Genomic DNA, 115,343 nt, shown 5'->3' with positions numbered 1-115,343 from the left:
CGGCGATCCGCTCCCGGTCCTCCTCGGCCTGCGACCGCTCGCTCTCCGCCTGCACGAGGTCGCGGTTCAGCTGTTCGTAGCGGGCGTGTTCGTGGCGGGGGAGCCGGGCGCGGCGGCGGGTGGCGACGCGGGCGTAGCGGCGGTAGTGGTCCAGGAAGGCGGAGGCGGCCCGCTCGGCCTCGGTGGCCGCCCGCAGCTCCTCCTTCTCCTCGTCCAGAGACCGGAACGCCTCGGCCACGTCGGCGATCACCGCCTGGTCCATGGGCGGCAGCGCCTCGGTCAGAGCACGCGACAGCGCCGCCTCGTTGGGCCGCTTCGACAGCTGCGGCTGGCGCAGCTGGATGAGCAGGTCCACCAGGGCCGCGTACCGCCGCTCACCCAGTCCGAACAGCGCCTCGTCGACGCCCCTGCGATACGCGGTGGCGGTGTCGTACACCATGCCGCGCCCGCCGACGGCTTCCGCGAGCCGGTCCCGCGACAGCGCGGTGCCGGTGGCGTCGAGCAGACTGAGCTCCTCCCCGATCCGCTGGTCGGTGACGGCGTACCAGTGGCGGGCGATACCCCGCCCCGCCACCGCCTTCAGCCCGCAGGCCAGGGTGAGGAAGCGGTCCTGTCCGGCGGCGTTGTCCTTACTGTCCCGGCGGCCGAACTCGATCCAGGTGTAGCCGAGCCGCTCCGGGTGCGGATGCTGCCCGCCCAACAGCAGGTTCCACTCCATGCGCTTGCCCGGGTCGGCGTCGGGCTCCACGCGCCGCGCGGACAGGTCGCCGTCCAGGAGGAAGGGCAGGGTGAGGGCGAGGACCTTGGACTTGCCGGTGCCGTTGTTGCCGCGCAGCAGCAGCCGTCCGTCCCGGAACCAGAACTCCTCGGTGTCGTAGTAGAAAAGGTCGACCAGGCCGATACGCAGCGGCCGCCACCGGCCAGGTGCGGGAGTGGGCAGGGCGGTCACAGCTCTCACGCCTTTCGCTGAGAGGTACGGGGGGCAGGGACTCCCGGTTCCCTTACGACGGTCTCGCCGACCGCGTACCGGGCCAACGCCGGCAGCGGGGCGACGCCGCCGGGTGCGGCGGTGACCAGGCCGAGCGCGGTCAGCTTGGCCAGGGCCTGGTCGACCAACTCCGCTTCCGAGCCCGGCTGTTTGGCGCTCTTGGACCAGAAGCCGCCGTGTTCGACGGCCAGTTCCCGCACCCTGCGCTCCAGTTCACCGCGGCTGACCGCGCCGTTCGCGGCCGCGAGGTGCTCGGCGAGCAGCAAGGTGACGTGCCCTTGGGTGCCCTGCTCGGGCATCCGTACGTCGGTCAGGTCGTCCAGGGGGTCGACCATGGCGATGCCCTCGGCCCGCACCTCCGCGACCAGGCCGGTCAGTTCGGTGATCCGCGCGGTGATGAAGGCGCGCTGGCGGGTGAGGTAGGCGAGCTCCGCGTCGGTCAGCTCGGCGTAGTACAGCACCGGGTCGTCCAGCAGGCGCCGGGTCAGCCGCTGGCGGATGGCGCGGAAGCGCAGTTCGTCGCTGTCCAGGGCGCTCTCGGCGGCCAGCTCGGCCAGGCGGTCCTCGAAGCCGTCGGCGGTGATCATCGACGGGCCGCGGCGGGCGGCGAGCAGTCCGGCCAGGACGCGGCGCTGGACGTCGTAGAGCACATCGCCCGCCCCGCTGACGTAGGCGTCCTCGTCCCCGGCCACCCGCCGCAGCACTCCGTACCGCATGAGCAGCCGTACCACCGCCGCCAGGTCCAGCCGCTCCTCGCGCCGCTCCAGCGTGAACTCGATGCCGGCGGCGGCCAGATGGGGATCGGCGGCATCCAGGACCACCTGCTCGGCGAGCCGGCCGAGCGCGATCTGCGCCTCGCCCCGCTCCAGCGCGGCCAGCGCCAGGCACAGCAGCACATAGCGGCGGCGGGTGAAGGGCGCGCGGGCGCGGGAGGCCTCGCGGGCCGGATGGGTGGGGTCGGCCAGGGTGCCGGGTGCCCTGCCCAGCCGCGCCGCCTCCGCGTCCACCCGCAGCGGCCAGCCGGTGTTGCGGTCGAACCAGTCGCGCAGGTCGTCGGCGTGCTGGCGCACCAGCCGGAACTCCTCGGCGTGCGGGCCGTGCGCGAGCAGCAGCGGCTCCTTCAGCAGCGCGCGGGCGGCCTTGTGGAACTCGGCGGCGCGCCGGCTGTCCAGCACCTCGCCCAGGGGCGTGGTCATCGCTCCCCTCCCGTCGAAGTGTCGTCGGCGCGCACCTGACCGGTTCGGGTGAGATCGGTGATCTCGACCAGGTGGTCGGGTCCGCGGAAGGTGCCGCCGGGGGTGCGGATCTGGGCCGTCGTCCCGTCCGCCAGGGCGGTGAGCCGGACCTCCATCGTGCCGTCGTTGCTGGTCGCGACGGTGGCCGTCATGCCGGGCCGCCAGGTGGCCAGGGCGTCGCCGAGCAGCTGAAGGAAGAGACCGAAGGCGAGCGGGTCGAGCTCGCCGAGCGCGGACAGCCGCGTGGTGCCGTCCGTCGCGAGGCGGGCGCGGGCGGCCGCGATCTCCTGCGCCTGCTTGGCGGCGATCTCGGCCAGGCGCCTGCGCTGCTCGGACCGGTCCTGTACCCGGCGGGTCTTGCCGCGCCGCTCGTAGCTGCCGGTGCGGCGCAGTTGCGGGCTGATGCGCAGCGGCTCGGCCTCGGCCCACGGGGTGGAGGCGGCCACCGCCTGGGCGGCGCGCCGGTCGAGGGTGTCGGCGTCGACGGTGAGGTGACGTGCCGGATACAGCCCGAACGCGGCGCGCCACAGCCGGTGCCGCGCCGCGTCGTCGGGGGCTTCGGCGAACCAGCGGGCCAGGGTCCGAAAGTCCGCCGAGCGGTCCGAGCGCCCGGCCCGCCGCTCGTTCAACTGGCGTACGACCGCCAGCAGTTGCGGGATCGCCCCAAGAGCGCGCCCGCGCAGCAGGCGGGCCTGCGACTCGCGGCCGTCCGCCGACACGAACCAGGCGGCCAGCCCCGACCACCTGCCCACCCACCGCTCGTACGCCCGCGCCTCGGCGCTCTCGGCCTCGTCCGGGGCGGCGTCGGCCGCCTCCCGGGCCGCCGCCAGCCGCAACAGCACACCGACCCGGCCCCGCTCCTCCAACTCGCCGATGAGCAGGGCGATCCGCCCGCCCAGGGTGATCAGGTCCTGGATGAACCGCTCCAGGTACTGGATCAGGCGGTCCTTGTAGGCGAGGAACACCTCGACCTCCACATCGTGCAGGTCGATGGTGCGCTGCAGAGAGCCCATGAACGCCCGCGCGTTCTCCGCCAGCGCCTCGAACCGGCTCGTGAGCGCGGACAGCGCCAGATGCGCCTTGGCCGCGTCCGGCTCGCCCTCCAGCTCGTCCTCCTGCTCGGCGGCGATCACCAGCAGGGCCCGCAGCTGGGTGACGATGTCGTGCAGGGCCACCGCCTGCAGCGCACCACGCCGCCCCAGCGCCTCGTCATACGCCGACAGCGCCAGCTCGGCGGCCTCGCCGGCCTGCGTGAGCTGGTAGATGAAGCGCTTGCGGTAGAAGTCCTCGACCGCGGTGACCCGGGAGGTGTCCGGATCCGCCCGCAGATTGCCCCACTCGACAAGGCTGTCCAGCGCCTTGACCACGGCATCCAAGTCGGCGGGCCGGCACTCCGGCGGCAGCACCGCGAACACGTCCTCGGGCCGCAGATGCACCGCGAAGCGCTCCTTGGCGGCCAGGAACGCACCCATCACCCGGCGATACAGGGCGGCGTTGGGCACGGTGAGGTGGGCGAAGGGCGCATACCCGGCCCGTGCCGGTCCGGAAGGCGTCGACGTCATCGGTTGGCATTCTCTCTGATGGACGTGCCGGTGGGGCAATCGTGGCCTGGGCTTTACGGAGGGTGTCGCTGGGTGGGGGCTCTCGCCGTATGCGCTCAGCTGACCGCATGTCGCGAGCCCGAGCCCTGCCGTCGCCGACGCGGCTTTCGGACTCGGCGGCCCGGGCCCGAGACTCTATGGCGGCCCCTGGGAGCCCGGGTTGTCGTCCCTCGCCCGGGGCGCAATGCACCAGCCACCGGCGTCAGCAGGCGGGAAGGGCCTGCCCGCCGCCACCGGCGGGCAACGGTGGTGCCGACCGTGGGACTCCGACGACGTCGATGGCGGGGGCATCTACGTGAGATGAAGTCCGGGTGGCCGTTGTGTCCCACTTGCCGTCGGGTCTCGGGTCCACGGGAAGAGAGAGCAAGATCGTTTACTGAAGGCCAAATGGTCAGGCAAGGTAGCCGCCGCGGACGCGGATTCGGTCTTCGTCCCAGCTGGTGGCCCAGTCGCTGATGCCGACGGTCGGCGGAGGATTGAGCAAGGTTCCGTGGGTGAGATCCTGGCGCTGGGACAACGCGCTGGCCTTCTTGGAGGAGCTGTGCGGCGCCCAGGCGCTGCCCCGCACGCCGCTGATTGCCCTGGTATCGCTGCCTGAGTAAGCCGGGGCCATGGAGAGTCGGCACGAGAGGAAAGGTCGAGATGTCGCATGGGTAGCGGCAGTACCAAGCAGTGAATCAGAACAGTGGAAATCCATGATCGCAATGCCCCGATCCTGAGTTTCCATTGCGGCGAACCCTGCTTCGGTCGGCGTGCACGCGATGTGCCCGGCCTCTGGCCACGCGGAACGCCCGCGCGGGTCAGAGGTCGTTGTCACGAGTCACGTAGCTGTCCCCGGCGTACAGCCCGACTCGTCTGCCGCTACCTGCGGCTTTGCCTGGGAAAGGGCCTCTGATCTGCGACGGAGGCCCTTTCCGATCTTTCATGGGCTTGCCGCGTTAGGCGGCGAAAAGTCCCTTGGAAGTCCCTCAGGCAGCGCTGAAAGTCCCTGAAAAGTCCCTGAAGCGGAGGGGCCGGTGACGGCTCCGTGCTGGTTCGGATGGGTGGGACACGGTGCTGTTGTGTCCGCTCGCGGTTTGCGACTGCGTGAGGCAGGACGTGCCCTGTTGCGAAGTGGCGGAGCCCCAGGTGGTGTGCGAGAACAGTCGGTGCTCGGTCTTGTTTCTCAGGGACGTCAGCCTCGCTCGCACGTTCGGTCTCGATGAACTGGACGATCACCACTTCGGCCGCCTCCAGCCAAGCCACGTCCGTGTCGATCTCCACCAGTTCCTCGTGCAGCTGCTCGGTCCGCATGATTCGCCGCGCATCACCCACGTCAGCACCGGCCACCCGTCCGTGCCCCACACTTTGACCAGCAACTTCAGGGCGGAACCAACTCAGTGGGCCTGCACCGGCTAACCCTGGCGCATGACGTCGCCAATGACCGAGACGACGTAGGGAAGGTCCCAGTACGCCGAGTGGGTCCACATGCCGGTGCTGGCCTGGTGGCTGACGGGGAGGTCCACCGGAGCGGTGCCGTCGTGTAGTAGGAACACCTTGGAAGCGGCGAAGGCCAGCACGTCCAGCGGCTCCCAGAGATTGGTCCAGCGGTTCAGGGAAGCGGGTAGGTGAACGGGCATGCTGCCTCCGTATGGAGTCAGCTGCCCTCCTCTGGGATCGCACACGTGGAAGAAGGCTGACTGGGAGCCGAATGTGACCAGGGACTCGGTCCACAAGGGCACGGTGGCGGTGGCCATGTCGACGGCGATGACACCGCCCAGGCTGTGGGCGACGATGCGCACTGGCCGGGCGGGACTGCGCCCGAGGTCGGGGTGCACCTCGTCGATGACCTGGCGTACGCGGGCGTGGACGGAATCCTGGTGGCGTTGGTAGACGAGCACGTCGCCGAGGAAACGTGTGGTGCCGGGCCCGAATCGGTTCCGTACGGCGTGGTTCAGCCGGGCGCCCATCGCTTGAACGGCTGCGCCTACGACACGGTCCAGGTCGTTCAGCCGACGTCGCACCAGGGAATGGAGGTGGTCGTGACCGTTGGCTCCTCCACCGCGCAGTCCCTGGTAGGAGTCGTCCCCCTCGGGATCGGTTTCGTCGAGGAGCGAATGTGCCAGAGAGCGCCCGGTCTCATGCAGCAACTGTGGGTCGTCGGTGCGACGGAGCCACACGGTGTCGACCCATGCCTCCCTCACGTACTCGAGGATCTGATCAGGATCGAGCTGATGGTGGTCGCCGTTCCGCAGCCCCTCGTTCTCCCCGTCGTTCCATGCGCCGAGATGTGCCCGTACGGCGGTGCTGACCTGCGACAGCTGCCGGGCTTCGTCGATCGTTCCGGTGGGCATGTCCGCGGCGAAGTGCTCGGCCCTGACGGGCTCCGGTGCCTCGCTGTCGCGCAAGGTGTCCGGATCAGTCCGGTAGTTGGGCAGCGCGGCGTCGATGAACTGGTCCTGCGCGCCCAGGTCACCCCAGTGGACCGGCACCATGTCGACTTGGGTCGCCGCAGCGAGCGCCGAGACGGCCGTGGCGAACTCGTCCCGGTCACGGTTGGCGACGCCGTGGATGACGAAGACCGGATCCTTCACCTGTTACTCCCTCTACGTGGTGGTGTGCGCGGTGGCGGCGGGGCTGCCGTACACGGCGTAGGCCAGCCACGTCGGATCACCGCCGTGCAGGTCGCGGATGGCCTGCCGGGCAGCGAGTGAAGCCTGGCCGAGTGGCTGCCGATGGGTGATCAACTGGTCGTAGAAGGCTTCGGCGAACTGCAAAGCGGATCGTGACCGTACGGGCCAGAGAGTGCCGACGAACGCGCCCGCGCCCGCGTTGAGGAACTGGGGTGCCCATCCCAGGCTCTCGCCGAACCAGTCGATCTCGCCGGCACTTCGGCAGGCGTTGAAGAACACGAGAGGGCGATGCGGGCGCAGTGTGCGCAGCTGCGCCGCCGACGCCAGGTCAATGGGGTCGAAGGGCCCGTCGGCCATAGTCACGCACGAGCCGGCACCGGTGAAGGCGTTGTGGCAAGCGAAATGGAGCAGACCCGCGTGCCCGCCCTCGATCAGCGCGGTCAGCGCCACCCGCTCGGTCAGCACGCTGGCGTCGGCCATCCCCGAGCCCAACCGGGCACGCAGAGACGTCACTTCCTCGCCCGCATCAGCAGGGGAGCCCGGCGGAACCACGAACGCCGCGCGCGGCATGCTGATGCTGCGGACTCTGTCCTGGCCGAATACTCGGCGCACCACAGGGAGCCACTCGGCCAGGAAACCTCTGTCCTCACGCCCTTCGTTCAACGGATACAGCAGCTCCCAGGGGACAATGTCGTGCTCGCCCAGGACGGTGAAGGCCGTGACCTGGTCGGCTTCGTCCCAGAACTGGCGCTGAACGGCCTGAGGTACCGCGGAGGTCCACAGCTGCACGCCGTGATTACGCAGACGGTCGCGCAGCCGCAGCGCATCCCCGTCGGCGCCACCCGTCGTGGCGGTTTTTGCTGCTCTCCTCAGCTCGGAGTAGATCTGTTCGGTGGCCTGGCGGGGGTCGCCGGCCTTGAAGTGAAAGATCTCGGGTGCGTAGAACGTCTCGCTGATCAGTTGGAAGCTGAAGGTGCCGGCCGCCTCGTCCCTCAGGACTTGGAGAGTGACCTCCCCGGGATCGAACGCCATGGAGGGCAGCAGCGCATGGCGCTGAGGACCGTCCCTCGTAACACTGCCGTATCCCACCGAGATCTGACAGGTCACATCTCCGAGGAATGTGCCGCCCCGGAACGCTCGTACGGTCACCTGGTGCAGCCCCGGTGTCGTGCCCTTCAACCGGAATCGCAACACATCCGAGTCCCGGCCGGGTACGACGTGTAACTCCTGCTGAAGCTCATCGATCACCACCAGGCCCGGAGCGTGAATGGTGACCATCACCCGGGCGCCGTCTCGTGGGATGGGGAAGGAGCGCAGCTGCACACCCCGCCCATTCCCTCGGACGATCTGCACATGGAGAGGTACCTCCCGGCCGGGCGAGGTTTGCTCGGCCAGCTCCGCAACCAGCGACCGCGGCTCCATCGAACCGACATCGTTGCTGGGGACTACCACGGGGGGAAGCGGCGGTGACGGAGCATCGTTGCGGTGAACCTGTCCGCTCAAGCGCGGAAGCGTGCTGCCCGGGTCATCGGCGATGTCTTCCGCGCCCGCATTCCCTTTGGTGGGCTCGGACGCGTCGTCGTCCGTCGAAACCGGGGCGGACGTCCCGGCGCCGGTGTCCGGCGTTTCGGAAGACGATTCCGGTCCGGCCGGGCCGAGCCCCCCAGTGGTTCCCCCGGTCCCGGCCGCGTGCTCGGCAGCGGCTTCGCCGGAGGGCCCCTCGGCGGCCACGATGTTGCCGGAGCTGCTGTGCTCGGCCTTGCCGATGCTCCCGGAGCCGTACTGCTGGATGCGGTCCCCCCGCACGGAGCGCTGCACGTCAGCGGCCACGATGTTGCCGGAGCCGCTGTGCTGAGCCTTGCCGATGATTCCGGACCCGTACTGCTGGATGAGGTCCCCTTGCAAGGCGTGCTGCACGTTATAGGTCACCTGCCTGATGTCCGGGTCCCCGATCGCCTTCGTGATCTCGCCGATGAGGTACTGGATTTCGTCTCTATCCGTGGACCACACAGCATCGTGCTGAGTGCCGGAGGTGTTGACGACCAGGCTGTACAAGGCTGGTTTGTTGATGGTTGTAATGAGCCGCCAGACCAGCAGCGCCTCCACACCGACCAACGGGGCCGCCCCGATGGTTCCTGCGAAAGCTGCCAGGCCTCCACCAAATACCAGGCAGCTGAGAGTGTGCAGGATCCATTTTTTCCAGGCTGAGCGTCTGTCGACCTCCAGCGCACGCAGTCCAACGCGGGAGATATAGCGCAGGGGGTAAGCCTCGCCCCCCACCCACAACACACCTTCACTCACCCGGACCTGGACCGTTGACTGAATGGGCCTCACAGGCTGCCTCCTCTGGTCGGTGCGGGCGGCGACGGAATGGACAGTGAGGTCTTCTCGGCAACCTGATTCTCGCAGCGCGTGACAGCTCGCTGGGCCAAGTACGGCAGCCGCACGACCGTCTGCTGCGCCGCCCGTCCCCGTCCCCGTCCCCGTCCTGCCCGGCGTCCCGCTCAGCGAGCGGTTGGCCCTCGCACAGCTGGAGCGGCGCTTCGACAAGGAGAAGGAAGCCTTCGCGGACGGCTGGGCGGACGGTGGCCCCGCGCGGCTGCTCGCGGACATCGCCTTCGGTAAGCCGTTTCCGGACGTGGACGCGATCCTCACCGACCCCGAGGACTGGCTGCGACGCGACGCCCGCGCCAGGATCGGCCAAGCAGTACGTGTTGCCGACGCGCGGGCAGGAGGAGGCCCCGGAGGGGGACGACGTAGCTCCGGCTGCGGATCCGGATCCGGCGAAGTACCCGGCACCCGGACTGGAGGAGGAACCCGAGGCGCGGGAACGAGGCGATGAGGACGAGCAGCTGCTCCTCTTCGCGGAGTCGCTCCAGGAATGAATGGGCCGCCGAAGGCTCGGTACACGACCACGCGATGAATGCATTGTTGACGTCGTCAACGAATTCACGCATTGATGGCGCGATCGATCTTGTGTACGGTTGCCCGTATGACGGACACCCCCGCCCCACCGGCCGGTCCGCTGGTCACCGGCTCCGAGATCGCCCGGCTGGCGGGCGTCACCCGCGCCGCCGTCTCGAACTGGCGGCGACGCTACGGCGACTTCCCGGCGCCCGCCGGTGGCGGTGTCAACAGTCCGCTGTTCGACCTGACCGAGGTGCAGACCTGGCTGGACAGGCAGCGCAAGGGGCAGGACGTCTCGGTGGACGTGCAGCTGTGGCAGGCGCTGCGCGGAGTCTACGGTGACGACATGGTCGGCGGGCTCGCGGATACCGCCGGTCTCCTCGCCGAGGGGAAGGCGCCCGCGGGGCTTCCGTCTGACGTCGTCGGGCTCGCGCGTGAGCTGGCCGAGAGCAGTGGCGCGGCCGAGGTGGTGAGTGCCCTCGCGGAGCGATTCACCGACTCCGTACGGCGGGCCGGATCGGACCAGGTCACCTCGCCGCGCATCGTCCGCGCCGTACGCCACTTCGTCGGCGAGGTGGCCTCCGACGCGACCCTGTTCGACCCGGCCTGCGGCATCGGCACGCTGCTGTTGGCTGTCGGCCCCGAGCGCGGGCCCATGCGCCGGGGGCAGGAGTCCGACGCCCGCAGTGCCCGGTTCGCGCAACTGCGGGCCGACCTCACCGGAGGTACTGGTGTGGCCGTCGCCACGGGAGACTCGCTGCGCGACGACCGATGGGCGGAGCTGAGGGCCGACCTGGTCGTCTGCGATCCGCCGGTCAGTGAGCCCGACTGGGGGCGCGAGGACCTGTTGCTCGACTCGCGCTGGGAGTTCGGCATCCCGTCGCGCGCCGAAGGTGAACTCGCCTGGCTGCAGCACGCCTACGCGCACACCGCGCCCGGCGGTCGCGTCCTCATGGTCATGCCCGCCTCGGTGGCCTATCGCAAGGCGGGTCGCCGCATTCGCGCCGAGCTGGTACGACGGGGCATCCTCACCCAGGTCACCGCCCTTCCGTCCGGCACCGCGGCCTCGCACGCACTTCCGGTCCACCTCTGGCATCTGCGCCGTCCGCGGGCCCTGGGCGATGCCGTCACTGTCGTCCGCATGGTTGATCTGACGGCGGGTGATCCGGACGGCTCGCTGGAACCGTCCCCCGGCCAGTTGGCGGAGCTTTCCCTGATCGATCTGCTCGACGAAACGGTGGATCTCACGCCCGGCCGCCATGTCGAGGAGTCGCATCGCGACTACGCGGTTGAATACGACTCCCTGCGAAGGGAGTTGACCGAGCAGGTGCGGCTGCTGGCGGAACTGCTGCCGGCCCTGGCTGCGGGGGACGCCCCCAGTTCCCCGGACGGACCTACCGTCAGCGTCGCAGACCTCGCCCGCGCCGGGCTCGTCGAGTACGGAGATCCGGAACCGGTCTCGGTCAGCGACCAGCTCGACACCGACTACCTCCAGGGCTTCCTGCGCAGCGCGGCCAACACCCGTCGCTCCACGAGCGCCAGCGGCACTTTCCGCCTCGACGGCAAGGGCGCCCGCATCCCACAGATGGCCATCACCGATCAACGCCGGTACGGGTCGGCCTTCCGCGCGCTCCAGGAGTTCGAGGAGCGAGCGCGGAGGGTGGTGGAGCTGAGCCGGGATGTGGCGAGCTTGGCAAGGGACGGTCTGGGCAACGGAGCGCTCGAACCCGAGAGCTGACAGATCGCCACATCGCTTGCCAGGTACGTCACTTCATCCGCGGCACGAACGAACTGGCGGTTCCACTCCACGAAACCGCCAGCGCTTCCCGTGCCCGCGTGCATGCCACGAACAGCAGACACCGCTCCCGCAGCAGATCCGAGTCGTGCTGCAGCGCGTCCACCGAGGCAGGCGTCACCTCACGGGCGAACGGCACCGCGCCCGCCGTCACCCCCAGGACGGCGACGCAGCGGAACTCCAGCCCCTTCATGGCGTGCATGGTGGCGAGCCGTACCCCCTCCACGGCCGGTCCCGGGTTGTCCCTGACTCGGACCACCGGCACCTTGGCCGCGGCCAGTTTGTCGTACGCCTTGTCCAGCAGCACGTTGAAACGGGCGCAGACGCCGATCTCCGAAGGGCGGATGCCCTGGGCTATCCAGCCCTCGACACGCTCGACGAGGGCCGCGACCTCCACCTGTTCGGAGCCGTACCCGTCGGTGTGGGGGGTTCGGCCGTGCAGCAGGGAACGGTAACCGGCCAGGCTGTCGCTGCCCTCACCGCCCAGATCGTCGACCGACACCGGGCTGAGGATGCCGGTCGACCAGACGAGGATTTCCTCCGTGGAGCGGTAGTTGATGCGCAGACGGTGGGTGCGTCCGGCCACCGAGATGCCCAGGGAGCCGAGCGAGACCTTCGAGTCGTAGATGCGCTGGTGCGGGTCGCCCGTGATGAACAGGTCGTCGCTGCCGGGTGCCACCGCACCGCGCAGAACGCGCCACTGGGCGGGGTGCAGGTCCTGGGCCTCGTCGACCACGACGTGGTCGTGCGTGGGCGACGAACCGGCCAGGAGGTCGGCCGCACGCGCGCACACTTTCAGGTACGTGGTGGCTTTCTGGGCACGCAGCGTCGACTCGAACAGCTCGATGGCGGACCACAGTTGGTCGCGTCGAGCCGATGGCAGCGCGCTCCCGCGACCGCGCCGCAAGGCGGTGCGGTAGTCGTCGGAGGTACGCAGATCCTGAGCGAGGATGACGTGCCGGTACTCCTGAGCCAGGAACTGCTCCGACCACGGCAGTCCCAGCTGCTTGACGACACGTTGCCACAGCTGCCGTTCCTCCCGATCATTCATGGGGGAGGGGGACCTGCCGTCGAGGCGGGTCACGACACCGTGCGCGTAGGCGTTGACCGTCGTCACGTCGATGCGGCCGAGCAGCGCGTCATCGCCGTCCAGGAGCAGAGACAGGTTCTCGCGCAGTGAAGCGGCCAGGGCGTTCGTGTACGTGGTGAGCAGGACCCGGGTGTCGGGAGAGCGCGTGAGGAGGTGCTTGACGCGGTGCAGGGCCGCGACCGTCTTGCCGGTGCCCGGACCGCCCGTGATCTGGACCGGGCCGCCGTACGACACCCGATAGGCGACCCGCCGTTGCGAGGGGTGCAGGAACACGCGCCAGGCCGTGAACGGCTTCTCCAGGATGTCTGCCAGCTCTTCGGGACCGGTGACCAGAGTGATGCGGCTCGTGGTGTTGGCGATGACGACGGCCAGACTCTCGTCCGGGTCGGGACCCGCATCGACCGGACGGCGTACGGCGACCACGTCCCGGTACACGTCGTCGGGGCTGAACCCCTCGGCGAGGTACTGCAGCACCTCGCACTGGTCCTCCGGCAGGAGCGTCTCGAACGCCTGGAGCTGTGCCTTGTCGACGATGGTCCGCACCGCCCGCAACACCTGCTTGTCGATGCCGAGTTCACGCAGCACGGTGTCCGAGTACTTCGCGAAGAGCAGGGACTCGGCGGCCGCGGCGACCTTCTCCAGAGCCGGGGTCAACTGCTCGATGGCGACCACGTTGCGGACTTCGAGTGCCCGCGTCGCGGAGTTCGTCGTGTACAGCCGCTTGGCCGCCCAGGTGTACGCGTCGTCGTGCCGAACGACGTTGACGAGCAGGAACACATCACTGCCGTCGTCCGGTGCGAGAACGACCCCGCGCCAGAAGTCGTTGATGCGGATGGTCCGCATGCGGGTGTCCTGCGCGTTCTGCACGGACTCCAGATGGAGGCCCTTGTCCGCCTGCAGTTCGGGCACGGTGAGCAGCTGGAACTTCTGCATCGCCTTGCGTACGCCGGCCTTGACGGGCTTCTCCAGGACGTCGTAGCTCTCCCAGAAACTGTTGGCGAACGCGAGCTGCGGCACGAGGTGAACTCCCCACCCTGGACGAACACTCCGCAGTCGATCATACGCGCGGGGTGTTCGCCAGCCGCTGGGCCACCTCCTTGATGTCCGTGAGCAGTCCGGGGGGTTCCTGGTCCAGGTCGAGGGCGTGCTGATGGATGACGATGCCCGAGTGGCGCACTTGGTGGGCGGCGTGCGGAGCATTGCCCTTCGCATACACCAGGTGCCCTTCGCACAGGTCGAGGGCCGTGCAGTACGCCAGCATCTGGTACAGGTCGGCGTCGGGATAACCGCCCGGTCGCTCGGCCTTGTACTTGGCGTCCACCACCGCGCATGGCGTGCCGTCCGGCTCGTACAGTACGAAGTCCGGCTTCATGCGGATCGCGGCGGCCTCGTCGAGGTAGTGGGAGTCCTGGAGGCGGGCGGTGTGGCCGCCCGAACCTCGGCCCCGGTCGTGGAAGGTCTCCCGTAGGGCGGTTGTCACGAAGTCCTCGAACAGCTTGTTCATGTCGAAGAGGAAGCCGTCGATGCGCAGATCGCCGGGACCGTGCTCGGCGGAGGCCCCGTCCAGGACGACGCGCGCGAGACGCAGAGCCTGGTGGTAGCGGGAGTTGAGGCGTGTGGGACGCCAATTGGGGATCGGCTGTCCGCGCACGATCGCCGTGACGTCGGTCAGGCGGGCGCGCTGGTGCAGCAGCCTGCGGCGTACGTCGCGCGGTATGCCTTGCAGGCGTAGGAGACGTTCGACGGCCGCACGGAGGATGCGGTTCTCCGCAATGTCGGTGGTGAACTCGTCGTACGCCACTTCGATCGGCAGCATCGCCCCGAAGCGCCGCCGTATCTGTTCGGCCTCCCTGATCCGGCCGCGGACGACGAGCGCAGATTCCTCAGTCGCCCGATAGCCCTGCAACAGGCCCTGTCGCAGGGCCCGGTCCACTTGCCGTTCCACAGCGTGGGCGAGTGCAGGCAGCAGATCGCGGTGCTCGGCGACCTCGACCTCGCCGTCTCGCCAACTCCTTCTCGGATCAAGGCTGTAGCCGAGGAGGAAGAAGAGTCGCACGATGGGCACCTTGGGTGTGATGCGTACGGTGATCGGTTCGCCGCCGCCCGGTGCCGTGACGGCTACGGCCCCGACCTTGCTGCCGGCCCGCAGCAGCCAATGCCCAGGCGTGTACGGGTCCGGGGTCGCCTCCACGATGTCGGAGGTGGCGAGGGCACGGCCGACGGCATCCGGCAGGACGAGACGGCTCGCCGGCGCGTGCTCGACCAGTTCGACGGACTGCACGGCGTCTACTGCGGACGTCACCCCAGCGACTCCCGCAGTGCGGCCAGCCCGTACCGCTTCTCGATGTCCACGCCTTCCCCGTAGTGATGCTCCTCCATCAGGGGCAGGATTTTTGTCCGCCAGGTCCGCTCCACTCCGCCCTCCCGGTACACGCCCTTCTTCATCAGGTACGAGGGCCCGATACGGAAATCGGGATCGTCGATACGGGAGTTGAGCGCCTCGAGCAGGTCTGCGGGCTCTGCGTCCTTGCCCTCCATGGCCAGCCAGCGGCGCAGCAGACCGCGTGTCGGCTCAGTACGCGGCGACAGTTCGACGAAGGCGAAGCGGCGGCGCATCGCCGCGTCCACGAGGGCGATGGACCTGTCGGCGGTGTTCATGGTGCCGATGACGAACAGATTCGGCGGCAGCGCGAAGTCGTCACCGGAGTAGGTCAGCCGGACCGACTTGTTGCGGTACTCCAGCAGGAAGTACAGCTCGCCGAAGACCTTCGCCAGGTTGGCCCGGTTGATCTCGTCGATGATCAGGAAGTGCGGGATGTGCCGGTTGCCCTCGCGGGAGGCCAGGTCGGCGAGTTCGCGCAGCGGGCCCGCGGTGAGCCGGAAGGCGACCTCTCTGGTCTGCGGGTCCTCCTGAGGCCGGAAGCCCTCGAAGAAGTCCTCGTAGGCGTACGACGGGTGGAACTGCACGAGTTTGACCTGCTCGGGCCCGCCGCCGAGGAACTCGGCGAGCTTCAGCGCCAGGTATGTCTTGCCGGTGCCGGGCGGCCCGTAGAGCACCAACTGGCGGTCATCGGCCAGTAGATCGCGTACTTCACGCAGCCACACCGTGTCGTGCACGAGGAGTTCGGCCGCCAGTTCATCCGTGGGGCCGGGCAGCTCGGGCTCACGGCGGGCGATGATCGCCGGGATCTCCACGCTCGGGTCCCGCTCTATGGCCTGGGCTTCCTGCGCGAGTTCCTCGTCGCTCCGTCCGAGTCCCTCGACGAGCGCCAGTACGGAGGTCAGGTCGACGACGTCGTGTTGCACGGACAGCTTCTGCTGGAGCGCCTCCGGCAACTCGTCGTACGAAATACCAGCGGACCGCCACTCGGCCTTCCGCCGCAGATTCGACAGCCCTCCCTCGGACTCGACCTGCTCCGCGTCTCCCGTGAGCGTTCCGATGTACAGCTGTCCGTCCGAGATCGTGCAGACGGTGTCGCCCTGCCGCATCTGGGTCAGGAAGTAGTGCAGTTCGTCGGCCATCGCCTGCTTCTGGCTGTACGAGGTGGTGGCGTCGTATCCCTCCTGTACGTACCGCCGCAGGACGCTCTTGGTCGGCGCGTCCTCGTCCACCCGAGGCAGGTGCGTGGCCGCGAGAGTCACCCAGTCCTCGGTTACCCACAGCCGCTTGACCAGATCGCGCCCGGAGACGTTCGAGCCCCGCACCAGCCAGGCCTTGTGAGGGGTGCGCCACGAGGCGCCGAGGTAGTCGACGAGGGGGAAGCCCTCTTCCGTGCGCCACTCCGAGAGACCGTCGGAGCTACGCCCGGTCATCACCGATGCCGCTGCGGAAGGGGAGTTGCATTCGATGTCCCGGGTCGTCTCCCAATATCCCGGCCACTGGTCCGATGCCGTCCCGATACCGCCGTCCGCCAACAGCCGTTCTCGCTGCGCCGACGGATGAGGCCCGATGCCGGGCATTGTCTCCGCCCGCACGGGTGAGCCGGCGAGGACGAGGAACTTCAGGCTTCCGTTCATCCCTTTCTCGGGCAGGACACGGCCCCGGGCCTGCGGTCCTCCATTGGGTAGACGCAGTAGGAACTCCGGGTACTCCGTGTGCTCGTTAACCATTGTCCCCGCTCTCTTCGACAGAAGATCCTTGCAACAGTAGGTGCTCGCACTGACAACAGCTCCGAACCGCATGGCTGACCGTCGGCTACAAGCAGGCGGCGTCACAGATCGTCGGGGAGCAGCCGGAAGGCAGGCTGGCCGGTGAGCGGTCGCATCGTGCGGAAGTGGCTGTCCGTAGTGAACATGTCCGCCGTCTGGAAGGCCGACGCCAGGGCGACATTCATCGCGTCGACGAGCCCCACTCCCGCCCCGCTGTCCGCGTCCGCGTACCCCCGCATCACGGCCATGGCACTCCGAAGGTGTGGTGCGGTGTCGGGGATCTCGAACCGGCGGGCCTCCGCCTGGCCGGCGATGAAGGCGAGTGCGTTCATGGCCGCTGCGGGGCCGATCCGTGAGGTCAGCAGATAGTCGAGCTCCGTGAGCACCATGGAGGACACCACTAGGTGGCCTGTCCGGGCGAGGGCAGCCCGGTGGGCTGCGTGCCGGGGGTCCTTGGGCGTGAACAGCCGGTACAGGGCGTTGGTGTCGGCGATCGCGACCGGAATGTCAGTCATCGGTCCCCGCGCCGTCGGTGGCTGTGCCCATGCCTCGCAGCACCGCCTCGATCTCGTCGTCGTCCAGCACGGGGCCGCCCAGGTCCGGAAGGTCCAGCTCGCCCATGGGGTCGGTACGGAACGGGTAGGCGGGCCGGCCCGTCAGCGCACCGCGGGGCACGATGTCCCCGATGGGCACCCCGTCCTTGGTGATGGTCACTGTCTCACCGGCCGCCACACGGGCCAGGACCCGCGATGTCTGCTGGTTGAGCTCCCTCAGCGGGACCTCCGCGTTGTCACTCATATCCCTAACGTACTACTCGTTCTACATGGCGGCGAGCGGCCGCCTTCCACCTCAGGTCAAGGTGTTGGTGAGGTGCGGACCGATGTAGCCGATGAGGATCCCGCGTTCGATGCAGGACCCGTCGTAGTAGTGCAAACGAGGCGCGACCGTGTTGCCACCGCCTATGCGTAGATGGGCACCCATGAAGACCTTGCCGTCCGGATGCACGCCGTCGGGAACCGGGAATGTCCGCGTTTTGCGCCAGGCATTGTTCGTCTTCACTGTCTTCGACTCGTCCCGGACGACCTTGTGGGGTGAGATGACGTGTGACCCCTCGGGTGCGTCGGCGCACCATTGCTTGAAGTCGCAGTTCGCCTTTCCGGCCGAGGCCGCGTCGGCGAAGTCCTGGAGTGCCAGCAGGGCGTCCCAGGCCATGCGGACCCATGATGAGCCGTATGCCTGGTCGTCGAGCTCCAGGGTGTATTTGCGACGTCCGGTGAAGCGCACGCGCGGCATGGCATCGATCCGGTCCAGAATCTCGGCGAATGACGTGGGCGCGTTCGCGGAGAGATCCACCGGCGCGTACGCCTGCTCTCCGGCGCCCAGCTCCAGCAGCCGCTTCTGCAGTTCCCGGACCTGCGCCTTGGCCTTGTGAAGCTCCTTGTACTGCTCGTCGTGGTCGACGACGAGTTGGGTCTCGTTGGTCTCCGCCTGGCGGAGTTCACGCTTGAGGTCGCTGATCTCGTCGGCCCTGACACGCTGCTCGCGCCCCGCCTCCTCAAGGATCTCCAGCAGGACATCGTTTTCGTCACGCAGCCGCTCCAGTTCGGAACTGCCCACACCGTCCCTGGCCCGCGTCCGCATGACGGGTATGGAGTCCAGTGCGTCGGGCAGCGGCAGACGGGTGGCGAGGCTCTGCGGGAGCTGCGCCAGGATGCGGCGGGCCTGCTGCGGTCTCTCGGTGATCAGGCGTTTGGACATCACACGGTGCCGCTGACCGTCGGCGGGCCAGGCGGGGTCGACTCCGGGCAGGTAGGTGCGGATGCCGCCGTTGTAGACACGGTGGTATTCCAGCGCCCGGTTGAGGGCCGACTCGGCGCCCGGCGTGAGGATGTAGAGAATGGCCAGCCCCGCCAGGGGGCGGACAAGAGGGTCGACCGTCCTTTCCAGCCAGGCGTCGAAGTCCACTCCGTACGGTGTGCTTGCCATGACGACGGGTAGGCGTCGGTTGGTGTCGCACAGTTCGTCGATGACGGATTCGACGTCCTCGGCCTCGATGACCTGAGGCATTGCGGTCACGTCCGACCGGCCGTCGCGTGCGTCAAGCACGTCGAGCAGGCTCTTGGCCAGCCGGGGTGTCTTGGCGGGTACGGGAATGGCGTCGGGGTCGTCAGGGAGGTGTTCGACGTCTAGTTGCACCCAGGTGGGTTCGTCGGTGATCTGCCGCGTCACCACGGTGGTCTGCCACGTGCCGCCCGGCGCGGTTTCCCGGAGCCGCCAACGGCCGTAGGTGCCGGTCGCGGCGGTGACCGAGTCGTGGTCGAGGGTAACCCCGTGGGCTATCTCGTTGCGGCCCTCGACGAAGGCATCGATGTTGTACGTCTTCGGTGGTTGGCTGAGCCAGCCGCGCAACTGTTTGTCGACCAGTGCCCCGGTCCGCACGTAGTCGGCCTGGCTGGTGACCACCATGCGGTAGCGGCGAGCGTCCATCGTGTGGCTCCTCACGTGCGTGGGGTAGAGCGGTTCGGGACTCAGATTCCGCCTGCAGCCAGGACTCGCAGCAGTTCACTCACGTCCTGGTGCCAGGCCCGCACTTCGGCGGGTGTGGGTGGTAGTTCGTACGTGTGGTGATGGCAGGCGGCGCTGAGGTCGGACCAGACGGCGTACCACTGGCGGGCGACGGAGGGGGTGACGTACCACTGCAGGCAGAGCATCCGGGTGCGACCGCGGCTGCGGGTCATGCGAGGGCTGACCGTCTGCCAGTAGGCGTCGAGGGTCTCGTCGAGAGCCAGACGGAGCAGCATCGCCGCGGCGCGTGCTCGGACACCGGGGGTGAGGGTGGTGTCGCCCGGTGGGTTGAGCAGGTGGTCGGCGGCGGCGACGAGAGCGTTCGTGGAGAGACCATCACGGGGCGCGGAGGACTGGGTGCGACCGGTCACCGGGCCTGCACCGCCTTGGCGAGCCGCTCCGTACGCCTGACCAGATCACGGTGGTCGCCGACAGGAGTGGTCGGAGCCTGGTGGGAGGCCTGGTTCAGCAGCCGGATCAAGTCCCGTGCAGAGGCGCCGTGATCGCGTGCGATCGCGTCCAGCACGTCGGCCGGTCCTGCCCCCTCCATGCCCATCGCGATCGCGGCGAGGCCGGTGAGGGGACCGGGCCGGGTGACCTTCTCCTGAATCCTGCTCTGCTCCAGCCCCGCTTCGTGAAGGGTGCGCCGGGCGGTGCCCTGGTACGCCGCCTCCACGGCGAGGCGGCACATCGACGGCAGCACCCGGTCGGCCACCTCCGGCGGCAGGTGCGGGTCGAGGGCGACGGCCCTCGCCTCGTCCAGCGCCTGGCTCACCGGGTCGCTGACGGGGACGACTTCAACGACGGAGTCGGGCTGCCGGGAGACGGCCATGACCGTGGCTCGCAGGCCGAGGCGCTCGATGGCTTCCCCGAGCCGGGCGTCGTGGGTGAAGACGACAACCTGCCGGTGCTGGGCGTACAGATCGAGGACCTTGGCGAGGCCGTCCACCTTCTCCGGGTCCATGGACTGCACTGGGTCGTCGATGACCACGAAGCCGAACGGACTGTCCTGGTGGGTGGCGCGCGGGATGAACAGGGAGAGGGCGAGTGAGTGCAGCTCGCCCTGGCTCATGACGCCGAAGGCGGGCGCGTCGGCGTCGTCCACGGAGACGGGAAGACTGACCTGCCGCTGCGGACCGACGCCTGTGAGCCCGATCGCACCCAGCGAGACACTGCTGCGCTCGCACAACAGCCGCCAGATCTGCCCGGACTGGTCGGCGAACGGCTTGAACCGGGCGTCCCGCAACTCGTCAGTGAGTGCGCGCAACCAGGCGCGTACCGCCTTGACCTGGTTGGCGACAGGTTTCGCTGCGTGCGCGGCCTCCGCCTGCCCAAGCCACGTGGACAGCCGTGCCGCTACGGGCTGCCAACGCCCGTTCTGCGCCGTGATGCGGCCGGCGGCGGCGTCGCGCACCTGGAGACAAGCGTCACTGAGGACGGCCGCGGCGCGTTCCGCCCGGTCCGCCAGCTCACGCGGTTCCCGTACGGCGCGACAGGCCGTCAGATCGCGCCAGAGCGCGGCGAGTGAGGGTTCGTCGGCCTGGAGCCAGGCAGGAGGAGGCTGCATCAGGTCGTGCACCTCTCGTACGGCGGCAGCCAGTTCGCGGTGCGCGGCCTCGGCGTCCGCTGCCTCCGCCTGGAGTCTTTCGACCTGCGCGCGCGTCCGCTCCGCCCACGTGCGATCCAGAAGATCCGTGCTGCCGCAGACCGGGCAGTCGGAGATGCCGGGATGGCGGCGGCGGTGTTCCAGCGCGGCCTCAAGCAGCTTGATCAGCTGCCGGGCGTCCCCGGCGGAGCCATGACGGGCGTCGTCGGCCACGGCGGCCGCCGAGCGCAGCCGGGCCACGGCCTTCGTGACCGTCTGGTGGTCCGGACTCTCCATAGTGGCCAGTCGGCGCAGCCGGGACAGGTGCGTCTCGTCCGCGACACTGTGGCCCTTCAGCAGGGCCCGGACGACGTCGAGGTCGGGGCTCCGGCCGGAGAGAGCGGCGACCGCCTCCGCGGCGCGCGGGTCGTCCACCTCCGACAGCTCCTTGATCACCGTGGCGGTGAGGGCCTTGGCCGCGTTCTCGGTCTCGGTGAGGGTCTTGGCCCGAGCCCGGGCCGCCGTGTCGGTGTCGCTGAGGAGTTCGAGGCCGATGATCCGGGAGATCTCGTCGTGCAGGGTGGTGAGCGGCCCGTTGATGACCGCTCCGAGCTGGGCGTAGGGGAGGAAGGGCCGGTACAGCGACAACTGTTCGGCGTCGATCACGTCGTGCAGGTCTTCACCGGTGGGCTTTCCGGCTTGTTCGACGACGGTACGGGACTCTTCAAGCCCTTCGCCGTGCCAGACCCGGCGTACGGTCACGGGCTCCTTGGAGCCGTCACTGCCGGCGTCGAAGCAGAGTTTGACAGCGACCTCGGGCGAGGAGTGCTCGTGGAGGTTGCGCCAGCCCTTCTTCCACACCTGAGTGCGTCCCTGCCAGCGGAAGTTGTCGCCTGTCAGGGCCATTTCCGCGGCCTCGGCGAAGCTCGACTTGCCGGAGCCGTTGCGGCCCGTCACCAGTGTCAGTCCGGGTCCGGGATGAAGCTGGACAGTGGCGGCGGGCCCGATGCCGCGCCAGCCGGCGGCGGTGATGGACCGTATGTACACGGTTCCGGAGCGGCCGCCGCTCCGCTCCTGCGGGGCGGGCAGTAGATCGCGCAGCTGGGCCTGTTCCTCCGCGGACAGCCCGGATTCGTGCAGGCGGGCGAGGAGGAGATCACGCAGGGCGGTTTCGCTCATGGCTCGGCTTCCTCGGGTGCGCTGGATGGCTGCGGCGGGTGTGCCCGAGGTGTCGCCAGGGGACGGTGCGCCGTTGTGGGTACGAGCATGACGTGCATCTGTTAGCACTGTCAACGTGCTTATGAAATCTGCAGCGACTAGGGGTGTGTACGTATGTTCTAAGGTCTTGCCTGTCGAGCTCGCGTGGGGGTCTCCGACGTGTCAGTGCCCGGAGTCGCGGCCGCCTGTGTTGCGATTTTCGCATCTCGCTCGTATGGTGAACTCATGGGCGAAACTGTGACGGACCGTGTACGCAAGGTCATGGACGAAGCCTCGGTCAACCAGTCGGCGTTCGCCGAGGGCATCGGGCTGACTCCCGACAAGTTGTCGAAGTCCCTCAGTGGTGTCCGCAGGTTCACGTCGCTCGATCTCGCCCGGATCGCGGAGTTCGGCAACACCACGGTCGACTGGCTGCTGACCGGCCGTGAGCCGCTGCGCCCCGCCATCGCGGCCCGCACCAGCGCGCCCGCGGTCGGTGAGCACAGCCTCGACAGGCTCAAGGACCTCGTCGAAAGGTTCACCACGGCGCACGAGGTGCTGGAGCTCCTGGACCTGTCGCCCGAACTGCCGGAGTTGCCCTCTGTCCGCCCGGACCTCAAGCGTTACGTCGACCAGGGCGTGACTCTCGCAGAGGACGCACTCACCCGACTCGCCGCCGCAGGCACTCCAGCGATCGGCGGCCTGGACACCGCCGATCTGCTCCATGCTTTGGAGCACACTTTTGGTGTTGACGTGGCGAAGATCGGTCTGCCCGATGGAATCGACGGCGCTGCCTGGCAGGCGGACGGATTCCGACTCGTCATGGTCGCGCGAACCAAAGTGCCGACCCGCCAGCGATTCACCCTCGCTCACGAACTCGGGCACATTCTGGCTAGGGACGCCCAGGACCTGCTGACAGAGACTCAACTGTCCCCGGGGCGCCAGAGGGACCTGACCGAGGTGCGTGCCAACGTGTTCGCCGCGAATCTCCTGATGCCCCGGAGTGAGATCGACGCAGAGGTGAGGGAAGGCGATCTCACGGACGAGCAACTCACCTCATTGGTCGTGCGCTTCCAGGTGTCTCCCAGCGCTCTCGCGGCACGGCTTGCGCAGTTGGGCGTCATCGCCCCCGGGACGGCCGACAGACTGCGCGGGCTCACGACGCAGGACTGCCACTGGCTGACCGGACAGAGCGACCTCTTCGAGGCCCGTGCCACGTGGTCGCAGGCCAAGCGATTGCCTTTCCGCCCGGCCCAGTTGCTGTATGAGGCATACCTCGCGGGGGACACCACCCTGCGTCCGCTGGCCGCATACACAGGCATGGACGTCGACAGGATTCGCGAGGCGCTCGAACCCGAACCGGCTCCGCAAGAGGGCGCGTCGTTCAGCACTGACGTGGATGAAGGGGACCTGGTCTACCAGCCATGACGCGCCACTGTTGGTTCCCCGACAACACTGTGCTGTGCAATTTCGCCGCCGTCGACCGTCTGACCCTGCTGGAGAAGGTCCTTGACGGCCGGGGCCGTTGGACGGAGGCCGTCGCGGCCGAGGCCGAGCAGTCGACGCGGTACTGGCCGAAGCTGAGTCAGGTGACCGCCGGCGGCTGGCTCGGCGAGCCCATCGAGATCGACGACCCCGCCGAGACCACCCTGGTGGACCGCGTCCGCCGTGTCGTCTTCGCGGGCTCCCCGTCCCGGCCCCTGCAACACCTGGGTGAGGCGGAGACGCTCGTGGTCATCGAGCAGCGCAGCGGATTCGCGAGCTCCGTGTGGATCACCGACGACGGCGAAGCGGGCCACTATGCGCGCCGCAAGGGCATCACCGTCAAGGACACCGTCGACATCATGCGCGAAGCCGTCGTGGAGGGCCTGGTCATGGCCGATGACGGCCACGGCCTCCTCCTGGGAATGGAACAGGCCGGACGTCACCTGCGAGGTGTTCCGCACAGAGCGGATGATCTGTTGCGCTGAAACCGCGAGGGTATACGTGGCCCGGTGTGCGCGCCCGTGGCGAGCAGGATCTGCCTGACCTTCACCGGTGTACGGGCCCACGGTTCGGCGCTCTTCTTGTTGACCTCGGCGACCACGTCTCCCGGCGCACGGTCCTGAAGTTGGTGTTCAGGCGGGTGCCCTACAGATAGGACCAGTCGGGGTTCCTGCCCTCGGTCTTCATACCCGAGTAGGTGTCCGAGGGGAGGAGGGGCGAGTGCGGAGTGGTGCGCTGGTAGTGACCGTCCCACCACGAGGGGGAAAGCCAGCCCCGGGCTGACCCGAGCGTTGCTGGACGAACCGGCCCTCGTCATGGTGGTCAGCGCAGTACTGAGCCGATCCAGGCCGCCGCCTGCTCAGGCGTGGTGCGGGTGTCGACACCGAGGACGTGGATATTGCCCAACAGGCCTTTGGGGCTGCGCACTTTGAGGGTTCGCTGGGCATGACCGCCCGGCTGGGGATGGACGATGACGGCCATCGGGGCGTCGGCGGCCGCGTAGCCGCTGCAGTAGGTGAGGAGCTGGTGGACGTCGGCCGCGTTCACGCTGTGGCGGTCGTAGCGCTTGTACTTGGCGTCCACGGGCAGCAGCCTGCGATGTGCCGTGTCCTGTCTTGGAAGTCCTGGAAGGCTGAGCAGGAGATCGGGTCGGAAGGTCGAGGCGCTGCCCAGGTCTCCGCGGACTGTGATGCCGACGCCGCTTCCGCCGGGCACGGCGTGGCCGCCATGCACGCCGGCGGCCTCGGTGCCGAGACGGCGGACGACGGCTTCCCAGAGGGCGGGCATGGCGAGCAGGAGACCGTCCGCCTTGGTGCCGTGGTCGGTGAGCAGATCGGTCACGCCTCCGCCGCGCAGCAGCAGGCGGGCCCAGGTGTGGGCGGGCCGGTAGCGGGCGTTCAGGCGCGTGTAGTTAGTACGGTCCAGAGCGCGGAGCGCCGCGGCCGGGGTCAGGGCCTGCGGAAAGGCGCCGGCGGCGCCGTGCAGGGCGCGCGCAAGGTCGGGACTGGCGGTCAGGGTGAGCGCCGCGTTCAGCGCGCTCCCCAGAACGCGGTTGTCCCAGATGTCTGCCTCCCGGTCGAAGGTGCGGACGTGCAGTTGGTCCAGTTGCCCGTAGCGGCGGGTGGCCTGGGCGGCGACGTCCAGGCGTCCCCGGAGCACCGGTTCGACACTCCGGTGGCGTACGTAATCCCGGCGCAGTCCCTCCCGCAGCAGCCGCTCGCACTCTTCGAGCAGGGCGGCGGCGACCAGGTCGGCGTAACCGTCGGGGCCGGTGGCCCACCGCCTGGCCGTCGCCGGGACGGGCGTGCCGAGGGCGTAGGCGAGCCAGCTCATGAGCTGCTCTCCCGGAATGGCGAACTTGGGTGCGATGACCACGCGGACACGGTCCAGGACCAGGATCCCGACGGTCGCGTCGGCCTTGAGCCGCCACCCGTTGCGCTCCCTGGTCAGGGTGACGCAGCCCCGTGCCTGGAGGGCGTGCAGGCGGTCGACGTCCCGGGGAGTGAGCTGATCGGGCTCCAGCGGGGCGGACTCGTACTCGTCGAGCTGGACCGGGGTGCGGTCAGGCATCCGGGCCGGGAACGCCGCTGGTGAACTCGGTCGCCAGCGCGTCCGCCAGGTCCTGCGGGGGCATGAGGAGCGGACGCCCGGTCTCGGCGTCGACCAGGCCGCCGAGGATACGGTGCAGCAGTTCCGCCCGGCCGAGGCAGTAGTCCTCCAGGAGCGGGATCACCTCGTGGTGGAAGGCCGCGGACAGATCCTCCTCGGTGGCGATCGGCTCACCGTCGCGCAGCAGGTAGGCGTGCCCGATCTGGTGGTCGGCGTCGAGATGGCAGGCGATGCGGGTGTTGAGGGACTCGAAGAACGCGGCCAGGTCCAGAGGCCCGACGGTCCCGGAAACCGCGTCCGGGTCCGGGCCCACGGGCAGGAACGCGAAGCGGCGGCGAACCGCGGCGTCCAGGTGGCTGATGCTCCGGTCGGCGGTGTTCATCGTGCCGATGACCCGGACGTTCGGCGGTACGGAGAAGCGTCGCTTGCTGACGGGCAGGGCGACCGGCAGGTTCCGCTTGTCGAGTTCGAGGAGCGTGATCAACTCGCCGAAGATCCGCGGCAGGTCACCGCGGTTGATCTCGTCGACGACCAGCAGAAACGTCTGGTCGGGATGGGCGGCGGCCCGACTGCACAGGCTGTGGAACAGGCCGTCCGTGAGAGCGAGGGTGAGCCCCGGGCCGGTGGCGCTCAGGTCCGGCTTGAAGCCCTCGACGAAGTCCTCGTAGCCGTAGGAGGGATGGAAGGTGACCATGCTGACACGGTCGCCGTGCAGCATCTCGGCCTGCGCCTCGGCACGTTGGCGGGCGTCGGCCCCGAGCACGTCCGCGCGCCCGTCCAGGGCGAGGGCGGCGCCGAGCGCGAGCCGGGTCTTGCCCGTCCCGGGCGGTCCGTGCAGGATCACCTGGCCCTTGCGCTCCAGGGCGTCCAGTACGGCCTGCACGTCCTCGGGCAGCGCGACCGGCGTGGCCGCCTGCGTCTGGCCTGTACCCGGGACGGAGTTGGAGCCGGAGTCGGCGTTGTGTGCGGTGAACCGGGCGAAGAGGGACGCGTCGACCTTGGCGAAGGTGGACCGCCACCCGTGCTGGGGCTTCGACAGTTTCTGCGCGTGGGAGAGGTCCCAGGCCACAGGGATGACGTGGTGGAACTCCGGCCGTTCCGGGTCGTAGCGGTAGCTCCCGTCGACCCTGCCGGTGGCCAGGATCTCGTCCGTCCCGCGGTTGGCGACGACTCGGTCTCCCGCCTCCAGGTCCCGGAAGGCCAGCAGCCGGCGGGCCAGGGTCAGGCTGCCGCCACTGCTCCGCGGCCAGTGCGCGTCCAGGGCCTGCTTCAGTTCCGTGTCGCTTTGGTACTGGCCGAGATCGCCGAGCTCGTCCCACCCGACGCAGATGAACCCGCCGTCCCGGCATTCCTCCCACAGACGGCCGCGCTCGCCGGGAGCGATCTTCCAGATGGTGCGTTGCCGGGGATTGAAGTGCTTGTACAGGAAGCGCATCACCTCCTGTCCCGTCCAGCCCTCGAACTCCTCACGGCTACGCACGAGTTCTCGCAGTTGCTGGTTTGTGCGCGAGGCAGGTACGCCGGCCCGCGCCTCGCCGCCGAGCAGCGTGACGAACGTCCGCAGATGCTCGGCCGCGTAGATTGGCAGGAAGTGCTGCGGGAAGTAGGTTGCCAGGGACTTCGTCACCAACGTCGGCCCATACCGCAGCACTTCGAGGTCGTCCAGAGCCTCGAAGTCTCCTGCCCCGACGGCGTCGAAGGCCCGGACGAACTGTCCGCGCAGTTCCGCCCACGCGTCCTGCGGGTCCATACCCCTCAGCGGAGCGGCCAGCCGCCATTCGCCGGAGTTGTGGTGGTACATGATGTGCTTCGCGGCACTGCCGCCCTTGATGCTGCCCAGGTGGGGAGTGCCGAACTCCATGAGCCGGCAGTACGTCGGCCCCGACCCGGGCGGCGAGCCCTGCCCGAGGGCGTAGCGCTCCAGCGGCAGCTTTGCCCACTCCTCCAAGGGAAACTGGGCCAGCACCTGCTTGCGCTCGTCCTCGGCAGCCGACTCGATGTCCGCCACGGCGGTCCGGTCGAACTCGGCCGCCGCCGTGCGCACATCCACCCCGATCGTCATGGAGGCCATGATGCCGGAGCGCGAGGTGGCGTTCCCATCGCCCGACGAGGTTGGGCGACTTCCTGCATGGGACTCAGGTGGCTGGCACGATGCTCAGCATGGCGAGGTGGGCTTCCGGGCAGTGGGCGCCGCGGCGACGAGGCCTCGTGCAGGACGACCGCCGCGCCGCCCACCTCGTCCAGCGTCAGTGCCAACAGGAAGTCACGGCCGCGGACGCGACCGTGCAACGCCGCGTTGGCGGCCAGCTCCGCGATGATGTGTTCCGCTCGCTCGGTGACTCGGGGTGACACCTCCCACGGTTCATGGCCATGATCGACTCTCCTTGCGAAGTGGCCTTGGCTGTGGGGGCTGCCGCGGGTCAGCTGCTCAGGAGTGTCGCCACGATGGCATCAATCTCTGCCGCGACTCCGTCTTGAACCAGGGCCTCGCGGACCCGACGACGTTGAGTTTCGAATCGAGCGGCCGTGAGAGTGACTCCTGCGGCAACTCGCTCGGCCCGCTCAGATAGGGAAACCAACTGTCGGTGGGTGGTCTCGGAGGGCTGGAAGGCCGGAATGGGAAGCTTGAATACGTACTTGTCGAAGTCGCGAGGATTGTGCATGCCTCGCCCCTGCAAGGGGCGGACCAGATTGGTGAGCGTCGTGGAATTCAGGATGGACACCAGGAAGCGGGCCTCGTCCAGATCAGTTACCGAACCCCAGTACAGTTTGTGATCGATTACTGCCTGCGGCGTGGAAACTATCGAGGCGGCCAAGTACAGCCCACTCTTCGTATATACGACACGGTGCCCTGGTGTGTAGAATTGTTGGGTCAGTTTGCTTCGATAGTCGAGCTGGGCGGTCAGTGATAATCGTTCGCTCGACCGGTTTTGGGTCCAAACGTTTTCTGCTTGGCGCCACCAGTTTGCAAGCCCTGGATAGTGTTCGATATCCTGATTATTGCTGTCGAGGAGGCGTATTCCATCCCAAGGGACTACAGTTCGCATCGGCTCAAGAGTTCGAAACGGTAAGATGGATTCGCCTAGGTACAGCGGTCTAATGAAAATTCGCTCGACTGTTCCGTGGAGCGATGGAAGTCTTTTCCAAGGGGTTTTCTCAAAAGGGCTTCGTCGACTCGACACTGATTGCTGGCCGCCACCGGTACCAAGTGGCCCGTTGTCATTCTCGTCTACGACGAAGAGGAAGCGCGGCACAAGGTTGGCACCTTGATAGAATCGGGACGCATAGAGTGACCTGTGTGCTGTCGTGGCGTCCAGCGTAGATTCCCGGGCCCTTCGAACGGTGTTTTCCAGCGCTTCAGCCCGAGTTGCTGTTCGTGTTGCAAAATTACCAATCCAGCATGTCGGGGACTGGCGCAGCGGCACAGAAGCCTTATCGTGACTCTGTCTTTTACCGAAGATGACGCCCACGGACTGAGGGAAGAAATTTGGTCTGACCTGTTGAAGGTCCCATGGGCGCTCAAAGGCGACATTCACCGTCTCTGCCTTGACGGAAAACTGTCCCTCACGGAACCCTGCGTATTGACTTCGGTCAAGGGTGCCGAGCGGCATAACGTAACCAAATCGTCCACCGGTGCGTAGGTATCGCTCTACACATCGAGCTACGAAGAGCGCGGACAGATCTTGGTTGGTGGCCACGTTGCGGCCCACCCAAAGCTTCCGCTCGACGCTCATGCTGCGAAAGACCGTTTTCTGAGGCTCCGTCATGTACCGATAGGCGAGCCACGGAGGGTTACCAACAAGGACGTCAACGCGGTTGTTCGGGCGAGCCAGCCACAGTGGACGGGCTCGGTTGCGGACATAGTAGCCCCAGATGTGATCTCGGTTCTCATCGTGCAATCGGCACATGACGGTGAACGTCTGCTGCAGGATGGGTTGATCTTCCTGGGCGACAGCAAACCTCCGGAACGTTCCGACAAGGGAGGGGGCTGGAGATCCCCGTTCGCGACTGGTGGCTTTATCGGCAAACTCCGTAACAAGCTGATCGAATTTTCCAGCGTTCGACACCAGACTTTCGGGAAACTGAAGGAGATCGGATGGGTCGAGTGTCTTGCGATATTCGGGATCATGCACCAAAGTTTCGTGGTCCAGAGTTGTTGGGATCCGAAGATCGTCGCGCCACATGGGGGATTCTCTGCCCCACTGAAGCGCATCGGCCAGATATATTGGAACGGCGAATGCCGGACGCCCCACGGTGCGTAGGCGCTCCATACCGATGGCGAGCAGGTAAGTCACTCGGGCCAGGGTCACGGCAACAGGGTGGATGTCGAAGCCGAAGACGTGTTCAGTTACCTCACTGATGATGTCGATGTCGCTTTTTCCCGCTGTTTTAGCGGCCGCAATATAGGTGCGCACGGCGTGGAAAAGAAATGTTCCGCTTCCACAACTTGCATCGAGGACCCGTTCGGATAGTGGATCCTGAACACAGGAAGCCACGATCTCTTCGGCTAGCCAGTCCGGGGTGTAGTACTCTCCGAGGCGGTGTCGGATATGCTCGGGGATAATTGACTCATAGAGCCCTTTTAGTACGTCATGTTCTACCTGCCCCCATGCGAAGCGGGTGAGTCTACGGGCCAGATCTTTAATGAATTGTTCGCCGGCAGGAACATGAACGATCCAGTCAAAGAAGTCGGACTCGACCACGCCTTCGACTTGGGACTGTGCGAAGAATTTGCCCGACATGATGGCCTTGGCGTCGACCTCGGGGGATTCGATTGGGAAACCGACTACGGCATGGCCAATAACTTCGGCCATTGCAACGAGCAGTGAGTGATCGACGAAGAGCGTGTCGTCGTCGGTGAATCTGGTGCCTGATGCTGTAGTGAGGAGGTTGGCCCACATGTCTCGTTTGAGTCGGACCACCGGAAGATCGCGGCACTGGGCGTAAATTTCTTTGAGTTCCGCTGAGTCGAGAGCATAGGCTGGGCTGGCCGCTCCGAGTTTGCGGTTGATCTCATCCGGAGTGGGCTCGATCTGCTGCCTCGTAGCGAGTACAGATTCCAGCCACGCGATTAGGTCAGCATCCTTCTTGGACGACTTCTTGGGCGAGAAGGTCGCGGTTTCCACATGGTGGAGTCGGCCGTCGGCCCGGTGGTACAAGTGCCAGGTGACGCCATCGGTCATCAGGCCGATGTGTCGTCGGCCGCTTCGGCGCGCGTACAGAGCAAGAGTCTCTTCTAAGTCGTGCTCTGCGGCGGCGCGTGCCGCGTCGCAAACGTCCGTTCTCGCCTGGATGACAGTCGAGCTGCATGTGACGTAGAGGGATCCCTTGCTGTGATGCCCGAGCTCCTCAGAGGCGCTGATGTCATGCTCATTGAGGTCGAGACCAGACACCATTAATAATCGACTGATGTCGTCACGAATCGCGACATCAGTGCGAGAGCCTATCGGCCTCGTCAGGCGTTCCAGCAGGGCGCGGGTCTCGGCTTCATCAACTGCGGGCGGAATGAGGTCCGGCCACTTCGCGATGATGGCGGTGAAAGGGGCCGCGAACAATGTGGAGCCCGCAGCGAGTTCGGGGTTGTCACGTCGTGGCTCGTTCCACCGGATCACACCAGCCGCGCGTGGAGGCGAACCTAGTAGGACGGGTGCACCGCTGAGTCCGTGCATAGACAGCTTGTCCGCTTCCGAGCAGGCGAGTTGGATGACGTGGGCTCCGTCCTCCAGACGCTTGCTTGACCATGTGACCTGGCCCGAGGCTGCGAAGAGAGAGACACCTTGGATGTCATGAGGCGCTCCGGGAGCACGGAACGGTGCATGGACGGGTGCTTCCGCTACGACAGGAACGGGGTAGAGGCCCGCCGGTAACTTCCTCTTCAAACGGATCAGGGCCACGTCGTTGAGAGGGTCACCACTATGTACCGTGGCGTCACTTACGCTCTGCTCCCACGTGCACCGCAGCCGACGGACGGTGATCTTTTTGTTCATGCGGTCGCCGACGCAGTGGAAGGCTGTCAGGGCAAAGCGATCCGTCACCGCGAAAACAGTTCCCAAAGGAGCGCCCGTTACGGCGTCCGAGAGTCGCCCGATCGCGAGCGTCACGGGGAATCCGGAAGTGCCTTCAGGGTGAGTCGCGCGGAGAAGGTCGCTCCGCTTGTCGCCTTGGTGATGATCACCCCGACGTCGGCTTGCACTGAAAGGTCGAAGCCGACTTCGATTGACTCGACCGCCCAGCCTGAGTCGGAGGGTCGTCGCAGGGCAGTCTCGAGTCGCGAACGGAACTGATCCGCCACCTGCGCCACACTGTCGGCTATCTCTCCGGCCCGCCGCTGGAATTGTTCGGGCACGGCCACCCGTGGTGCGAGGTCTCCCGACACCGACCGTGGCTGCACTTCTAAAAGGATCTCCGTTGAACCGTCCCCGTCGGGAGTGAGTGCGCGCTTAGCCATCTGCCCCCCAGTAGACCAGGCGTGGTACTTCCCTATCTCTGCGCAGGTTCCAGGATCGTCAAACGCGCGTTTCCCGGACATTGGAGCGACCTGGTCGCGTGCCCCGAGCAGGTGCTTCAAGGCTCCCGGTCTGGCTCGGTTCTGCGAAGAGCTCGTCATGCGAGACCTGGTTCCGCGGTTGTCGGTCTTCCCCGAGTTGGCAACGTGGAGTGTCCACATCCGGTGGGCGTCGCTGAAGCTGCCTCTGGGCGACGCCGACCGGCTGTGTCCGGAGCTGGAACCGCTGTTGCTTCCGTACGGCGAGGTGGCCTAGGGATACTGCTGGGAGGCGGCCGCGGTCTGCCCCGCCAGCCGGGTGCGCTACTACTTCACGTGACGCGATCCCGCCGGCGGAGTGTTACTCGTCCTCGTCCTCGTCATCGTCCGCCAGGCCGTTGATGAGCGGGACGAGGAGGGAGTGGACCCTGAAGCCGGAGGCGCGGCCCGGACCGTTCTTGTACTCCGCCTTGAGAACCGGTACTGCGGAGTCCGAGATCAGTCCCCGGTCCTGCAGATTGCCGCTGATCCGGTTGATCGGCTTGGTGAAACCCTTCAGGGTGCGATCGTCGTCGTAGTCGCAGATGTTGTAGACGGACATCGCCTCCACGTGGCCGTCCATCTCGGCCGCGTAGCGGATGACGTCGACACGATTGCCATAGCCTTCATATGACAGCCCGTGGAAGAGCTCGTCGATGGCCTTGGCCGTCCAGCCGCCGTGGGTGTCCTCGGACTCGATGCGTTCTACCCGCTCGATGTCCTTGACGGAGCCGTCCCGGAGACTGAACGGCAGGATCGGGGCAGCGACTTCGAGGAAGTTCTTGGGCGACAGCAGGAACAGTTGCCCCGCGCCTCGCGCCCGGAGTTCCGCGGTCAGCTCGGACCGCGGACCTCTGTTGTTACCGCGTTCCCTCCGCCACCAGACCTCCTTTGCGTCCGCGGTCACGAAAAGAACGTCGCATCGGCGGCCGGATGCCTCACGCAGGAGCTGTTCCCACACCAAGAAGTCACCGACTGCCCCGTCGCCGTCCTTCTTGGCGTCCATGTACCCCGGTGGAATGCGCTGCTCGACGCGCCTCTTCCCCACCTCGACGAGCTTGACGTGCTCCTCGGCGGTAAAGGGTGCGCCGACCTGGCCGACCAGTGCGCGCTCCAGCCCGGTGATCACCGGATCGGCGTTCGTGTCATGGGTGATGCTCTGCCATTCGCCCTCGCCGACCTCGTTGATCTTCTTGCGCACTTCGTCGAAGATCTCGGTCACCCGGTCGCGGAGACTATCGAATTCCTCGTCGCTCAAGGCCACCCGGTTCGCCCAGGTGCGCAGTGTCTGCGCCGCAGACACGGCGTGCCCAGTCATCTCCTGCGCGGCCTTGGCGCTGGTCGACCGCGCGTCGTTGATGGTGGTCTCACGGTTTCGCCAGAACTCCGTGAGCACCTGGTGAGGAACCCAGAGGCGGTTTCCGAGAGCTCCGAAGTCGTCAAAGATGCCTCGGCTTGTCCGCTCCGGCCGTCGTGTCCTTCGCCATGGGCCCCCCGAGTGTCCCGCATGCGAAGAGGGCTGTGCGCCCCTTCGCGTCCACCTGTCGGACCGTACCGCGTCGTAAACGTTCAGCAGATGCGGACCGGGGATTTCTCTCCAACCGACCTCTTGGGGTACGGACTTCAGCCCGACCGGGAACCCACCTCAGCCCATACGGACTTGCCCGAGGGTGGGTAGCACTCCGTGCCCCAGCGGTCGGCGAGGGCGGTGACCAGGAGCAGGCCGCGGCCCGACTCGCTGTCCACGGGAGTCTCGAAGTCCGCGCGGAGGGAGGGGAGTTGCTCGCTGAGTGCGTCGGTGACCGAGACGCGGACGGTGCCGGTCGCGGTGTCGAGGGTGAGGGCGACCTGGAAGTCGCGGCCCTGTACACGACCGTGCAGCGCCGCGTTGGCGGCGAGTTCGGCGACGATCTGCTCGGTCCGTTCGGTGACGGCGGGTGACACCTGCCACGCCTGGAGCCGCTCGACGGTGAGGAGTCGGGCGAGGCGGGCGCCGCGGCGGGTGGAGGAGAGCCGCTGGGCGAAAGTGTGTACGGTAACCGGGATTTGGGGCTTGGGGGCGTTCATGGGGCAACCGTGGCGGGCGTGTGGGGGCGCCTTCCAGGGGTTCGGCCCGTACGGTGCGTCAGCGTACGGGGACGTTCTGTAGACGGTACGGCGATCTTGCCGTCACCCTGGGTGAGTCGATCGCGGGGAACAGCGCACGTACGCACCTGGAGGTGGCCGCGTATGAACGACGGTACGGGGAGCTTGGACGACGACGATGACCTGACGGCCGGTGACGTGGAGCGGGAGCCCGACCCCTCCGACAGTCTGCGGACCTTCGGGGCCGTCGTCCAGGCCCTGCGTGAACACGCCGGGCTCAGCCGCGCCGAGTTCGGGGACCGGGTCCGGTTCTCCAAACACACGGTGGAGTCCGTGGAGTTGGGACGCCGGATGCCGGATGAGTCCTTCGTGGAGCTGGGGGAGGAGGTGACGGGCAACACGGGGGCGCTGCGGAAGTCGGCGAAGTTTCTTACGCGGGGGGAGGCGGGGCTGGCGGCCTGGTTCCGGCGGTGGGCTCGGCTGGAGAGGATCGCGGTCAGTCTGTGTACGTATGAGTGTCGGCTGGTGCCGGGGTTGTTGCAGTCGGAGGGATACGCGCGGGCGGTGTTCGAGGGCACCATTCCGGTGGTCACGGACGAGCAGTTGGAGACGTTGCTGGCCGTGCGGTTGGAGCGGCAGAGGATGCTGCACGAGCGGCCGACAGTCCCGTTCAGTTTTATCGTCGAGGAGCATGTCTTCCGGCGTCGGTTCGGGGACGCGGAGCAGATGCGGGCCATGCTCGACCACGTTTTGGAGCACAGCGCGCCGCGCAACGTGACGCTTCAAGTCGTGCCGTTGGAAGGCGGGTTGCATGCGTGTCTGGATGGGCCCGTACAGCTCCTGGAGACGCGGGAGGGACGGCGGTTTGCCTACTCCGAGGGCCAGCAGAACGGACGGCTGATCACTGACGTGAAAGAGGTGAGCCTCCTCCAGCAGCGCTATGACACACTGCGCTCGCAGGCCCTGAACTCCCAAGACTCGCGGGGCCTGTTGGAGCGACTGCGAGGAGAGCTATGAGCACGACGGAACTCGCCTGGTTCAAGTCCAGCTACAGCGGCAGCCAGGGCGACGACTGCGTTGAGATCGCCGTCACCGAACAAGCCATCTGCGTACGGGACTCCAAGGATGTGGCGCGCCCTCACTTCGCGGTCGGGCGTGAGGAGTGGTCGCGGTTCGTGGGGTTCGCGGTGCGTTCCTGAGCTGAGTCGTCCCGGCAGTCGCGTGGTCACGTTCACCGCCGGGACACCGGGTCAGTGGAGGTCGGGTCCGCCCGCCTCGGCTATCTCATCGAGCAGACTGATCTCCTCGTCGGCGTCGTCCGCGACGTCCGGGCCGTCAGGGCTGGTGTCGGGAAACGATCCGGCTGCCTCCTCGTCAGCGAGGTGCGGGTACTTCTCCAGGAGGAACCGCCGCTTGTACGCCATCTCGGCGGCGTCGACGATCCCCTCCAGAGTGGTCCAGTTGAGGGTGCCTCCGACGACGATCCCGACTGCGGGTACGGCTTTGCCGAGTCCCTTCTTGGTGAGGCGAAAGCTGAATGCCTTCGCGAACTGCGAGGAGACCTTGGCGACAACCGTTTCGTTCAGGAGCTCCCACGACTTGCCGCGGAAGAGTGCTTGGGTGAGGCGCGAGATGTCTGCCATCGCGGCGTTCTTGGCGCTGGCAGAACTTGCCGTCCCGACGTTGACGACAGACATCACGAAGAGCTTCTCGGTGGGCTCTTCGGGGTCATAGCCGTAGAACAGCGAGACCTGGCCGACGGCGCGGGACGCGAGTCCGAGGACGACCGCGGCATCGGCGACGAAAGCGCCCGCGATCGCACCTCCCGAAGGCGCTGCGGCGGCACCGGCGGAGGCGGCGATGACGAGCTCTCCTCCAGAGATCACAAGTCCCGCGCCCGCTCCCGAGAGCGCTGCGGCGGCCGGGAAGTACCAGCTCGCCGCCCGTCCACGGACCGCGTCGACCTGTTCGAGGTCGAGGCGGCGCAGGTCACGGAGGGACGCGACGTCGTGCCCGCGCTTCTTGTGGAGCGCCACCACGCGTTTGGGGGACAGGCCCGCTCGCGAGGCCCGCCCCAGCGTCTTCTGTATGGACTGAACGGCAGTGCCGCTCCAGTCCGGCAGGGCGTCGGCCGTTTTGCGCGTTCCGGCGCCGACTTTCTGAGCGCCCTTGGCGACGAACTGCTGTCCACGTGAAACTGCCGACTTGGCCCGCGGGTGGTTCTCCAGTTGCTTCGCGGCACGCTTGCCGAACTCCGCGACGCCGTTGGCCACGTGTTCGCCGGCGTTTCTCATCCCTTGCGACAGCGGGCGGCCCTTGAACTGCTGGACGGCACGCCATGCGTCGAGCTCGTAGTCCGAGGGCAGCTGATCGGGCTGCTGCGGGTAGTGAGGGTTGCTCATGGTCGTCCCCCCTGGGGCGTGGATGGTGATGCACGAGCGGGTGACTCGCCAGGTCCGGTCATCGAGAGCTGTCAGGCGGGGTGGCGGGGACCGTGGCCTGGGGGTGGTGTGAGGGTAGAGGTGTAGTTCTCGCCGTCCACCAAGGGGTTGTCGAGGGTGAGCCCGGCCTCGGCCATACGGTCGTACTCGGCGAGGATCAGTTCCTTGGTGCGGTACGAGCCGTACTTGGCCTCGTCCTTGCGGCGGACGATGGGGAAGGTGTCGAGGATGTAGTCGGCGTCTTCGCGGGAGATACCGTAGAGGTGGAAGAAGAGGGCGTCGAGTTCGGCGCGGATCGCCTGACGGCGGGCTTCGTCCCAGTGGAAGGGGGCGCCGGTATCGCCGACGTCAGCAGCCAGTCCTGCCATGTCAAATGCCGCGTAGGAGAGTTCGAGGACCCGAGAGGTGATCCAGAGGGCATGGACGGCGAGTTGGATAGGGGCGGGAACGGGGAGCTGCTTGACGATGAAGAAGTTCAGGTTAGCGCCGCCGATGTTCTGGCGGGCTGTGTAGTCGAAGGCGAACGACGACCAGGTGGCAACAAGCAACATTGGTGCGCGGGACAGAGCCAGAGGGAACTTGTTGCCGACGCCTGTGGCTGGCATCAGCGCACTGATCATGCTTCTTTCATCCGTGGCGCGACAGATATCTCGCCAGCCAAGCAGGTAGTCCTGCTGCCATCCCTTGTCAGCCAGCCGTTTGCGGATGCCCGGGACGAGGATGGGCTCGCCGTTCTTGCCGAACTTGCCGGACGGGGTATTGTCCTCCGCCGCCCAGTACTGGGGCAGCGCGAGCGTATCCGCGCAATCTTTGTCGTCCGGAGTGAGCGCAGGCGTGCCGCCATCTGCGTCGTACGTGGCCCACCGGTGGTCGTAGTGGTGGAGCATCTTCGCCTCGTAGAGAGGGAGCATGCGTTCCGCACCCTTGATGAAAATGTTGCCGTCGAGTGTCCAGCCGGAGGCTTCGAGCTCGGCGCCGGGGTGCAGGAGAGCTGAGTCGTGGCTCATGTGGAACATAGCTAGAAACGACATGTCCCACGGGTTGCCGTCAGGTACGCCTTCCTTCCACAACACGGGCAGTCGTCGGTAGATCCCCAATGTGATCTCGGCGTCCCGACGTGACCGGAACACTGGGAACGTTCCAGTGTTCGGATTGAGGAGTTCGATCTCCTCCGGCGTCAGCGCGAACGCCTTCTCCACGTCATCCAGCTCGGCCGGGTCGTGGAGGAAGAACGCGAACCGAGCTGCCGATTCACGCAACGACCGGCCCGTAACGGACAGGATGCTGAACTTCATTCGGGAATCAACTGCCGGGAAGAGGCCGGCGCGGTTCTCAAAGTCGTACAACGCGGCGATCGACCCGCTCCGTACAAGATCTTTCGAGAAGTACTGCGTCCGTGCGTCCGTCACGATTCCCGTCGGCACGATCACCCCGGCCCGTCCCTTCGGACCGAGCAGGATGCGATCTGTCTCCGTGAAGACCGAGTACGTGTTCAGGTTCCCCTGACCGGTCAACGGAACACGCCCTGACCTCCGCATGAAGTGGCTCTCGGCGTACACCTTCCGCTTGCCCGCCTCAAACTCCTGGTACAGCGGCAGGGTGTCAGGAGAGTTCTTGAGCGCCTCGATCATCTCCTTGCGCACGGAAGTGCGGGACGCCTCGGCGATCTCGGGCACCCGCTGGGCGAAGAACTCCTGCTCGCGGAAGTCCACGCTGTCCCATGGAGGGTTACCCACCACGGAGTCGAAGCCGCCCGCCCAGCCCGTAGCAGGGGACACCCCCTGACCGTTCTCCGGAACGGAGAAGACCTCGGGAAACTCCAAGTGCCAATGGAAGAAGCTGTACTGGTCGCGCAGATGCTCGATCTCGGCGCGGGTCTCCGCAGCGACGCCACCGCCGCTCGGGTCCTCCAGGGCCTTGAACACCGAGTGTGTCACGGCGCGCGGAGCCTCGGGCGTCTTCAACCACACGAACGCCGCGCACCAGGCGTCGGCGACACGTCGGGCACGCTGGTACGCCGAGGAGTCGGCCCACTTCTCGTACGCCTCCTCCTGGCGGCGCACGTCCGCCAACTCCTCCGCCTGGGCCAGCGTGATGGACCGAAGCCCACTGGCGAAGACGGTGTTGGCGACCTGGACCGCCTCGTCGCCGAGGTCGAAGAGGCTGCCCTGCCCGACCCGTTCCTGCTGGTTGATCTTCTCCAGCGCCTTGGCGTGCTTCTTGTCGTCGCCCTCGGTGGCGATGAACGCGTCGTCGGGAATCCCGTCCCGCAGCAGCTTCGGCGTCGCCCCGATCAACCCGTTGCCGTGCTTCACGTGGGCGTCCAGGAAGCCGAGAGGCTTCCCCGGCTCCAACGCCTCCAGCCAAAGCGACACCTTGGCCAGCTCCACGGCCATCGGGTTGAGGTCAACACCGTAGATGCACCAGGCGACCACCTCGTGCAGCGCGTGGCGGACCGCGTCGAGTGTGGGCTCTGGGTTGCGCTCCCGGACCGCTGCGACCTGCTTGGCGATACGCCTGGCCGCAGCCACCAGGAAATGGCCGGAGCCGCACGCCGGGTCGCACACCGTAAGCGACAGCAACTCATCCACGATCGAGTCCGCCGGGTCGGTCGCTCCCGACTTCGCCGCCGCTTCCTCTCCGCGCTTCACCGCGTCCCGTATCACCGGGTCCAGAGTCGAGTCCAGCAAGCACTCGATGAGTGAGGACGGGGTGTAGTAACTCCCAGTCGTCTTACGGGTGTTACCTGCCACCTCGACCAGCGTGAACGTACGGTCGGCGGTGCTGTGCTTCGGCTCCAGCTCCAGCAGGGACTCGTACACCGACCCCAGCTCCTCCGCGTCCAGGTGCCGGTAGTCCACCGCCCGCCAGCGGCCCGAGCTGCCGTCCCGCACCTGCGACAAGTGCCGTACCGCGGTCAGCAGCGCCTCGTTGGACAGCTTCAGCCCACGCAGCGGGGCGTCCGCGTCCGTGTCGTTGAATAGACCGCCGAGGCCGGGCAGGCCCAGCTCGGGGCGGCCCTTTTCGTCGCCGAGGGCGTCGAGGACGATGCGCAGGGCCTCGTACAGGTCGCCGTGGGCCGTACCCCGCCGCTTCCTCGCGTGCGCGCGCAGCCGGGCTGATGAGAAGTACGCCTCGTACCTCTCGCGTGCCTGCGGGTCCGCCTTCGGCGACAGCAGCGCGTCGCGGTCCTCGGCCACGAAGACGAACAGCAGCCGGTACACGAGCCGCAGCAGTGCGGCCTGGAGGGCCTTCGGGCGGACGTCCTCGCGCAGGGTCGTGTTCTCCGGGTGACGCAGGAAGCCCGTACCCAGCGCGGTGATCGCATCCTGGACGCCCTTGCGGAGCTGGTCCAGGGCGCGGGTGCCGGAGGCGATGGCCTCCGCGCGCCACTTCTCCAGTCGGCACGCGGACGGTGGTGCGTCCTCCGCGACCTCGAAGCACGACACATGCAGCACCCGGTACAGCAGCACGAACTCGCTGAACAGTTCGCCGTCGAAGATCGCTTCGAGGTCGAACTCGACGTACGAGGCCGTGGCCAGTGCGCTGGAGTCGCGCAGCAGGCGGACCTGGCGGCCGTTGGTGAGGACGCCCCACAGGTGGTCTTCTGTGCGGTTCAGGCACTCCTGGAGCATTGACTGCGGCGGGACCGAACCGGCGCCACCGAGGCGCTTGTCGAGGTCGGCGTTCCAGGCCGTCTGGTGGATCAGGGCGTGCCGCCAGCGGTGGGAGACCGGGAACCTCTTCTCCGCGTCCGAGTCGGCGGTGATGCCCGCCGGGCCGACATGCGTCAGCGGGCCGAAGCCCAACTCCCGCCAAAGCGGGGCCAGCCAGTCACTGCCGGCGCGGCCTGTCGGGTCGGCCGCCGGGAGGCCCGTCTCCCGGTCCTCAGGGAGGTGCTTGCGCAGGTCGCGCCAGAGCGGTTTCAGGTACTCCCAGCTGCGCTCGGCCTCGTCGCGTACCGAGCGGGAGGACGGCAGGCCGTAGTCGGCCGGCTTCGAGCCGGGGACGTCCTTGCCCTCGGAGATCCGTACCAGCATGTCGGCAGGAAGCAGCCCCCCGACCGTGTGGACGGCGGTGAACACCTGGTTGCGGGTGACGGCGGACATCAGGCGGACACCTCAGCAGTCGCAGGAACAACGGGCAGGTACACGTACGCGCCGAGGATGTCGGCGGGCTTCTGCACGGTGACGGACAGGCCACGGACGATCTCGCCGGACGCCTGGCGCACCCGACGGTGCGAGGCGTCCAGTTCTGCCGCCAGTTCCTCGCCGTATGTCTCCAGATGGCCAGTGACATCCGGGAGTTGGGTGAGCAGGCGCGTCATCGTGCGCTCGGCGTAGTGGCGGTCCGTGCTCTCCGACGCTGTCGCGTCGAGCAACGCCCGAGCCCGCTCCGCCGGCAGCCACTCCGCCTTCCTTGCAGAGCCCTCGAAGGCGACCAGCCGCGCGTCCTCCGCGACCAGCTGCTTCTCGCCGCTGCGGGAGGGCAGCATGAGGTGGAAGCGGTAGCGGACCAGGAGGAGGGTGGTGAGGGTGCCGACTGCGTCCGTGGTGACCACGCCGCAGCGGCGGGCCGGGCGGGCGCCGTCCGCTTGGGTGTCCAGGGCGGCGTTGAGGACGTGGGAGGCGAGGGCGCCCACGACCGGGTCCGTTCGTACCAGGGCCGCCTCACCGCGCGCCACCGCCGGGTCCGCGCGGAACGGGATCGGGCGGTCCTTCTCGATGACCTCCGCGCCGACCGTCGGCGCGAGTGCGTCCCGCAGGCCGATGGGCGTGCCGCCGACCTGCGCAGTGAAGTCCTCGCCGTCGCCGCGGAGAACGGCACCGAGGGCGCCCAGGGACTCCCGTACGAACGTGTCGATCTCGCCCGCGCCGCCCAGCGCCTCCCGGACCGCCGCGACCTCGCGGGCCACCTCCTGCGGACGCACGGAGCGCTGCGCGAACCGCGAACGGGACGCCTTCTCGCGCTCGGCCGCCGAGTTCCAGTCGCCGTCCAGCTTCGCCGTGCTCACTTGGAACGCGTCCGCGCTGAACAGCGCGTCCTGGTCCTCGCGGCCGCGCATCAGCAGCCACTCGACGATCGCGTCCGTGACGCCCGTCGACAGTTCGTCGGGTACGGAGACGGAGATGCCGAGGTCCTTCTTGATCTGGCGGTGCTTCTTGATGAGGACTTCGAGGACCTTGCCGTCGATGCCGTTGTCGTCGCCGTACAGGGTGATGACGCGGACCTGGTCCTTGCGCTGGCCGTAGCGGTCGACGCGGCCCTCGCGCTGGTCGTGGCGGGTCGGGTTCCAGGCCAGGTCGTAGTGGACGACGGCGTCGAAGTGGTGCTGGAGGTTCACGCCCTCCGACAGACAGTCCGTCGCGATCAGGACGCGGCGGGCGGCGGCGTCCGGGCCGGCCTCCTCGGCGAGCTTCTCGATGCGCTCCAGGCGCTGCTGCGGGGAGAGCGTGCCGGTGACCGCCTTGACGACGGTCTTGGCGCCGAGCGGGCCGCGCCTGCCGGACTCCTTGTCGTTCTCCAGCTGGGCGGCGAGGTACTCGGCCGTCGGGATGTAGCGGCAGAACACGATCGGGTTGTGGCCGTCCGCGAGGAGCGCCTTGAGGTGCTTGATGAGTGCCTTGAGCTTGAGGTCCTTGGCCGGGCCTTCCAACTCTGCGGCGATGTCGGCGAGTTCGGCGAGGTAGGAGCGTGGGTCCTCGGTCGTCTCCGCGCCCGGTGCGACGTCCATGCCCTCCATCGCGTCGCTGTCGGCCGCGTCGCTGTTGAGCGGTGCGCCCAGCTTGTCGGCCTCCTCGGCCGACGCGGCGATCGCCGCCGCCGAGCGGGTCCGCAGCGTCTGCGCGGCGGCACGCGGGGACGACACCAGGGAGCGGAGCAGGGCGATCGCCGACCACCAGGCGATGCGCGCCTCCCGCTTGCCCTGGCTGCCCGCCTGCTCGACGCGCTCACTCGCGTACGCGATCGCGTCGTCGAGCAGGGCCCGGTACTCCGGCGACAACTTGTACGTCTCGTCCTTGAAGTAGCGGTCCGAGGGGAACGCCGTCCGCTCCGCGAGGGAGTCGTCGCTGAGACCGTCCTCCTTGGTGAGGTACTGGCGTACGTCCGCCCGCTTGCGTGCCACAAAGTGCTGGGCGAGGAGCTTCCTGCCCGCCTCCGAGTCAAGGCTCACGTGGGCCAGTTCGGGCTTGACCAGGCCCAGGAGGTTGCGGAACGCGGACTCCTTGCCGCTGTGCGGGGTCGCCGTCACGAGCAGCAGGTGCCGGTTCTCGTCCGCCGAGACGCGGCGCAGCAGCTCGTAGCGGAGCTGGTTCTGCGAAGCCGTCGAGGTGTCGTCGGCGACCACGCAGGTGTGCGCCTCGTCGACGATCACCAGGTCAGGGCAGTGACGTACGAAGTCGTCCCGGTGGCGCGGGGACTTGATGAAGTCCGTCGAGACGATCACGTGCGGGTATTTGTCGAAGAGGGACTGGCCCAGGTCCAGGCCCCGTTCGAGGCGCGACACCGTCGAGGAGAGGACCAGCTCCGCGTCGATGCCGAACTTCGTGCGCAGCTCCTGCTGCCACTGCTCGGCGAGCGCGGGGGAGCAGAGTACGGCAAGGCCGGTCGCCTCGCCCTGCGCGAGGAGTTCACTCGCGACCAGGCCCGCCTCGATCGTCTTGCCGATGCCGACGTCGTCGGAGATCAGCATCCGGACCGTCTTCTGGCGCAGGGCCATGAGGAGGGGCACGAGCTGGTACGCGCGCGGCTCCACCGCGATCCCAGCCAGTGAGCGGAACGGGCCCGCGCCCGAACGGAAGCCCACGCGTAATGCCGTGCGCAGCAGGCCCGCCGCGCGCTGGTCGCCGAGGTCGCCCTTCTCCGGTGGCGCGAACTTCGCCTCGTCGACCGTCTCGAACGCCGGGAACACAGCGGCTATGTCGTCGTCCGAACCGCCCAGCGGGCGCAGGACGAGCAGATCGGGCTTGCTCTCGGGGAGCACCACCCATTCGCGGCTGCGGGTTTTCACCAGGCAACCGGGCGAGTACGCGTGTGTTATATGAGTATTCAAGTACCCATATTAATATGACAAGTTGGCGGCGTGCTAGCCGAAGTAGCGGGTGTTTGCGGCGGCGATGGCGTCCCAGTCGGCGCCGTGCGCGAAGCGGATGACGTCCCAGCGGGCGTTGAACAGACGATCCTCGGCATCCTCGTCCCGGGAGGTGTCTTGCTCCGTGTCCGGTAAGTCCACGAAGACTGCCACGTTCACGCCCGGCAGGCGGTAGACGTAGTCGGGGGTCGCCATCGCCTCGGTGAGGAACGAGCCCGGTTCGTCCGGCAGCCGCAGGCCGCGCGCCTTCGCCCACCCCAGGAAGTCGCCCTGAGCGGCCAGTTCGGCCGCCGGTGTCTCGGCCACCGACGCCTCGACCGGTGTCGGCTCGGCGGGGGATGCGGGGGAGGACTGGTCGAGCAGCCGCCGGTACTGCTCCGAACGCGACTCGCCGCGCGACTCCCGGCGGGCCGTCGCCGTCGCGAGCCGCACCAGCAGGTCCCGCACCGAATGGCGGTTGATGAGGGCGTGGTTGAGCTGGTTGCCGTAGGTCAGCAGGCACTCGTAGCAGCCGAGGGCGCAGGGCCGGTCCGGGTGCGGGCCGCCCTGGTCGGTGCCGTCCGCGTCGAAGTGGCAGATGTCCAGGGCGCGTACGGCAGCCTTCGCCAGGGCGTCGTTCTCCGCCTGGAGGCGGCGGAGCACACCCGCGCCGCCCTCGGCGGCCTCCGTGAACAGGATGCGGTTGCGGGGGCCGTCGTCCGGCGGCAGCAGCTCGCTGGACAGCTCGGCGTCCTCCAGCTCGAACGCGGCCTCGATGCCCCGTTCCAGGGCGTACATCAGGGAGAGCGCCACCGGCTCCGGCAGAGGCTCGTCGAGGGTGACGACGAGGATGTTGCGGCGGTCCTCCACGTACGGGATGACCCGCTTCTTTCGGCGCCGCTCGTTGCCGTCCGCGTCGATCACGGGCAGTTCGCTGGAGTCGCCGGACGCATCGGACGCGTCCTTGTCGTTCATCCAGCGGCCGTCCGCGAGGTCCAGCCAGTACCCGGCCGGCTCCTCGCTCTTGGCGCGCACCCGGCCGGTGTTGGTGATGCGGACGGTCGCCGAGTCGCCGTACGCCACCTCGGCGAGCGGTGCGCCCGAGGCGTCGGCGACCGACGCGTTCAGGCGGCCCGAGCGGGTGCCGTGGTCCTGGAAGCGGTACGACGTCTCCAGCTTGAAGCCGGCGCGGCGCCGCTCCTCCTCGTCGGACGAGATCCGCTCACGGCGGGTGGTGTACACGGTGTGCAGGTGCAGCAGGCCGTAAGTTGCCGCGCCCAGCGGCTCGTGGCACATGGCGCAGCGGTCCTCCAGCTGCTCCGGATCGTGGTGGTAGCCGCACTGCGCGCAGCGGCGGGCCTCGCTGGTCGCCAACTCGCCCGAGGAGTCCGGCGGCAGCTGGATGCGGGTGACCTGGTAGCGGGCGCCCTCGTGGTAGATCAGGGCACCGGGGCCGAACTCGCGGATCGCGAGGAAGCGGGGCCGCTGGAGGTAGTCGCCGTCCCCGCGGCGGCGGCCGATGGTCGGGATGTACGCGGCGAGCGGGAGGCGCGGGAAGCTGTAGCCGGGCAGGAAGCCCTCGGACGCCAGATAGCGGTACGGGTTGAAGTCGGAGAGGACCGACTTGCTGTCGGCGCTCTCGTTCATCAGCAGGTTCAGCTGTGTCTCGGCCTCACGGCGGCGGGCGTTGGCACGGATGCGGTCGCCCTCGGTGAGGCTGTAGTCGAGGCGGCGCCTGTTCTGGATGTACTGGTCATCGAGCGCGGAGCGGAACAGCTGCCGCCAGCGGTCGAAGGCCCGATCGAAGCGGATCGCCACCGTCCGTACACGGTCCTGGATCCAGTCGTCGTGCCACCACGTGGTGTCGGCGAAGTCGGGCAGGAGCGGGCCGAGGACGCGCAGGGCTGCGTCGACGGTGCGGCGCCGGGCGCTCTCGTCGAGGGAAGCCGCGAGGATGTCCGGCAGCAGCTCCAGCGCGGGGTTCGGGCGGTCACCCGTGTCCGGGTACGACACGTCGAGGACCTCGGGGACGGCACGGCCCAACTTCAGGCCCGCCTCCGCGATCCAGATCCCCTGGAGGTGGGACAGCACCAGGTCCTCGTTGGCGAGGTCCAGACGCGGCGGGGCGACGGCGCCCGCGACCATGCGCTCCGAGCGGCGGAAGTAGTACTGGTCGTGGCTGTTTCCCGTCGCGCAGTACGTGGTGACGAGGGCGGGCTGGCCACTGCGGCCCGCGCGGCCCGAGCGCTGCGCGTAGTTCGCGGGTGTGGGCGGCACGTTGCGCATCATCACCGCGTTGAGCTGGGAGATGTCGACGCCCAGCTCCATCGTCGGGGAGCAGTACAGCAGTTTCAACTCCGCCTTGCGGAAGGCTTCTTCACGCTGTTCCCGCTCCTGGGGCGAGACCTGCGCGGTGTGCTCGCGCGCGAACAGGCCGGACAGGGTGCCTGCCGCGTCCTTGTACAGGTCGCGGAAGAAGGTGTTGACGCGCGGGCCGTCGCCGCTCTGGTAGGTGCGGGTCAGCGGGTCGTGCGTGCCCCTCTCGCCCCGGCCCGCACGCCACACGAGGGACTGGGCGGCCACACGGTAGCCGGTCGAGGTCGGGGCGGAAGGCCTGCGGTAATGGCCCGCCCGCTGCGGGGCTTCCGTGACCGCCTTCACCAGGCCCGCCTTGGCCAGAACCTTCAGCAACTCCTCGATGACCAGCTGGAGATCGGCCGGATCGAGCGTTTTGAACGACGTGTCCGCGCGGCGCAGGTACTTGCCGAACTTGCCGCGCGCCGACAGGAACAGGGCCGAGCGGTCCATGCCCGGGCGGGACGGGTGCGGATAGGCCGTGCCGACCTTCGGCTTGTCGGCGGCGGACAGTATCCACGGGTCGATCAGCCGCTCCTCGCTCGCCCGCTGGAGCGAGTCGAAGTCGTCACGGAAGTACGAGACGTCGATGGCGAGGGAGCGGCGCATCTCGTTGAGCAGCGCCTTCATGACCTCGGCCCGCAGCGCCGGGTCGGCGTCGCGCAGCGCCTCGTGCGTGCCCGCCCACCGGTCCTGCTTGGCTGCCACCCACTCCAGGTCCTCGTAGCCGATCTCCAGCAGGCCGGTCTGCTCCAGATTCGGCATGGTGATACGCCAGCCGCGCTCCAGGTCCAGATAGAGCCGGAACGCGATCACGTCCCGGAGGGTCTTGGCGGCGTTGCGGGCGAGGGAGGGCGGCAGATCGCTCTCGCCGGTGTAGTCGGCCGGCTCGATGGCGAGCGCGTTCGTCACCGACGAGGCCAGTTCCTCGTGGTGGACGCCGTCCTCGCCCGCGTCCAGAGCCGCCCGGTACAGGGCGCCGCGCAACTGCGTGATCTGTACGAAGTCGTTGAAGTGACCCGCCTGGAGGGACGCGTCCTGCCGGTTGTCGACGAACGTGAGGAGCTTGCGCGCCTCCTTGTCCAGGTTTTCCTCCGGCACCGACTTCAGCGAGCGCACCACCGACGCGGAGATCAGCGAGGTCGCCGAGGATCGGCCCTCCTGGTCGAGCGTCGCCAGCTTCGCGAAATCCCGGCCGCGCGTCTGCTCGTACGCGACCCCGCAGTGCAGACAGAAAAGGAAGGGGGAGGGGACGAACGCGGCCTGGAGTTCGCCGCTCCCTTCGCGGCCGCGCGGATCGACGGTGACGGCACGCGGCACCCGGTCGCGGTACGTCTTCTTCACGACCTCCTGGCCATTGTCGTCCAACTCCAGCCAGGACTCGGGCAGTCGGCGGTCGTCCACGGCGTACTGGACGTTGGACGGCCACGCCCGCTCGTGGTCGACGTACAGATAGCCGTCGCCCTGCCGACCGCCCGTCGCGGACGTGTCCCGGCGCGCCTCGTACCGGACCTCGCCGTCCTTCTCGGTCCGCCACACCGTCAGATACTCCTGGCCGCACTCCCGGCAGAACGCCAGTGGCATCAGCAACTTGCCTTCGCTGCCCGGCTGTTCGAGCTGGTACGAGCGGGTGAGGTGGCGCGAGAGCTTGTCCTCCAGGGTGACGTACACGGTGTCGCCCTTGGAGAGGAACTGGTGCAGCCGGAACGCAAACAGCGGCCGTTCGGTCACCGGGTGTAGCGCCTGCGAACCGGCCTCCAGAGTGGCGCGGATCGCGGCGACACATTGCTCCTCGGCGACCCCGGACTCCTCGTGCAGCTCCTTCGCCGCGACTTCGATCTTCGTGGGCTGCTGGCGGATCAGCTGCCCGGTGGCCTCGTCGGTAGCGAGACCGAAGCGGGTTTCGATCCAGCGGGCCAGCGGGTCGCGTACGAGATCGTCGTACGCGCGCGGCGCGGCAGGGGAGTTGAGACGCTCGGCGGGAACGGTGTCGGGTGTTTCGTGGGTCGCGCGGACCAGGGTCTCGCCGATGACCCGCTCCGGGCGCACCGGCGTACCGAACAGGGTGCTGGCCACTCCGGCGACGACCTTCTTCTGGTCGTCGAGCGTGCCCTCCGTCGACATGGTGGCCGATGTGCCGATGCATTGCAGTTCCTGGGCCTGGCATGCCTCGCGGACGCGGCGAATCAGCAGGGCGACGTCGGCGCCCTGCCGGCCACGGTAGGTGTGCAACTCGTCGAAGACCAGGAACTCCAGGCCCCGCGCCATCTTGATGAGGCTCGCCCGGTCGGCCGGGCGAGTCAGCATCAGTTCCAGCATCACGTAGTTGGTGAGCAGGATGTCCGGCGGGTTGTCGCGGATCTCCTTGCGCTTCTCGTCGTCCTCCTGGCCCGTGTACCGGGCGAAGGTGACCGGTTCGCGGCCCGCGCCGTAGCCGTCGCGCAGATACTTCTCCAGCTCCTTGAGCTGGCTGTTGGCGAGCGCGTTCATCGGGTAGACGATGATCGCTCGCACCCGCTTGGGAGCGTTCGGTCCCTCGGTGTCCCGCTGATGGAGCACCTTGTTCACGATCGGGACGATGTACGCGAGCGACTTGCCGGACCCGGTGCCCGTCGTGAGGACGTACGACGCACCGGACGCGGCGGCGTCGATGGCCTCGCGCTGGTGCTGGTGGAGTGTCAGCGGGCGGCCGTCGGGGACCGTGCCGCCCTCGGTCTTCTTCGCCTGGAAGATACGAGCGCACTCGTCGTGCAGGACCTTCTGCCCGGCGAGTTCGACCACCGTGCCGCCGCCCTGGAAGAACGGGTTCAGCGACAGCCACGGGTCGGGCCACTGCGACTTGCTGTTGAGGTCGTCCTCGACGAACGCCGCGATGCGGTCGTCACGGATGACGGTGCCGCCCTCGGTGAAGGAGCGGTAGTCCCTGATGAGCGTGCGGTGGACGCCGAAGACATCCATGCCGGCGCCGGAAGCCGTGACGGCCGCGGGCTTCGGAGCAGGTACCACGTGCTCGGTCGCCTGGGTGGCCGCCGAGGTGCGCAAGGGGAGGACCGGGTCCAGGGCGGCCCAGTGCGGCAGCTGTGAGGCTTCTTCACCGGCGAGGGCGAGCGGCAGCAGCGCGTCACGCACTGCCACGGCGTCCGCCGGGCGGTCCGCCGGGTCCTTGGCCAGCAGGCGGTGAACGAGGCGGGCGAACTCGACGGGGATCTCACTGCGGATCGCGGCGACGGGTGTCGGGTCCTCGCCGGTGTGCTTGCTCGCGAGGTCGTACGGGGACTCGCTGGTGAACGGCGGTACCCCGACCAGCATTTCGTACAACACACAGCCCAGTGCGTAGAGATCGGCGGCCTGCGTCACCTGCTTGGCCTTGAACTGCTCGGGAGCCATGTAGCGGGCGGTCCCGACGCTGACGCCCGTGCTGGTCAGCCGGGCCTCGTCCGGGTCGTCGACGATGCGGCCCATGCCGAAGTCGAGGACCTTGACCGTCCCGCCCTGGGTGAGCATGACGTTGGCGGGCTTCAGGTCGCGGTGCACGATGCCCGCGGTGTGGGCGGCGGCGAGGCCGTCGGCGATCTGGGCGCCGATCGCGGCTGCCCAGGCGAGGGGGAGTTGCGGCTCCTCCTCGATCAGGTCGCGCAGCGTCTCCCCGTCCAGGAGCTCCATGGCGAGATAAGGGAGATCGCCGCTGTCCGCGGCGATGCCGCCCGCGATCAGCCGCGTGAGGTTCCGGTGGCGCAGCCGGCGCATGATGCGCACCTCGCGGTCGAAGCGCTGCACGGCCTTCGGGTCGCCGCCGGTGTCGATCTGGACGCCGGTGCGGCGGCGCAGGATGGTCTTGACGGCGACTGTGCGCTCGGGGGATCCCTCGGCTGCCTGCAGGTCCTCGGCCCGGTGGACCTCCCCCATGTTGCCCTTGCCGATGACGTGCCCGATGCGGAATCTGCCGTCGACCAGCTCGTGGCTCACTGCCGTCCCTCGCCTTCTGCCCGCGGTTCCATAGCGGAACGCGCCCCCTGACCTGCTGCCGCACGGTCCATCGTGTCAGAGCGGAGAGTGCGGCATCCGTCACTGTACACGAATGGAAGCTTTTTCAAGTTTTGTAAGTCCGTTGACATCGTCAACGCACTACCTCTAGTGTCACATGTGAAATGAGCCTGGGGGGGGGCGGAATGAGAGCTCAATCCGTGGGTGGGGCGGACGTGTCCGGCGTGAAGGTCGCCTTGGCCGAGCTGCTGATGCGACTTCGGAGTGCCGCGGTGAACGGCGCCGTACCGGAACACGTCTTCGCGGAGAGCGTGCGCACGCTGGAACTCGGCCACGCCGAGCGGGAGCGGCTGCGGGACGAACTGGCCCGATTGGGGCTGCCCGTACAGAGGGTCCACGTGCACATAGACGCGGACAGTGCGGGCGTGGAAAAGGTTGCACGGATCCGTGAAGAAAATGTATTCCCTCGTGTTCGTGCGGTGAGGGCGGTGCTGTCGCGTTACGCCGATGCCGAGGGGTACGTGACTGCGCGGGCCGTGGACGGCGTGGCTCGGCTGGCCGGACTCAACGCCAGGGAAACTGCGGCGCTGCACTCCGGGGCTCGGCTGCGGGAGACCGTCGTGGCGGAGGAGCAGCCGGAAGGGCCTGAACCAACGGAGGACCCCGAGCCGCCGGAGCCCGCGGGGCCGGAGATCGTGCGGGAAACGGGAGACCTTGCCGCTGCCGTGGCCGTCGCGCTGGCCGTGCTGGACGAGGATCGTTTCCGTCCGCGGCCCGAGAATCGTCTCCTGAGCGCCGAGGCGGAGGTGGGCCTAGCCGTACTCGTGCGGGGCGGCCCGAGTCACGTCGCGTGCGAGCCGGAGAAGGCCGAGCTGAGCGGCCTGCCTCCCGACGACATCAGAGTCCGTGCGCGGAACTGCCTGGTCCTGCACAACCAGCGGCTCGCGCACTCGATCCTGCGCGGCTACCTGGAGCAAGGGCTGGAGTACGACGACTTGTTCCAGCACGGCGTGCTGGGCCTGATGACGGCAGCCCGGAAATTCGATCCGGCCAAGGGGTACAAGTTCTCGACGTACGCCACATGGTGGGTGCGTCAGGCGATCGCGCGGGCTGTTGCGGACGAGGGTGCCGTCATCCGGATCCCGGTCCATATGCATGAGCAGATCCGCAAGGTGGCGAAGGCGGAACGAGCCCTGAACGGGCAGGGCAAGCCCGCGAGCGCCGTCGACGTGGCGGTGCTGTGCGACATCACCTTGGCGAAGGTCGAGGAGGCCCGGCGGCTGAGCCGGCGCACCGTCTCTCTCGATCGTGTCGTAGGCGACGGAGTGACCCTCGGTGACTTCGTGGGGGCGAGACGCCCGTTGCCGTCGGTGGAGCGTGTGGTCCTGAACGCGCTGGCCGTGGAGGAGGTCATGGCCGTTCTGGACACTTTCTCCGGGCGCGAGCACCGCATCCTCGTACGACGCCTGGGGCTGGACGGGGACGAGCCGTCGACGCTGGACGAGCTGGGCCGGGAGTTCGGGGTGACCCGGGAACGCATCAGACAGATCGAGGGCAAGCTCCGTCCGGTGCTGAAGGAGAGGTTGCGGATGGCGAGGCTCCTTGGAACCGACGGAGCGCGACGAGGTGAGGGGGTGGGAGTGGCGGGTCACCGGGGCGGGGCCGGAGACGATGCCAGGGCTCGACGCCGGGGCAAGATAAGGGAGTTGGTGCGTGCAGGCGAGGAGTCGGGGGACGCGGGGGTTGTTGCCGATGCCGACCGTCCCGTACCGGAATCCGTAACTGCGCTCGATGTGGACAGTTCTCCACCGGCCACAGTGCCCGTTCCGGACTCTGCGCCCGCGGCGCACTCGTCGACGGCTGCTGTGACGGAGCAGGATTCCGTGCCCGCGGTGCACGCGGAGAGCCCGTCACCGGGTGCTGGGGTGGAGGCCGGCGCGGCGGAGCAGTACACCTGTGACTGGGACGAGGCCCGGCGGATGGCAGAGGAGGGCCCCGCCGATGACGTGATCTGGCTCGCGAAGTACGCGCTGCTGGCCGTGGGACACCTGCAACTCGCGGTGCTGCTCGGGCAGTCCGCGACCGATGCCGTGATGGGCGCCGTCCAGGGGACGGAGACGTTCGACCGTCCGGTCGTGGCGTCGCTGGAGGTTTTGCGGCGCGTGTTCGACGCGCTGGGGGAGTCCGGGCATCGGCCCGAGGACTTCTTCGAGCGGCCGGCCGAGGCGCTGGTCGGCACCACACCCCGTGCCTACCTGGCCGCCAAGCCCTTGGTGCATGGCGAGTCACGCCTCGCCGTGCGTGACGCGCTGCGGGAGTTCATCGCCGAGCCACCCCGCAAGCCTGGCCGGGCCGAGAACGCCGAGCGCGCTGTGGAGACGGAGCACGCGGAGGAAACGGACCGGGAAGAGGCCGACACCGAAGCACGCCCGGCCGAAGTCCGGCTCGCGCATGAGGCGTACGTCGAGCAGTTGCGCCAGGAGCACCGGCAGCAGCTCGACGAAGAGCGCGGCGCCGCCACTGTACGGCTCGCCGCCGCCCTCGCTGACACCGAGAGTGAACTGGACGCTCTGGAAGAGGCGTTGCTGCTCCGCATGGACCGGACTCTGTTCCACCGTGAGCAGTCAGTTCGCGCCCAGGCGGAGGAACGGATCGCACATCTGAAGGCAGAGCACCGTGAGGCGCATCGGGCAGCCACGCAGAGGGCCGGAGAGGCGGAAGCGGCTGCCCGGCGGTATCGCGAGGGTGCCGAAGCACGCATCGCCGACCTCGAAGCCCAGTTGGCACAGTCCAAGGTGACGCTTGTCCAGCGGGGTCAGGAAGTTCGCACGGCCTGCGAGCAGGCGCGGGCTGCCGAGCAGCGCATCGCGGAGACCGAGCACAACGCCTGGATCCGCATCACCGAACTGCAGGAACAGCTCGCCACTGAGCGGGGAATCGCGAGCGGCCCCACCTGGCTCCGTGATCACCGACGCCAGGCCTGATCCGTAGACCACCCGCTCCCCGCGTACTCCTCAAGGAACACCATGGATCCCAGACAGGAACTCGCCGCTTACCTGCACCGGCAGCTCGTCGGCCCGGTCCAAGGAGAGCACGAGACGCTCGATGCCCCACCCGACCGGCAGTACCTCATGGGTACGTTGTACCCCCAAGAGGCCGATCTTCAACGCCAGTTGGACCTTGCCGCGGAGGAACTCGAAGGTGCCGGCACGGAAGGCGCGGCCGAGGACACCGCCCCCGCGAGTGATCCCGTGTCCGAGTCCAACGCCTGGCTGCCCTCGTCGCTCGGCTTCAGCTTCTACACCGACGCCACCACCGTCGAGATCGCCTGCACCGGTGCCCGCTACCAGACCCACGCCGCCACGGGCGAACGCGGCCGGCACTGGGAACGCGTCCCGCTCCCCACCGAGTCCCACACGCTCGGCCCGGACCGCGACCACGTGGCTGTCCTTGACGGGCGCGCCGAACTCCGGGTCCGACGACGCGAGTTCGGCACCGGGCACCTGGTCACCGTCGCCCTGGTCAACATCGCCCGCCATGAACAGGCCCTCGGGAAGGCCGCTCAGTGGGACCGGATGCTCTTCCAGGTGGGCCTGGAAGCCCGGCCCCTGGACGGCGGGATCCGCCAGTACCCGAGCGTCCGACTGGCCAGCCGCGACCTGGAGGAACAGGAACTGCGCCTGCAGTACGAGCATGTGCGGACCCACGCCGTCGGCCATGGCTGCGCGGTGGCCGAGCACTACGACGAGGAAGCGAGCCGGGTGACCGCTCTCAGCGCGGCCGTCATGCCGGAGGCCGAGGCCAGCGGCGTCCGGGCCGCAGGCCTGAGCGGAACTCCGGTACTCGACGTGCTGCACCTCGCCGACCCCGAGGTCTCCGTCGGCCAACTCCGTGAGGAACTGGCAGAGTTCGTCGCCGACTACCGTGCGTGGTACGTGGGGCAGCTGAATCAGGACGTCCCCGACTGGGGCCGTGACGCTGCCGACCGTATCCTCCGGCGTATCCGTGACACCGTCACCCGGATCGAATCCGGTGTGCGCACGCTCTGCGACCCGAGCCGCCCCGAACTGCTGAACGCTTTCCGCGCTGCGAACCGTGCCATGGCTCTGCAGATGCGCCACTCCGCCCCCGACCTGGCGGGCACCCGCCGACCCCGTCGGGCTGCCGTCCCCCTCGATCCGGAGCCGGACCAGGCCGCCGCCTGGCGCCCCTTCCAGCTGGCGTTCTTCCTGCTCGCCCTGGACGGGGTGGCCGATCCCCGGCACACGGACCGCGCCACCACGGATCTGATCTGGTTCCCGACCGGTGGCGGCAAAACAGAGGCGTATCTGCTGCTCGCCGCCTTCGAGATGGTGCTGCGCAGGCGCGAACCCGACGGAGGCGGTACCGCAGTCCTGAGCCGCTACACCCTCAGCCTGCTGACGACCCAGCAGTTCCAGCGCGCGGCCACCACCGTCTGCGCCCTGGAGACCCTGCGCCGCGCCGACCCGGTCACTTACGGACAAGAGCCCTTCTCGATCGGCCTGTGGGTGGGCGAGACCACCACCCCGAACACCTACGAAAAGGCCCGCGCGGCCTTCGACGACGTACGTGCCGCCGCCCGGCCGGACGACGTCTTCATCCTCGACCGCTGCCCGTGGTGCGGCACCCGCATCCTGCCCGCCCACAAATCGCCGGACATCGGGGACTACGGAGTACGCGCCGCCGCGGACTCCTTCGCCTTCTTCTGCCCACGCGACGAGTGCGCCTTCCACGACGAACTGCCGGTCGCAGTCGTCGACGAGCAGCTCTACGACCGGCCGCCCACCTTCGTCCTCGGCACGGTGGACAAGTTCGCCCGCCTGGCCTGGGAGCCCCGCGCGGGACGGCTGTTCGGTGCGGGGAGCGGAAACCAGCCGCCCTCACTCGTCATCCAGGACGAGCTGCACCTGCTCACAGGCCCCCTCGGCACCACCGTCGGCCTGTACGAGGCGGCCGTCCTCGGCCTGTGCACCACACCCGACGGCATCGGACCCAAGGTCGTGGCGTCCACGGCCACCATTCGCCGCTCCGGTGAGCAGGTCCGGGCCCTGTACGGCGGCGGAGTCCAGCTCTTCCCGCCCGCCGGGCTCGACGCCCGCCACTCGTACTTCGCGGAACCCGACACCTCCCGCCCCGGCCGCCGCTACCTCGGCGTCATGGCCCAGGGGCACACGGCGGGCCGCGCCGCCGTGGCCACCGCAGCCGCCATGCTCCAGGGAGCGTGGGAACTGCCGGAGGAACACCGGGACGCCTACTGGACGCTGGTCGCCTACCACCACAGTCTGCGCGAGCTCGGCCGCACCGTCACCGCCGCAGCCGACGACATCCCCGCGCAGCTTGCGGGGCTCGAATCAGGCCTGGGAACAAGAGAACTGGCGGACCATCAGGTTCAGGAGCTGACCAGTAATCTGCCGCGCGCGGAGCAGCCCGTCCTGCTCGACCGTCTGGAGAAACGGTGGGACGAGAAGGAGTCGGTCTCCTTCCTGCCCTGCACCAACATGCTCTCGGTCGGCGTCGACGTGAAGCGACTCGCGCTGATGCTCATGCAGGGACAGCCCAAGACGACCGCCGAATACATCCAGGCCACCAGCCGCGTCGGCCGACACTCCGTACCGGGTCTCGTCGTCACGTTCTTGAACGCCACCCGCCCCCGGGACCGTTCGCACTACGAGACCTTCGATGTCTATCACCGCTCCCTCTACCGCCATGTCGAACCGACCAGCGTCACCCCCTGGTCCATGCCCTCCCGGGCCCGCGCCCTGCACGCCGCGCTCGTCATCCTCGTACGGCACAGGCTCGGCCTCGCCGCGGAGAACCAGGCGGGACAGGTGACCGACCGCATTGCCGAAGTGGAGGCGGTGGCCGAGGAGTTGGCGACCCGTGCCGAGGCCTGCGAACCGTCCACCGGTGACGCCGTACGAAAGGAACTGGCGGACCTCATCGCCGTCTGGGAGGACGCCGCACGCGAAGCCCGCAAGGACGGCCGGGAGCTGTACTACCGCAGCCAGGGCAAGGGACAGTCCAACCTCATCAAGAGCTTCGAACAGCGTTACGGACTGTGGGAGACGCCGAACTCCATGCGCAATGTCGACCGGGAATGCCAGGTGATGGTGAAGGGAGCCGACCTGTGAGCCGCAAGCTGCGGGTACGCCAGTCGCAGACGGTGGTGCCCTTCGGGGTCGGCGCCGTCTTCGACATCCAGGGGGAGTCGTTCGTCGCCACCGGCATCGGTGACTGGCCGGGAAAAGGCCGACAGAAGGTGGAGTCGCCCCGGCTGGCGTCCCGGCTCGGGGTGACGGGTTTCTACGCCGCTCCCGCCACGGCCAACGACCGCTACGACACGCCGGACGCGCCCGGTGCGCCGTACATTCGTTTCCCGTCCTGGCTGTTCTGTGGTGCGTGCCGGCGCATGAAGCGCTGGCGCATCGCCGACGAGAAGCCCGGACAGCCACCGCGCTGCCCCTCCTGCTCGCCGGGCCGGATGCTCGCACCCATGCGGTTCGTGCAGATCTGCGCGGCCGGGCATCTCAGTGACATCGACTGGTGGTTCTGGGCCCATTCGAGGCGCGAGGCCGGCGAGCGACGTCAGTGCGGCGAACGCGAGAAGCTCCGCTTCCTCGTCTCCGAGCGCGCCTCAGGACTCGAGGCGCTCTCTGTCACCTGCACCGCGAAGGGCTGCGGCGCTGCCCGCGATCTGCTCGACATCCTCGGCACGCACGGCATGCGCTGCTCGGGACGCAATCCCTGGCAGAGGAGGAGCGAAGCCACTGAATGCGTCAAGCCGGTACAGGTGGTCCAGAGAACAGCAGGAAACCTGTACTACCCGGTGACGCACTCGGCTCTCGACATTCCCGAGACGGACGTACGCGCTCATGACGACGATGCGCTGGCCGAACGTGTACGCCAGCATGATCTGTGGGTGCAGTTGTGCCGCGACGCCGGGAAGCCGCGCGCGGCCATGTTCCGGGAGGTGATCCTGGAGGACACCGGTGCCGACGAGGGCCTCCTGGACGCACTGCTCAGCGAGGAGACGGGACAAGCTCCCGAGGCGTCCTCCGACGCGCCCGCCGCCCCGGCCCGGCCCGATCTGAGCCGCGAGGAATGGGCCGCATTCACGGCACCCACTCCGCCGGCTACGCGCGACTTCGCGTTGCGCGAGACCACCCTCGGTCTCGCCGACGAGACCGAGGACCCGTGGGCGGGACTGCGGCGCCGTTTCGGCAGGATCGTCCTTGCCGACCGGCTGCGTGAGGTACGCGCACTGTCGGGCTTCACCCGAGTCTCACCGGACGCCGTAGCCGTCCCCGCCGACACCGCAAGGCGCCTGAGGTGGCTGCCGGCGGTGGAGGTCTTCGGAGAAGGGGTCTTCCTCACGCTGGACAGAGACGAACTGGTCGTCTGGGAAAGCGATATGAGAGTGCGTCAGCGTGTCGGCGGCATGCGTGCGGATCTCGACCGCTCCTTCCAGAAGGACCGCCTGGAGGCCCTCACAGGACCCGAACTCGCCCCTCGATTCGTCCTCCTGCACACCTTGGCGCATCTGCTGATCCGTCAGCTCTCCTTCGAATCCGGATACACCACGGCGAGCCTGCGTGAACGGATCTACGCTCGGCCCGAGCAGGACCAGTTCGGCATCCTCGTCTACACCGCCGCCGGGGACGCCGAGGGCACCCTCGGAGGCCTCGTCCGGCAGGGTGAACCCCCGCGCCTGGCGGAGACCTTGCTGCGGATGACGGAGGCAGCCGCCTGGTGCTCGGCCGACCCCCTCTGCGCCGAACACACCGGCCAGGGCTTCGGCAACCTCAACCGCGCCGCCTGCCACGCCTGCGCCCTCCTCCCGGAGACCAGCTGCGAGGCCGGCAACGCCTTGCTCGACCGCGCCCTGGTCGTGGGCGGCGAACACGTGCCCGGTTACCTGGAAGCGATAGTCACCGCTGCCCGTGCCGCCGCGGTCACCGCTCTGGAGAAGTCATGACACTGACCTACCTCGGCCTTTCGTCGGAACAACGCGCCTGCCTCGACGATCTCCCCTTCGACGGCAACCATCTCGTCAGCGGCCCGCCCGGCAGCGGCAAGAGCCTCCTGGCCGCCCAACGGGCCGTCATGCTCGCCCTCACGGGCACTCCCGTGACCTTGCTGACCCGCTCCAACCTTCTACGACAGTCCCTGGCCGCGATGGTCCACGCAATGGGCCCGGCGGACCGCAGCGTACGAGTGGCGACCGCGCACGCCTGGCTCACCGAGTGGTGCGGCGGGAAGGTCCCACGTACCGGCGACGGCTGGTACGACTGGGCGGCATGCTACGAGCGCGCCGCGGAGACCGGCCCTGTACCCGGTCTCACCCTCGTCGTGGACGAAGGCCAAGACCTGCCGCCCGAGTTCTACCGCCTCTGCCGGCTGCTCCAGGCCCGTACGACGGTGTACGCCGACGAGTGCCAGCGCCTGACCGACACCAACTCCACTCTCGAGGAGATCGCCCAGCGCCTGGGCCGGTGCACGCGTCTCGAACTCGACGGGAATCACCGCAACACACGCCAGATCGCGGCGTTCGCCGCCCACTTCCACGCGGGGGCCGGAGTGCCTGCCCTCCCCGAACGCGAAGGGCCGCCTCCGCGACTGCACCGTCTGCCGCACCGGGGCGCCGCCGACCTGCTGATCCTCCTGGCGGAGAAGCACCCCCAGCAGAGCATCGGCGTGATCGTGAACTCGACCCACACCCAGTTCTCGCTGCTTGGCAGTCTGGAGCGCAGAGCACCACGGCTCAAAACGCAGTTGTACACCTCCCGGGCCCGCGCCGCGCAAGGCCGCTATCGTACGTTGGACTTTGGCCGGCCCGGAATCGTGCTCGTCCACCGGGCGAGCGCCAAAGGGCTTGGATTCGACACCGTCGTCATCCCTGACATACATACGGACGCGGCGGTCGATCCCACCTCGGCCGCCCTGCGTATGGCGTACTACGTTCTGGCCACCCGCGCACGACGTGAACTTCATTTGGCCTACGAGGGGGACACCGAGCCACCTCTGTGTGCGCAGGTGGGGTCCGGCTACCTGCTGCGCGGCTGACGAAAGCCCTGGATAGGTGTCACCGGGGCCGCAACGGCCTGGTGTTGCTGTCCGGCGGCCTGCGGTCTCTCCTGGCACCCGCCGCCGAGAATGGAGAACCGCCGGAGGCGGCCCCTGGGCGCCCCGGGAGCATGTCATGCTGGTGTGCACGCAACGTGCACGGCCTGCGGTCGCGCACCACGTCTGTGCAGCTGAGAGGTCGATTTTCCGAGCCGCGAACCTGCCCCCGGCGTACAGCCCGACTTGTCTGCCGATGGGATTCTGATCAGAGTACTGAGGCTGTGCCGGACGCTCTCGTGTCGACGTCGACGTGCGGGCCCGTCCATTGCTCAGGAAAGCCCGTTGGCGAAGCTAAGTGCCTCGCCGGCCCCGATGCGCTGGTAAATGGCCAATGCCTGCTGCAGACGGTGGTCGGTCGAGTCCTGGTCCTGTCCGCTCCGATGCCGGTCGCACCGGCCGATCCCTTCGAGTGCGCGTGCCTCCTCCACGAGGCTGGGGACAGCGCGGGCGAGCCGGAGGGCTCGTGTGTGCTGGTAGCGGGCGCCGGTCAGATCACCGAAGTTGCGCAGAACGATCCCCCACTTGTTGCGCGTGATGGCTTCGCCGTGGCGGCTGCCGAGTTCCGTATGGATGGCCAGTGCCTGCCGGAATCGATCGGTCGCCTCTTCACGCTCCCCCATCAGCCCCTGCACGGCGCCGAGGTGGGTGAGCGTGCCGGCCTCGCCGAACCGGTCCCCGAGGTTGCGATAGATGGCCAGTGCCTTCGTCAGCAGGCCCATGGACCTGGTGATGTCGTCGGTGAGTCGGTACACCACCCCTAACTCCTTGAGCGCCACGGCCTCGCCGTACCGATCGCCCACTTCGTGGCACAGGTCGCGGGCGGGTTCCAGTACGGCGACGGCCCGCTGGTGGAGGCCGCGCAGGCGCAGGACTCCGCCGATCTGGGCGAGCACTCCAGCCTCGCCGAACCTGTTGCCGAGAGCACGGTGAACGGCCAGGGTCTCCTGGAGCGTTCCGAGCGCCCCCGAGTAGTCGTCGGTGAGTCGTTGCACGCTTGCGAGCTGGCTCATCGCCCGTGCCTCGCCGGCCCGGTCGCCGAGACCGCGGTACGCCGTACAGGCTTGGCCCAGCAGTTCGAGCGCGCGGCCGTAGTCGTCCGTGAGGCCGTGCACTACCCCCAGGTCCTTGAGGACTCCCGCCTGACCGTGCAGATCGCTGAGATCCTGAAAGAGGGTGAGCGCGCGCTCCAACATGTCAGTGGCCTGGGCGTAGTTGTCGGTCAGGTAGAGCATGGCGCCGAGGTTCCTCAGGGCACGTGCCTCGTACGGCGCCGCTCCCATGAGCTGCGCCGCGGCTACCGCGGCCCGATGGAGGGCGAGGGCCTGCTCCCAGGGGCCCACCTGATGGAGGAAGGCGTCCATGGCAAAGGCCAGGCGGATGACACGGGGGTGCTGGGCCTGGGCGGAGGCCCTGGCCGCACAGGCGAGCAGGTTGGCGTGTTCGCCGCGCATCCAGTCCAGCGCGGCCCGTCGGTCGGGCAGGCTGGGGACGGGGGACCGGGGTGGGGGCATTGTCGAGTCCGGCAGGCGCTGCTGCGGGGACAAATGGCGATCGGCGGCTTCCGCGGTCGTCTCGTAGTAGTCCAGCAGACGCTCGATGGCCTGCCGGGTTTCCTCCGGCGGGTCCTGGGCCGCGTGGTTGCGGGCGTGATCCTTCAGCAGATCGTGCATGCGGTAGCGGCCGCGGACCGGCTCGTCCAGCAGATGGTCCGCGTAGAGGGCCTCCAGGCCCTCACGGGCCTCCGGCAGCGGAATGCCTCCCAACGCTGCTGCCGCGTGGGCGTCCATGTCGCTGCCGATGTGCAGGCCGAGCCGGAGGAGCAGGCGCTGCCGAGCGGGCGGAAGATCGCGGTACGACAGGTCGAAGGCCGCCCCGATCCACACGTCCTCCGCCCTGAACTGGGCCAGCCGGTGCTGCGCCGAGGCCAGATCGTCCACGAGATCTGTCGTGTCCCAGGACGGATGATGCCGCAGCTTTCCGGCGAGCAGCTCGATGGCCAGCGGTAGACAACCGCACAACCGGGCCAGTTCACCGACGGCACCTTCCTCCTGCGGTCGTAAAGGACGCGACATGAGCCGGATGAACAACTGACACGCCTCCTCGTGCGGCAGCGTGTCGAGCGACAAGGACTCCGTCTCCGGAAGAGCGGTCAGACGACGTCGGCTGGTGATGAGGACCAGGCACCGGCCGTCTCCCGGCAGCAGCGGCCGCACCTGGCCGTGCCCCGTGGCGTCGTCGAGGATGATCAGCATCCGCTTGTCGTGCAGAAGACCGCGCCACAACTCCGATCGGCCGTCCTGGTCCGGGGGCAGGTGCGGTGTGGGGACACCGAGACGGCTCAGCTGGTCGCCCAGGACGGCGAACGGCCGGGCAGGGAGCCGGCCGGGCGTGTGCCCGTGCAGCGATACGAACAGCTGTCCGTCGGGGAACTGGTCGGCGAGGTCATGGGCGAGATGCACAGTGAGGCCTGTCTTGCCGACGCCGGGCATGCCGTCGATCGTGTGGACGGCGGAGGCCCGCCGCTCCATGGCTCGGCCGATCGCCTCGGTCATTCTGCGCAGTTCCTCATCACGGCCCGTGAAGAACGGGTTGCGGCGGGGAAGGGTGTGCGTGACCGTCACGGCGGTGGGGCCCAGGTAGTGGCGCGAGGTCCAGTGGGAGGCCGCGGGAGGCTTGAGCAGTAGCTCGGTCAGCTCGCTCACGTGCCGTTGTTCTTCTGAGGTCAGGACAGGAAGCAGTTCATGATCGACCAGTTGCCGGAACTCGTCCGCGACGGTTGGTTGCCTCCGATGCAACTGCTCCAGTTTGCCCTGCCAGCGGATGGCCAGGGCGACCTGAGCCTCGTCGTCGTTCTCCAGCCGCGCCCTCAGGACGTCCCGGCGGACCAACTCCAACTGGTTGCCCACGTTGTCCGGTTCCTGAGAATGCCGTTGCCCCCACCAGCGCTCCACAGCTGCCCGGGCACGCTCCCAGGTTTCCGTGGTGAGGGTCGACACGAGTGTCACGGCCGCAGTGGTTGCCAAACTCGCTGGATCCATAGTCGCCCCCGATGCGCACCTGCCTACGCATGGTTACGGTACGTGCACGCGGTTGGGCGTGGATAGCCTCGCGTCGTCACGGCACGGGTGGCGGCGATGTCGTGATGGGGAGACCGGTTGACGGTGCTGACTTGGGGTGACTTGGCCGGTCGCGTGGGCCGTTCGTGCAGGGAAGGGGTATTTTCGAGGTGAGGTCGGGTGCTACTCACGTCGTACCTGCGAGTCACCTCCGTCGACCGCTGCTGCGGCTTTCTCCCGGCTTGGGGCAGCACACCGTCCTACGTAGGTCTGCGGACACTGGGCGGCCGGTGTCGGGTTCGGCGTGGGTGTCTTGGATCCATCGGAAGGTATGGCCAACTGGCCTGACAGGCCAAGCAGTTCGCAGTCCACGGGTGCGACGTCCGAGGTGACCGGCGAAGTGAAGTCTGATCATGACTTCTCGATCGTGACTCTAGCTCCCCACACGTCACGCCTGTGTCAAGAGAAGGACGTGAGGCGGTCAGTTGACGTCTGGGTGCCCCGCACCCCACCTGCAACGACAGTCATGATGCCTGCTTTTGCGGCCCTGTCCTACCATCCGGCCCCCGAAGCCCGAAGGAAACGTGGCCTGGGTCGATCCGTTCATGCTTGCGCTCCGGATCATGGAGGCAGGGGCAACGGCCGCGCAGGCAGTCTCGTGGGTGCAGCGAGTCCCGTCCTGGCGTGAGTCCGACCCGAAGGCGCTGCGAGCGTTTGCTGCTGCCGTGATCCGGCTGTGGCGGGAGATCGCCATGGAGGATCTCGCCCCTCGGAAGGTGGCGATGGCTGGCCACGCCGCCCAACTGAGGACTTTCCTGCTCGTAACCCGGTAGGCGTTCGTAGCCGATGCTTCCGCCGAGCGCGGAGGCACGCGGTTGCGGTGAGCTATGCCTGACCGTGCACGCTCTGCGGTGTGCCACGGACGTCCCGTCCCGACGCATGCGCAGGTCACCCGGGACGTCGGTAGAGGACTTGGCGGAACCCGGCGTACAGCCGGACCCGTCTGCCAGCTGGGCTCCGCCCCGGCCCGCCGCTCAAGGCCCATTCCCTTGAAGTGTCAAGTAAAATTACTTGACACTTCAAGTCATTGACCCTACTTTTAACTTGAAGCGTCAACTTAATCGGGTAAGAAGTGCCCACCCCCATGGAGCCAAAAATGCGCGCACTGAGTGTTCCTGCCCCCGGCCGGTCGCCGGAGATCTCCGAGCTGCCCGCCCCCTCCGTCGCCGAGGGAACCGTCCTGGTCAAAGTCAGGGCTGCCGGTTTCAATGCCCTCGACAACGCCCTTGCTGTGGGTGCCATGTCCGAGGTGATGCCCCATCAGTACCCGCTCGTGCTCGGTCGTGACGCGGCCGGTGTGGTCGAGGCGGTCGGCGCGGGTGTCGATCACGTCGAGCCCGGCGATGAGGTCTTCGGACACATCCTGCTGGCCCCTCCCATCCAGGCCGGAACCATCGCCGAGTACGCGGTGCTGCCTGCCGCCGCGGTTGCCGCCAAGCCTTCCGTCGTGGACTTCGTGACCGCCGCTGCTCTACCGCTGGCCGGCGCCGCTGCCCTGGGGGCGGTCGACGGCATTGACCCCCAGCCGGGCCAGACCGTTCTCGTCATCGGGGCCGGTGGGGGTGTCGGGTCCTACGCCGTGCAGCTCGTCGCGGCCCGTGGAGCCACCGTCATCGCCACCGCCGCGGCCGACGACGCCGATCGCCTCAAGGCCCTCGGTGCCGCCACGGTCGTCGACTACACGACCGGGTCCGTGGCCGACCAGGTCCGTGCCGCCCGTCCCGACGGCATTGACGCGATCATCGATCTCGTCTCCTACGCCGCTGACTCCCTGCCCCTGGACCTCCTGGTCAAGGGCGGCAAGGTCGCGAGCACGCTCGGCGCCGCCGATGAGCAGACCCTCGCCGCCCTCGGCCTCACGGGCACCAACGTGATGGCCGCGCCCACCCGCGAGGTCATCGCCCCGCTGGCCCAGCTGGTTGCCGACGGGACTCTCACCGTCGACGTCACCACCACCCTGCCCCTGGCCCGCGCCGCCGAAGGGCTCGCCACGCTCGCCTCCGGTGCAGCGCGCGCCAAGATCGTCGTCACTTTCGACAACTGACTGCACTTCCGCTCAGGGGCCCGGCAGATCCTCGTACCCGACAACTGACCGCACTCCCACGCAGGGTCCTGGCAGACCCTCGTACCCGACAACCCGTCAGCACTCTCGCGGCCGACAGTGTTTCAAGGAACCGACATGACCGGCACAGCCGAACGAATGCCCGCGATCTACGTCTCACACGGCGCCCCGCTGTTGGCCGACGACCCGCTCTGGCCCGCCCAACTGGCCGCGTGGTCCGGCGAGCTGCCCAGGCCGAAGGCCATTCTGATGATCTCGGCGCACTGGGAGGACGCGCCGCTCGCGATCGGCGCCACGACCACCGTCCCGTTGATCTACGACTTCCACGGCCTCCCCGAGCACTACTACCAGGTCACCTATCCCACGCCCGGTGCCCCGGAACTTGCGGACAGGGTCCGTAAGTTGCTGCGCACCCCGGGCATGCCGACGCAGGACTTTCCCGAACGCGGCCTGGATCACGGTGCGTACGTGCCGTTGAAGGAGATGTACCCCGACGCCGACATCCCGGTCCTGCAGGTCTCCCTGCCCACGCTCGACCCGCGTCGGCTGGTGGACATGGGCCGCAAGCTCGCTCCGCTGCGTGACGAGGGCGTGCTCATCATGGGCAGCGGGTTCTTCACCCACAACTTCCGCGCCATGAACATGGAGAACCGGGTCCACTCCGCGATGGCCGAGTTCGACGCCTGGGGCAGTGAGGTCCTGGGTGCCCATGACCTCGACGGCCTGCTGGACTTCGAGCGCAAGGCGCCGTCGAGCCGGCTCGCCCATCCGCGCAGCGACCACCTGGCGCCCCTGTTCGTCGCCCTCGGCGCCGGACTCGACGAACTGGACACCCAGCGCAGTGTCATCGAGGGCTTCTGGCTGGGGATGGCCAAGCGGTCCGTCCAGATCGGCTGATCACCCCTCACACCACCCGTGTCTGTCCTACTGGTCGGGGCAGGTGTCCTCCGCGCCGATCGCGTTGGTGATACGGCGACCGATGTCCCGCAGCTGCTTCTGCTGGGCCTTGGTCAGCGGGTCGAAGACCAGGCGGCGCACCTCGGCGACATGGCCGGGCGCGGCTTCCACGACCTTCTGCCAGCCGTCGTCGGTGAGGAACGCGCGAGTGTAGCGCCCGTCGTCCGGATCCGGGGTGCGGTAGACCCACCCCCGCCGCTCCAGCCGCTTGACCACGTGGGACAGCCGGGAGAGCGACCCGTCCGCGAACAGGGCCAGTTCGCTCATCCGCAGGTTGTGCTCCGGCGACATGGAGAGCCCGGCCAGCACCTGGTACTCGAAGTGGGTGATGCCCTGATCCCGCTGGAGCTGTGTGTCCAACGCGGCCGGAAGCCGCATCAGCGTGCGGGCGAGGGCCAGCCAGGCCTCGTTCTCGTCGGTGTTCAGCCAGCGTGGCTCATCGTCGCTCATGTGCCCAACGATAACTTGACGCATCAAGTCAAATGCAACCGTTTTCATCCTTTAAATCATGGTTTCCATCACAGGAGGAAAAATGGCAGATCTCACCCGCAGGGGATTGCTCGGAGCCACAGCGATCGGCGTCCCGGCGCTGGCCGTCCCGGCACTCGCCACACCGGCGGTGGCGTCGCCCTCGTCGGGGCGTCAAAGGAGCAGATTCCAGCAGGAGTTGGAGAACACGAAGGACTTCCACATCGCGGACTTCGTCGCCTGGAACAACAAGGACATGGACATGCAGCGGCACTACCACGCCGCCGCTGTCGTCGTGGAGTGGGGCGGGGTGCGCACCGAGGGCGTCGAGCCGCACATCGAGGCCATGCACCAGTTCCAGGTGGAAGCCCCCGACGCCCTCGTCGTCACCCATCAGCCCAATGTGGCGCGGGGCGACTGGACGGCCACCATCGGCGGCATCCCCACCATGGGGGTCCGGATGGCGACCGTCGCGCAGTGGCAGGGCGGACAGATCATCCGCGAAATCCTCTTCATGCGGGAACTGCCCGCCGAGGAAGCGCCCCGGCCGACCGCGCGCCCCACGCTCACCCTCACCAACCCTGACGACGAGGGCCTCAGGCGCGCCGCCGGCGTGTATCCGGGATGGAGTTGCGTCATCCACGGCTCCGCCCTCGGCAGCCGGACGGTCACCTTCATGAGGCGAGAGAAGGGGCTGATCGTCGAGCAGTACGTCTTCGCCGAGTGAAGCGAGTGAAGCGAGTGAAGCGAGCTAAGTCCGGCCGACCCCACCACGAAGGAGCTGTTGTGAAGTCCACCCGCAGGACATGGATCGGAGCCCTCACGCTCGGCGTACTGGCCGCGAGCGGCACCGCCGTGGCGACGGCCGAGCCCTCCAAGGGCACCACCAAGGGCCCCAGCGAGGAAGCCCAGTTGCAGAAGCTGTACCAGCAGGCTGTCGCCGAGGGCGGGGCCCTCACCGTCTACGCCGGCGGCAGCAAGCCGGGCCAGGACGACTTCCTCAAGGACGCCTTCGTCAAGCAGTTCCCGAAGATGAAGGTCGACATGGTCGTCGACTACAGCTCGCACCACGGTCCCCGTATCGACAACCAGGTCGACGAGCACCATGTCGTCGCGGACGTCGTCCATCTCCAGACCTTCGACGACTACACGCGCTGGAAGGACGAGGGCGTCCTGGAGAAGTACAGGCCGGTCGGCTGGGACAAGGTCTACAACCAGGTCAAGGACAAGGACGGCTACTACACCGGCCTCTTCTTCTTCGGCTTCTCCAACGTCACGGCGACCAGGCTCGGAGACGGGGCGCCGGTGGAGGCCACGGACTTCCTGAAGCCGGAATTCAAGAACAAGCTCGTCTTCTCGTACCCCAACGACGACGACGCCGTCCTCTACTACTGGAAGCAGCTCACCGACAAGTACGGCTTCGACTACGTCAAGAAGCTGCTGGCCCAGAACCCCACGTTCGTCCGCGACTCCGCCCACCTGATCGGCACCGGCGACTACGAGGCCACCTTCGGCACCACCGGAGCCACGCCCGGCCTGGCGCAGCAGACAATCCCGGAGAAGAGCCCCTGGCTCGCCTGGGCGCAGACCGGCGCCATCCTGAAGGACGCCCCGCACAAGGCGGCCGCCAAGCTCTACCTGAGCTGGGCGCTTTCCCAGCAGACCCAGAAGAACATGACCGACTTCGGGATCTGGAGCGTACGCGGCGACGTCGCGGCGCCGGCCGGGCGCAAGGGAATCTTCGACTACGAGAACATGAACCCGCTCGGCCTCAGCGAGTTCATGAGCGACCGCACCGCGCTCGACCGCTACAAGAGGCGCATCACCCTGTACGTCGGCGAGGTCCAGGGCGTGCGCCCGGCCGACCCCGAGGACACGCTCGGCCTCTACCCCGTCGACCAGAACGGCACCCAGGGCTGACGTTCGCGCGGGAGAGTTCAAGCCATCAGTCCCGCCTTTGCTTGACGGTTCAAATCACAGGCTCTAGACCTTTGACTTGATGGTTCAACACATCTTGCTCTCTGGTCCCACACGCCAATCCCCTTTGGGTATCTAGCCAGTTGGAGAAGACATGCGCCTCACGCTCCCAGACGCCCGCACGCGTCGTACGGCCCGTTCCGTCGGTCTGACCGCCCTGCTCACCGTCACCGGTGCCACCGCTTTAGTCGCGGCGCCCGCGGCGTCCGCCGCCTCCACGGCCTCGCTCACCGTCGAGGTTCCCGCGCAGGTCCGAGGGGAAGGCACCTCCATCGTGTCCTTCGGCAGTCTCCGGATCGACGACGGCACCTCCGTCACGTGCGTGAGCGAGTACGACGTCTCCGGTGTCTGGCCCCGGCCCGTCATCGGCACCGACTACCAGGTCACCGCGGGCACCACCTACGGCATCTCCGCGTGGGAGGGCAACAAGTGCGACTGGGACGACCCGGCGACGCCTCGGCGGACCCAGTCCCTCGGCGGCGTGACCGTCACGCCCACGGAGGCCGACGTCACCAGCGGGGTCTACCGGGTCTCGATCCCGTAGTCACGACGGTCCTGTAGTCACGACGGTCCTGTAGTCACGACGGCCCTGTAGTCACGACGGCCCCGTAGCCACGAAGGCCTCGTAGTCACGCCTGCCCCGGAGCCGCCGACGGCTCCGGGGCAGGCGGGCGTCTCCCGTCAGGTCTGCTCGCGGACCAGGTGGACGAGTGCGGAGGCGCAGTCGTCGGCGGGCAGGTCCAGCGGAAGGCCTTGGCTGAGCAGGACGGCACCGTGGTGGAGGGTGCCGGTGGCGGTGTCGCGGTAACGGGCCGCGGGGTCGAGGGCGCGCAGGGGCAGGGAGCGTTCGCGGTGGCCGAAGTGCCGTGAGCGCCGCAGAGCGATCACGGCGCACTCCCTGCCGTCGCGGGCCACGTACTGTACGGCGCTCAGCTCGCCGTCCCCGAGGGGCCGCAGCCGGTACTGCTCACCGAGCTGCACCAGGTGTCGTACGCCCTTGTAGGCGGCCACGAGTTCGGCGGCCCGCGCCAGTTCGGCCTCGGTCCACCGGTTCAGGTCGCCGCCGATGCCCAGGACGCCGGTCATGGCCGTGTGGAAGCGGAAGTCCAGCGGCGCGCTGCGGCCGGTGTAGGAGTTGGGGCTGTCGGTGACCCAGGCGCCCATGACCCGCGCCGGGTACAGCTGGGAGAAGCCGTGCTGGATCTCGATGCGGTCCAGGGCGTCGGTGTTGTCCGAGGTCCACACCTGGTCGGTGCGGGCGAGGATGCCGAGGTCGAGGCGGCCGCCGCCGCTGCTGCACGACTCGATGCGCAGCCCGGGGTGGTCGGCGCGCAGTCGGTCGAGGAGCGCGTACAGATGGCGTACGTGGTCGATCCACAGGCGGTCCGGGTCCGCCTCCGCGCCGGGCCAACCGGCCTCGGTGAAGGGGCGGTTCATGTCCCACTTGAGGAAGTCGATCGCGTTCTTCGTCAGCAGGTCGTCCAACTGGCCGTGCAGCCAGGCGGCGACGTCGGGGCGGGCGAGGTTGAGCACCAGCTGGTTGCGGTGCTCGGTGCGGTGGCGGTGCGGGTGGTGGAGGACCCAGTCGGGGTGGGCGCGGTAGAGGTCGCTGTCGCGGTTGACCATCTCGGGCTCGACCCACAGGCCGAACTGCATGCCCAGGTCGTGCACCCGGTCGATCAGCGGTCCGAGGCCGTCGGGGAAGCGCGCCGGGTTGGGGGTCCAGTCGCCGAGGCCGGCGGCGTCGTGGGTGCGCGAGCCGAACCAGCCGTCGTCCATGACGAACAACTCGACGCCGAGGGCCGCCGCCCTCTCGGCCAGCTCGATCTGCCCGGTGACGTCGATGTCGAACTCGGTCGCCTCCCAGGAGTTGTAGAGCACGGGCCGCAGCTCGTCCGGGTGGGGCAGGATCCGGTCCAGGACGTGGCGGTGCCACAGGCGGCTGGCGGCGCCGAAGCCGCCCTCGGTGTAGGCGCCCGCGCAGACCGGGGTCGTCAGCTCGCCGCCGGGCTGCAGCTCCCAGGTGACCGGGTCGTGGCCGAAGCCCGCCGACAGCGTGACCCGCTCGGTGGGCAGCCGCTGGGCGGTCAGCCGCCAGCTGCCGCTCCAGGCGAGCGCGCACGACCAGACGGCACCGTGGTCCTCGCCGGTGCGGCCGTCGTCGACCATGGCCCACGGGTTGGCCTGGTGGCCGGTGCTGCCGCGACGGCTGGTGAGCACCAACTCCCCGTACGGCAGCGGTGTTCGGTTGAGCTGGGTCTCGGCCGACCACTGGCCGCGGACCTGGCTTAGGCGGTACTCGCCCAGTCGGGGAAGAACCCAGGTGGCCGAGTCGGCGCGGACGACCGTGACCGGTCCGTCGGCGTCGGTGCCGGTGTGGCGGAGCACGAGATGACGCTCGATCACGTCGGTCGTGGGGTGCACGCGGTAGTGGGCGTCCAGGGTGAGCGGGTAGTGGTGGTCGGCGAATCGGAGCACCAACTCCGTGCTTCCGTCGGGGTGTTCGGTCTGCTCGTGCCCGATGAGGCGGGGCTTGAGGTCGCGTACTCCGTCGGGGAAGCGGACCTGGACGCCAGCGTGGGCGTACCGCATGGCTCCCGCGGTGTCGAGGTCCAGGGTGCCGTCGGCGGGGTCCTCGAAGGACCGGCGTCCCGGCTCGGGCCGCTCCAGCAGGGAGGCGGCCTGTTCGAGGGTGAGGACGGGCCCCCAGTGCAGGCCGCGCAGCCGGTGGCCGTCGTCGAGGTGAAGGACGTAGCTGGAGCCGGGTCCGGACAGGACCCACAGCCGGTGCTCGGGGTCGTGGGCGATGCTCGGCATGGCGGCCTTTCGGTCTGGTGCGGGCTGGGCGGCGGGTGGCCGCGACAGGTGGCGGGGGCGGGGCCGCCGCCGGCCCGGTTCACGGTCCGGCGGCGGCCCCTGGGGAAGGGGAGGGTGGTCAGCCGTTCACGGGGGCGACCTCGATGTAGTCGATGTCGGGCGCCCAGGCGGACGGGTTGGAGAACTTCAGGGTGTTGGTGCCGGAGTTGAGGCTGATGGTGGTCGGCAGCGCCCAGTAGTCGTTCCAGCTGTAGGTGTTGCGGAACGTCATCGTGGTCGCGGTGCCGCCGTTGATCGACAGCTGCGCGGTGCGCGACTCGACGTTGGTGTTGTAGTTGCCGGAGCCCGCCCGGTCGTTGTGGGCGTAGTGGACTACGACCGTGTAGCGGCCGGCCGCGGAGGCACTGACGCCCGCGAAGGTGAGCGTGTTCCCGCTTCCGTTGCCGACGTAGCCGACGTTCTTGCCGCCGGAGGCCCAGGTGTCGGACTGGGCCGCGGCCTGGCCGGCCAGGGTGGCGCTCTCGGCCTCGTACTTGGTGACGCCGGTGGTGCTGCCGGCGCCGGCCACCTTCACGTTGCGCAGGATGAGCGAGGTGCCGCTGTTCGGGCTGACGGCGATCCGGTTGATGCCGGCCGACAGGTACAGCCGGCTGCTGGACGTGGTGGCGGCGCCGCCGGAGGAGCCGTAGGTGGCGACCGTGGTGCCGTTCAGGGCGAGGGCGGTGCTGCCGCCGGCGGACGTGTAGTCGGTCTTGACGGTGTAGTAGCCGTCGACCGGGGCGTAGGCGTCGAAGGTGGCCTTGTCGCCGGAGGCCATGACGAGCCGCCCGGTGCCGGTCTCGCCGACGTCCGTGTACGAGAAGGACGGGTTGCCGCTGATGTCGGCGAACGTCGCCTCGTACACCGTCTCCGGGGTGCTCGGGACGGCGGTGAGGTCGATCTTGTCGAGGGTGACCTGCCCGGCGGAGGTGCCCAGCGTCGGGTCCGTGACGGCGAGCGAGACGGTGTGGCTGCCTGCGCTCAGGCTGACCGGGACGGTGACCGTGGAGCGGTACTGCCAGTTCAGCGTCGACGGGTAGGTCACGAACTTCGGGTTGGCGCCGTCGATGCGCAGGGCCTGCTGGGAGGGTGCGCCGTTCTGGTTGCCGTAGAAGATCCGCAGGTTGTAGGTGCCGGCGGAGGGGGCGTTGACCGTGAAGGCGACCTTGCTGTCGCTCTGGGACAGGTAGCCGACGTCCTTGGTGCCGGAGGTGGCGTACTTCTGGGCGTTGTCCCAGGTGTCGCCGGTGGCCTGGGTGACGACGGTGCCGTTGGTGATGGCGGCGTTCTCCGCCTCGTAGGAGGCGCTCCACGGCACGCTGGGCGCGGTGGCGGTGCCGCCGCCGTTCGGGGTGACCGTGACGCGGTAGGCGGACATGGCGTTCAGGCCGGTCAGCGGCACCGTGACGGAGCCGCTCGACGGGGTGTACGCGGTGCGGGAGATGGTGCGCGGCGGTGCGGAGGCGCCCTCGTAACCGCTCCAGTCCAGGGCCTGGACGGTGACCTCGACCTTGCTGCCGAAGGTGGCGCTCGGGATGTTGTTGATCACCACGTTGGTGTCCGTGGCGGAGCCGCCGACGATCACCTGCGCCTGCTTGCGGCCGGTGTCCAGCGAGGCCATGCCCTGCAGGGTGTCCTGCACGTTGGCCTGCGGCGGGGTCGCCTTGACGGTCTGTCCCGTCATCCCGGCGTACCAACGCCAGAACCACCACGTGCCGTTGGGGATGTTGGTCTGGACGGTGTTGCCGTCCATGTTGCCGGCGATGTCCCAGTACGGCTGCTGCGCGTAGACCTTGGTGTCCTCGAACATCGCGGCCCACTGCACCATCTGCCCGGGAACCGACAGGTCGCGCCGGTTGGCGTACTCGTTGACGTTGATCGTGATGGGGCTGATGCCGCGGGCGCTCTCCAGGGAGCGGTACGTGGTGTAGTGGCCGCGGTAGACGGCGAGTGAGCCCGGGCCCAGCTCGTGCCAGGTGAAGACGTCCGGCAGGACGTTGTTGTCGCGGGCGTAGGTGAGGAAGTCGCCGAAGAACTTCTGGTTCCAGAGCGCGTTGTTCGGACCGCCGATCTTCGCGCCCGGATAGTCGGCGCGTATCCGCTGGTAGACGGTCTTCCAGTCGGCGAGGAAGTTGTCGCGCGCGGTGTTGTAGGTGCTGGTGTCCGAACTGTTGAGGCCGGTGTACCAGTTGCCGTCCGGCTCGTTGAACGGGACGAACACCACCTTGCTCGCGTACGAGGTCGCCTTGACGGCGTTGACCGCGCTGTCGACCTTGGCGAGGTAGTCGCTCATGCCCAGGTTCTGGTACGGCCAGTCCGAGTACATGTCCTGGATGTTGGTGTACATCGTCCCGCCGCCGTTGCGGAAGAACGACGGGGCCACATCCAGGATGTCGCCGTTGGGGTGCTGCGCTCCGTTCGGGGGCTTCTGGGAACCGGTGGTGAGCTTCAGCGGTGCCAGCAGGTTGTCACCGGGGACGCCGTCGTCGCTCTGCCCGTAGAGCGCGCCGTTCGAGCCGTGCAGGACGGATCCGGTGGTCGTGCCGAGGTCCACGGTGTAGGTCTGGGTGGCCGCCTGGGCGGACTGCGGCACGGTGAGCGCCGTCCCGACGAGGGCGGCGACGATCAGCAGTGCCCGGGTGAGGGGCAGTCTCGTGCGCCCTGGTGGCGAGGCCACCGGGGCTGGGCTGCGGAGGTCTGGGGACATGGAAGACCTGGCTTTCTCCTCCCGCCACGTTGCGGGAGGGCGGCTCGTAGGAATGGCATGTGAACGCTCACATCCCCCGCGGACGGAGCAGTGCGGCTCACCGCCGCGGACGGCGGGAACGGGAGACGGCGCGCAGCGGCGCCTGGCGGTCGTACGGTGGGGCGACCCCGGTGAGCCGGAGGGTCAGACGGAACGGTGGGGCGCCGGGCCTGAGCTCTCGCGGACGATCAGTTCCGGCTCGGCCCACAGCGGTGGTGCCGGTGCGTTCTCGGGGTCGAGCAGCCGGTGCAGCATCCCGAAGGCGCCGCGCCCCAGCCCCTCGAAGTCCAGCCGGACGGTCGTGAGCAGGGGGTGGGTGAACGCCGCGTACGGTGCGTCGTCGAACCCGACGACGCTCAGGTCGCCCGGCACGTCCCGGCCCGCCTCCCGGGCCGCTCGGAGCACGCCGAGCGCGAGGTCGTCGTTCCCGCACAGTACGGCGGTGACCTGCGGGTCGGCGATGAGGGAGCGGGCGGCCCGGTACCCGGATCGTGGGCTCCAGCCGCCTGCGACCGGTTCCGGGACGAGGCGGCCCGCGTCCTGGAGCGCCTGCCGCCAGCCGTCGGTGCGCTGGCCGACGCGGGTGGTGGACGACGGGATGGCCAGGTGGTGGACGGTGCGGTGGCCGAGACCGAGCAGGTACCGGGTGGCCTGCGCGGCCGCGGCGCGGTCGTCGAGCCAGGCCTCGGGCCGCCCGCTGACGTGGCCCTCCCGCGGCAGCTCCACCACGGCGGCCGCCGGGAAGTCCGCCGGCAGCGCGCGCCAGGCCTGTTCACCCGGGGCGTTGAAGGCGATGACCAGGACGGGCTCGCCGGGACGGGCGAGCCGGCCCGCGATGTCGACCGGGGTCAGCGCGGCCTTCTCGTCCAGGACACTGACTGCCACCGCGAAGTCCGCCGCGCGTGCCGCCTCCTCGATGCCGCGCAGCGCCAGGGACGCCCCGTACAGGGTGGTGTCCGAGGTGAGCACGGTCACCGAGCGCACGGTTCCGCCCGCCAGCGCCCGGGCCAGCCGGTTGGGCTGGTAGCCCAGTTCGTCGATGACCTGAAGCACGCGCTCCCGGGTGGCCTTCTTCACCCGCGGGCTGTCGTTGACGACACGGGAGACGGTCTGGTGGGAGACCCCGGCGGCCCTGGCGACGTCGAGGATGCTGACCGACCGGTGCCGGTCCGCGCCGTCCCGGGGCGGCCCCTCGTCACGGCGGGCCGGGATTGCTTCCTGCATGTCGGTGGGCTCCTGGTGGCTGGTCGTCGACAAGGCTACTCGTCCGCGGCCGCTACTTGACGGCGGCGTTGGACTCCTCGTTCACGGAGGCCGCGGCCTTCTGGGCGGGCTGCTGGCCCAGCCAGACCTGGTTGAAGGCGTCCTGCACCTTGACGTTGTACGTCGCCGAGGACGTGGTCAGCGGATAGCCGGTCGTCGTGCCGGCGGCCTCCGTCGAGAAGGCGCTGACGTCGACACCCTGCTTCTTCCAGACGTCCACGAAGTCCTGGTTGAGCGTGGGAATGCCCGGCCACACCGAACCCGCGGCGACGATGATCTTCTGGGACTCCTCGGATCCGAGCCACTTCACCAGTTCCCAGGCTTCCTTCGGGTGCTCGCTGCCGGTGTACAGGGCGTTGCTCAGCCCGTTGTACACCGTGCCCTTGCCGACCGGCCCGGCCGGCAGTTCGGCGACCCCGAAGTTGCCCTTCATCGAACTCTGGTAGGCGTTGAGGTCCCAGCTGCCGTCCCACACCACGGCGGCATCCTTGCGGGCCATGACCTGCGGCAGGGCAGCGCCGTTGGGGGTGTTGGTGACGGAGGCGGGAACCGCTACGTGGTACTTGAGCCGCAGGTCCCGTATGAACTGGATCGCCTCCACGCAGGACGGCTGGTCGATCGTCCACTTGCCCCATGCCTTGTCCTGGAGCTTGCAGCCGTTCTGTGTCGCCGCGTTCCACCAGTCCGTCTGGCCGTTGGGGGAGGCCAGCGCGAGGCCGTACTGCTTGACGTGCTTGCTGTCGAAGCCCGCCTCGTCCGGGTGCTTGCCGTTCTCGTCGATCGTCAGCTTCTGCAGTGCCTTGACGAAGGTGCCGCCGTCGGTGGTGTTCCAGGACAGGCCGCCGAGCTGATCCTGGGTCAGCCCCGCGGTCTTCAGCATGGTCTTGTTGTAGACCTGCGCGATGGTGTCCCAGTCCTTCGGCAGGCCGTACTGCTTGCCGTCCTGCTCCCAGCCCGTCAGCAGCTTGGGGTCGTAGACCGAGGTGTCCAGCTTGTCGGCCTTGATGTACGGGGTCAGGTCGGCGAGCACGCCCTGCTGGGCGAACTGCGGGAAGTACGCCACGTGGTCCCAGAAGACGTCCGGTGCGGTACGGCCGGCCAGTTGGGTCTGGAGCTTGCTCCAGTACTGGGCCCACGCGTTCAGCTCGATCTTGACCTTGATCTTCGGGTGCTGCTTCTCGAACGCGTCGACCGACTTCTGCAGGGCGGGCTTCTGGACCGCGTCCCAGATGGCGTACCGCAGGGTCACGGTGCCGTCGGAGGAGCCGGAGTCGGACGAGCCGCAGGCGGTGGTGAGGCCGAGCAGGAGGGCGCCGGTGGCGGCACCGACCAGGAGCCTTCTGGCGGATCCGGACATGGTTGGGGTGTCCCTTCGGATGCGGGTGGTGAGCGGGTGTTCGGGGAGCGGGAGAGGGCCCGGTGAGAGGAGGAGAGAGTGTTAACGTTCACACTTTGGCGGATCGAGGGAGACCGCCGGTGGGTGCGGGCGGCTCACTTCAGGCCCGTGAGGGCGATGGAGCGGACGATGTGCCGCTGGAAGACCAGGAAGACGACGATCAGCGGGATCAGGGCGATCGCGGCTCCGGCGAGCACGATGTGCGGCAGGTCGGAGGCGTGCTGTCCCTGGAGGGCGGCGATCCCCACGGTGATCACCCGGGTGCGGTCGCTGTTGGTGATGATCAGCGGCCAGATCAGGTTGTTCCAGGTGTTGATGAAGGTGATCGTGGCGAGCGTGGCCAGGATCGGGCGGCTCAGCGGCAGCATGATCCGCACGAGGATGCCCCAGGTGGTGGCGCCGTCGATGCGGGCGGCGGCCTCCAGGTCCTTGGGGATGGTCATGAAGTGCTGACGCACCAGGAAGACGCCGTACGGAGTGCCGAACACGGTGGGCAGGATGAGCCCGGCGTAGGTGTCGACCATGCCCAGATCGCGCATCATCAGGAACAACGGCACCAGCGTGATCATCTGCGGCACCATCATCGTGGCGATGTAGCCCCAGAACAGCCAGTCCCGCCCCGGGAACTCCAGCCGGGCCAGCGCGTACGCCGCCATCGCGCTGAACACGACCTGTCCGGCGGTGACGACGACCGCCACGAACAGGGTGTGCAGCAGGAAGGAGGACATCCCGTACTGGTTCCACACATCGGCGAAGTTGGCGAAGGTGGCGGGGTGCGCGGGCGCCCAGGCGTCGGTCGACAGCAGGTCCGAGGGCCGCTTGAACGCGGCGTTCAGGGTCAGCAGGTACGGCCCGATCGACAGCAGTGCCCCGGCGAGCAGGATTCCGTACAGCGTCGTTCTGCGGATGACGGTGGGGAACGAAGACGAAGACATGGTGATGGACGCCCTCAGCTGAAGTCGTAGACGGTGCGCTTGCGGAAGTACAGGACCTGGACGGCCGTCACCAGCAGGATCAGGGTGAACAGCAGCATCGCCAGCGCCGAGGCGTAGCCGGTGCGGAACAGCTGGAACGCCTGCTGGTAGATGTGGAAGTTCATGGTGTCCGTCGATCCGCCGGGTCCGCCCTGGGTCATCACGTAGACGGTGTCGAACATCTGGAACGACCCGATGGTGTTGGTGACCAGCACGAAGAACATCGACGGGCGCAGCAGCGGTAGCGTGATGCGGAAGAACCGCTGCACGGGGCCCGCTCCGTCCAGGTCGGCCGCCTCGTACAGCGACTCCGGGATCGCCTGCAGGCCGGCCAGCAGGAACAGCATCGTGTAGCCGGTGTACTGCCAGACGTTGACCGAGGCGAGCACCGGCATCGCCCAGGCCGTGGACGACAGCCAGGCCGGGCCGTCGATGCCGAACAGCGACAGGAACTGGTTGACCACGCCGTGCTGCGGGTCGAACGCCCAGTTCCAGACGATGCCCAGGGCCACCGGCATGGCCATCCAGGGCAGGACGAACAGCACCCGCAGCGCCTTGCCGCCGCGCATCCTCCGGTTCATCGCGAGGGCGAGCAGCAGCGCCAGCACCGTCTGCGCCGGGATGTTCAGCACCACGTAGTAGACGGTGTTGCGCACCGCGCGCCACACCTCGCTGTCGCCCGCCATCTCGCGGTAGTTCGCGAGCCCGACGAAGTGCGGGGAGCCCATCAGGTTCCAGTCGAAGAAGCTGATCACGACGACCCCGGCGATCGGCGCGAGCAGGAAGAGCACGAACCCGACCAGGCTCGGCGTCAGCAGGGCGTACGCCTCGACCGCGGTGCGGATCCGGGTCCGCCTCCGGTGGCGGGCGCCGTCCGCGGGTGTCGGTGTTCTGACCGGGGAGTGGCCTGGGGCGGCTGCCTGGTGGCGCGTAGCAGCAGGAATATCAGCGATCACATCTACGCTCCGTCGGGGCGGCTCGTTCGGGGCGGCAAGAGCAGTGGACAGGGGAGTGGCTGAGGCTTGGGCCGCTGGGCGACGTGGGATTCACGAGGCGGCCGACGCGGCGATGACTCGGCGGTGAGACAGAGTGTTAACGTTCACATTCGGAGCGGTCAAGAGGTCGGGAGCAGATTGCCTCCGGGGCCGTGGTCCTCCTGAGGGGGCGGAAGCGCACCCTTCGCCCCACTTCGCCCTGTGGGGCGGCCTGTCCCGCGGTGCACTCGGTGCGGTCGTGGCGTCGAGCGGCGGTCGGGAGTGAGATCGGGCGCGGCGTGGATCTCCTCCGGGCCTTCGTCGCACAGGCCGTTGGTGTCCACCCCAAGGGCTCTGACCTGGTCCGATGACCTGTCGGGGCCCTTTGTCGCGTTCGTGTGCCGGTGTCCCTTCCGTCCGGGGGTTCGCGAACGTGGCTGCTGAGGCCTGCTGAAACTTGTGTGAAACAAGGTCTTGTCCCTGGCTTAAAACGACGGTTATTTTAACCGCCATTCGAAGCCCGACCTGATCACCCGGGCGACCTGCAGGGCGTGTGCAACTTCAAGGAAGGGCAGTGCCATGACGGTTGACAGAGGGCAGCTCTCGCGTCGGGGTTTTCTGGGTCTCGGAGTCGCGGCGGGCGTCATCACGCTCACGGCGTGCGGGTCCGGGGCGGGGTCGAGTGACGACCCGCTGGTGATGACGGTGTGGGGCGGCGAGACCGACCGGGCCACGTACCAGAAGCGGATCAACCTGCTGGTCAAGAAGTACCCGGACCTGAAGGTGAAGCTCCAGCTGATCCCGTCGGACTCGTACCCGCAGAAGGTGCAGACGATGATCGCGGGCGGCAAGGGCCCGGACATCATGCAGGTCGCCGAGAACGTCAACGTCTACTCGAGCAAGAACCAGCTCCGGCCGCTCGACGACCTCGCCAAGAGCGCGGGACTGGATCTGACGCAGCGGTTCGGGACGATCGGATCGCTCTACTCGTACGAGGACAAGGTCTACGCGATACCGGACCGGTCCGGCGCGATGATCGTCTACTACAACAAGACCCTGTTCGAGAAGAAGGGCATCAAGGCGCCCACGGCCGAGTGGACTTGGGACGACACCCTCGACGCGTTCAAGGAGTTGACGGAGAAGGGCAAGACCTGGGGCTACGGCGGCGCCGGCTGGTGGCCCCAGTGGTGGAGCATGGCGTACCAGAACGGTGGCGCGATCATCGACGCCAACGGGAAGCCGACTGCGGACAGCGACGAGGTCGTCGAGGCGCTGCAATGGGTCGGCGACCTGATCTTCAAGCACGGTGTGGTGCCGACGAAGGCGCAGTACGCCGACATGGGCACGGACGTCGGCGGTGACCAGGCCTTCGCGGCCGGCACGGTCGCGGTCAACGCCACCGGGTTCTGGGCCATCGCGGGCCAGGCGGAGTCCAAGTTCGAGTGGGACATCGCGCCGATGTGGCGCGGCGAGAAGCAGGCCGTGGCCTCCTTCGGCAGCGGTCTCGCCATCTCCCGTACCGCGAAGAACCCCGACAACGCCTTCAAGGCGATCGACTTCCTCACCTCGCCCGCGGCCCAGCAGCAGATCATCGCCGCCGCCGAGGACGTGCCGGCCAACCTCGAGGTGCAGAAGAGCGAGGCGTTCCTCAAGCCGGCGTGGGTGAAGTCGGACGTGAACATGGGTGTGTTCGCCGAGTCCAGCGAGTTCCTGTTCAAGGCGCCGTTCATCCCCGAGTGGAACGAGATGCTCGCGGCCATCGACACCGCGACGGCCGACTTCTGGCTCGGCAAGGAGCGCAGCGCCAAGAAGGCGCTCACCGCGCTCCAGAAGAACCTCGAGTCCATCATCAAGTCCGCGGGATGACCGCCGATGGCCATGTCGAGGTTGCGGCGCCGTGAGGCGCTCTGGTTCTACGTGTTCGTCTCACCGTGGGTGATCGGGTTCCTCGCGTTCCTGCTCGGACCGATGATCTCCTCGATCTACTTCTCGATGACGGACTGGGACTCCTTCACGCCGCCCAAGTGGGTCGGTCTGGACAACTACACCAAGCTGCTCACCGAGGATCCCGTCTTCTGGAAGGCCCTCGGGAACACCCTCTTCTACTCGGCGGTCTCCGTCCCGCTGGGGTTGTTGGTCGGACTGTGGCTGGCCAACCTGCTCAACAAGCAGGTCCGGGCCCGCAAGTTGTTCCGCACTCTCATTTACCTGCCGACACTCGTCCCCCTGGTCGCCGCCTCGCTCGCCTTCCGGGTGGTGCTCGCCCCCTCCGGTCCGCTCAACGACGTCCTCGGGTGGGTCGGGATCAAGGGGCCGCAGTGGCTGCTCGACCCCAGCTGGGTGAAGTACGCGCTGATCCTGCTGTCGGTGTGGGGCGCCGGCAGTGCGACCGTCCTGCTGCTCGCCGCCATGAAGGGCATCCCGCGGGAGTTGTACGAGGCCGCCGAGATCGACGGCGCAGGGCCGGTGCGGCAGTTCTGGTCCATCACGGTCCCGCAGCTGACCCCGGTCATCTTCTTCAACCTGGTGATGGGGCTCATCGCGGCCTTCCAGGTCTTCTCGCAGGTGTACATCCTCATGCCGAAGGCCTCCCAGCCCGGCACCTACAACGCCAGCCAGACGATGGTGCCGTACCTCTTCGACCAGGCCTTCTCCTACTACCACATGGGCTACGCCTCGGCGATCTCCTGGCTGCTGTTCGCCGTGATCCTGGTGTTCACCCTGGTGGCCTTCCGCACCACCCGCCGCTGGGTGTTCTACGAGACCGAGGTGAAGTGATGGCGACCCTCGCACCCACCGTCGCACCCCCACAGGGCGGCCAGGTCGGCAAGGACGAGGAGCCCCCGGGCGGTACGACCCGCGTCCTCGGGGTCTTCAAGGCGACCCCGTTCACCTACGCGACCCTGATCATCGTCTCGGCGGTCCTGTCCGTGCCGCTGGTGTTCGCCGTGTCGATCGCGCTGTCGACCGACCACACCGTGACCACCAACGGTTTCACGATCTTCCCGAGCGAGTTCGAGTGGCGGAACTTCACCCGGGTCTTCGACGGCGATCTGCCGATGGGCCGATTCCTCGTCAACTCCCTGATCATCTCGCTCGGTTCGGTCATCGGGCAGATGGTGTCGAGCGGTCTGGTCGGGTACGCCTTCGCGCGTCTGCGGGCTCCCGGCAAGAACGTCATGTTCCTCGTCGTCATTGCGACGATGATGATCCCGACGCAGATCACGATGATTCCGCAGTTCATCCTGTTCAAGGACCTGGGCTGGGTGAACACCTATCTGCCGCTGATCGTGCCGAACTTCTTCTCCAACGCCTTCAACGTCTTCCTGGTACGGCAGTTCGTCTCCCGCATGCCCAGCGAGCTCGACGAGGCCGCCATGGTGGACGGGCTCGGGTTCTTCGGCATCTACCGGCGCATCATGCTGCCGATGCTGTGGCCCGTCCTGATCGCGATCGGCATCTTCACCCTGACGTACAACTGGGGTGATTTCATGGGGCCGTTGATCTACCTCAACGACGAGTCGAAGATGCCGCTGGCGCTGGGCGTGCAGTACATCACCACCACGGCCGTGGCAGGCCAGCCGCCACCGTGGAACCTGGTGATGGTCGGCTCGATCCTGCTCACGCTGCCGATGATCGCCGTCTACTACCTCGGCCAGCGGTACCTGTACGAAATGGACATCAGCGGCGGAAGCGCGGGGGTCAAGTGAGTCGTCCGACAGTCGTCAGCAGCGGCATCGAGCTCGACGCCCGGGGCATCCGGGCCGAGGGCAGTCCACGCGTCGTGCTGTGCGCGTCGCTGTTCTACTTCCGCCTGCCGCGGGAGCAGTGGCGCGCCCGGCTCGAACAGGTACGTGCCTCGGGATACACCTGCGTGGACGTCTACCTGCCGTGGAACTTCCACGAGACGGCACCCGGCCGCTGGTCCTTCGAGGGCAGACACGACGTCGCCGCCTTCCTGGACCTCGCCCAGGAGGTCGGGCTGTACGTCATCGCACGTCCGGGCCCGTACATCTGCTCCGAGTGGGACGGCGGCGCGCTGCCGGCCTGGCTGGGTCTCGACCCCGACCTCCGGGTGCGCCAGCACGAACCGCGCTTCCTCACCCAGGTCACCGCCTGGTTCGACCAGGTGCTGCCGCTCCTCGCCGAGCGGCAGTACCCGGCCAACGGCCCCGTCATCATGGTGCAGTTGGAGAACGAGCTGGACTTCTTCGACTGCGAGGACCGCACGGGCTATCTGACCGCCCTGCGCGACCAGGCGCTCCGCCACGGCATCACCGTCCCGCTGATCGCCTGCGCCGGACAGGGCGACATCGAGGGAGCCACGGGCAACGTCCCCGGCGTCGTACCGGCGTGCAACTTCTACCCGGACGACGACTCCCCGCACATCGAGCCCGAAGTGCGGCGCTACGCCGAGGTGTTGGCCGACCGCGACCTGCCGCTGCTCATCACCGAGACCAACCGGCGCCACCGGACGCTGCGGCGGCTCCTGGCGAGCGGCGCCTCGTTGATCGCTCCCTACCTCCAGTCGTCCGGCTGGAACTTCGGGTACACGCCGTCCACGGGCAACTGGGGCGACCCCGGCAACTTCATGAGCCATGGCTACGACTTCGGCGGATACGTCTCCTCGACCGGTGTCGAACGTCCCGAGTACGCCCAGGGGCAGGTGCTGGCGCGTGTGATCGACACCCTGGGCCCGCAGTTGGCGCTCGCCACCTCGGCCGTGCCATGCGTGCCGGTGACCGCCGACTTCCCGACCAGCTCGTCGCCGTCGGCCCTGGACCTCGACGGAGGCGGCCAACTCGTCGCCGTACCGCATCTCGGGACGGCACCGGGCACGGCGGTCGTGAACGGCATACCGGTCGCCGTCGCTCCGGACTCGTGTCCGCTGATGCTGGTCAACGTGCCGTTGCAGCCCTGGGGTTACGACGGGACGCTCACCCTCGCCTCCGCGGATCCGGTGGCGGCGTCGGACGGCGTGCTGACGTTCGCTTCCGAAGTGCCGGTCACCGTCGTCCTCGACGGAATCCGGGTCGAGATCCCGGCGCCGGCTGCCGGAGCCCCCGAGCGGGCGACGGTGGAGGGGCTGGTCCTCGTTGCGCTGGCGCCGGAGGACGCCGTACTTCTGCGCGCGACGGAACGCGACGGGACGGTGCGTCTCAACAACCCGTCACCTCGTCGGAGTTCGGCGCCGCCCATGGACATGAAGGACGTTCGGCGGCGAGCGACCGAGGCTCACGAGGAGCGGGCCGGTGCCCATCGGCTGCCGCCCACGCTGGAGTCGCTCGGTGTGTACCGGGGGCGCGGGGCGTACCGAACCACCGCCGATCTGACTGGAGTTGACGAGCTGCTGCTCGTCGGCGCGGCGGACATCGTCGACCTGTCGATCGGTGGCCGCGTGCATCCGACGATCGCCGGGTTCGGTGCGGCCCAGCGCATCGACGTCCGGGAGACGGCCGGTCGTGTCGGTGTCGAGGCCGTCGTGGAGATCTGGGGGCACGCGAACTTCGACGACGCGCGGCTGCCGGCCCTCCGTCTCGGCGCACTGCGCGGACTCGGCACGCTGTGGACGGTCCGGGACGTGACGGACGTGTCGGCCCTGTGGTCGGTGCGCGGCCAGTGGGCGGGTCTGCCGGCGCCCATCCGCGTGCTCGGCGGCTGGAGCAGCACCCGCGTCGGCCTTCCCGTCACCTACACGCGCGACATCCGGTCGGCCACCGACTCGGCGCTGCACCTGCTGGGCGTGGTCGAGCCGGTGCGGGTGAGCGTGGACAACGGCGAAGCGCGCACCGTCCACGCCGAGGACCCCTGGGTCCTGCTGCCCGCCGGAAGCCATCAGATCTCGGTCACGCTTCCCCACCACCCCAGCGGCGGCGGCCTCCGCGCCGAACTGCTCGGCCTGGAACCGGTGACGGGCTGGACGTGCGCCACCCAGGACGACGACGTGCTGACCGGGTTCGCCGCCGAGACCGACCCCGAGCGGTACGACGTACGCCTGCCGCTGGCCCTGGAGCCGGGGGAGGAGGCGTGGCTCGACGTCGAGCTGCCGCCGTCCGACGACGGCTTCCTGGTGCGGCTGGACGGATCACAGATCCGGGCGACCGGATGGGCCGCGGGGGAGTGCGTGGGCCGTGTCTGGGTCGGGGACCGGCCGGCCTTCTCGGGCGGAGACTCGAACGTATTCTGGATCCCGTCGGGATGGTCCGGGCTGACCCTGCTGCTGCGGGGCACGGCCGGACCGGACAACCCGGAGCTCCGTACGCTGCGGCTGGAGTCTCCACACGACTGAGGGAGCATGGTGGCGCGGCACACGGCCCGGGATCTTCGGAGCGAGAACCGATTCGAGGTTCTCCACGCTTTGTTCGAACTCGGGCCGTCCGCCCGGCAGGAACTCGCCCGGCACACCGGACTCAGTCCGGCGACCGTGGCGACACTCGTCACCGAGTTCCTCTCCGAAGGCGTCCTGCGCGTCGCCACCGTGGAGAACAACACCGGGGGACGTCCGCAGGAGCGGCTCACCATCGACCCCGAGCGCGGCCGCATCGTCGGCGTCGACGTGGCCGAGACCTACGTCGACGCCACGGTGTACGACCTCGCGCTCGGCGCGCTCGGCCACGGCGAGGTCGCGCTCGACGAGCAGGAGAACGATCCGGCCTACGTCGTCGACGGGATCGTCCGCGCGATCGAGGCGGCCGTCGAGGCCGGCGGAATCGAGCGCGAGCGCATCATCGGCGTCGGTGTCAGCATGCCGGGGCACGTGCATCCCGACGCCGGCGTCTCGGTGTTCGCGCCGAACTGGGACTGGCACGACGTGCGCATCGAGGAACTGCTGGAGAAGAGCCTCCCGGCCCCCGTGTACGTCGACAACCCGCTCAAGGCGGTCGTCCTGTCCGAGATGTGGTTCGGCGTGGGGCGCGTCGTCGACAGCATGGCCGTCGTCAACCTCGGCACCGGTGTCGGCGCGGGCATCGCCCTCGACGGTGCACTGATCCGCGGCACGACCAACAACGCCGGTGAATGGGGCCACACTCTCCTCGAGTTGGACGGCCGGCCGTGCCGTTGCGGTCGGCGCGGCTGCGTCGAGGCGTATCTCGGCGCCCCCGGTCTGCGGACGACGCTCGCCGAGATCGACCCGGACCACCCCACGCTGCGGCAGTCACGCCAACGGGACTTCGTCGAGGCGGTCGCCGACGGCCTCGCCACGGGCGATCCGGCGCTGACGGTCCTGGCCCTGCGGACCTCGCGTTACCTCGCCGCGGCCCTCGGCGACCTGGTCAATCTGCTCAACATCCCGAGCGTCGCCTTCACCGGCTGGACCTCCGAGGCCCTGGCCGAATGGCTCCTGCCCGCCGTGCGCGACGAGCTCCGGCACCACGTCCTGCCCGGTTCGCTGGCGGGCCTCACCGTCGAGCCGTCCCGAGTGCCGGGCAACGCCGTGGCACTCGGCATGGCGGCCTTCACGCTGCAGCAGTTCCTGACCCGGCTGGGGCTGGCGAGCCCGGTGGGGACACGGCCACGGTGACAGGGCGCTCGGACACCCCGCCGAACTGATTTCGCCCCCGCGAAACCTGCCTCGGCGGGCGCTGACAGCGGGATACTGACCGAGTACGGCCAGTGAACGTCCGTAGGGGGAGCCGTGAGCGAGCTGTCGGTGGTCGAGCGCCTGTATTTCGGACGGGACGACGCGGAACGGGACCTCGCCGACGGGCTGCTGCGGAGAGGCTTCAAGGAGACGGCGGCGTACAACGCGGTGGTGACGGGGCGTAAGACGCTGGTCATCGGCCGCAAGGGGGTTGGGAAGAGCGCCATCTGCGTGCGGCTTGCCTCGGAACCGGTGCCTGCCGGGGGAGTGGAGCTGGTCACCGCCGCCGACATCGCGGGTGAGGAACTGCGCGCGTTCGAGCTGACGGGTCTGCCGGGAGACCACGCGAAGTCGCTGCTGTGGCGGTATGTCTTCGCCGTGCGCGCCGCCCAGTACCTGGTGGGGCACGCGGAACAGCACGGCGGCAAACCACCCGAGGCGGTCAAGGCGTTGAAAGCCTTCATCAAGGCCAACCGGGAACTGTTCGGCGATCCTCGGACGTCCATCGGGTTCGGCCGGTGGCTGCAGGGCCTGAGCGGTGCTCTCTCGCTGGAGGCGTTCGGGGTCAGGGCCGCGGTGGACTTCGCGCAGCAGGCCGTGGCCATGGAAGGAGACGCCCGGCCCGCACAGCGACTGAGGGTCCTGGAGGACGGCGTACGCCTCGGCTTCACCGAGCTGGGATGCGCACCGGCGCACACCTTCGTGCTGCTGGTGGACCAGCTGGAACAGCTGTGGTCCGCGGACCTGGAGAGCAACTCGCTGGTCATCGGACTGCTGCTCGCGACCTGGTACATCGGCAGCCACTACGGGGGCGCCGTGCGGTGCACGGTGTTCCTCAGGTCCGACATCTACGACTCCCTCACCTTCACCGAGGGCGACAAGTTCCGCAGCGACGAACTCCGCATCGACTGGACCGAGTCGGACCTGGAGGACCTGGCTCTGCGGCGCGCCAGGGCCTCGGTCGGTTCTGGCCTGACGGCGGACCGCCTGTGGGGCGAGATCTTCCCGCGGACGGTGTGCGGCCAGAGCACCCTGACGTATCTCCTGTCCCACGTGTTGCCCAGGCCGCGCGACCTCATCCAGTACCTCAACGAGTGTCAGTACACCGCGATCGGCAACGGGAACCGCGACCGCATCCACGAGAGCGACGTCCAGCTGGCGACACAGCGCTTCTCCCAGTGGAAGCTGAAAGACCTCGTCCAGGAGTACCTCGTCGCACACCCCTTCCTCGAACGCCTTATTCCGCTCTTCCAGAACTCCGGATACCTCGTCACGCGTGCCGCGCTGAGCCACCGCGTCGACCTGGTCGTGGACGCGCTGCACCACGAGTTCCCGGCCTACACGGGTTCGCTGACGCCGGACGGGATCGTCAAGACGCTCTACGAAGTGGGATTTCTCGGGGTGCGGCGCGGAAACGGCATCGTCTACGTGGGCATACCCCTGCTGCCCGTACAGCCGCACGAGGACGAGTTTCACCTGCATCCCTGCTTCCGCGAAGCGCTGGGCGCCACCAGCCCGACCGGACTCGACCTGTACGACCGCCGGGTGGCGATCAGTATCCGCGCGCAAGTCGTCTCTGGAGACGTCCTCAACTTCGCCCCCCACGCGACCTGGGCCGGTCGTGAACACCGCCTGCTGGAACGGCTGGCACGGGCCTGCCGCTCGATCCTCGGCCACCTGGTCCACGCCGACACGGTGCCCGAGGAGGTCCGGAACGAGATCCGCACCCAGGTGCGGCACATCCTCGACGCCGCCGACCGGGCCCACAGCGCGGAAGCCTCGGTGGACGAGGAACAGATGGTGCTGGAAGCCGCCACCTACTTCCACACCATCGCGGCCCGGCTGCGACGGGACGGGCTGGAAGGCGATGCGGGAGCCGACAGCCTGGCAGCGGGCCTGACAGCACAGTCGACGCGGCTGGTGAGAGCGGTCGGCGGCGGACTGGGAAGCAGCGGCGAGGCATGACCGGGAACCGTCCGGCGGGGACGGAAAGGGTGGGGCGATGGTGCGTGAGGGTGCGCAGGCGGGTGGGTCCCGGAAGCTGCGCCGAGCTCTGAAAGGGGTCGAGTCGCGTTTCCGGCCCGCGGTGCTTTCCGGCCGCGACGCCGAGCGCGCGGCCACCGTGTACAGGCGGGCGCTGCTACTCGCGCTCCGCGAGGATCCCGCGCTGGCACGGGACCTCTTCGACCGCTACGACGCCCGGCTGCCCGCCGCGGGGTACGCATCGGCCTTCGGCGCGGCCGAGACGGGGCAACTGCACGCCCTGGGCGGCCACTTCGACAGGACGGTGCTCGCGCTCGTCATCGACGTGGCGGACCGGCTGGGCGATCACGGGATCCGGCGGCGGGCCCGCCAGACGTTGGCCCGTCTGATGGGCTGGGCCGCGGACGCCGAGGGGCTCGTCTCGTGGCTGCGTGGCCTGAGCGACAGGGGAGCGCTGGACGAGATCGTCATGACGGAGGCCCTGGACGCGCACATCGCACGGACTTCCCTCGGCAGGGACGCCGCGCTCTGGTCGGCCTTCTTCGACCAGCTCCCGGACGAGCTGATACCCGACCGGTTCGACGTCCGCCTGTTCCTGGGCTGGGGCTCCGACGTGGCGCGGCTCGCGGACACTCCCGCCCGCAAGCGGGACGCGGTGGCGTGCTGCGCCCAGTCGTCCTGGCTGGGGGACGTGCAGGCCGGCCTGGAACTCGCCGAAGCCGACGGGGACCACGAGACCGCGCTGCGGTTGGCGGAGCGGGCCGGGGAGCTGATCCTGGCGGAGGGAGAGGCCGGGGAGGCCCTGCAGTACTTCGAATGGGCGGGGCGCCAGGACCGCGTGAGCCACTGCCACGAACAGCTGGGTGATCTCCCCGCGGCCCTGGAGACCTGCCCGGCGGACGAGCCGGACCGCCTGGCCCGCCTCGCCGCGCAATGCCGTACGGAGATCGACTCCCTGATGGCACAGGGCGATCACACCAGGGCCGTACGACGAATACGGGCAGTGCTGGACCGCCTCGAGCAGGCGGAACCCGCTGATGCGGTGGCCCGTCGGCGGGATGAACTGGAGGGCCTGCGCCAAGCCGTGACGGCGGACGGACGCCGGCGGCTCCAGCGTCTCCTTCACGCAGCCTCCGACGACGACGGCCGCAGGTCGGTGCACAGGGAATGGAGCTCGTTCGAGGAGGAGGCCGGGGAACCGCTGGAAGCGGCCCGGCACGCCGAGGACGCCGAGGAGCACTACCGTGCCCACCGTCTCTACCAGGTGGCCGAGCGGTACGGCGACGCCGACCGCGTCCTGCACGACGACGACTCCCCCGAAGGTCTCGCCGCCCGCGCGGCGGCCCGGGAGGCGGGCGGAGACCTGCTCGGGGCGGCCCGTCTGCACGAGCAGGCCGGCCACCACGCGGAGGCCATCGCTCTCTACGAACGGGCCGACGACCCGATGGCGGCCGCCCGTTGCCTGATCCGGTGGCGCGGCGACGAGGCCGTCGAGGATCCCCGCCTCGCCGGGTTCCTGCGTCGGGCGGGCGACATCGAGGAACTCGTGCGCCTCTGCCTCGACGCACTGGCGCGCCGGGGAAGCGCCTCGCACGCCGGCAGCGTGCTGCGCTCGCTGGTCGACGACGAGACCACCGTCACCGGCTCTGTGCGGCAACAGGTTCTCGACGCCATGGAGGCCGTGTCGGCCGCCGACCGGGGAGTCTTCGAGGAGAGGGTCGGGCAGTGGGCGGTCCGGGCAAAGAAGGAGGTGGACAGCCGCTTTTCCCGGATCTGGGGCATGGACCTGGGCACCAGTAACTGTGTCGCGGCCGTCTACGACAAGACGCTCCAGCGGCCGGTGGCCTGTCCGCGCTCCCAGCAGCCGCCCTTCGCGTCGACGCTGAGCGTGACCGAGGAGCGAGAAGAGATCGTCGGACTGTCCGCCGACGCCGTGCTGGCCCCCAGGATCATCGGGCATGCCAGTGACGCCAAACGCCGCATGGGAGGGCGCGACCCGTTCACGATCGGGGACCGTACCTACAGTCCGGAAGAGGTGTCCGCCCGGCTGGTCGGCCACGCCCGCATCCTGGTCGAGGCCTTTCTGGCCGCACGGGTCCGGGAGACGATCACCGACCTCGCCCATGCCGAACTCGGCGAGATCCGGGACGAGTGGCTGGACTGGGCGGCCGAACGGTACGACCTCACCCTGAGCCGGCCGAGGGTGATCGTGACGACTCCCGCCAACTTCCCCAACAACGCCAAGGCCGCGACCCGCAACGCCTGCAAGATCGCCGGCGTGGACCTGGTCCGGCTGATCCACGAACCGACCGCCGCCTGCATGACGGTCTCCCGCCAGCGGTTGCTGGACGGACGGGTCGCCGTACTGGATCTGGGTGCGGGCACTCTCGACGCCAGCCTCGTCGAGGTGGGCGACAACGTGTACGAGGTGGAGCGGGTGTCCGGCAACCCCGCGTACGGCGGCCGGGACTTCGACAGGGCCGTCGCCGATTTCCTGGCCGACCGGCTTCGAGGCGAGGGAGTGGATGTACCCGTTAGGAGTCTGGAGCGGCAGCGGCTGGAGATCGCCGCCGAGCACCTGAAGATCGCGCTGTCCTCGCAGGAGGAGGCCGACTACACGCTCCACTCGTTCCTGGACCGGCCAAGCGTACGTGTCGAACTCACCCGGGCCGATCTCGCCGAGCTGCTCGCCGGACCGCTGGGCACCCTTCGTACGGTCTGCGAAAAGGTCGGGAAGGAATGGCGCCAGTCGGCAGGTGGACCGCAGCATCTGGTGCTGGTGGGTGGGCCCATGCTGTCTCCGCTGGTGAGCGGTGTGGCGGAGCGGGCCTTCGGATGCCGCAGGACCGGTTACCCCGACCCGAGCACGGTGGTGGCGTTCGGCGCGGCCCTGCAGGGTGCTGTGCTGTCTGAGGACATCCAGGACATGCTCCTGCTGGACGTCACCCCGCTGCCCATCGGCATCAGCGTCGTCGACCGGGAGAACGGCGGACAGCGTTTCGACCGCCTGGTGGAGGCGAACGCGAAGATCCCGTTGCAGCGGAGCGACGTCTACTCCACGGCCGAGGACAACCAGAAGAATGTGCACATCCAGGTCTACAACGGCGGGCAGCTCGACCCGCGTTCCAGGATCGGTGAGTGTCTGCTGGAGGGCATCCCGCCCAAGCCCAGGGGGGAGCCGCAGATCGAGGTCACCTTCGAGATCGACGTGAGCTGCGTGCTCCACGTCACCGCCGTGGACAAGGCCACCGGCCGGAAGGCCTCGGTCCGGATCACCGACCCCACACTGCTGTCACCGCGTGAGATCCAGGAGATGACGCAGCGGCAGGCGCGGCAGCGGGACTGGGAGGAGTCCCGCCGGACGCTGCGGGACCTCATGGACGCAGCCGCCGGGCTCGAGCCGGAACGGCTCTGCCACGAGTTCCGGGACCGGCTGGCGGCATATCGGCCGACCCGCGCGCCGCTGGACAGGAATAGCCAGAGGCTGCTGACGGAGATGTACGGCAACGAGGGGACCGAGGTCGAGTCCGAACTGCTGTCCCTGCGCGGCCCGTTGCGCGATCTGACGGTCACCGCCCGGCACTTCCTCGACCGTGCGCGCACCGTGGACCAGGCCGACGCCGGACGGCATCTGTCCGGACAGCTCGCCGAGCATCTCGACCGGACGCGGCAAAGCATGGCCCGGATGGTCGCGTGGAACGACCTGCTCGCGGCCCTCGCCGCCGCGGACGCCGATCCACTGAGGCGTTTCAGGGCCCTGCACGACGCGGGCGACCACCAGCGCGCACTGCGCGCGCTCGAGCAGCTGACCGAACCGCTGTCGGACCCGGAGGACCTGCGCCGACGGCTGAGTTGTCTGGCCGGCGTCGGAGATCTCGCGCGGTACCAGGAGACCCTGCTCGCGGATGCGCCGAGGCTGCCCGCGATCGTCCTGGACCGGGACCACCCCGAGCCGTACCTGGCAGCGGCCCGCCCCGCCCTCGTGCGTGTGCTGGACGGCAACGGCCGGGAGGGCGTCGGCTTCCTGGTCTCGGACCGGCATGTGCTGGCCGGCGGCCGGTGGCCGGAGCAGTCGCTCTCCGGACTCGCCGTGCGCATGGCGGCGGGGACGCGGACCGTCCTCAGTGTCTTCCGCCCCGACTCCTCCGCGATTGACGCCAGTGTCGTCTTGCTGGACGAACCCGTGCCGGGCTGGCCGCTGCGACTGGGCTTCCCCAGGCTCACCACGATCGGGAGCGAGGTCTGGGGCCCGGCGTCCGACCAGATGCTGGTGACGGGCATGGTCCAGGGCATCGAAGAGTTCTCCGAGTACGGCCTGAAGCTGTTCCGCACCGATCTGGAACTGCCGCCCGAGGCGGGCGGCTGGCCGTTGCTCAACGAACTCGGCGAGGTGATCGGCCTGTTGGTGCAGCGCGCCACGGGGACGGCGACGTTCGCGATCTCGGTCGACTCGCTGGCCCCCCTGCTCGCCGGTGCCGGGTTCGGGCTGTCCGAGCCCGGTGGCGAGGGGACTCCCCGATGACCACCGCGGACGGCTTCGCGGAAGGCGATCTGATCGTGGCCCGCTACCGGCTGCGCCACCTCCTGGGGGTCGGAGGCATGGGAGTGGTGTGGCAGGCGGAGGACGAACTGCTCGGCCGGCAGGTCGCGGTCAAGCAGATCAGGCCCGGCTTCGGCAGGTCGGCCCGGTTCTGGCGGGAGGCGAGGACCGCGGCGCGTCTCTCCGGTCATCCCCACATCGTCACCGTGTACGACTTCGTCGAGGATCCGCTTCTCGTCGTCATGGAACTGGTCCAGGGCACACCGTTGGACGTCCATGTCCGGCTGACCGGGCCCCCGGCCCCGTCCGAGGTCGTCGCCTGGGGCGTCCAGGTCTGCGACGCCCTGACGGCGGCCCACGCACAGGGTGTCGTGCACCGGGACCTGAAGCCGTCCAACCTCATGCTCACCGGCGAACGCATCGTGAAGGTCCTGGACTTCGGGGTCGCGGCAGTACGAGAAGGAGGAGGCGCCCGGTTGACCGCCGACGGCATGGTCGTCGGCACCCCGGAGTACGCGGCCCCTGAACAGCGCCGGGGGGCCGAGCCCGACGAGCGGGCGGATCTGTACTCCCTCGGCTGTGTGCTGTATGAACTCACCGGGGGAGCCCCGCCGTTCGGGAGAGGGTGGGCGAACGGCGAGTGGAGCGACAGACCGGACGTCCCCGCCGGTTTCAAGAACCTCGTCGGCCGGCTGCTGGACGAGGATCCTGAGTTCCGCCCCAAGGATGCGCCGGAGGTACGGAGGCTGCTCACCAACCTGACCCTGCCTGATGGACTCCGGCTCGCACGGGTTTTCGACCTGTGCAGGTGGGACGGCAGCCCGGGCTTTGGGAAGACCCATCAGCGCATTGCCTCCGCGGAGGAACGGACCGCCCTGCTGGAGTGTCTGCGGGACGGGGAGCCCGTCGTCTTTCTCCCGAAAGAGCCGGACCGTGTCGACCCTGACCGGGGCAGGGTGGTGCCCGCCCACTTCCGCACCGACGGGACGTGGGTCTGGTCCGACCAGATCGCCTACTACCTCGACCGCTACGGCTACGCACCCGACTCCGAGTTACGGCGGTACTTCGAGACCCGGCCGGAACAGCGGCCCGCCGTCACGGCTCGGTGGCGCGGCGAGGCGAGTCGGCTGGTACGGGCCGAGCCCATGGACTCCCTGACGGGACGGCCCTAGGACGCCTGTGCCGGGCCCGGCGAGCGCTCCGTGACGCGGGTCAGATGGCGGCTGAACACTTCCCGCGTGTCCGGCGTCAGCGTCCGCAGCGCCACCAGCGCCGTGATCACCACGTCGCACAGCTCGCTCTGGACGTCCTCCCAGGTGTGGGTGACGCCCTTGCGCGGGTTCTGGCCGGTCACGCCGATCACCGCCTCGGCGACCTCGCCGACCTCCTCGGAGAGCTTCAGCATGCGCAGGAGCATGCCTTCGCGCCCGCCGACCGGCTGATCCGCCTCCAGCCAGGTCCACAGGGCGTCAATGGACTTCCAGATGTCCGGGGGCGTGACGTGATCACTCATGCGGCGCAGCCTGCCATCGCGACTACTCCCCGAACAACGCCTCCTACCCCCCGGGCAACGCCTCCGACTCCTCGAACAGCGCCTCCTGCTCCCCCTCCTCCTTCTCCCGCAGCCGCCGGTTCCGTGCCCCCACGACCAGCGTCGTCACCAGCCCCGTCGCCGCGAACGCCGCCGGCACCATCCAGCCGCGGTTGACCGTGTGGCCGAGTGCGTGGTCCAGGGAGAGCCGGCCGGGGCCGGTGACGGCGAGGCCGGCGGCGGTCAGGCCCAGGGTGGCGGCGTACTCGTAGCCGCCGCCCTGGGCGAAGAAGCCGTTGGGGGCGTGGACCGCGGCCGCGCCCGCCATCGCGCCGGCCGCCGCCGCACCGGCCGCCGGGGTCGCCAGGCCCAGCGCGAGGAGCGTGCCGCCGCCCGCCTCGGCGAGGCCCGCCGCGGCGGCGCTCTCCTTGCCCGGCGTGTACCCGACGGACTCCATGAACTGGCCGGTTCCCTCGAGGCCGTGTCCGCCGAACCAGCCGAACAGTTTCTGCGCTCCATGTGCGGCCAGCACCCCTCCGGTGCCCAGCCGGAGCAGCAGCAGGCCAAGATCACGTCGGTCGTATGAGGTCACGATGACTCCCGGAACAGACAGCAGGGACACCCCTCGCGTTTCCACCGTCGCACCGCTCACACCCGGGCGGGGACACCCGCGCCGCCGTTCGGGTGGCGGGCCCGGGGGAGCGGTGTGAGTCTGGCTGGCATGACGATTCAGACTGCCAAACTCAGCGATCCGGCCGTCCGCGCCTTCGTCTCCGCCGTCAACGCCCATGACCGCGACGCCTTCCGGGCGCTCCTCGCGCCCGACGCGACCATGGCGGACGACGGCAGCGACCGGGACCTGGACGAGTGGGCCGACCGGGAGATCTTCTCCTCCCACGGTCACATGGACGTCGACAACGAGTCCAAGGGCGGCCGCTGCCTCCTCACCCACTACCGCAACGACACCTGGGGCGAGATGCGCACCCGCTGGGACTTCACGGTCGGGGACGACGGCAGGATCTCCCGCTTCGAGACCGGGCAGGCGTAACGGCTCCCGCGCGGGTCTTGCGTTGAAGTGCGCTCCAACTCCTAGCGTTCTCCCTCATGGAGACCATACGGACACTGGGCCGCACCGGCATCGAGGTCAGCCCGCTCGGCTTCGGCTGCTGGGCGATCGGCGGCGAATGGCAGGCCGCCGACGGGCAGCCGCTCGGCTGGGGCAGGGTCGACGACGAGGAGTCCGTACGGGCGGTCCGGCGCGCCCTCGACCTGGGCGTCACCTTCTTCGACACGGCGGACACCTACGGCGCGGGCCACAGCGAACGCGTCCTCGGCCGGGCTCTCGGCAAGCGCCGGGACGACGTGGTCGTCGCCACCAAGTGGGGCAACGTCTTCGACGAGGACACCCGCACCCTCACCGGCGCCGACGACTCCCCGGCGTACGCCCGCCGCGCGCTGACGGCGTCCCTGCGACGCCTCGGCACCGACCACGTCGATCTCTACCAGTTGCACCTGTCCGACCTCGATCCGGCTCGCGCGGCCGAACTCCGGGACGCCTGCGAGGAGTTCGTCGACGAGGGGCTCATACGCGCCTACGCCTGGAGCACCGACGACCCGGCCCGCGCCGCCGTGTTCGCGGAGGGGGAGCACTGTGCGGCCGTACAGCATGCGATCAACGTGTTGCAGGACGCGCCCGAAATGCTCGCGCTGTGCGAGGAGTCGGAGCTCGCGAGCATCAACCGCAGCCCGCTCGCCATGGGGTTGCTGGCGGGCAAGCGTCAAGGGGCCTCGGACGCCGGGGACATCCGCAGCAGGCCGCCGGCCTGGCTGCAGGGCTTCGGCGACGGCTCCGCCGCCGACCCGGACTGGCTCGCTCGCATCGACGCGCTGAAGGAGATCCTCACGAGCGACGGCCGTACGCTCGCCCAGGGTGCCCTCGCCTGGCTGTGGGCGCGCAGCCCGCGCACCGTCCCGATCCCCGGCTTCCGCTCGGTCGCCCAGGCCGAGCAGAACGCGGCCGCGATCGCGAAGGGGCCGCTCACCGCAGGGCAGTTGGCCGAAGTCGACCAGATCCTGGGACGGTGAGCGGCCCGACAGGCCTCGCGGAAGGGCTCAGCGTGCGAACGCCTGCTGTGACGCCTGCTGCTGCTCGGTCAGCGTGATCTGCCCCGCCTTGATGGTGGCCAGACGCGGTGCCCGGCGGGCGATCGACGAGTCGTGGGTGACCATGATGAAGGTCAGCCCGTACTCGTGCCACAGGCCTTCAAGGAGCGCCATGATGTCGTCGCGGGTGCCCTCGTCGAGGTTGCCGGTGGGCTCGTCGGCGAGCAGCACCTTCGGCTTCTTGACGAGCGCGCGGGCGATGGCGACGCGCTGCTGCTGGCCGCCGGACAGCTCGGTCGGCGCGTGGGTCAGGCGGTCGCCGAGGCCGACCGAGCTCAGGGCCTCGGCGGCCCGCTCGCGTCGCTCGGCCGGCTTCACGCCGAGCGGGACGAGAGCCGTCTCGACGTTCTCCTGCGCGGTCAGCGTCGGGATGAGGTTGAAGGACTGGAAGATGATGCCGATCTTCTCGGCGCGCAGCCGGGTCAGCTTGGCCTCGCTGATGGTGGCGAGGTCGACGCCGTCCAGCTCGACGCTGCCCTCGGACGGGCGGTCCAGGCCGCCGATCATCTGGAGGAGGGTCGACTTGCCGCCGCCGGTGGGGCCCTGGATGACGAGCTGGTCGCCGTCCTCGATGGTGAGGTCGACGCCGCGCAGCGCCTCCACCGTCTCCTTGCCGCGCGTGTAGCGCTTGGTGACGCCGGTGAGTCTGTACATGGGAGCTCCGTAGAGGAAGAAGTCCGTAGCGGAAGAGAAGGAAGAAGGGGGTGGGGCGCCGCGACCCGGGGGGAACGGACGCGGCGCCCCAGCTCAGGGGGAGGGTCAGGAGACGCTGCGCAGCGCGTCCGCGGGCCGCATCCGGGAGGCGCGCCAGCCGCCCATCGCACCGGCGATCAGACCGCCGGCCACCGCCAGGCCCACCGCGAGGGCGATGGTCGTCAGGCTGACCGGCGCGGACAGCGCGATCTCCATGGTGTTCTGCGTGGCCTGCTGGCCCGGACCGCCGCCACCGGGGCCGCCGCCCATGCCGCCGCCACTGGTGCTGCCGAGTTGGGCCTTCAGGGTCGGGGCGATCGCGGTCACCGTGTACGCGGCCGCGAGGCCGAGACCGATACCGAGGGCACCGCCGAGCAGACCGTTCACCATGGACTCGCCGACGACCTGCCGGGTGACCCGGCGGCTCGGCCAGCCGAGTGCCTTCAGGGTGCCGAACTCACGCACCCGGCGGGAGACCGCCGAGGAGGTCAGCAGCGCGGCCACCAGGAAGGCGGCGGCGAGCACCGCGATGGACAGCCACTTGCCGACGCTGGTCGCCAGGTTCGAGGCGGTGGAGAGGGAGCCGGAGACGGTGTCCGCGAGGTCGGCGGAGGTCGTCACGGTCGTACCGGAGACGTTCTTCTGGATCGCCGACTTGACGGAGTCGATCTGCTTCGAGTCGGTCGCCTTGACGTAGATCGTGGTGACCTGGTTCTTGGCGTCGGCCAGTGTCTGCGCCTGCTTCAGCGGCAGGTAGACGTCGGTCGTGGACTCGCTGCTCTCGGGCGTCGCGATGCCGATGATCTTGTACTTGGTGCCGGAGATCTTCAGGGTCTTGCCGACCTTGTACGAGTTCTCCTTGGCGTACGACTTGCTGACGACCGCGACCTTCGCGTTGGTCTGCGAGGCCGTGAAGGTCTTGCCGGAGCTGATCTTCGAGCCGGCCAGCGGGCCGAGGGTCTGGTCGGAGACGTCGACGCCGGCGACGGAGTAGGAGTTCACGTCGAAGGAGGCGCCGCCGCCCTGGACCTGGGGCGCGGCGGTGCTGCCGGAGTTGCCGCCGCCGCCCGGGCCGCCCTGGCCCTGGGACTGGTCGCTGCTGCCGGTCGTGCTCTCCGCCTTGCCCTGGGTGAAGGAGCCGTCGACCTTGGTGACGTTCAGGGTCAGCGCGCCGACCGCGGTGGCGACGCCCTTCTGCGCGGCGACCTTCGTGACCACGGAGGACTTCAGGGCCTGACCCCCCTGAGTCTGCACCCGGTCGGAGCTCTGCTGGTCGTCGCTGTCGTTCGACTTGGCGTCGAACTCGAAGCTCGGTCTGCCGGAACTGTTGTCGGTGGGGGCCGTTCTGGCCTTGGTGACGGTCATGTCGGTGCCGAGACCGTAGAGCGACTGCAGGACCTTGTCCTGTGCCTTCTGCATGCCGGCCGACACCGAGCTGACGGTGATGACCAGCGCGATTCCGAGCGCCAGACCCAGTGCGATGACCAGAGCCGCCTTCTTGCGCCGGCTCAGCTCCCGCTTGAGATAGATGCCAAACATCCCGTTCCTCGAAGGTTCTTGGCGCCCGCTGTGGGCGCGCCCTCAAGTTAGGGACTTTGCATTGCGGGGCCGTGAGTAAGGGATGTGTAAGGGCTGAGAAGGGATGTGCAAGAGCTGAGAAAAGTGCGCGGCAGCCGTTCCGCGGCCCGGTGCGTACCCCGCGGTCCCACGCGAGGTCCACCCCCACCCGGGCCGTGGAACGGCTGCCGTCTCCCCCCTCGAATTGGTCTGCGGAAGCTCACTGCTCCAAGTGTGAAGTTCTGGTGGAGGAGATGTAGAGCATAAGTCTGCGACCGGCCCATATGGAGCGGACGTTCATATTCCGGTTGTGCAGGTTGAACCCCGGACGCGCCCTGGACGTGCCCTCGGTCCCGCCCTCAGCCCCGCCCCACGTACGGCATCGCCGTCGCCAGTACGGTCGCGAACTGCACGTTCGCCGCCAGTGGCAGCTCCGCCATGTGCCGTACCGTGCGCGCCACGTCGGCGACGTCCATCACGGGCTCGGGTGCGATCTCGCCGTTGGCCTGCAGCGCTCCGGTCTGCATCCGCTGCGTCATGTCGGTCGCCGCGTTGCCGATGTCGATCTGCCCGACGGCGATGCCGTAAGACCGCCCGTCGAGGGACAGGGACTTGGTGAGGCCGGTCAGCGCGTGCTTGGTCGCTGTGTAGGCGACGGAGAGCGGCCGGGGTGTATGTGCCGAAATGGAACCGTTGTTGATGATCCGGCCGCCTTGCGGGTCCTGTTCCTTCATCTGCCGGTACGCCGCCTGTGCGCACAGGAACGCCCCGTTGAGGTTGGTGTCCACCACGTGCCGCCAGGCGTCGTAGGGCAGCTCCTCGACCGGCACCCCGCCCGGCCCGAACGTCCCCGCGTTGTTGAACAGCAGGTCGAGGCGCCCGAATCGGTCCACGGCCGCGGCGAACAGCGCGGCCACGTCGTCCGGCTGTGACACATCCGTCCGTACGGCGATGGACGCGCCCTCGGCTGCGATCGCCGCCGTCTCCTCCAGCGTCTCGACGCGGCGGCCCGCCAGCGCCACCGACCAGCCCGTGCGCAGCAGCTCCACGGCGACCGCGCGGCCGATCCCGGAGCCGGCGCCGGTCACCACCGCGATCTTCGATTGCTTGGCATTCATGGGCCCGCAGCGTACGGGAGGGGCTGCCGCCCGGAACTCGTCCGTCCGCCATCAGGCCGCCATCGAAATGTCGTGCACATGCCTAACAGGAGTCGTCCCCGGCCACTCCAATTGTCTCCTGCATCCATCAGTCAGGGGAGGACACCGGATGACACTCGACGCCCGCCAGTCCCAGCACACCCCCGAACTCCGCGCAGCCGCCCGCCACTTGAGCCGCCGTCGCTTCCTCACCGTCAGCGGGGCCGCCGCCGCGCTCGCCTTCGCGGTGAACCTGCCGGCCGCCGGCACCGCGGCCGCCGCCGAACTCGACCCCGCGCAGATCACCGAGGACCCGTTCACGCTCGGCGTGGCCTCCGGCGACCCGCTGCCCGGCTCCGTCCTGCTCTGGACGCGCCTCGCACCCGCCCCGTACCAGCCCGACGGCGGTCTGCCCGCCGAACGCGTCACCGTCCACTGGGAGTTGGCCCGCGACGAGAACTTCAGCCGGGTCGTCAGACGCGGATCCGCCTCCGCACACCCGGAGTTCGGCCACAGCGTCCACGTCCAGGTGGACGACCTCGACGAGGACCGCGTCTACTACTACCGCTTCAAGGCGGGCAGTTGGATCAGCCGTACCGGCCGCACCCGCACCGCCCCCGGCCGCGGCGCGAAGGCCTCCGCGCTCACCCTCGGCGTGGTCTCCTGCCAGCGCTACGACCAGGGCTACTACACCGCCTACAAGCACCTGGCCGAGGACGACGTGGACGTCGTCTTCCACCTCGGCGACTACCTCTACGAGTACGCCGTCAGCGGTGTCGCCGGCGCCCGCGCCTACCCGGCCGGGACCGTCCCCGACGTCTACGACCACGAGATGACGACCCTCGACGACTACCGGCTCAAGTACGCGCTGTACAAGTCGGATCCGGACCTGCTGGCCGCGCACGCCGCCCACCCGTTCGTCGTCACCTGGGACGACCACGAGACCGAGAACAACTACGCGGGCGCGGTGTCGGAGAACAACGACCCGGAGTTCCTCATCCGCCGGGCCGCCGCCTACCGCGCCTACTGGGAGAACCAGCCGCTGCGCCGTCCCCAGCTCCCCGACGGCGCCGACCTGAAGCTGTACCGCCGCCTGTACTGGGGCCGGCTCGCCCAGTTCGACGTGCTCGACACCCGCCAGTACCGCTCCGACCAGGCCTACGGCGACGGCTGGAAGATTCCCGGCCCCGACTCCGAGGACCCGGCCCGCACCCTCACCGGCGACGCGCAGGAGGAGTGGCTGATCGACGGCTGGCAGCGCTCGCACGCCCTGTGGAACGTGGTCCCGCAGCAGGTCACCTTCTCGCAGCGCTACAACTCCACCGCCGTCCCCTCCCAGGTCTCCATGGACTCCTGGGACGGCTACCCGGCCTCCCGCGAGCGGATCCTGGCGGGCGCGGAGGAGTCCGGCGTCGAGAACCTGATGGTCCTCACCGGCGACGTGCACGTGCACTACGGCTTCGACATCAAGCGGGACTTCGCCGACCAGACGTCGAAGACGCTCGGCACCGAGATCGTCACCTCGTCGATCTCCAGTGGCGGCAACGGCTCGGAGAAGCCCGCCAACTGGGCGACCTTCATGGCCGCCAACCCCCACCTGCGCTTCTACAACGGCCTGCGCGGCTACGCGACTGTCACCCTCGGCCGCGACCTCGCCCGCGCCGACTTCAAGACGGTCCCGTACGTCACCACTCAGGGCGCTCCGCTCACCACGGCCGCGTCCTTCGTGACGGAGGTGGGGGAGCAGGGGCTCAAGCCGGCGTGAGCTCCTCGTCGGCCTCGGAGGGATAGCGGACGCCGACGCGGTCCCGGATCGCGTCGAGCGTCCGCATCACGGCGAGCGTGCCGTCGAGCGGGACCAGCGGGGACTCGGTCTCGCCGGCCCGCAGGGCGCGCATCACCTCGCGGGCCTCGTGCTTGAGGCTGTTGCGGGGCCCGTCGGCCGGGTCGGCCGCGAACTCCTCGGGGTCGCGGCCGTCGCGGTGCAGGACGAAACGGTCGGGGTGGAAGAAGCCGTTCGGGATGTCGATGCGGCCCTCGGAGCCGGTGACGGACGCGATCGTGGCCGTACCGCCGGTGAGGGAGCAGTGCAGCGAGGCGAGCGCGCCGCTCTCCCAGGACAGCAGCGCGCCCGTCTGGAGGTCGACGCCCTCGTCGGAGAGCACCGCCTTCGCCGTGAGGTCGGACGGCTCCCCGAGCAGCAGGTGCGCGAACGACACCGGGTACACGCCCAGGTCCAGCAGCGCGCCGCCGCCCTGTGCCGGGTCACGCAGCCGGTGCGAGGGCGGGAAGGGGCCCGCGAGCCCGAAGTCGGCCTGGACGGTGCGCACTTCGCCGATCGCCCCGTCGTCGACGAGGGCCTTGAGGCGCCGGATCAGCGGGTTGCAGTACATCCACATGGCCTCCATCAGGAAGCTCCCGCGCTCCTTCGCGAGCGCGACCAGTTCCTCGGCCTCCGGCGCGTTCAGCGTGAACGCCTTCTCGCAGAGCACGTTCCGCCCGGCCTCCAGGCAGAGACCGGCGGCCGCGCGGTGTGCCGAGTGCGGGGTGGCGACGTACACGACATCGATGTCCGCGTCCTGGGCGAGCGCGTCCCAGCCGCCGTACGCCCGCGGGATCCCGAACCGCTCGGCGAACGCCTTCGCCGACTCCTCCGTCCGCGAGGCGACCGCCACGACCTCCGCGTCCGGCAGATCCACCAGGTCCGCGGTGAACGCGGCCGCGATCCCGCCGGTCGCCAGGATCCCCCAGCGCACGTTCTGTTCCGTCATTCCCGCGCCCACTCTCGCTCGCGTGGCACTCACCACTGTGTCGCCCCGGTCCGCGGGGCCACCGCCACGGCCTCCGGGTCCGGCCCCGCGGCGGAGCCGCTATGGGATGCAGTCACCAGGTCCGCGGTGAACGCGGCCGCGATCCCGCCCGTCGCCAGGATCCCCCAGCGCACGCTCTGCTCCGTCATCACGGCTCCGCCCTCGCTCACGTGACACTCGCCACTGTGTACGAACTGAGAGCATAGGTGGCGGATCACTCGGAGAGGGAGGGGCACATGCCCGAGCAGGGGGCGTCCGCGTCGCGCCTGGAGCAGGCGGCGGCCGTACCGGAGACGGAACCACCCGCTCGTACCGCGCGACGCACCGGCCTCCTCGTCACCTTCCTCCTCGGCGGCCTCACCGCCACGCCCCCGCTGGCGATGGACATGTACCTCCCCTCGCTCCCGGAGGTCACCGGCTCCCTGCACGCCCCCGCCGCCACCGTCCAGCTCACCCTCACCGCCTGTCTGCTCGGCATGGCGCTCGGACAGCTGGTGGTCGGCCCGATGAGCGACCGGTGGGGCCGCAGGCGCCCGCTGCTGGCCGGCCTCGCGGTCTACGTCGTCGCCACCGCCCTGTGCGCGTTCGCGCCGACCGTCGAGTTCCTGGTGGCCTTCCGGCTGCTCCAGGGGCTCGCGGGCGCCGCCGGGATCGTGATCGCCCGGGCCGTGGTGCGCGACCTCCACGACGGCGTGGCCATGGCCCGCTTCTTCTCCACCCTGATGCTGATCGGCGGGGTCGCCCCGATCGTGGCGCCCCTCATCGGCGGCCAGATCCTGCGGGTGACGGACTGGCGGGGGGTGTTCGTGGTGCTGACGGCCGTCGGCGCGCTGCTGGCCGGTCTCGTCTGGGCCAGGCTCCCCGAGACCCTGCCGCCCGCCGAACGCCAGGCCGGCGGTGTCGGCGAGGCCCTCCACTCGATGCGCCGGCTGCTCGCCGACCTGCCCTTCACCGGCTTCATGCTCGCGGGCGGCTTCGCCTTCGCGGCCCTCTTCGCCTACATATCGGCGTCGCCGTTCGTGATCCAGGAGATCTACGGCGCCTCACCGCAGACCTTCAGCCTGCTGTTCGGGCTCAACTCGGTCGGCCTGGTGATCGTCGGCCAGGTCAACGGCAAGGTGCTGGTCGGCCGGGTCAGCCTGGAGAAGGTGCTGGGCGTGGGCCTGCTCGTGGTGATCGCCGCGGCGGCCACCCTCCTGCTGATGTCGACCGGCGTCTTCGGTGAGCCCGGCCTTGTCCCGGTGGCCGCCGCCCTCTTCGTGCTGATGTCCGCGATGGGCGTCACGCTCCCCAACGCCCAGTCCCTCGCCCTCATGCGCACCAAGCACTCCGCCGGCTCCGCGTCCGCCCTGCTCGGTACGTCCTCCTTCCTCATCGGCGCGATCGCCTCGCCGCTGGTCGGGATCGCCGGGGAGGACACCGCCGTCCCGATGGCGGTCGTCCAATTGGCGGCCGGACTGGTAGCTCTTACCTGTTTCATGGGAATGTGCCGTCCTTGGAACAGACGTGCGAGTGCGGAGGGAGCGGAGAGCTGAGCGCACCGAGACTGCGCAGCGACACACCGGAACGGGCCGGGCTCGACCCCGGGGAGATCCGTCACCTCGTCGAGGAGTTCCACGCCCTTGCCGACGGGGAGCACCCCTGGGCGGCGGGCGCCGTCGTGGTCGTCGGGCGGGGCCCGGTGATCGCCGTGGCGGAGGCGACGGGCTGGGCCGTCCGGTACGCGTCCTACGACCCCGAGGCCGACGCGGGAGTGGAACTGCCGCCCGAGGCGCGCGTCCCGATGACCGTCGACACGCCCTTCGACCTGGCCTCCCTCACCAAGCTGTTCACGGCCGTCGCCGCGGTGCAGCAGATCGAGCGCGGCACGCTCGGCATCGACGCGCGGGTGGGCGCGTACCTGCCGGACTTCCGCGCGGCCGCCGCGCAGGGCATCACCGTCCGCGAGCTCCTCACCCACACCTCCGGCCTGCGCCCCGAACTCCCGCTGTACGACTGCGCCGACGACGAGCAGCGTCTGGAGATGCTCCGCTCGGAGGTCCCGATCGGGGTCCCCGGCACCTACACCTACTCCGACCTCAACCTGCTCCTCCTCCAGCAGGTCCTGGAACGCATCACCGGCCGCACCCTCGACGTCCTCGTCCACGACGGCATCACCCGGCCCCTCGGTATGACCGCGACCGGCTTCGGCCCGTGCCCGGGAGCCGCGGCCACGGAGGACCAGCGGCGACCGTGGGCCAAGGCGGACCGGGGGATGCTGCGGGGCGTCGTCCACGACGAGAACGCCTGGGCGCTCGGCGGGGTCGCCGGCCACGCGGGCCTCTTCTCGACGGCCCACGACCTCGCGATCTTCTGCCGCGCCCTGCTGACCGGCGGCGCGTACGGGCCCGCGCGCATCCTCGGCCCCGACTTCGTGGAACTCCTCCTGACCCCACCGGGCCTGGGCTTCGCCCTCGACCAGCGGTGGTTCATGGGCGAGCTGGCGGGCCGGGGAGCGGTCGGCCATACGGGCTTCACGGGTACGTCACTCGTGCTGGACCCGGCGACGGACACGTTCGTGATCCTGCTGGCGAACACGGTGCACCCCCGAAGGCGACCGTCGGACAGCAGACCGAGGGCGGCGGTGGGGACGCGGGTGGCGCGGGCGGTACGGACGTGAGCCAAAGTCCAGCCCTCCGGTGCTCGGAAAATTCAGCCCCTCCGGCGTTTGAGGAGCGGGGGTCCAGGGGGCGGAGCCCCCTGGGAGCGGGGCCGAAGGGGCAGCAGCCCCTGGAGGATGGGACGGGTAAGGGCGGCGGGGGCGAGCCGCGTCCATCAGCGGCTCCGCCGCAGGGCCCCACCTGACCGGATCGGTCCGCTGCCGGACCCGATGCGGCCTGTCGTCACCCCGCCCACGCGACCCAAGCTAAGAGACATGACCCGAGCACTGATCGTCATAGACGTCCAGGAGTCCTTCCGCGCCCGCCCGCTGTGGGAGACCATCTCCGACCCGAAGATCGCCGACCGCGTGAACCGCCTGGTACGACTGGCCCGCCAGGCCGGGGACCTGGTGGTCTGGGTGCTGCACTCCGAGCCGGGTACCGGCAACGTCTTCGACCCGGCCTCCGGACACGTCCGGCTGATGGAGGAGCTGGAGCGCGCGGACGGCGAGCCGCTGATCCACAAGACCTCGCACAACGCCTTCACCACCACCAACCTGCAGCAACTCCTCACCGAACGCGGCATCCGCGAGCTCACCGTCTGCGGCATCCGCACCGAGCAGTGCGTGGAGACCACCGCCCGCGTCGCGAGCGACCTCGGCCACCAGGTCACCTTCGTCGTCGACGCGACCGCGACCAACCCCATCCCGCACCGCGACGCCCCCGCCGACCGCAGCAACGCCGAGCTGCTCGCCGACCCCCGCACCCTGCCCGCCGAGGAGGTCATCCGGCGCACGGAGTACGCCCTCGCCGGCCGCTTCGCCACGATCGCGACGGTCGACGAACTGGAGGCCGCGTCCGGGCCCTCGGCATAATGACCGAATCGTGAGCCACGTCGTCTTCTTCCTGGTGCCCGGAGTCCATCTGCTGGACCTGGCCGGCCCCGCGCAGGTCTTCTCCACGGCCGCCGACTTCGGACACCCCTACACACTCACCTACGTCGCCGAGCGGACGCAGGTCCCCACCGCCCAGGGACTTCCGCTGGTGGCGGGGCTCGACTGGCCCGAGCTCGGGCCCGAGGACCTGATCGTGGTGCCCGGCTGGCGGGCGGTCACCCTGGCTGACTCGCCCGCCGTCGGCGCCGCTTCCCTGCGGGCCCTCAGCGACCACCACGCCCGGGGCGGGACGGTGGCCAGCGTCTGCGCCGGGGCCGAGGCGCTCGGGCAGGCCGGCCTGCTCAAGGGCCGCCGCTGCACCACGCACCACGACGTGCAGGACGAGCTGGCCCTGCGCCACCCAGGGGCGACGGTCGTCCGCGACGTCCTGTTCACCACGGACGACCGGGTCGTGACCTCGGCCGGCATCGCCAGCGGCATCGACCTGGCCCTGCACCTGGTCGCGGGCCGGCACGGTCCGGCCGTCGCGGCCCAGGTCGCCCGGGACATGGTCGTCTACGCCCGCCGCAACGGCCACGACTCCCAGACCAGCGCGATGTTCCGGCACCGGTCCCACCTCGACGACACGGTGCACCGCGCGCAGGACCTGATCGACGCCCGCTTCGACCGGCCGCTCCCGCTGCCCACCCTGGCCTCCACCGTCGGTGTGAGCGAACGCACCCTCACCCGCCTCTTCACCCGCGCCACCGGCCTCACCCCGCTGCGCTACCAGCAGACCCTCCGCCTCGAACGCGCCCAGCACCTCATCAGCCACGGCGCCACGATCGACGCCGCCGCCCGCTCGGTCGGCTTCGAGGACCCCCGCATGCTGCGCCGCCTGCGCGCCCGCGCGGCGTGACGGGGAAGGCAGGCCCGCGGCGGAACCGCTGATGGATGCAGCGCCCCCGCCGCCCCTACCCGTCCCATCCTGGGGGCTGCGCCCCCAGACCCCCGCTGTCGGCCCTGAAGGGGCCTCGTCCTCAAACGCCGGACGGCTGAGTTGTAGTGCGATGGAGGGTGGGCCGCCGCCCTAGAATCTCCGGGTGAACGCCCCCGTATCCCCGGCCGAAACCCTCCGCGCGGCCCTCGCCTCCCTCCTCGACGGCCTCCCGCCCAAGCAGGCCGCCCACGCCGTGGAGCGGCTGATCGCCAACTACCGAGGGGCCACCCCGACCGACGCGCCGATCCTGAGGGACCGCGCGGATGTCGCCGCGTACGCCGCGTACCGCATGCCGGCGACCTTCGAGGCGGTGCGCTCGGCGCTGGAGGCGTTCGCCGAAGCCGTACCGGACTGGACGCCCGGCAGCCACACCGACATCGGCGGTGGCACCGGCGCCGCGACATGGGCCGTCACGACGACCTGGGACGGCATCCGTCCCGTCACCGTCCTCGACTGGGCCGAACCCGCGCTGGCCCTCGGCCGGGAGGTGGCGGCCGCCAACCCGGCGTTGCGGGAGGCGAGTTGGCGGCGTGCCCGGATCGGCGCGGCGCTCACGCTCGACCGCACGGACCTGATCACGGTCTCCTACGTCCTCAACGAGCTCACGGCTTCCGACCGCGTGGCCCTCGTCGACGCCGCCGCGGCCGCCGCGCAGGCCGTCGTGATCGTCGAGGCCGGCACTCCCGACGGCTACGCGCGCGTCATCGAGGCCCGCGATCGCCTGATCTCGGCCGGCTTCCGGATCGCCGCGCCCTGTCCGCACAGCGCGGCCTGCCCGATCGTCCCGGGCGAGGACTGGTGCCACTTCTCGGCGCGGGTCAGCCGCTCCTCCCTCCACCGACAGGTCAAGGGCGGCTCCCTCCCGTACGAGGACGAGAAGTTCAGCTACGTCGCCGCGACTCGCGTCCGCGTCGAACCGGCGCCCTCCCGAGTGGTCCGGCGCCCCCAGATCCGCAAGGGGCAGGTCCTCCTGGACCTGTGCGAGGCGGAAGAGCAACTGACCCGCCGGACGGTGACGAAGCGCCACGGCGACCTGTACAAGGCGGCCCGCGACGCCGCCCCCGCCGCCCCTACCCGTCCCATCCTTCTGGGGCTCCGCCCCAGACCCCGCTCCTCAAACGCCGGAGGGGCTGAGTTTTTTCAGCCCGTCCGGCGTTTGAGGACGAGGCCGTTCAGGCCGAAGCGGGGGTCTGGGGGCGGCAGCCCCCAGGGTCGGGACGGGTAGGGGCGGCGGGGGCGAAAACCCTCCCCAACGAGACGCCCCGTCTCACCCCCCTGTTACCGTCGACCCATGGTCAAGCAGTCCGCCCCCGACACCACCCGCCGCAGCGAGAGGTCCCGCCGCGCGATCTACGACGCCGCCCTCACCCTCGTCGCCGAGGTCGGCTACCCCAGGACCACCATCGAGGGCATCGCCGCCCGCGCAGGCGTCGGCAAGCAGACGATCTACCGCTGGTGGTCGTCGAAGGCGGACGTCCTCCTGGAGGCCTTCCTGGACCTGAGCGACCAGGCCGCACGGGAGGCAGGCCCCGAGGACAGGTACGTCATCCCGGACACCGGCGACCTCGCCACCGACCTCAAGGCCGTCCTGCGCCTCACCGTCGACCAGCTCAAGGATCCCCGCTTCGAGGCCCCGTCCCGCGCCCTGGCCGCCGAAGGCGTCGTCAACGAGCAGGTCGGCCGCGTCTTCATGACCAAGCTCCTCGAACCCTCCCTCCAGCTGTACGTCGACCGGGTGCGCGCCGCACAGGAGGCAGGCCAGGTGCGCCAGGACGTCGACCCCCGCATCGCCCTGGAACTCTGGGTCTCCCCCCTCGCCCAGCGCTGGCTCCAGTACACGGGCCCGATCTCCTACGAGTACACCGACACCCTCGTCGACTACGCCCTCTACGGCCTCGCACCCCGCTGAGCCACCCGCGCCAGCCGCCCCGGCGCGTCCGTGATGATCCCGTCGCAGCCCAGCGCCAGCGCCCGGTCCCGCTGGGCCGGGGTCACCACGGTGTGCGCCCACACCCGGGGGATCCCGGAGCGGACGGCCCGGACCAGGTCCGCGTCCCGGGCCCTGCGGTCGACGTCGAGCAGGTCGACGTAGGACCGCCACCGCTCGGGCCGGTCGGTGCGCAACTGCCGGGCCGAGCGCCACAGTTGGGCGAGCAGGCCGGCGCGGTGGGCGCGTCGGGCCACCGAGGGGTCGTTGGAGTTCACGAAGACCGAGCGGGTCAGGCCCCGGTCCCGGATCATCCCGGCCAGCCGGTCGAGACCGCGAGGGTCCTTCACCTCCAGCATCAGCACGATCCGTCCGCCGAAACGGTCGAGCACCTCCGCCACCGTCGGTGGCCGCTCCGACCGCCAGCTGCCGGGCAGCGACGCCTTCGGCCGCAGCCGTACGCCCTGCCAGTCCCGCAGGTCCAGCTTGCGCACCTCGCCGCCCAGGAACGTCGTCCGGTTCAGCGTCGGATCGTGCACCACGACCGGCGTGCCGTCCCGCAGCATCCGGGTGTCGACGTCCAGTACCTGCGCCGTCCCCCGCCCGTGGGCGGCCATCAGTCCCGACATGCTGTTCTCCGGGACCTCCCTGGCGCCGCCGCGATGAGCGACGTACGTCACACGCGGCAGCGAGTCCACCGTCAGCGGCCCGGGACCCCACTCCAGCGGGGCGCCCGGTCCGCCGACGGTCAGCGAGACCACGGATGCCGCCGATGCCAGGCCGCCCGTCAGCGCGATCCATGTGACCATGCCGACCACGGTAGGCGGCTAAATCATGACAAACCATGCAATGACACTCGATCCCGGTGTGAGGCAGCCCCTACCCCGGATGTCAGCTCCGGCCCCCCGGAGCAGAGGAAGATGGGACCATAGGGCATGCTGTTCCGCACGACAGCGAGGCGAGGGGATAGATGAGCGCGGAGTTGGGCGGTCGGACCGGCCTGCAGGGCAAACTCTCCCAGTGGCTGCGCGGACGCCGCCCGAAGGAAGCCGCCGTCGGTGACGACGGCCGTGAGGCCCTGCTGCTCGCCGCCGCCGAGGCCGGACTTCCACTCGCGCCCGCCGCGTATCCCACCGCCGACTACCGGTGTTCCTGCGACCGGGTGGGCTGTCCCACCCCGGCCCGGCACCCGGTGTCGTTCGCCTGGCAGACCCAGTCGACCACCGACCGCGCTCAGGTCGAGCGCTGGGCCCGGCACCAGCCGCAGGCCAACTTCATCACCGCGACCGGGATGACGCACGACGTCCTCGACCTGCCCCTGGAGGCCGGTCAGGAGGCGCTGGAGCGGCTGCTCGGCGCCGGCATCGAGGTCGGCCCGGTCGCCGAGAGCGCCGACGGCCGCCTCCTCTTCTTCACCCTCACCCGGGGCACCCCCGAGGACGAGGACGAGTGGTGGCCCTGCGAACTGGACTGCCACCCCGAGACCGCGGACGAACACCCGGGCCTGCGCTGGCACTGCCGCGGCTCGTACGTCCTGGTACCGCCGGCCCGGCTCCCCGGCGACGACGGCCAGGCCGTCCACTGGGTACGCGGCCCCGAACACCCGCTGCCCGACCCGCTCAGCCTCCTGGAGACCCTCACCGACGCCTGCGCCCGCCACGCCGGCGAGGAGCCGGACCACGCGAGCGCGGCCTGGCCCCTCCGACGGTAGGAAGCGGCCTCTCCTACGACCCCTGCGCCGACGTCATTCCTTCGATCCGCCCCAGCACGCTGACCTTCGGGTCGCCCGCGCCCTTCGCAGGGTCCAGGGCCACCCCGTTGGAGACGAACTCCATCGTCAGCGACTGCTTGATCTCGCCGGTCGTCACGGCCAGTATGTCGTCGGTGACGGGGATGGAGGTGCCCGGGGCGGCCGTCTGCTTCGCGTAGTAGTGCGTCGCGAAGAACACCAGCGCCCCGCCGTTCGCCGTCCGCAGCGCGAGCGGCGCGTAGTCCCCGCTCGTCAGCGGTTCGTCGATGTACTGGGTGACCAGACCCGGCCTCTTGCCGGCCTTCTCCCGATCCGTGCGCCACTGGCTGGTGTACGCGCCGTCCGCGAAGGTGTCACCGCCGCTCTTGAGGTACGTCGTGTAGTCCTTGCTCAAGCCCTCGGGCGCGGCGGCCAGTTCGGCCGAGTTCGCCGGCACGGCCTCGGCCCAGCCGTCCGCGTCCTTCTTGAACTTCGGCACGTTGCCCGACGCGACCAGTGTCAGATACGCCACCTGGAACGGCTCGTTCAACCCGTTCCGGGTGAACACGAGCAGCCAGCGCGCGGTGCCGCCCTTGTTGCCGGCCGCGTCGGCGACGAACCAGCGCGGCCAGCCCGCCTTCTTCGGGATCGTGTACGTCACGTCCGACAGCTTCAGCGGTGTGTGCCCCGCGTTGCCGTCCGGGTTGTTCGCCTTGCCGGCCTTCAGCCGGGCCGCGTCGATGGCGGCGAGCGCGCCGGTGACATGCTCGGCGTCCAGCGAACTGTCGTACGCCTTGTCCGCGTTGTTGTACGCGGTTGTGAACTGCTGGAGCGCCTTGGCGGCCTCCGCCTTCGTGGAGGCGGGGAGTACTTCTCGCTCCCCGTGCACCACCATGCACCCGCTCGCCGTCAACGACAAAGCGGTCATGGAGGCCGCTATCAGTGCGCTCCGGTCAAGCCTGCGGAGCCTTCGAGGGCCGCGATCCCTGCTCATCAGCTGCCTTCACCTTCCCCTTCCCGGAGGCGAACCCTACCGGGGCGAGGAACAGCGTGAGTGTCGGGATCAAGTACAGCAGCCACACCGTGACCTGGAGGACGGTCGGGTCCGGCTGGAAGTTGAACACGCCCTTGAGGAGCGTGCCGTACCAGCTGTCCGGCGGGATGGTGCCGCTGATGTCGAAGGCCTTGTTGTTCAGACCCGGCAGCCAGTCGGCTTCCTGCAGGTCGTGGAAGCCGTACGCCAGCACGCCCGCGGCCACGACGACCAGCATGCCGCCGGTCCAGGTGAAGAACTTGGCGAGGTTGATGCGCAGGGCGCCCCGGTAGAACAGCCAGCCCAGGACCACCGCCGTGGCGATGCCCAGAGCCACGCCGACCAGCGGGCGCGGGGTGCCGTCGCCGGCCGCGTGCACCGACGCCCACACGAACAGGGAGGTCTCCAGGCCCTCGCGGCCGACCGCGAGGAACGCGGTGGCGACCAGGGCGCCCGTGCCCATCTGGAGGGCGGCGTCCAACTTGCCGTGCAGCTCGGCCTTCAGGTGCCGGGCGGTGCGCCGCATCCAGAAGACCATCCACGTCACCAGGCAGACCGCGAGGATCGACAGGGAGCCGCCGAGCGCCTCCTGCGCCTCGAACGTCAGCTCCTGGGAACCGAATTCGAGCGCGCAGCCGAAGCCGAGGGCCAGGGCGACCGCGACACCGATACCGATCCAGATGGGCTTCAGCGCGTCCCGACGGTCCGTCTTCACCAGGTAGGCGATGAGGATGCAGACGACGAGGCTGGCCTCGAGCCCCTCGCGCAGTCCGATCAGGTAGTTGGAGAACACGGGCTACGCCTCCTCGGAGAACAGCGTGCTGCCCCACCAGTCGTCCTTGTCGCGGACGCCGGGCGGGACGGCGAAGAGCGCCGAACCCACGTGCTGGATGTACTCGTTGAGTGAGTCGAGGGCGAGATTGCGCTGGATCCGGATGAACCCCTCGCGGACGTCCCGCTGGTAGGCGAGGAAGAACAGCCCCGCCTCCAGGCGGCCCAGGCCGTCCGTGCCGTCGGTGAAGGAGTAGCCGCGGCGCAGGATCGTCGCCCCGTGGTTGGAGTCGGGGTGCGCGAGCCGGACGTGCGCGTCGGGCAGCATCGCCTTCAGGAACGGCTTGTCGCGCTCCTTGGCCCTGCCGACCGGGGCGCCCTCGCCCTTGTCACGGCCGATGATGTCCTCCTGCTCCTGCAGCGAGGTGCGGTCCCAGGTCTCGATGTGCATCCGGATACGGCGGGCGACGAGGTAGGAGCCGCCGTTCATCCACGCGGGGCCGTCCTTCCCGTCCACCCACACGAACTTCTTCAGGCGGTCCGTCTCCGTGCCCGCGATGTTGCGGGTGCCGTCCTTGAAGCCCATCAGGTTGCGCGGGGTCTGCGCGTCGGGGGTTGTCGAGGACGTCTTGCCGAAGCCGAGCTGCGACCAGCGGATGACGACCTTGCCGAAGCCGATCCGGGCGAGGTTGCGGATCGCGTGCACGGCGACCTGAGGGTCGTCCGCGCAGGCCTGGATGCACAGGTCGCCGCCGCTGCGGTTCTTGTCGAGGTTGTCGCCGGCGAACTGGGGGAGGTCGACGAGGGCCTCCGGCTTTTCCTCGGCGAGGCCGAACTTCTCGAACAGCGACGGCCCGAAGCCGATGGTGAGCGTCAGCCGCGACGGCTTCAGCCCCAGTGCCTCGCCGGTGTCGTCCGGCGGGGCCTCGGCGAGACCGCCGTACGCCCCCTCGCCGACCGCGTGCCCGGCGGCCATCCGCCGGGCGGCCGCGGTCCAGTCCTTCAGCATCTGCACGAACTCGGCGCGGTCCTCGGTCGTCACCTCGAACGCGGCGAAGTGCAACCGGTCCTGCACCGGGGTGGCGATGCCCGCCTGGTGGGCGCCGTGGAAGGCGATCGCGCCGCCCGCCGCGGCACCGGCCGGGTCCACGTCGTTGCCGGTACGGGTCATCGCGACCGTCCCGCCGGCCGCGGCGGCGCCGAGCGCGAGCACGGCACCGCCCCAGCCGATCAGCGCACGGCGGGAGGGCGTGGTGGCTTCGGACGGGTTTGTGTCCGTCATGGTCGCGTCCCCTACTTCACGACGGCGGCGGCGAGCTTGGACAGCGGCTCCGCGAGCGCGTTCACGCCGTCCGACAGCTCCTTGCGGTCGGCCTCGCCGACCTTGTCGTACGAGGTGAAGTCGTACGAGGTCTTGTCGGCCCGGTACTTGTCGAGCAGCGTGTTCAGCGCGGCGAACTGCTTGTCGAGCTCGGTGACCAGCGCCGGGTCGTTCTCCTTGGCGACCGGCTTCAGCAGCTCGTACGACTTCTCCGCGCCCTCGACATTGGCCTTGAAGTCGACGAGGTCGGTGTGCGAGTAGCGCTCCTCCTCGCCGGTGACCTTGCCGGTGGCGACCTCGTCGAGGAGCTCCTTGGCGCCGTTGGCCATGGAGGTCGGGGTGATCTCGGCCTTGCCGACCCGCTTCTGCCAGTCCTCGAGGTCGGTGATCAGCTGGTCGGCGAGGGTCTTGTCCGCGGCGGTGATCTTCTTGTCCTGCCAGAGGGACTTCTCGAGGCGGTGCCAGCCGGTCCACTTCTGCCCGTCCTCGAGGCCGTCGGCCCGGACGTCGACCTTCGGGTCGATGTCGCCGAAGGACTCGGCGACCGGCTCGGTGCGCTCCCAGCCGATGCGGGAGGGGGCGTACGCCTTCTTCGCGGCCTCTATGTCGCCGGCCTTGACCGCCTTGGTGAAGGTCTCGGTCAGCGGCAGCGTGGCGTCGGCCTGCTCCTGCGCGTACTCGCGGTAGGCGGCGACGGCCTTGTCGAGCCGCGGGTCGCGCTTGGCGACCGTGCCGCCGGTGGCCTTCACGGCCTGGCGGATGCCGTCGCCCTTCATGCCGGGCTTGCAGGCGATCGTGTAGTCGCCCGCCTTCACCTCGGCGGTGACCGTCTGCTTGGTGCCGGGGCCGATGTTCTCGCGCTCGCTGACGATCCGGTCGTCCGGGAAGAGGATGTAGACCTCGGTGACCTTGGAGCCCTTGTTCTCGATGGCGAGCTCGACGTGCCCGGCCGGGAACTCCTTCTTGGAGACCTCGCACTTGCTGTCGGTGGCGGTCACGTTGATCACGCGGTCACCGCTTCCGGAGCTGCCCTTCTCGGTACACCCGGTGACGGCGGTCAACGCCGCCACTGCGGCGGTGGCGGTGACGACGGAGAGTCTGGCGGCTCGCATTCGGGCTCCCGGCGATGGCTGAAAAGTCACGTGACAGGGCTCACACCGTTTGGTGAGGCTCACCTAACTTATCTGAGCCTTACCTGCGTGATACCCCACCGTGCCGTGATTCAGCTCTCATAGACGGCGTAAGAGCACGACCTGATCACGGTGACTCAAAACGGACGCCAAGAGAAGGTCAAAGGAAATTCAAAGGTTCCGCTTCGGGGCCACGAGGAGTTGCCCCGTCCGCGGGTGCGGAAGCACCTCGACGGGCTGGTCGTAGACCTCCGACAGCAGTGCGTCGGAGAAAACCTCCGCCGGCGGCCCGTCGGCGGCGACGCGACCGGCGCACAGGATCGCGACCCGGTGCGCATAGGCCGCAGCGAGCCCCAGATCGTGCAGCACCACGACCACCGCGTCCCCCGCACGCGCCCTTTCCCGGCACACCCGCAGCACCAGCTCCTGGTGCTTGAGGTCGAGGGCCGCGGTCGGCTCGTCGAGCAGCAGGATCTGAGCCCGCTGCGCGAGCACCCGCGCGAGCGCGACCCGGGCCCGCTCGCCGCCGCTCAGCGCGGAGAAGGGGCGCGCGGCGAACGCGGTGACCTCGGTGGCGGCCATGGCTGCTACGACGGCCAGGTCGTCGTCGGCGGGGGAGACGGCTGCATGCGGCGCCCGCCCCATCCGCACGACCTCCTCGACCGTGAAGGGAAAGGACAGCGTCGCCGACTGGGGGAGAACGGCCCGGCGCAGAGCGAGCTCAGGAGCGGACCAGTCGGCCGCCGGCCGCCCGTGAATCCGTACGCCCCCTGCGGCGGCCGGGAGATCGGCGGCGAGCGCCCCCAACAGGGTCGACTTCCCGGCCCCGTTGGGCCCGACCAGGGCGAGGACCTCGCCGGCGCGGACGCTGACGGACACTCCGCCGAGGACTTGCCGGGAGCCGAGCCGGACATGAAGGTCCTTGGCTTCGGCGAGAACGTCTCCGGGTTCGGCGGGGGCGGGAGGGCTCGGCCGGGAGCGGAGGAGTTTCATGGGCGGGCTCCTTGGGACGGGGGGCTGAGGAGATTCGGCGGAGATTCGGCGCAGCCGCCGTTGGGCGCCGTAGTGGTTGAGCGCCGTGCGGCGGGAGGAGGGGCGTGGCGGGATGAGGAGGGGGCGAGGTGGGATGAGACGGGCGAGGGGAGAAGGGGACCAGGGGGCGAGGTGGCGAGGTGGCGAGGTGGCGAGGTGGCGAGGTGGCGAGGTGAGGCG

Annotated in this window: 79 protein-coding genes and 1 pseudogene (1 of these 80 running past the window's edge); 36 read left to right on the top strand and 44 right to left on the bottom strand. The window is 69.0% G+C overall.

What is annotated here, in order from left to right; genetic code table 11:
- The 6 genes from IG08_RS0109105 to IG08_RS56400 all read right to left on the bottom strand — a co-directional run.
- A protein-coding gene (locus tag IG08_RS0109105) for a TIGR02680 family protein (RefSeq protein ID WP_078655504.1) crosses the window boundary here: on the bottom strand, positions 1–949 show its beginning. 3,257 nt of this gene lie to the left of the window's left edge; only the first 949 of its 4,206 coding nucleotides appear in the window; it begins with the start codon at positions 947–949; the stop codon falls past the left edge of the window.
- Between the two features lie 5 nt (positions 950–954).
- On the bottom strand, positions 955–2,184 hold the full coding sequence (locus tag IG08_RS0109100) for a TIGR02678 family protein (protein WP_030598613.1): 1,230 nt from the start codon (positions 2,182–2,184) through the stop codon (positions 955–957).
- On the bottom strand, positions 2,181–3,785 hold the full coding sequence (locus IG08_RS0109095; RefSeq protein WP_030598611.1) for a TIGR02677 family protein: 1,605 nt from the start codon (positions 3,783–3,785) through the stop codon (positions 2,181–2,183). The genes IG08_RS0109100 and IG08_RS0109095 overlap by 4 nt, the downstream gene beginning before the upstream one ends.
- 430 nt (positions 3,786–4,215) lie before the next feature.
- Positions 4,216–4,551, bottom strand: coding sequence for a hypothetical protein (locus tag IG08_RS60005; protein WP_158812197.1), 336 nt, complete (start codon positions 4,549–4,551; stop codon positions 4,216–4,218).
- 667 nt (positions 4,552–5,218) lie between these two features.
- Positions 5,219–6,397: a lipase family protein gene (locus IG08_RS0109080; protein WP_030598607.1), complete on the bottom strand. Its 1,179-nt coding sequence runs from the start codon at positions 6,395–6,397 to the stop codon at positions 5,219–5,221.
- 12 nt (positions 6,398–6,409) lie between these two features.
- Positions 6,410–8,737, bottom strand: a complete 2,328-nt coding sequence (locus IG08_RS56400) for a DUF6232 family protein (protein ID WP_420823283.1) — start codon at positions 8,735–8,737, stop codon at positions 6,410–6,412.
- 214 nt (positions 8,738–8,951) lie between these two features.
- Here IG08_RS56400 and IG08_RS62970 point away from each other — a divergent pair.
- The 3 genes and pseudogenes from IG08_RS62970 to IG08_RS0109065 form a co-directional block, all read left to right on the top strand.
- Positions 8,952–9,116 (top strand): annotated as a pseudogene (locus IG08_RS62970) (hypothetical protein); the annotation flags it as partial.
- Positions 9,117–9,147: 31 nt separating this feature from the next.
- Positions 9,148–9,321 carry a hypothetical protein gene (locus IG08_RS61180; RefSeq protein WP_234342834.1) on the top strand — a complete coding sequence of 58 codons (174 nt, stop codon included), beginning with the start codon at positions 9,148–9,150 and terminating at the stop codon, positions 9,319–9,321.
- A gap of 107 nt (positions 9,322–9,428) precedes the next feature.
- Positions 9,429–11,081 carry an N-6 DNA methylase gene (locus tag IG08_RS0109065; RefSeq protein ID WP_030598602.1) on the top strand — a complete coding sequence of 551 codons (1,653 nt, stop codon included), beginning with the start codon at positions 9,429–9,431 and terminating at the stop codon, positions 11,079–11,081.
- 28 nt (positions 11,082–11,109) lie between these two features.
- Here IG08_RS0109065 and IG08_RS0109060 read toward each other — a convergent pair whose 3' ends face one another.
- The 8 genes from IG08_RS0109060 to IG08_RS0109025 form a co-directional block, all read right to left on the bottom strand.
- Complete coding sequence (locus IG08_RS0109060) at positions 11,110–13,245, bottom strand: UvrD-helicase domain-containing protein (protein WP_030598599.1); 2,136 nt, start codon at positions 13,243–13,245, stop codon at positions 11,110–11,112.
- Positions 13,246–13,285: 40 nt separating this feature from the next.
- Complete coding sequence (locus tag IG08_RS0109055) at positions 13,286–14,530, bottom strand: McrC family protein (protein ID WP_030598596.1); 1,245 nt, start codon at positions 14,528–14,530, stop codon at positions 13,286–13,288.
- Positions 14,527–16,338 (bottom strand): DUF4357 domain-containing protein, encoded by a 1,812-nt coding sequence (locus IG08_RS0109050; protein ID WP_030598594.1) that lies wholly within the window; start codon positions 16,336–16,338, stop codon positions 14,527–14,529. Before IG08_RS0109050 ends, IG08_RS0109055 begins: the two co-directional genes overlap by 4 nt.
- Before the next feature lie 101 nt (positions 16,339–16,439).
- Positions 16,440–16,892 (bottom strand): PIN domain-containing protein, encoded by a 453-nt coding sequence (locus tag IG08_RS0109045; protein WP_030598592.1) that lies wholly within the window; start codon positions 16,890–16,892, stop codon positions 16,440–16,442.
- Positions 16,885–17,175 carry a type II toxin-antitoxin system Phd/YefM family antitoxin gene (locus IG08_RS0109040; RefSeq protein ID WP_030598589.1) on the bottom strand — a complete coding sequence of 97 codons (291 nt, stop codon included), beginning with the start codon at positions 17,173–17,175 and terminating at the stop codon, positions 16,885–16,887. The genes IG08_RS0109045 and IG08_RS0109040 overlap by 8 nt, the downstream gene beginning before the upstream one ends.
- Before the next feature lie 51 nt (positions 17,176–17,226).
- Entirely contained in the window at positions 17,227–18,864 is a 1,638-nt protein-coding gene (locus IG08_RS59995; protein WP_052424555.1) for a coiled-coil domain-containing protein, read from the bottom strand.
- 41 nt (positions 18,865–18,905) lie between these two features.
- Positions 18,906–19,313: a hypothetical protein gene (locus tag IG08_RS0109030; protein WP_052424554.1), complete on the bottom strand. Its 408-nt coding sequence runs from the start codon at positions 19,311–19,313 to the stop codon at positions 18,906–18,908.
- Entirely contained in the window at positions 19,310–21,706 is a 2,397-nt protein-coding gene (locus IG08_RS0109025; RefSeq protein ID WP_030598580.1) for an AAA family ATPase, read from the bottom strand. The genes IG08_RS0109030 and IG08_RS0109025 overlap by 4 nt, the downstream gene beginning before the upstream one ends.
- A gap of 183 nt (positions 21,707–21,889) precedes the next feature.
- On the opposite strand from IG08_RS0109025, the gene IG08_RS0109020 reads away from it, so the two are divergent.
- A complete protein-coding gene (locus tag IG08_RS0109020; protein WP_234342833.1) occupies positions 21,890–23,152 on the top strand; it encodes a helix-turn-helix domain-containing protein in 1,263 nt (420 codons plus the stop codon).
- On the top strand, positions 23,149–23,694 hold the full coding sequence (locus tag IG08_RS0109015) for a PIN domain-containing protein (protein ID WP_030598574.1): 546 nt from the start codon (positions 23,149–23,151) through the stop codon (positions 23,692–23,694). Before IG08_RS0109020 ends, IG08_RS0109015 begins: the two co-directional genes overlap by 4 nt.
- A gap of 337 nt (positions 23,695–24,031) precedes the next feature.
- Here the strand turns inward: IG08_RS0109015 and IG08_RS0109010 are convergent, their stop codons facing one another.
- The 3 genes from IG08_RS0109010 to IG08_RS56865 all read right to left on the bottom strand — a co-directional run bounded on the left by IG08_RS0109010 (position 24,032) and on the right by IG08_RS56865 (position 31,419).
- Entirely contained in the window at positions 24,032–25,279 is a 1,248-nt protein-coding gene (locus tag IG08_RS0109010) for an McrC family protein (RefSeq protein ID WP_030598571.1), read from the bottom strand.
- Positions 25,272–27,380 (bottom strand): AAA family ATPase, encoded by a 2,109-nt coding sequence (locus IG08_RS0109005; RefSeq protein ID WP_030598569.1) that lies wholly within the window; start codon positions 27,378–27,380, stop codon positions 25,272–25,274. The genes IG08_RS0109010 and IG08_RS0109005 overlap by 8 nt, the downstream gene beginning before the upstream one ends.
- Positions 27,381–27,738: 358 nt before the next feature.
- On the bottom strand, positions 27,739–31,419 hold the full coding sequence (locus tag IG08_RS56865) for an N-6 DNA methylase (protein ID WP_158812195.1): 3,681 nt from the start codon (positions 31,417–31,419) through the stop codon (positions 27,739–27,741).
- Between the two features lie 504 nt (positions 31,420–31,923).
- Between IG08_RS56865 and IG08_RS0108990 the strand changes: the two genes are divergently transcribed.
- On the top strand, positions 31,924–32,079 hold the full coding sequence (locus tag IG08_RS0108990; RefSeq protein WP_199820829.1) for a hypothetical protein: 156 nt from the start codon (positions 31,924–31,926) through the stop codon (positions 32,077–32,079).
- Positions 32,080–32,163: 84 nt separating this feature from the next.
- Here the strand turns inward: IG08_RS0108990 and IG08_RS55720 are convergent, their stop codons facing one another.
- A complete protein-coding gene (locus IG08_RS55720) occupies positions 32,164–33,414 on the bottom strand; it encodes a PIN-like domain-containing protein (RefSeq protein ID WP_267964962.1) in 1,251 nt (416 codons plus the stop codon).
- A gap of 50 nt (positions 33,415–33,464) precedes the next feature.
- On the bottom strand, positions 33,465–33,908 hold the full coding sequence (locus IG08_RS0108980) for an ATP-binding protein (RefSeq protein WP_030598556.1): 444 nt from the start codon (positions 33,906–33,908) through the stop codon (positions 33,465–33,467).
- 162 nt (positions 33,909–34,070) lie between these two features.
- Here IG08_RS0108980 and IG08_RS0108975 point away from each other — a divergent pair, with 162 nt between their 5' ends.
- Positions 34,071–34,943 (top strand): helix-turn-helix domain-containing protein, encoded by an 873-nt coding sequence (locus IG08_RS0108975; protein WP_030598552.1) that lies wholly within the window; start codon positions 34,071–34,073, stop codon positions 34,941–34,943.
- The gene (locus IG08_RS0108970) at positions 34,940–35,125 is read left to right on the top strand and encodes a DUF397 domain-containing protein (RefSeq protein ID WP_030598547.1); all 186 of its coding nucleotides are present in this window, start codon (positions 34,940–34,942) and stop codon (positions 35,123–35,125) included. Before IG08_RS0108975 ends, IG08_RS0108970 begins: the two co-directional genes overlap by 4 nt.
- 51 nt (positions 35,126–35,176) lie before the next feature.
- Here IG08_RS0108970 and IG08_RS0108965 read toward each other — a convergent pair whose 3' ends face one another.
- The 4 genes from IG08_RS0108965 to IG08_RS0108950 all read right to left on the bottom strand — a co-directional run bounded on the left by IG08_RS0108965 (position 35,177) and on the right by IG08_RS0108950 (position 49,760).
- Positions 35,177–36,328 carry an EcsC family protein gene (locus IG08_RS0108965; protein ID WP_030598544.1) on the bottom strand — a complete coding sequence of 384 codons (1,152 nt, stop codon included), beginning with the start codon at positions 36,326–36,328 and terminating at the stop codon, positions 35,177–35,179.
- 71 nt (positions 36,329–36,399) lie between these two features.
- Complete coding sequence (locus IG08_RS0108960; RefSeq protein ID WP_030598542.1) at positions 36,400–40,476, bottom strand: Eco57I restriction-modification methylase domain-containing protein; 4,077 nt, start codon at positions 40,474–40,476, stop codon at positions 36,400–36,402.
- Complete coding sequence (locus tag IG08_RS0108955) at positions 40,476–43,409, bottom strand: DEAD/DEAH box helicase (protein ID WP_030598539.1); 2,934 nt, start codon at positions 43,407–43,409, stop codon at positions 40,476–40,478. Before IG08_RS0108955 ends, IG08_RS0108960 begins: the two co-directional genes overlap by 1 nt.
- 45 nt (positions 43,410–43,454) lie before the next feature.
- Entirely contained in the window at positions 43,455–49,760 is a 6,306-nt protein-coding gene (locus IG08_RS0108950) for a protein kinase domain-containing protein (protein WP_030598537.1), read from the bottom strand.
- Positions 49,761–49,963: 203 nt separating this feature from the next.
- Here IG08_RS0108950 and IG08_RS55715 point away from each other — a divergent pair, with 203 nt between their 5' ends.
- Genes IG08_RS55715 through IG08_RS0108930 form a run of 4 tightly spaced genes read left to right on the top strand, consistent with a single transcriptional unit; the run spans position 49,964 to position 58,862 of the window.
- Positions 49,964–52,762, top strand: a complete 2,799-nt coding sequence (locus tag IG08_RS55715) for a sigma-70 family RNA polymerase sigma factor (protein WP_158812194.1) — start codon at positions 49,964–49,966, stop codon at positions 52,760–52,762.
- A 42-nt stretch (positions 52,763–52,804) separates the two neighbouring features.
- Complete coding sequence (locus tag IG08_RS0108940; RefSeq protein ID WP_030598534.1) at positions 52,805–55,930, top strand: helicase-related protein; 3,126 nt, start codon at positions 52,805–52,807, stop codon at positions 55,928–55,930.
- The gene (gene drmB, locus IG08_RS0108935) at positions 55,927–57,774 is read left to right on the top strand and encodes a DUF1998 domain-containing protein (RefSeq protein WP_030598531.1); all 1,848 of its coding nucleotides are present in this window, start codon (positions 55,927–55,929) and stop codon (positions 57,772–57,774) included. Before IG08_RS0108940 ends, drmB begins: the two co-directional genes overlap by 4 nt.
- Positions 57,771–58,862: a DEAD/DEAH box helicase gene (locus tag IG08_RS0108930; protein WP_030598527.1), complete on the top strand. Its 1,092-nt coding sequence runs from the start codon at positions 57,771–57,773 to the stop codon at positions 58,860–58,862. Before drmB ends, IG08_RS0108930 begins: the two co-directional genes overlap by 4 nt.
- Before the next feature lie 329 nt (positions 58,863–59,191).
- On the opposite strand, the gene IG08_RS0108925 is transcribed toward IG08_RS0108930, so the two are convergent.
- On the bottom strand, positions 59,192–61,927 hold the full coding sequence (locus IG08_RS0108925; protein ID WP_158812193.1) for an ATP-binding protein: 2,736 nt from the start codon (positions 61,925–61,927) through the stop codon (positions 59,192–59,194).
- A gap of 635 nt (positions 61,928–62,562) precedes the next feature.
- Here IG08_RS0108925 and IG08_RS0108920 point away from each other — a divergent pair.
- The 3 genes from IG08_RS0108920 to IG08_RS0108910 all read left to right on the top strand — a co-directional run bounded on the left by IG08_RS0108920 (position 62,563) and on the right by IG08_RS0108910 (position 64,997).
- A complete protein-coding gene (locus tag IG08_RS0108920) occupies positions 62,563–62,811 on the top strand; it encodes a hypothetical protein (protein WP_030598523.1) in 249 nt (82 codons plus the stop codon).
- Between the two features lie 323 nt (positions 62,812–63,134).
- The gene (locus tag IG08_RS0108915; RefSeq protein ID WP_030598521.1) at positions 63,135–64,082 is read left to right on the top strand and encodes an NADP-dependent oxidoreductase; all 948 of its coding nucleotides are present in this window, start codon (positions 63,135–63,137) and stop codon (positions 64,080–64,082) included.
- A 135-nt stretch (positions 64,083–64,217) separates the two neighbouring features.
- Positions 64,218–64,997, top strand: a complete 780-nt coding sequence (locus tag IG08_RS0108910; RefSeq protein ID WP_030598520.1) for a dioxygenase family protein — start codon at positions 64,218–64,220, stop codon at positions 64,995–64,997.
- Positions 64,998–65,024: 27 nt separating this feature from the next.
- Here IG08_RS0108910 and IG08_RS0108905 read toward each other — a convergent pair whose 3' ends face one another.
- Positions 65,025–65,507: a MarR family winged helix-turn-helix transcriptional regulator gene (locus IG08_RS0108905; protein ID WP_030598517.1), complete on the bottom strand. Its 483-nt coding sequence runs from the start codon at positions 65,505–65,507 to the stop codon at positions 65,025–65,027.
- Positions 65,508–65,589: 82 nt separating this feature from the next.
- On the opposite strand from IG08_RS0108905, the gene IG08_RS0108900 reads away from it, so the two are divergent.
- From IG08_RS0108900 to IG08_RS0108890, 3 genes are all read left to right on the top strand, one after another.
- A complete protein-coding gene (locus tag IG08_RS0108900; RefSeq protein ID WP_158812192.1) occupies positions 65,590–66,252 on the top strand; it encodes a hypothetical protein in 663 nt (220 codons plus the stop codon).
- A 59-nt stretch (positions 66,253–66,311) separates the two neighbouring features.
- Positions 66,312–67,445, top strand: coding sequence for an ABC transporter substrate-binding protein (locus IG08_RS0108895; RefSeq protein WP_030598511.1), 1,134 nt, complete (start codon positions 66,312–66,314; stop codon positions 67,443–67,445).
- A 151-nt stretch (positions 67,446–67,596) separates the two neighbouring features.
- Complete coding sequence (locus tag IG08_RS0108890) at positions 67,597–68,046, top strand: hypothetical protein (RefSeq protein ID WP_030598508.1); 450 nt, start codon at positions 67,597–67,599, stop codon at positions 68,044–68,046.
- A gap of 137 nt (positions 68,047–68,183) precedes the next feature.
- Here IG08_RS0108890 and IG08_RS0108885 read toward each other — a convergent pair whose 3' ends face one another.
- From IG08_RS0108885 to IG08_RS0108860, 6 genes are all read right to left on the bottom strand, one after another.
- Positions 68,184–70,319, bottom strand: a complete 2,136-nt coding sequence (locus IG08_RS0108885; RefSeq protein ID WP_030598505.1) for an alpha-galactosidase — start codon at positions 70,317–70,319, stop codon at positions 68,184–68,186.
- Positions 70,320–70,437: 118 nt separating this feature from the next.
- Positions 70,438–73,065, bottom strand: coding sequence for a carbohydrate-binding protein (locus tag IG08_RS0108880; protein ID WP_078655499.1), 2,628 nt, complete (start codon positions 73,063–73,065; stop codon positions 70,438–70,440).
- Positions 73,066–73,248: 183 nt separating this feature from the next.
- Complete coding sequence (locus tag IG08_RS0108875; protein ID WP_030598501.1) at positions 73,249–74,328, bottom strand: LacI family DNA-binding transcriptional regulator; 1,080 nt, start codon at positions 74,326–74,328, stop codon at positions 73,249–73,251.
- Between the two features lie 52 nt (positions 74,329–74,380).
- Complete coding sequence (locus tag IG08_RS0108870) at positions 74,381–75,724, bottom strand: ABC transporter substrate-binding protein (protein ID WP_052424551.1); 1,344 nt, start codon at positions 75,722–75,724, stop codon at positions 74,381–74,383.
- Between the two features lie 134 nt (positions 75,725–75,858).
- Entirely contained in the window at positions 75,859–76,698 is an 840-nt protein-coding gene (locus tag IG08_RS0108865) for a carbohydrate ABC transporter permease (RefSeq protein ID WP_052424550.1), read from the bottom strand.
- Positions 76,699–76,712: 14 nt separating this feature from the next.
- The gene (locus tag IG08_RS0108860; protein WP_234342832.1) at positions 76,713–77,693 is read right to left on the bottom strand and encodes a carbohydrate ABC transporter permease; all 981 of its coding nucleotides are present in this window, start codon (positions 77,691–77,693) and stop codon (positions 76,713–76,715) included.
- Between the two features lie 597 nt (positions 77,694–78,290).
- Here IG08_RS0108860 and IG08_RS0108855 point away from each other — a divergent pair.
- The 8 genes from IG08_RS0108855 to IG08_RS55710 all read left to right on the top strand — a co-directional run bounded on the left by IG08_RS0108855 (position 78,291) and on the right by IG08_RS55710 (position 92,988).
- On the top strand, positions 78,291–79,577 hold the full coding sequence (locus IG08_RS0108855; RefSeq protein WP_030598496.1) for an ABC transporter substrate-binding protein: 1,287 nt from the start codon (positions 78,291–78,293) through the stop codon (positions 79,575–79,577).
- Positions 79,578–79,583: 6 nt separating this feature from the next.
- Positions 79,584–80,489, top strand: coding sequence for a carbohydrate ABC transporter permease (locus IG08_RS0108850; protein ID WP_030598493.1), 906 nt, complete (start codon positions 79,584–79,586; stop codon positions 80,487–80,489).
- Positions 80,489–81,421, top strand: coding sequence for a carbohydrate ABC transporter permease (locus IG08_RS0108845; RefSeq protein ID WP_030598491.1), 933 nt, complete (start codon positions 80,489–80,491; stop codon positions 81,419–81,421). The genes IG08_RS0108850 and IG08_RS0108845 overlap by 1 nt, the downstream gene beginning before the upstream one ends.
- Positions 81,418–84,000, top strand: a complete 2,583-nt coding sequence (locus IG08_RS0108840) for a beta-galactosidase (protein WP_030598488.1) — start codon at positions 81,418–81,420, stop codon at positions 83,998–84,000. Before IG08_RS0108845 ends, IG08_RS0108840 begins: the two co-directional genes overlap by 4 nt.
- Positions 84,001–84,069: 69 nt before the next feature.
- Positions 84,070–85,233 (top strand): ROK family transcriptional regulator, encoded by a 1,164-nt coding sequence (locus tag IG08_RS0108835; protein ID WP_234342831.1) that lies wholly within the window; start codon positions 84,070–84,072, stop codon positions 85,231–85,233.
- A 114-nt stretch (positions 85,234–85,347) separates the two neighbouring features.
- Complete coding sequence (locus IG08_RS0108830; protein ID WP_030598484.1) at positions 85,348–87,258, top strand: P-loop ATPase, Sll1717 family; 1,911 nt, start codon at positions 85,348–85,350, stop codon at positions 87,256–87,258.
- Positions 87,259–87,295: 37 nt separating this feature from the next.
- Entirely contained in the window at positions 87,296–91,798 is a 4,503-nt protein-coding gene (locus IG08_RS0108825) for an Hsp70 family protein (RefSeq protein ID WP_030598482.1), read from the top strand.
- Complete coding sequence (locus IG08_RS55710; RefSeq protein ID WP_052424549.1) at positions 91,795–92,988, top strand: serine/threonine-protein kinase; 1,194 nt, start codon at positions 91,795–91,797, stop codon at positions 92,986–92,988. The genes IG08_RS0108825 and IG08_RS55710 overlap by 4 nt, the downstream gene beginning before the upstream one ends.
- On the opposite strand, the gene IG08_RS0108815 is transcribed toward IG08_RS55710, so the two are convergent.
- Both IG08_RS0108815 and IG08_RS0108810 read right to left on the bottom strand, forming a co-directional pair.
- Positions 92,985–93,329, bottom strand: coding sequence for a MazG-like family protein (locus IG08_RS0108815; protein ID WP_030598477.1), 345 nt, complete (start codon positions 93,327–93,329; stop codon positions 92,985–92,987). The two genes, IG08_RS55710 and IG08_RS0108815, sit on opposite strands and share 4 nt — an antisense overlap.
- A 43-nt stretch (positions 93,330–93,372) precedes the next feature.
- The gene (locus tag IG08_RS0108810; RefSeq protein ID WP_030598474.1) at positions 93,373–93,939 is read right to left on the bottom strand and encodes a DoxX family protein; all 567 of its coding nucleotides are present in this window, start codon (positions 93,937–93,939) and stop codon (positions 93,373–93,375) included.
- 129 nt (positions 93,940–94,068) lie between these two features.
- Here IG08_RS0108810 and IG08_RS0108805 point away from each other — a divergent pair, with 129 nt between their 5' ends.
- The gene (locus tag IG08_RS0108805) at positions 94,069–94,395 is read left to right on the top strand and encodes a nuclear transport factor 2-like protein (protein ID WP_030598472.1); all 327 of its coding nucleotides are present in this window, start codon (positions 94,069–94,071) and stop codon (positions 94,393–94,395) included.
- A gap of 56 nt (positions 94,396–94,451) precedes the next feature.
- Positions 94,452–95,432, top strand: coding sequence for an aldo/keto reductase (locus IG08_RS0108800; RefSeq protein WP_030598469.1), 981 nt, complete (start codon positions 94,452–94,454; stop codon positions 95,430–95,432).
- A 27-nt stretch (positions 95,433–95,459) separates the two neighbouring features.
- Here the strand turns inward: IG08_RS0108800 and IG08_RS0108795 are convergent, their stop codons facing one another.
- From IG08_RS0108795 to IG08_RS0108785, 3 genes are all read right to left on the bottom strand, one after another.
- Entirely contained in the window at positions 95,460–96,164 is a 705-nt protein-coding gene (locus IG08_RS0108795; RefSeq protein WP_030598466.1) for an ABC transporter ATP-binding protein, read from the bottom strand.
- Positions 96,165–96,269: 105 nt separating this feature from the next.
- Positions 96,270–97,742 carry an ABC transporter permease gene (locus tag IG08_RS0108790; protein WP_030598462.1) on the bottom strand — a complete coding sequence of 491 codons (1,473 nt, stop codon included), beginning with the start codon at positions 97,740–97,742 and terminating at the stop codon, positions 96,270–96,272.
- A gap of 377 nt (positions 97,743–98,119) precedes the next feature.
- Positions 98,120–98,878: an SDR family oxidoreductase gene (locus tag IG08_RS0108785; RefSeq protein ID WP_030598460.1), complete on the bottom strand. Its 759-nt coding sequence runs from the start codon at positions 98,876–98,878 to the stop codon at positions 98,120–98,122.
- A gap of 148 nt (positions 98,879–99,026) precedes the next feature.
- Here IG08_RS0108785 and IG08_RS0108780 point away from each other — a divergent pair, with 148 nt between their 5' ends.
- Positions 99,027–100,661 carry an alkaline phosphatase D family protein gene (locus IG08_RS0108780; RefSeq protein WP_030598458.1) on the top strand — a complete coding sequence of 545 codons (1,635 nt, stop codon included), beginning with the start codon at positions 99,027–99,029 and terminating at the stop codon, positions 100,659–100,661.
- Here the strand turns inward: IG08_RS0108780 and IG08_RS0108775 are convergent.
- The gene (locus IG08_RS0108775) at positions 100,648–101,667 is read right to left on the bottom strand and encodes a Gfo/Idh/MocA family protein (protein WP_030598456.1); all 1,020 of its coding nucleotides are present in this window, start codon (positions 101,665–101,667) and stop codon (positions 100,648–100,650) included. The genes IG08_RS0108780 and IG08_RS0108775 overlap by 14 nt on opposite strands.
- Before the next feature lie 29 nt (positions 101,668–101,696).
- Complete coding sequence (locus IG08_RS59990) at positions 101,697–101,855, bottom strand: hypothetical protein (RefSeq protein WP_158812191.1); 159 nt, start codon at positions 101,853–101,855, stop codon at positions 101,697–101,699.
- Between the two features lie 87 nt (positions 101,856–101,942).
- On the opposite strand from IG08_RS59990, the gene IG08_RS0108765 reads away from it, so the two are divergent.
- From IG08_RS0108765 to IG08_RS0108740, 6 genes are all read left to right on the top strand, one after another.
- Positions 101,943–103,241 (top strand): multidrug effflux MFS transporter, encoded by a 1,299-nt coding sequence (locus IG08_RS0108765; RefSeq protein ID WP_030598455.1) that lies wholly within the window; start codon positions 101,943–101,945, stop codon positions 103,239–103,241.
- Positions 103,193–104,365 (top strand): serine hydrolase domain-containing protein, encoded by a 1,173-nt coding sequence (locus IG08_RS0108760; RefSeq protein ID WP_030598453.1) that lies wholly within the window; start codon positions 103,193–103,195, stop codon positions 104,363–104,365. The genes IG08_RS0108765 and IG08_RS0108760 overlap by 49 nt, the downstream gene beginning before the upstream one ends.
- Positions 104,366–104,620: 255 nt before the next feature.
- The gene (locus IG08_RS0108755) at positions 104,621–105,220 is read left to right on the top strand and encodes a cysteine hydrolase family protein (protein ID WP_030598452.1); all 600 of its coding nucleotides are present in this window, start codon (positions 104,621–104,623) and stop codon (positions 105,218–105,220) included.
- A gap of 10 nt (positions 105,221–105,230) precedes the next feature.
- A complete protein-coding gene (locus IG08_RS0108750) occupies positions 105,231–106,139 on the top strand; it encodes a GlxA family transcriptional regulator (RefSeq protein WP_030598450.1) in 909 nt (302 codons plus the stop codon).
- A 184-nt stretch (positions 106,140–106,323) separates the two neighbouring features.
- Positions 106,324–107,445: a small ribosomal subunit Rsm22 family protein gene (locus IG08_RS0108745; RefSeq protein ID WP_078655498.1), complete on the top strand. Its 1,122-nt coding sequence runs from the start codon at positions 106,324–106,326 to the stop codon at positions 107,443–107,445.
- A 66-nt stretch (positions 107,446–107,511) separates the two neighbouring features.
- Entirely contained in the window at positions 107,512–108,129 is a 618-nt protein-coding gene (locus IG08_RS0108740; RefSeq protein WP_030598446.1) for a TetR/AcrR family transcriptional regulator, read from the top strand.
- On the opposite strand, the gene IG08_RS0108735 is transcribed toward IG08_RS0108740, so the two are convergent.
- The gene (locus IG08_RS0108735; protein ID WP_030598443.1) at positions 108,108–108,956 is read right to left on the bottom strand and encodes a glycerophosphodiester phosphodiesterase; all 849 of its coding nucleotides are present in this window, start codon (positions 108,954–108,956) and stop codon (positions 108,108–108,110) included. The genes IG08_RS0108740 and IG08_RS0108735 overlap by 22 nt on opposite strands.
- Positions 108,957–109,117: 161 nt before the next feature.
- On the opposite strand from IG08_RS0108735, the gene IG08_RS0108730 reads away from it, so the two are divergent.
- Positions 109,118–109,858, top strand: coding sequence for a bifunctional DNA primase/polymerase (locus IG08_RS0108730; protein ID WP_030598440.1), 741 nt, complete (start codon positions 109,118–109,120; stop codon positions 109,856–109,858).
- Positions 109,859–109,871: 13 nt separating this feature from the next.
- Here IG08_RS0108730 and IG08_RS0108725 read toward each other — a convergent pair whose 3' ends face one another.
- The 5 genes from IG08_RS0108725 to IG08_RS0108705 all read right to left on the bottom strand — a co-directional run bounded on the left by IG08_RS0108725 (position 109,872) and on the right by IG08_RS0108705 (position 115,124).
- Positions 109,872–110,870 (bottom strand): SCO2278 family lipoprotein, encoded by a 999-nt coding sequence (locus tag IG08_RS0108725; protein ID WP_078655497.1) that lies wholly within the window; start codon positions 110,868–110,870, stop codon positions 109,872–109,874.
- Positions 110,830–111,702 carry an iron uptake transporter permease EfeU gene (efeU, locus tag IG08_RS0108720; protein WP_030598436.1) on the bottom strand — a complete coding sequence of 291 codons (873 nt, stop codon included), beginning with the start codon at positions 111,700–111,702 and terminating at the stop codon, positions 110,830–110,832. The genes IG08_RS0108725 and efeU overlap by 41 nt, the downstream gene beginning before the upstream one ends.
- Positions 111,703–111,705: 3 nt before the next feature.
- Entirely contained in the window at positions 111,706–112,962 is a 1,257-nt protein-coding gene (efeB, locus tag IG08_RS0108715; RefSeq protein WP_030598435.1) for an iron uptake transporter deferrochelatase/peroxidase subunit, read from the bottom strand.
- Positions 112,963–112,973: 11 nt separating this feature from the next.
- A complete protein-coding gene (efeO, locus tag IG08_RS0108710; RefSeq protein WP_030598433.1) occupies positions 112,974–114,113 on the bottom strand; it encodes an iron uptake system protein EfeO in 1,140 nt (379 codons plus the stop codon).
- Positions 114,114–114,302: 189 nt separating this feature from the next.
- Complete coding sequence (locus IG08_RS0108705) at positions 114,303–115,124, bottom strand: heme ABC transporter ATP-binding protein (protein WP_030598429.1); 822 nt, start codon at positions 115,122–115,124, stop codon at positions 114,303–114,305.
- Positions 115,125–115,343: the final 219 nt, after the last annotated feature.

The organism is Streptomyces fulvoviolaceus (genome assembly GCF_000718165.1).
Taxonomy (GTDB): domain Bacteria; phylum Actinomycetota; class Actinomycetes; order Streptomycetales; family Streptomycetaceae; genus Streptomyces; species Streptomyces fulvoviolaceus.
The sequence above is the reverse complement of the archived record's forward strand: the minus strand, read 5'-3'. Positions and strand labels throughout refer to the sequence as shown.

What these genes read in the sequence shown, in the direction of transcription:
- IG08_RS0109100 (WP_030598613.1), bottom strand. Translation starts at nt 2,184, where the DNA reads ATGACCACGCCCCTGGGCGAGGTGCTGGACAGCCGGCGCGCCGCCGAG.
- IG08_RS0109095 (WP_030598611.1), bottom strand. Translation starts at nt 3,785, where the DNA reads ATGACGTCGACGCCTTCCGGACCGGCACGGGCCGGGTATGCGCCCTTC.
- IG08_RS60005 (WP_158812197.1), bottom strand. Translation starts at nt 4,551, where the DNA reads ATGGAAACTCAGGATCGGGGCATTGCGATCATGGATTTCCACTGTTCT.
- IG08_RS0109065 (WP_030598602.1), top strand. Translation starts at nt 9,429, where the DNA reads ATGACGGACACCCCCGCCCCACCGGCCGGTCCGCTGGTCACCGGCTCC.
- IG08_RS0109050 (WP_030598594.1), bottom strand. Translation starts at nt 16,338, where the DNA reads ATGGTTAACGAGCACACGGAGTACCCGGAGTTCCTACTGCGTCTACCC.
- IG08_RS0109045 (WP_030598592.1), bottom strand. Translation starts at nt 16,892, where the DNA reads ATGACTGACATTCCGGTCGCGATCGCCGACACCAACGCCCTGTACCGG.
- IG08_RS0109040 (WP_030598589.1), bottom strand. Translation starts at nt 17,175, where the DNA reads ATGAGTGACAACGCGGAGGTCCCGCTGAGGGAGCTCAACCAGCAGACA.
- IG08_RS59995 (WP_052424555.1), bottom strand. Translation starts at nt 18,864, where the DNA reads ATGGACGCTCGCCGCTACCGCATGGTGGTCACCAGCCAGGCCGACTAC.
- IG08_RS0109025 (WP_030598580.1), bottom strand. Translation starts at nt 21,706, where the DNA reads ATGAGCGAAACCGCCCTGCGTGATCTCCTCCTCGCCCGCCTGCACGAA.
- IG08_RS0109015 (WP_030598574.1), top strand. Translation starts at nt 23,149, where the DNA reads ATGACGCGCCACTGTTGGTTCCCCGACAACACTGTGCTGTGCAATTTC.
- IG08_RS0109010 (WP_030598571.1), bottom strand. Translation starts at nt 25,279, where the DNA reads ATGCCTGACCGCACCCCGGTCCAGCTCGACGAGTACGAGTCCGCCCCG.
- IG08_RS0109005 (WP_030598569.1), bottom strand. Translation starts at nt 27,380, where the DNA reads ATGACGATCGGGGTGGATGTGCGCACGGCGGCGGCCGAGTTCGACCGG.
- IG08_RS0108990 (WP_199820829.1), top strand. Translation starts at nt 31,924, where the DNA reads ATGCGAGACCTGGTTCCGCGGTTGTCGGTCTTCCCCGAGTTGGCAACG.
- IG08_RS0108980 (WP_030598556.1), bottom strand. Translation starts at nt 33,908, where the DNA reads ATGAACGCCCCCAAGCCCCAAATCCCGGTTACCGTACACACTTTCGCC.
- IG08_RS0108975 (WP_030598552.1), top strand. Translation starts at nt 34,071, where the DNA reads ATGAACGACGGTACGGGGAGCTTGGACGACGACGATGACCTGACGGCC.
- IG08_RS0108970 (WP_030598547.1), top strand. Translation starts at nt 34,940, where the DNA reads ATGAGCACGACGGAACTCGCCTGGTTCAAGTCCAGCTACAGCGGCAGC.
- IG08_RS0108965 (WP_030598544.1), bottom strand. Translation starts at nt 36,328, where the DNA reads ATGAGCAACCCTCACTACCCGCAGCAGCCCGATCAGCTGCCCTCGGAC.
- IG08_RS0108960 (WP_030598542.1), bottom strand. Translation starts at nt 40,476, where the DNA reads ATGTCCGCCGTCACCCGCAACCAGGTGTTCACCGCCGTCCACACGGTC.
- IG08_RS55715 (WP_158812194.1), top strand. Translation starts at nt 49,964, where the DNA reads ATGAGAGCTCAATCCGTGGGTGGGGCGGACGTGTCCGGCGTGAAGGTC.
- IG08_RS0108940 (WP_030598534.1), top strand. Translation starts at nt 52,805, where the DNA reads ATGGATCCCAGACAGGAACTCGCCGCTTACCTGCACCGGCAGCTCGTC.
- IG08_RS0108930 (WP_030598527.1), top strand. Translation starts at nt 57,771, where the DNA reads ATGACACTGACCTACCTCGGCCTTTCGTCGGAACAACGCGCCTGCCTC.
- IG08_RS0108915 (WP_030598521.1), top strand. Translation starts at nt 63,135, where the DNA reads ATGCGCGCACTGAGTGTTCCTGCCCCCGGCCGGTCGCCGGAGATCTCC.
- IG08_RS0108910 (WP_030598520.1), top strand. Translation starts at nt 64,218, where the DNA reads ATGACCGGCACAGCCGAACGAATGCCCGCGATCTACGTCTCACACGGC.
- IG08_RS0108905 (WP_030598517.1), bottom strand. Translation starts at nt 65,507, where the DNA reads ATGAGCGACGATGAGCCACGCTGGCTGAACACCGACGAGAACGAGGCC.
- IG08_RS0108900 (WP_158812192.1), top strand. Translation starts at nt 65,590, where the DNA reads ATGGCAGATCTCACCCGCAGGGGATTGCTCGGAGCCACAGCGATCGGC.
- IG08_RS0108890 (WP_030598508.1), top strand. Translation starts at nt 67,597, where the DNA reads ATGCGCCTCACGCTCCCAGACGCCCGCACGCGTCGTACGGCCCGTTCC.
- IG08_RS0108885 (WP_030598505.1), bottom strand. Translation starts at nt 70,319, where the DNA reads ATGCCGAGCATCGCCCACGACCCCGAGCACCGGCTGTGGGTCCTGTCC.
- IG08_RS0108880 (WP_078655499.1), bottom strand. Translation starts at nt 73,065, where the DNA reads ATGTCCCCAGACCTCCGCAGCCCAGCCCCGGTGGCCTCGCCACCAGGG.
- IG08_RS0108875 (WP_030598501.1), bottom strand. Translation starts at nt 74,328, where the DNA reads ATGCAGGAAGCAATCCCGGCCCGCCGTGACGAGGGGCCGCCCCGGGAC.
- IG08_RS0108870 (WP_052424551.1), bottom strand. Translation starts at nt 75,724, where the DNA reads ATGTCCGGATCCGCCAGAAGGCTCCTGGTCGGTGCCGCCACCGGCGCC.
- IG08_RS0108865 (WP_052424550.1), bottom strand. Translation starts at nt 76,698, where the DNA reads ATGTCTTCGTCTTCGTTCCCCACCGTCATCCGCAGAACGACGCTGTAC.
- IG08_RS0108855 (WP_030598496.1), top strand. Translation starts at nt 78,291, where the DNA reads ATGACGGTTGACAGAGGGCAGCTCTCGCGTCGGGGTTTTCTGGGTCTC.
- IG08_RS0108850 (WP_030598493.1), top strand. Translation starts at nt 79,584, where the DNA reads ATGGCCATGTCGAGGTTGCGGCGCCGTGAGGCGCTCTGGTTCTACGTG.
- IG08_RS0108845 (WP_030598491.1), top strand. Translation starts at nt 80,489, where the DNA reads ATGGCGACCCTCGCACCCACCGTCGCACCCCCACAGGGCGGCCAGGTC.
- IG08_RS0108825 (WP_030598482.1), top strand. Translation starts at nt 87,296, where the DNA reads ATGGTGCGTGAGGGTGCGCAGGCGGGTGGGTCCCGGAAGCTGCGCCGA.
- IG08_RS55710 (WP_052424549.1), top strand. Translation starts at nt 91,795, where the DNA reads ATGACCACCGCGGACGGCTTCGCGGAAGGCGATCTGATCGTGGCCCGC.
- IG08_RS0108815 (WP_030598477.1), bottom strand. Translation starts at nt 93,329, where the DNA reads ATGAGTGATCACGTCACGCCCCCGGACATCTGGAAGTCCATTGACGCC.
- IG08_RS0108805 (WP_030598472.1), top strand. Translation starts at nt 94,069, where the DNA reads ATGACGATTCAGACTGCCAAACTCAGCGATCCGGCCGTCCGCGCCTTC.
- IG08_RS0108800 (WP_030598469.1), top strand. Translation starts at nt 94,452, where the DNA reads ATGGAGACCATACGGACACTGGGCCGCACCGGCATCGAGGTCAGCCCG.
- IG08_RS0108795 (WP_030598466.1), bottom strand. Translation starts at nt 96,164, where the DNA reads ATGTACAGACTCACCGGCGTCACCAAGCGCTACACGCGCGGCAAGGAG.
- IG08_RS0108790 (WP_030598462.1), bottom strand. Translation starts at nt 97,742, where the DNA reads ATGTTTGGCATCTATCTCAAGCGGGAGCTGAGCCGGCGCAAGAAGGCG.
- IG08_RS0108785 (WP_030598460.1), bottom strand. Translation starts at nt 98,878, where the DNA reads ATGAATGCCAAGCAATCGAAGATCGCGGTGGTGACCGGCGCCGGCTCC.
- IG08_RS0108780 (WP_030598458.1), top strand. Translation starts at nt 99,027, where the DNA reads ATGACACTCGACGCCCGCCAGTCCCAGCACACCCCCGAACTCCGCGCA.
- IG08_RS0108775 (WP_030598456.1), bottom strand. Translation starts at nt 101,667, where the DNA reads ATGACGGAACAGAACGTGCGCTGGGGGATCCTGGCGACCGGCGGGATC.
- IG08_RS59990 (WP_158812191.1), bottom strand. Translation starts at nt 101,855, where the DNA reads ATGACGGAGCAGAGCGTGCGCTGGGGGATCCTGGCGACGGGCGGGATC.
- IG08_RS0108765 (WP_030598455.1), top strand. Translation starts at nt 101,943, where the DNA reads ATGCCCGAGCAGGGGGCGTCCGCGTCGCGCCTGGAGCAGGCGGCGGCC.
- IG08_RS0108755 (WP_030598452.1), top strand. Translation starts at nt 104,621, where the DNA reads ATGACCCGAGCACTGATCGTCATAGACGTCCAGGAGTCCTTCCGCGCC.
- IG08_RS0108740 (WP_030598446.1), top strand. Translation starts at nt 107,512, where the DNA reads ATGGTCAAGCAGTCCGCCCCCGACACCACCCGCCGCAGCGAGAGGTCC.
- IG08_RS0108735 (WP_030598443.1), bottom strand. Translation starts at nt 108,956, where the DNA reads ATGGTCACATGGATCGCGCTGACGGGCGGCCTGGCATCGGCGGCATCC.
- IG08_RS0108730 (WP_030598440.1), top strand. Translation starts at nt 109,118, where the DNA reads ATGAGCGCGGAGTTGGGCGGTCGGACCGGCCTGCAGGGCAAACTCTCC.
- IG08_RS0108725 (WP_078655497.1), bottom strand. Translation starts at nt 110,870, where the DNA reads ATGAGCAGGGATCGCGGCCCTCGAAGGCTCCGCAGGCTTGACCGGAGC.
- efeB (WP_030598435.1), bottom strand. Translation starts at nt 112,962, where the DNA reads ATGACGGACACAAACCCGTCCGAAGCCACCACGCCCTCCCGCCGTGCG.
- efeO (WP_030598433.1), bottom strand. Translation starts at nt 114,113, where the DNA reads ATGCGAGCCGCCAGACTCTCCGTCGTCACCGCCACCGCCGCAGTGGCG.
- IG08_RS0108705 (WP_030598429.1), bottom strand. Translation starts at nt 115,124, where the DNA reads ATGAAACTCCTCCGCTCCCGGCCGAGCCCTCCCGCCCCCGCCGAACCC.